General features: G+C 57.1%; 104 protein-coding genes (2 of these 104 cut by a window edge). 47 read left to right on the top strand and 57 right to left on the bottom strand.

Annotated features, from left to right (window positions below):
- From VN577_17400 to VN577_17380, 5 genes are all read left to right on the top strand, one after another.
- Positions 1-265: the 3' portion of a hypothetical protein gene (locus VN577_17400; protein ID HWR16605.1), read on the top strand. It extends 185 nt beyond the left edge of the window; the window shows 265 of its 450 coding nt (coding positions 186-450); the start codon falls outside the window, past its left edge; it ends in the stop codon at positions 263-265.
- Positions 266-415: 150 nt separating this feature from the next.
- A complete protein-coding gene (gene nifJ / locus VN577_17395; GenBank protein ID HWR16604.1) occupies positions 416-4,021 on the top strand; it encodes a pyruvate:ferredoxin (flavodoxin) oxidoreductase in 3,606 nt (1,201 codons plus the stop codon).
- On the top strand, positions 4,018-5,022 hold the full coding sequence (locus VN577_17390; protein ID HWR16603.1) for a dihydroorotate dehydrogenase-like protein: 1,005 nt from the start codon (positions 4,018-4,020) through the stop codon (positions 5,020-5,022). Before nifJ ends, VN577_17390 begins: the two co-directional genes overlap by 4 nt.
- A gap of 101 nt (positions 5,023-5,123) precedes the next feature.
- On the top strand, positions 5,124-9,773 hold the full coding sequence (locus VN577_17385) for a DEAD/DEAH box helicase (GenBank protein HWR16602.1): 4,650 nt from the start codon (positions 5,124-5,126) through the stop codon (positions 9,771-9,773).
- Positions 9,774-10,601 (top strand): DNA-formamidopyrimidine glycosylase family protein, encoded by an 828-nt coding sequence (locus VN577_17380; GenBank protein HWR16601.1) that lies wholly within the window; start codon positions 9,774-9,776, stop codon positions 10,599-10,601.
- Between the two features lie 495 nt (positions 10,602-11,096).
- On the opposite strand, the gene VN577_17375 is transcribed toward VN577_17380, so the two are convergent.
- Positions 11,097-11,759 carry an alpha/beta family hydrolase gene (locus tag VN577_17375; GenBank protein HWR16600.1) on the bottom strand — a complete coding sequence of 221 codons (663 nt, stop codon included), beginning with the start codon at positions 11,757-11,759 and terminating at the stop codon, positions 11,097-11,099.
- Between the two features lie 52 nt (positions 11,760-11,811).
- Positions 11,812-12,234, bottom strand: a complete 423-nt coding sequence (locus tag VN577_17370; GenBank protein ID HWR16599.1) for a hypothetical protein — start codon at positions 12,232-12,234, stop codon at positions 11,812-11,814.
- 418 nt (positions 12,235-12,652) lie between these two features.
- Here VN577_17370 and VN577_17365 point away from each other — a divergent pair, with 418 nt between their 5' ends.
- Entirely contained in the window at positions 12,653-12,973 is a 321-nt protein-coding gene (locus VN577_17365) for a multidrug efflux SMR transporter (GenBank protein HWR16598.1), read from the top strand.
- 1 nt (position 12,974) lies between these two features.
- Here the strand turns inward: VN577_17365 and VN577_17360 are convergent, their stop codons facing one another.
- The 8 genes from VN577_17360 to VN577_17325 all read right to left on the bottom strand — a co-directional run bounded on the left by VN577_17360 (position 12,975) and on the right by VN577_17325 (position 19,027).
- Positions 12,975-14,291: a DUF4147 domain-containing protein gene (locus VN577_17360; protein ID HWR16597.1), complete on the bottom strand. Its 1,317-nt coding sequence runs from the start codon at positions 14,289-14,291 to the stop codon at positions 12,975-12,977.
- Positions 14,288-14,959, bottom strand: coding sequence for an alpha/beta fold hydrolase (locus VN577_17355; protein HWR16596.1), 672 nt, complete (start codon positions 14,957-14,959; stop codon positions 14,288-14,290). Before VN577_17355 ends, VN577_17360 begins: the two co-directional genes overlap by 4 nt.
- A 77-nt stretch (positions 14,960-15,036) precedes the next feature.
- Positions 15,037-15,705 carry a PspA/IM30 family protein gene (locus VN577_17350; protein HWR16595.1) on the bottom strand — a complete coding sequence of 223 codons (669 nt, stop codon included), beginning with the start codon at positions 15,703-15,705 and terminating at the stop codon, positions 15,037-15,039.
- Positions 15,706-15,736: 31 nt separating this feature from the next.
- Positions 15,737-15,901, bottom strand: coding sequence for a hypothetical protein (locus tag VN577_17345; GenBank protein HWR16594.1), 165 nt, complete (start codon positions 15,899-15,901; stop codon positions 15,737-15,739).
- A gap of 63 nt (positions 15,902-15,964) precedes the next feature.
- Positions 15,965-17,431, bottom strand: a complete 1,467-nt coding sequence (locus VN577_17340; GenBank protein ID HWR16593.1) for an SPFH domain-containing protein — start codon at positions 17,429-17,431, stop codon at positions 15,965-15,967.
- A gap of 80 nt (positions 17,432-17,511) precedes the next feature.
- Complete coding sequence (locus tag VN577_17335) at positions 17,512-17,925, bottom strand: DUF4019 domain-containing protein (protein ID HWR16592.1); 414 nt, start codon at positions 17,923-17,925, stop codon at positions 17,512-17,514.
- Positions 17,926-17,936: 11 nt separating this feature from the next.
- Positions 17,937-18,569 (bottom strand): hypothetical protein, encoded by a 633-nt coding sequence (locus VN577_17330; protein ID HWR16591.1) that lies wholly within the window; start codon positions 18,567-18,569, stop codon positions 17,937-17,939.
- Positions 18,566-19,027 (bottom strand): helix-turn-helix transcriptional regulator, encoded by a 462-nt coding sequence (locus tag VN577_17325; protein HWR16590.1) that lies wholly within the window; start codon positions 19,025-19,027, stop codon positions 18,566-18,568. Before VN577_17325 ends, VN577_17330 begins: the two co-directional genes overlap by 4 nt.
- 461 nt (positions 19,028-19,488) lie before the next feature.
- Here VN577_17325 and VN577_17320 point away from each other — a divergent pair, with 461 nt between their 5' ends.
- Together VN577_17320 and VN577_17315 are read left to right on the top strand one after the other, a co-directional pair.
- A complete protein-coding gene (locus VN577_17320) occupies positions 19,489-19,623 on the top strand; it encodes a hypothetical protein (GenBank protein HWR16589.1) in 135 nt (44 codons plus the stop codon).
- A gap of 58 nt (positions 19,624-19,681) precedes the next feature.
- The gene (locus tag VN577_17315) at positions 19,682-20,476 is read left to right on the top strand and encodes a hypothetical protein (protein HWR16588.1); all 795 of its coding nucleotides are present in this window, start codon (positions 19,682-19,684) and stop codon (positions 20,474-20,476) included.
- A 70-nt stretch (positions 20,477-20,546) separates the two neighbouring features.
- On the opposite strand, the gene VN577_17310 is transcribed toward VN577_17315, so the two are convergent.
- From VN577_17310 to VN577_17285, 6 genes are all read right to left on the bottom strand, one after another.
- Positions 20,547-21,083 (bottom strand): hydrogenase maturation protease, encoded by a 537-nt coding sequence (locus VN577_17310; protein ID HWR16587.1) that lies wholly within the window; start codon positions 21,081-21,083, stop codon positions 20,547-20,549.
- Positions 21,080-22,783: a nickel-dependent hydrogenase large subunit gene (locus VN577_17305; GenBank protein HWR16586.1), complete on the bottom strand. Its 1,704-nt coding sequence runs from the start codon at positions 22,781-22,783 to the stop codon at positions 21,080-21,082. Before VN577_17305 ends, VN577_17310 begins: the two co-directional genes overlap by 4 nt.
- Positions 22,784-22,809: 26 nt before the next feature.
- On the bottom strand, positions 22,810-24,081 hold the full coding sequence (gene hybB / locus VN577_17300; GenBank protein ID HWR16585.1) for a Ni/Fe-hydrogenase cytochrome b subunit: 1,272 nt from the start codon (positions 24,079-24,081) through the stop codon (positions 22,810-22,812).
- Complete coding sequence (hybA, locus tag VN577_17295; GenBank protein ID HWR16584.1) at positions 24,078-25,025, bottom strand: hydrogenase 2 operon protein HybA; 948 nt, start codon at positions 25,023-25,025, stop codon at positions 24,078-24,080. The genes hybB and hybA overlap by 4 nt, the downstream gene beginning before the upstream one ends.
- A 2-nt stretch (positions 25,026-25,027) precedes the next feature.
- Positions 25,028-26,230, bottom strand: coding sequence for a hydrogenase small subunit (locus VN577_17290; protein HWR16583.1), 1,203 nt, complete (start codon positions 26,228-26,230; stop codon positions 25,028-25,030).
- A 362-nt stretch (positions 26,231-26,592) separates the two neighbouring features.
- On the bottom strand, positions 26,593-27,117 hold the full coding sequence (locus VN577_17285; protein ID HWR16582.1) for a Crp/Fnr family transcriptional regulator: 525 nt from the start codon (positions 27,115-27,117) through the stop codon (positions 26,593-26,595).
- Between the two features lie 101 nt (positions 27,118-27,218).
- On the opposite strand from VN577_17285, the gene VN577_17280 reads away from it, so the two are divergent.
- Complete coding sequence (locus VN577_17280) at positions 27,219-27,776, top strand: hemerythrin domain-containing protein (protein ID HWR16581.1); 558 nt, start codon at positions 27,219-27,221, stop codon at positions 27,774-27,776.
- A 55-nt stretch (positions 27,777-27,831) separates the two neighbouring features.
- Here the strand turns inward: VN577_17280 and VN577_17275 are convergent, their stop codons facing one another.
- Positions 27,832-28,095, bottom strand: coding sequence for a hypothetical protein (locus VN577_17275; GenBank protein ID HWR16580.1), 264 nt, complete (start codon positions 28,093-28,095; stop codon positions 27,832-27,834).
- Positions 28,096-28,358: 263 nt separating this feature from the next.
- Between VN577_17275 and VN577_17270 the strand changes: the two genes are divergently transcribed.
- From VN577_17270 to VN577_17250, 5 genes are all read left to right on the top strand, one after another.
- Positions 28,359-29,570: a DUF763 domain-containing protein gene (locus tag VN577_17270; protein HWR16579.1), complete on the top strand. Its 1,212-nt coding sequence runs from the start codon at positions 28,359-28,361 to the stop codon at positions 29,568-29,570.
- A 42-nt stretch (positions 29,571-29,612) separates the two neighbouring features.
- Complete coding sequence (locus VN577_17265; GenBank protein ID HWR16578.1) at positions 29,613-29,744, top strand: hypothetical protein; 132 nt, start codon at positions 29,613-29,615, stop codon at positions 29,742-29,744.
- Between the two features lie 214 nt (positions 29,745-29,958).
- A complete protein-coding gene (locus VN577_17260) occupies positions 29,959-30,243 on the top strand; it encodes a PGPGW domain-containing protein (GenBank protein HWR16577.1) in 285 nt (94 codons plus the stop codon).
- A gap of 8 nt (positions 30,244-30,251) precedes the next feature.
- A complete protein-coding gene (locus tag VN577_17255) occupies positions 30,252-31,616 on the top strand; it encodes a DUF58 domain-containing protein (GenBank protein HWR16576.1) in 1,365 nt (454 codons plus the stop codon).
- Between the two features lie 99 nt (positions 31,617-31,715).
- Entirely contained in the window at positions 31,716-32,144 is a 429-nt protein-coding gene (locus tag VN577_17250) for a CBS domain-containing protein (GenBank protein ID HWR16575.1), read from the top strand.
- Positions 32,145-32,193: 49 nt separating this feature from the next.
- On the opposite strand, the gene VN577_17245 is transcribed toward VN577_17250, so the two are convergent.
- Positions 32,194-32,928 (bottom strand): methyltransferase domain-containing protein, encoded by a 735-nt coding sequence (locus VN577_17245; GenBank protein ID HWR16574.1) that lies wholly within the window; start codon positions 32,926-32,928, stop codon positions 32,194-32,196.
- Positions 32,929-33,125: 197 nt separating this feature from the next.
- On the opposite strand from VN577_17245, the gene VN577_17240 reads away from it, so the two are divergent.
- The 9 genes from VN577_17240 (at position 33,126) to dapA (ending at position 40,849) form a co-directional block, all read left to right on the top strand.
- Complete coding sequence (locus VN577_17240; protein ID HWR16573.1) at positions 33,126-33,731, top strand: sigma-70 family RNA polymerase sigma factor; 606 nt, start codon at positions 33,126-33,128, stop codon at positions 33,729-33,731.
- Between the two features lie 35 nt (positions 33,732-33,766).
- Positions 33,767-34,105 carry a hypothetical protein gene (locus tag VN577_17235; protein HWR16572.1) on the top strand — a complete coding sequence of 113 codons (339 nt, stop codon included), beginning with the start codon at positions 33,767-33,769 and terminating at the stop codon, positions 34,103-34,105.
- A 144-nt stretch (positions 34,106-34,249) separates the two neighbouring features.
- On the top strand, positions 34,250-34,765 hold the full coding sequence (locus VN577_17230; GenBank protein HWR16571.1) for a shikimate kinase: 516 nt from the start codon (positions 34,250-34,252) through the stop codon (positions 34,763-34,765).
- A complete protein-coding gene (locus VN577_17225) occupies positions 34,734-35,471 on the top strand; it encodes a hypothetical protein (protein HWR16570.1) in 738 nt (245 codons plus the stop codon). The genes VN577_17230 and VN577_17225 overlap by 32 nt, the downstream gene beginning before the upstream one ends.
- A gap of 86 nt (positions 35,472-35,557) precedes the next feature.
- Complete coding sequence (locus tag VN577_17220) at positions 35,558-36,667, top strand: AI-2E family transporter (GenBank protein HWR16569.1); 1,110 nt, start codon at positions 35,558-35,560, stop codon at positions 36,665-36,667.
- A gap of 146 nt (positions 36,668-36,813) precedes the next feature.
- Positions 36,814-37,875, top strand: a complete 1,062-nt coding sequence (gene asd / locus VN577_17215) for an aspartate-semialdehyde dehydrogenase (GenBank protein HWR16568.1) — start codon at positions 36,814-36,816, stop codon at positions 37,873-37,875.
- A 12-nt stretch (positions 37,876-37,887) separates the two neighbouring features.
- Positions 37,888-39,267, top strand: coding sequence for a lysine-sensitive aspartokinase 3 (gene lysC / locus VN577_17210; GenBank protein HWR16567.1), 1,380 nt, complete (start codon positions 37,888-37,890; stop codon positions 39,265-39,267).
- A complete protein-coding gene (locus VN577_17205) occupies positions 39,264-39,947 on the top strand; it encodes a dihydrodipicolinate reductase C-terminal domain-containing protein (protein ID HWR16566.1) in 684 nt (227 codons plus the stop codon). Before lysC ends, VN577_17205 begins: the two co-directional genes overlap by 4 nt.
- Positions 39,948-39,949: 2 nt before the next feature.
- Entirely contained in the window at positions 39,950-40,849 is a 900-nt protein-coding gene (gene dapA / locus VN577_17200) for a 4-hydroxy-tetrahydrodipicolinate synthase (protein HWR16565.1), read from the top strand.
- On the opposite strand, the gene VN577_17195 is transcribed toward dapA, so the two are convergent.
- Positions 40,846-41,964: a glycosyltransferase gene (locus VN577_17195; protein ID HWR16564.1), complete on the bottom strand. Its 1,119-nt coding sequence runs from the start codon at positions 41,962-41,964 to the stop codon at positions 40,846-40,848. The genes dapA and VN577_17195 overlap by 4 nt on opposite strands.
- Positions 41,946-42,692 carry a PIG-L family deacetylase gene (locus VN577_17190; GenBank protein HWR16563.1) on the bottom strand — a complete coding sequence of 249 codons (747 nt, stop codon included), beginning with the start codon at positions 42,690-42,692 and terminating at the stop codon, positions 41,946-41,948. The genes VN577_17195 and VN577_17190 overlap by 19 nt, the downstream gene beginning before the upstream one ends.
- Positions 42,693-42,827: 135 nt before the next feature.
- Between VN577_17190 and VN577_17185 the strand changes: the two genes are divergently transcribed.
- The 3 genes from VN577_17185 (at position 42,828) to VN577_17175 (ending at position 46,200) form a co-directional block, all read left to right on the top strand.
- Positions 42,828-43,661 (top strand): 2,3,4,5-tetrahydropyridine-2,6-dicarboxylate N-succinyltransferase, encoded by an 834-nt coding sequence (locus VN577_17185; GenBank protein ID HWR16562.1) that lies wholly within the window; start codon positions 42,828-42,830, stop codon positions 43,659-43,661.
- A gap of 31 nt (positions 43,662-43,692) precedes the next feature.
- On the top strand, positions 43,693-45,072 hold the full coding sequence (locus tag VN577_17180; protein ID HWR16561.1) for a cation:dicarboxylase symporter family transporter: 1,380 nt from the start codon (positions 43,693-43,695) through the stop codon (positions 45,070-45,072).
- A 156-nt stretch (positions 45,073-45,228) separates the two neighbouring features.
- The gene (locus VN577_17175) at positions 45,229-46,200 is read left to right on the top strand and encodes a VWA domain-containing protein (GenBank protein ID HWR16560.1); all 972 of its coding nucleotides are present in this window, start codon (positions 45,229-45,231) and stop codon (positions 46,198-46,200) included.
- On the opposite strand, the gene VN577_17170 is transcribed toward VN577_17175, so the two are convergent.
- The 22 genes from VN577_17170 to dprA all read right to left on the bottom strand — a co-directional run bounded on the left by VN577_17170 (position 46,201) and on the right by dprA (position 72,880).
- Positions 46,201-46,854 carry a UdgX family uracil-DNA binding protein gene (locus VN577_17170; GenBank protein HWR16559.1) on the bottom strand — a complete coding sequence of 218 codons (654 nt, stop codon included), beginning with the start codon at positions 46,852-46,854 and terminating at the stop codon, positions 46,201-46,203.
- 35 nt (positions 46,855-46,889) lie between these two features.
- Positions 46,890-47,069 carry a hypothetical protein gene (locus VN577_17165; protein ID HWR16558.1) on the bottom strand — a complete coding sequence of 60 codons (180 nt, stop codon included), beginning with the start codon at positions 47,067-47,069 and terminating at the stop codon, positions 46,890-46,892.
- Between the two features lie 90 nt (positions 47,070-47,159).
- The gene (locus tag VN577_17160) at positions 47,160-47,507 is read right to left on the bottom strand and encodes a hypothetical protein (protein ID HWR16557.1); all 348 of its coding nucleotides are present in this window, start codon (positions 47,505-47,507) and stop codon (positions 47,160-47,162) included.
- A gap of 76 nt (positions 47,508-47,583) precedes the next feature.
- Positions 47,584-47,991, bottom strand: a complete 408-nt coding sequence (locus VN577_17155) for a hypothetical protein (protein ID HWR16556.1) — start codon at positions 47,989-47,991, stop codon at positions 47,584-47,586.
- Positions 47,992-48,106: 115 nt separating this feature from the next.
- Positions 48,107-50,389, bottom strand: a complete 2,283-nt coding sequence (locus tag VN577_17150; protein ID HWR16555.1) for a nitric-oxide reductase large subunit — start codon at positions 50,387-50,389, stop codon at positions 48,107-48,109.
- Positions 50,390-50,400: 11 nt separating this feature from the next.
- Positions 50,401-51,777, bottom strand: coding sequence for an NnrS family protein (locus VN577_17145; protein HWR16554.1), 1,377 nt, complete (start codon positions 51,775-51,777; stop codon positions 50,401-50,403).
- A gap of 16 nt (positions 51,778-51,793) precedes the next feature.
- Positions 51,794-52,507 (bottom strand): iron-sulfur cluster repair di-iron protein, encoded by a 714-nt coding sequence (gene ric / locus VN577_17140; GenBank protein ID HWR16553.1) that lies wholly within the window; start codon positions 52,505-52,507, stop codon positions 51,794-51,796.
- Between the two features lie 215 nt (positions 52,508-52,722).
- The gene (locus VN577_17135; protein ID HWR16552.1) at positions 52,723-53,427 is read right to left on the bottom strand and encodes a Crp/Fnr family transcriptional regulator; all 705 of its coding nucleotides are present in this window, start codon (positions 53,425-53,427) and stop codon (positions 52,723-52,725) included.
- 88 nt (positions 53,428-53,515) lie between these two features.
- A complete protein-coding gene (locus VN577_17130) occupies positions 53,516-54,757 on the bottom strand; it encodes a radical SAM protein (GenBank protein ID HWR16551.1) in 1,242 nt (413 codons plus the stop codon).
- Between the two features lie 169 nt (positions 54,758-54,926).
- Positions 54,927-56,465 carry a NapC/NirT family cytochrome c gene (locus VN577_17125; protein ID HWR16550.1) on the bottom strand — a complete coding sequence of 513 codons (1,539 nt, stop codon included), beginning with the start codon at positions 56,463-56,465 and terminating at the stop codon, positions 54,927-54,929.
- Positions 56,466-56,635: 170 nt separating this feature from the next.
- Positions 56,636-57,508: a hypothetical protein gene (locus tag VN577_17120; GenBank protein HWR16549.1), complete on the bottom strand. Its 873-nt coding sequence runs from the start codon at positions 57,506-57,508 to the stop codon at positions 56,636-56,638.
- Between the two features lie 16 nt (positions 57,509-57,524).
- Positions 57,525-59,606, bottom strand: a complete 2,082-nt coding sequence (locus VN577_17115; GenBank protein HWR16548.1) for a cytochrome c3 family protein — start codon at positions 59,604-59,606, stop codon at positions 57,525-57,527.
- A complete protein-coding gene (locus VN577_17110; protein HWR16547.1) occupies positions 59,590-61,590 on the bottom strand; it encodes a cytochrome b/b6 domain-containing protein in 2,001 nt (666 codons plus the stop codon). The genes VN577_17115 and VN577_17110 overlap by 17 nt, the downstream gene beginning before the upstream one ends.
- A 390-nt stretch (positions 61,591-61,980) precedes the next feature.
- On the bottom strand, positions 61,981-64,158 hold the full coding sequence (locus VN577_17105) for a hypothetical protein (protein ID HWR16546.1): 2,178 nt from the start codon (positions 64,156-64,158) through the stop codon (positions 61,981-61,983).
- A gap of 80 nt (positions 64,159-64,238) precedes the next feature.
- Positions 64,239-65,198, bottom strand: a complete 960-nt coding sequence (locus tag VN577_17100; protein ID HWR16545.1) for a DmsE family decaheme c-type cytochrome — start codon at positions 65,196-65,198, stop codon at positions 64,239-64,241.
- 288 nt (positions 65,199-65,486) lie between these two features.
- Positions 65,487-65,894 carry a hypothetical protein gene (locus VN577_17095; GenBank protein HWR16544.1) on the bottom strand — a complete coding sequence of 136 codons (408 nt, stop codon included), beginning with the start codon at positions 65,892-65,894 and terminating at the stop codon, positions 65,487-65,489.
- 50 nt (positions 65,895-65,944) lie between these two features.
- A complete protein-coding gene (locus tag VN577_17090; protein ID HWR16543.1) occupies positions 65,945-66,445 on the bottom strand; it encodes a Crp/Fnr family transcriptional regulator in 501 nt (166 codons plus the stop codon).
- A 116-nt stretch (positions 66,446-66,561) separates the two neighbouring features.
- Positions 66,562-67,191 carry a Crp/Fnr family transcriptional regulator gene (locus VN577_17085; GenBank protein HWR16542.1) on the bottom strand — a complete coding sequence of 210 codons (630 nt, stop codon included), beginning with the start codon at positions 67,189-67,191 and terminating at the stop codon, positions 66,562-66,564.
- An 844-nt stretch (positions 67,192-68,035) separates the two neighbouring features.
- On the bottom strand, positions 68,036-68,431 hold the full coding sequence (locus VN577_17080) for a hypothetical protein (protein HWR16541.1): 396 nt from the start codon (positions 68,429-68,431) through the stop codon (positions 68,036-68,038).
- A gap of 155 nt (positions 68,432-68,586) precedes the next feature.
- Positions 68,587-69,033 (bottom strand): hypothetical protein, encoded by a 447-nt coding sequence (locus tag VN577_17075; protein ID HWR16540.1) that lies wholly within the window; start codon positions 69,031-69,033, stop codon positions 68,587-68,589.
- A 105-nt stretch (positions 69,034-69,138) separates the two neighbouring features.
- On the bottom strand, positions 69,139-71,625 hold the full coding sequence (topA, locus tag VN577_17070) for a type I DNA topoisomerase (GenBank protein ID HWR16539.1): 2,487 nt from the start codon (positions 71,623-71,625) through the stop codon (positions 69,139-69,141).
- A gap of 103 nt (positions 71,626-71,728) precedes the next feature.
- Complete coding sequence (gene dprA / locus VN577_17065; GenBank protein ID HWR16538.1) at positions 71,729-72,880, bottom strand: DNA-processing protein DprA; 1,152 nt, start codon at positions 72,878-72,880, stop codon at positions 71,729-71,731.
- A gap of 104 nt (positions 72,881-72,984) precedes the next feature.
- On the opposite strand from dprA, the gene VN577_17060 reads away from it, so the two are divergent.
- The 3 genes from VN577_17060 (at position 72,985) to mqnC (ending at position 75,666) form a co-directional block, all read left to right on the top strand.
- The gene (locus VN577_17060) at positions 72,985-73,842 is read left to right on the top strand and encodes a menaquinone biosynthesis protein (protein HWR16537.1); all 858 of its coding nucleotides are present in this window, start codon (positions 72,985-72,987) and stop codon (positions 73,840-73,842) included.
- A 65-nt stretch (positions 73,843-73,907) separates the two neighbouring features.
- The gene (locus tag VN577_17055; GenBank protein HWR16536.1) at positions 73,908-74,567 is read left to right on the top strand and encodes a VTT domain-containing protein; all 660 of its coding nucleotides are present in this window, start codon (positions 73,908-73,910) and stop codon (positions 74,565-74,567) included.
- 52 nt (positions 74,568-74,619) lie between these two features.
- Positions 74,620-75,666, top strand: coding sequence for a cyclic dehypoxanthinyl futalosine synthase (gene mqnC / locus VN577_17050; protein ID HWR16535.1), 1,047 nt, complete (start codon positions 74,620-74,622; stop codon positions 75,664-75,666).
- 61 nt (positions 75,667-75,727) lie between these two features.
- Here mqnC and rnk read toward each other — a convergent pair whose 3' ends face one another.
- From rnk to VN577_17035, 3 genes are all read right to left on the bottom strand, one after another.
- Positions 75,728-76,138, bottom strand: coding sequence for a nucleoside diphosphate kinase regulator (gene rnk, locus VN577_17045; protein HWR16534.1), 411 nt, complete (start codon positions 76,136-76,138; stop codon positions 75,728-75,730).
- Positions 76,135-76,431, bottom strand: a complete 297-nt coding sequence (locus VN577_17040; protein HWR16533.1) for a hypothetical protein — start codon at positions 76,429-76,431, stop codon at positions 76,135-76,137. Before VN577_17040 ends, rnk begins: the two co-directional genes overlap by 4 nt.
- Positions 76,432-76,515: 84 nt before the next feature.
- Entirely contained in the window at positions 76,516-76,791 is a 276-nt protein-coding gene (locus VN577_17035) for a hypothetical protein (GenBank protein ID HWR16532.1), read from the bottom strand.
- Positions 76,792-77,005: 214 nt separating this feature from the next.
- On the opposite strand from VN577_17035, the gene VN577_17030 reads away from it, so the two are divergent.
- The 7 genes from VN577_17030 (at position 77,006) to VN577_17000 (ending at position 83,999) form a co-directional block, all read left to right on the top strand.
- A complete protein-coding gene (locus tag VN577_17030) occupies positions 77,006-78,664 on the top strand; it encodes a cellulose synthase family protein (protein ID HWR16531.1) in 1,659 nt (552 codons plus the stop codon).
- A 109-nt stretch (positions 78,665-78,773) separates the two neighbouring features.
- Positions 78,774-79,769, top strand: coding sequence for a substrate-binding domain-containing protein (locus tag VN577_17025; GenBank protein HWR16530.1), 996 nt, complete (start codon positions 78,774-78,776; stop codon positions 79,767-79,769).
- A gap of 108 nt (positions 79,770-79,877) precedes the next feature.
- Positions 79,878-80,885: an SDR family oxidoreductase gene (locus VN577_17020; GenBank protein HWR16529.1), complete on the top strand. Its 1,008-nt coding sequence runs from the start codon at positions 79,878-79,880 to the stop codon at positions 80,883-80,885.
- A gap of 65 nt (positions 80,886-80,950) precedes the next feature.
- Positions 80,951-82,273: a Xaa-Pro peptidase family protein gene (locus tag VN577_17015; GenBank protein HWR16528.1), complete on the top strand. Its 1,323-nt coding sequence runs from the start codon at positions 80,951-80,953 to the stop codon at positions 82,271-82,273.
- A 72-nt stretch (positions 82,274-82,345) separates the two neighbouring features.
- Positions 82,346-82,522, top strand: a complete 177-nt coding sequence (locus VN577_17010; protein ID HWR16527.1) for a hypothetical protein — start codon at positions 82,346-82,348, stop codon at positions 82,520-82,522.
- Between the two features lie 7 nt (positions 82,523-82,529).
- On the top strand, positions 82,530-83,111 hold the full coding sequence (locus VN577_17005; protein HWR16526.1) for a biotin transporter BioY: 582 nt from the start codon (positions 82,530-82,532) through the stop codon (positions 83,109-83,111).
- 30 nt (positions 83,112-83,141) lie between these two features.
- The gene (locus tag VN577_17000) at positions 83,142-83,999 is read left to right on the top strand and encodes an MqnA/MqnD/SBP family protein (GenBank protein ID HWR16525.1); all 858 of its coding nucleotides are present in this window, start codon (positions 83,142-83,144) and stop codon (positions 83,997-83,999) included.
- Positions 84,000-84,064: 65 nt separating this feature from the next.
- Here VN577_17000 and VN577_16995 read toward each other — a convergent pair whose 3' ends face one another.
- Together VN577_16995 and VN577_16990 are read right to left on the bottom strand one after the other, a co-directional pair.
- A complete protein-coding gene (locus VN577_16995) occupies positions 84,065-84,598 on the bottom strand; it encodes a hypothetical protein (GenBank protein HWR16524.1) in 534 nt (177 codons plus the stop codon).
- Between the two features lie 6 nt (positions 84,599-84,604).
- The gene (locus VN577_16990) at positions 84,605-85,723 is read right to left on the bottom strand and encodes a hypothetical protein (GenBank protein HWR16523.1); all 1,119 of its coding nucleotides are present in this window, start codon (positions 85,721-85,723) and stop codon (positions 84,605-84,607) included.
- Between the two features lie 153 nt (positions 85,724-85,876).
- Here VN577_16990 and VN577_16985 point away from each other — a divergent pair, with 153 nt between their 5' ends.
- The 4 genes from VN577_16985 (at position 85,877) to VN577_16970 (ending at position 91,290) form a co-directional block, all read left to right on the top strand.
- Positions 85,877-86,587, top strand: a complete 711-nt coding sequence (locus VN577_16985) for an HAD family hydrolase (GenBank protein HWR16522.1) — start codon at positions 85,877-85,879, stop codon at positions 86,585-86,587.
- A 186-nt stretch (positions 86,588-86,773) separates the two neighbouring features.
- Positions 86,774-87,997: an HD domain-containing phosphohydrolase gene (locus tag VN577_16980; protein ID HWR16521.1), complete on the top strand. Its 1,224-nt coding sequence runs from the start codon at positions 86,774-86,776 to the stop codon at positions 87,995-87,997.
- A 90-nt stretch (positions 87,998-88,087) separates the two neighbouring features.
- Positions 88,088-90,034: a DUF1800 domain-containing protein gene (locus VN577_16975; protein HWR16520.1), complete on the top strand. Its 1,947-nt coding sequence runs from the start codon at positions 88,088-88,090 to the stop codon at positions 90,032-90,034.
- An 8-nt stretch (positions 90,035-90,042) separates the two neighbouring features.
- On the top strand, positions 90,043-91,290 hold the full coding sequence (locus VN577_16970) for a DUF1501 domain-containing protein (GenBank protein HWR16519.1): 1,248 nt from the start codon (positions 90,043-90,045) through the stop codon (positions 91,288-91,290).
- Here VN577_16970 and VN577_16965 read toward each other — a convergent pair.
- From VN577_16965 to VN577_16950, 4 genes are read right to left on the bottom strand one after another with little or no spacing between them, the layout of a single operon-like run.
- Entirely contained in the window at positions 91,287-91,598 is a 312-nt protein-coding gene (locus VN577_16965; protein HWR16518.1) for a Rieske 2Fe-2S domain-containing protein, read from the bottom strand. The genes VN577_16970 and VN577_16965 overlap by 4 nt on opposite strands.
- A 12-nt stretch (positions 91,599-91,610) precedes the next feature.
- Positions 91,611-95,630, bottom strand: coding sequence for a translocation/assembly module TamB domain-containing protein (locus tag VN577_16960; protein ID HWR16517.1), 4,020 nt, complete (start codon positions 95,628-95,630; stop codon positions 91,611-91,613).
- Positions 95,631-96,326, bottom strand: coding sequence for a SurA N-terminal domain-containing protein (locus tag VN577_16955; protein ID HWR16516.1), 696 nt, complete (start codon positions 96,324-96,326; stop codon positions 95,631-95,633). It lies immediately after the preceding gene.
- On the bottom strand, positions 96,326-99,394 hold the full coding sequence (locus VN577_16950; protein HWR16515.1) for a POTRA domain-containing protein: 3,069 nt from the start codon (positions 99,392-99,394) through the stop codon (positions 96,326-96,328). Before VN577_16950 ends, VN577_16955 begins: the two co-directional genes overlap by 1 nt.
- Positions 99,395-99,591: 197 nt before the next feature.
- On the opposite strand from VN577_16950, the gene VN577_16945 reads away from it, so the two are divergent.
- The 3 genes from VN577_16945 to VN577_16935 all read left to right on the top strand — a co-directional run bounded on the left by VN577_16945 (position 99,592) and on the right by VN577_16935 (position 103,062).
- Positions 99,592-100,614, top strand: coding sequence for a ThiF family adenylyltransferase (locus tag VN577_16945; protein HWR16514.1), 1,023 nt, complete (start codon positions 99,592-99,594; stop codon positions 100,612-100,614).
- Between the two features lie 92 nt (positions 100,615-100,706).
- Positions 100,707-101,603: a hypothetical protein gene (locus VN577_16940; GenBank protein ID HWR16513.1), complete on the top strand. Its 897-nt coding sequence runs from the start codon at positions 100,707-100,709 to the stop codon at positions 101,601-101,603.
- A gap of 103 nt (positions 101,604-101,706) precedes the next feature.
- Positions 101,707-103,062 (top strand): MFS transporter, encoded by a 1,356-nt coding sequence (locus VN577_16935; protein HWR16512.1) that lies wholly within the window; start codon positions 101,707-101,709, stop codon positions 103,060-103,062.
- A 63-nt stretch (positions 103,063-103,125) separates the two neighbouring features.
- Here the strand turns inward: VN577_16935 and VN577_16930 are convergent, their stop codons facing one another.
- From VN577_16930 to VN577_16920, 3 genes are read right to left on the bottom strand one after another with little or no spacing between them, the layout of a single operon-like run.
- A complete protein-coding gene (locus tag VN577_16930; protein ID HWR16511.1) occupies positions 103,126-103,542 on the bottom strand; it encodes a type II secretion system protein in 417 nt (138 codons plus the stop codon).
- 5 nt (positions 103,543-103,547) lie between these two features.
- Positions 103,548-104,003, bottom strand: coding sequence for a type II secretion system protein (locus VN577_16925; GenBank protein ID HWR16510.1), 456 nt, complete (start codon positions 104,001-104,003; stop codon positions 103,548-103,550).
- A 34-nt stretch (positions 104,004-104,037) separates the two neighbouring features.
- The gene (locus tag VN577_16920) at positions 104,038-106,434 is read right to left on the bottom strand and encodes a cohesin domain-containing protein (GenBank protein HWR16509.1); all 2,397 of its coding nucleotides are present in this window, start codon (positions 106,432-106,434) and stop codon (positions 104,038-104,040) included.
- Between the two features lie 247 nt (positions 106,435-106,681).
- Here VN577_16920 and smpB point away from each other — a divergent pair, with 247 nt between their 5' ends.
- Both smpB and VN577_16910 read left to right on the top strand, forming a co-directional pair.
- Positions 106,682-107,212, top strand: a complete 531-nt coding sequence (gene smpB, locus VN577_16915) for an SsrA-binding protein SmpB (protein HWR16508.1) — start codon at positions 106,682-106,684, stop codon at positions 107,210-107,212.
- Between the two features lie 36 nt (positions 107,213-107,248).
- Complete coding sequence (locus VN577_16910) at positions 107,249-108,844, top strand: leucyl aminopeptidase (protein HWR16507.1); 1,596 nt, start codon at positions 107,249-107,251, stop codon at positions 108,842-108,844.
- Between the two features lie 22 nt (positions 108,845-108,866).
- On the opposite strand, the gene VN577_16905 is transcribed toward VN577_16910, so the two are convergent.
- The 3 genes from VN577_16905 to argS all read right to left on the bottom strand — a co-directional run bounded on the left by VN577_16905 (position 108,867) and on the right by argS (position 113,013).
- A complete protein-coding gene (locus VN577_16905; GenBank protein HWR16506.1) occupies positions 108,867-110,297 on the bottom strand; it encodes a pyridoxal-dependent decarboxylase in 1,431 nt (476 codons plus the stop codon).
- Between the two features lie 194 nt (positions 110,298-110,491).
- Positions 110,492-110,962 (bottom strand): carboxymuconolactone decarboxylase family protein, encoded by a 471-nt coding sequence (locus VN577_16900; GenBank protein ID HWR16505.1) that lies wholly within the window; start codon positions 110,960-110,962, stop codon positions 110,492-110,494.
- Between the two features lie 98 nt (positions 110,963-111,060).
- The gene (gene argS, locus VN577_16895) at positions 111,061-113,013 is read right to left on the bottom strand and encodes an arginine--tRNA ligase (GenBank protein HWR16504.1); all 1,953 of its coding nucleotides are present in this window, start codon (positions 113,011-113,013) and stop codon (positions 111,061-111,063) included.
- 148 nt (positions 113,014-113,161) lie between these two features.
- Between argS and larC the strand changes: the two genes are divergently transcribed.
- Complete coding sequence (larC, locus tag VN577_16890; GenBank protein ID HWR16503.1) at positions 113,162-114,454, top strand: nickel pincer cofactor biosynthesis protein LarC; 1,293 nt, start codon at positions 113,162-113,164, stop codon at positions 114,452-114,454.
- Positions 114,447-115,343, top strand: partial view of a methionine--tRNA ligase gene (metG, locus tag VN577_16885; GenBank protein ID HWR16502.1) — the start only. Its footprint extends 1,158 nt past the window's final position; the window shows 897 of its 2,055 coding nt (coding positions 1-897); it begins with the start codon at positions 114,447-114,449; its stop codon lies off the right edge, out of view. Before larC ends, metG begins: the two co-directional genes overlap by 8 nt.

Raw genomic sequence — 115,343 nt, 5'->3', positions numbered from 1 at the left:
ATGGGGCATCCAGGAGTCGAGTTCACATACGCCTGTTTCGGCTTGCGGAAAACTCGCAGATCAGACTCCACCATTTCCTGAATGCACCTTTGGCTATGTCGTATTTGCCTCCGTGTCAGAGTTCCCCAGCACCGGCGTTTACCACGCTCCCAACACGCCGGGAACATACCATGTCGTATTCACAGCAACGCAGGTTTCCACCTATGAGAACCTGCAAAAGAGCGCAACGGCAACGATTACCGTAACCGCCAACCAAGGTCCATAAGTCTCAGGTATCGAGGCACTTATGTGTCCGGAAAACCCGCTGCCAGCGCCTGATCCTTCTACATACGCCAATGTTCATACGTCACAGCACCCTTGTTCGTCGCAGGCGAATAATGTGACGAACGCCTTCATAAAGGACAGATAACCAGCAATGTCTAGAGCAAAAGTTACGATTGATGGTAACGAGGCAGCCGCGTATGTCGCTCATAAGGTCAATGAGGTCATCGCGATCTACCCCATTACGCCCTCATCTCCGATGGGAGAGTGGTCGGACCAGTGGTCGTCCGAGGGCAAACCCAACATCTGGGGAACGATTCCCCTCGTCATCGAGATGCAGAGCGAAGCGGGCGCCGCGGGTGCACTGCATGGCGCTCTGCAGGGCGGCTCGCTAGCCACCACGTTTACCTCCGCACAGGGCCTGCTGCTGATGATCCCCAACATGTACAAGATTGCCGGCGAACTCACGCCGACCGTCATGCATGTGGCTGCTCGCTCCGTTGCCGCACAGGCACTGTCCATCTTCGGCGACCACCAGGACGTTATGGCTGTCCGCCAGACCGGATGGGCCATGGTGGCCTCCAACTCGGTTCAGGAAGTGATGGACTTCGCGCTGATTGCTCAGACGGCATCGCTGGAATCGCGCATCCCGTTCGTTCACTTCTTTGACGGGTTCCGCACGTCGCACGAAGTTGCCAAAGTGGAGCAACTTACGATCGAAGACCTCAACGCGATGATCAGCGACGAACTCGTGCGCCAACACCGTGCGCGGTCGCTCTCGCCGGATCGTCCTGTCCTTCGCGGAACCGCCCAGAACCCCGACGTTTACTTCCAGGCGCGCGAGACCGTCAACCCGTACTACCTCGCCGTTCCCACGATCGTGCAGAACGCGATGGACAAGTTCGCGAAGCTCACCGGCCGCCAGTACAAACTGTTTGATTACGTCGGCGCCGCCGACGCAGAACGCGTGATCGTGATCATGGGGTCCGGCGCCGAAGTGGCGCAGGAAGCGGTCGAGTACCTGGTGAAGAAGGGCGAGAAGATCGGCCTGCTGAAAGTTCACCTGTATCGTCCGTTCTCGGTTGAGCACTTCATTAACGCTCTGCCGAAGACGACCAAAGCCATCGCCGTTCTGGATCGCACGAAGGAACCCGGCGCAACCGGCGAACCGCTTTACCAGGACATCATCACCGCCCTTGCGGAAGCCAATCCGTTCCCGGTGTTCCCGAAGGTCATCGGCGGACGTTACGGCCTGTCCTCGAAGGAATTCACGCCCGCCATGGTGAAGTCGGTGTTCGACGAACTTTCCAAGTCCAAACCGAAGAATCACTTCACCGTCGGCATTCATGACGACGTCACGCACAGCAGCCTCGACTTCGACATGGCCTTCTCTACCGAAGATGCGAAGACGGTTCGCGCCATGTTCTACGGACTTGGTGCAGACGGCACTGTGGGCGCCAACAAGAACTCCATCAAGATCATCGGCGAAGACACCGACAACTTCGCGCAAGGCTACTTCGTATACGACTCGAAGAAGTCCGGCTCGCTGACCACGTCGCACCTTCGCTTCGGACCCAGCCCAATCCACTCCAGCTACCTCATCACTCGCGCAAACTTCGTGGCCTGCCACCAGTTCACGTTCCTGGAGAAGATCGACGTCCTCAAAGGCGCGGAACTTGGCGCTACCTTCCTGCTGAACAGCCCGTTCGGGCCGAACGAGGTTTGGGAACATCTGCCTCGCGCCGTCCAGCAGACGATCATCGACAAAAAGCTGAAGTTCTACGTGATCGATGGCTACGAAGTAGCGAAGAACACCGGCATGGGTGGGCGTATCAACACCATCATGCAGACCTGCTTCTTCGCGATCAGCGGCGTTCTTCCCCGTCAGGAAGCGATCGACGCCATCAAGAAGTCGATCAAGAAGACCTACGGCAAGCGCGGTGAAGCCGTTGTCCAGAAGAACTTCGCTGCCGTCGACAGCACGCTGGCGAACCTGTTCGAAGTAAAGGTCCCCGCCGCCGCAACCAGCAAGTTCGATGTGAAGCCTCCGGTTCCGACGCAGGCTCCGGCGTTCGTGCAGGACGTGATCGCCCCGATCATCAAAGGCGACGGCGACTTGCTACCCGTCAGCAAGCTGCCCATCGACGGCACTTTCCCGGTCGGCACGGCTCAGTGGGAGAAGCGCAACATCGCACTTGAAGTTCCTGAGTGGGACGAAGCTCTGTGCATCCAGTGCGGCAAATGCGTTCTGGTCTGCCCGCACGCTGTGATCCGCGCCAAGTTGTATGAATCGGACAAACTGAAGAATGCGCCGGAAGGTTTCAAGTCCGCTCCGGCCCGTTGGCAGAACTTCAAGGAAATGAAGTACACGCTGCAAGTGGCTCCGGAAGATTGCACCGGTTGCGCCATCTGCATTGAAGCCTGCCCGGCGAAGTCGAAGACGGAAGTAAAGCACAAGGCCATCAACATGGTGCCGCAGATCCCGGTCCGCGAGCGCGAGGCGAAAAATTGGGACTTCTTCCTTTCGCTGCCGGAGATGGATCGCACCGCTCTCAGCATGGGTCAGGTGAAAGACGTTCAGTTGCTCGAGCCTCTGTTCGAGTTCAGCGGCGCCTGCTCCGGTTGCGGCGAGACCCCGTACATCAAGCTGATGACGCAGTTGTTCGGTGATCGCGCTGTGGTCGCCAACGCGACCGGCTGCTCCTCGATCTACGGCGGCAACCTGCCGACGACGCCTTACACCTCGAATAATGACGGTCGCGGCATCGCATGGTCGAATTCGTTGTTCGAAGACAACGCCGAATTCGGACTGGGTATTCGCCTGTCCATCGACAAGCAAACCGAATACGCGCGAGAGCTGGTCGCAAAACTCGCGTCCCAGATCGGCGGTAATCTGGCGGATGCGCTTCTGAAAGCAGATCAGTCGGATGAGAAGGGCATCCAGGAACAGCGCGCTCGCGTTGCCGAACTGAGGTCGAAACTCGTCAGTATCAATACCGAAGATGCCAAGGCGCTTCTCTCGCTGGTCGACGTGCTGGTGAAGAAGTCGGTCTGGATCGTCGGTGGCGACGGCTGGGCGTATGACATCGGTTACGGCGGACTCGATCACGTGCTCGCCTCCGGCCGGAACGTGAACATCCTCGTGCTGGACACCGAGGTCTACTCGAACACCGGTGGTCAGATGTCGAAGTCCACTCCGCGTGGTGCAGTCGCCAAGTTTGCAGCCGGCGGCAAGCCGCGTCCGAAGAAGGACCTCGCCCTCATCGCCACTGCTTACAACTGTTACGTCGCACGAGTCGCGTTCGGCTCCAGCGACATGCAGACACTGAAAGCGTTCCAGGAAGCTGAAGCGTTCGATGGGCCGTCGCTGATCATCGCGTACAGCCACTGCATTGCGCATGGATACGACCTGGTCCACGGACTCGACCAGCAGAAGCTGGCCGTTCAGTCCGGTCACTGGCCGATGTTCCGTTACAACCCGGCGCTTGCAGCACAGGGCAAAAACCCGTTCGTCCTCGACTCGAAGGCGCCGACGATCCCGTTGGAGAAGTACATCTACAACGAGACGCGGTACTCGATGCTTAAGCACAGCAATCCGGAAGTCGCACAGGAACTGCTGAAAGAAGCGCAGCAGGACGTGAATGATCGCTGGAAGCAGTACGAAAAACTTGCCAGCAATCCAACGAACGGAGACACGCCCTCGACGAAAGAAACTGACAAGGCAGAATCCGCAGCAGCCGTGAAAGGAGCGGGACAATGATTGATCTTTCCACCAAGTATCTTGGCCTGAAATTGAAGAACCCGGTGGTGGCTTCGTCGTCGCCGCTCACCAAGGACCTCGACAATATTCGCCGCCTTGAAGATGCGGGAGCATCCGCCATCGTGATGCACTCGCTCTTCGAGGAACAGTTGAACATCGAGAGTGAAGAACTCGACCGCCACCTATCCACGGCGGAAGAAGTCGGAGCCGAAGCGCTCGGAATGTATCCCGACCTGCATAACTACAACATCGGACCCGATGCGTATCTTGAAAGCATCATGAAGGCCAAAGCTGCCGTTCAAGTGCCCGTTATCGGTAGCTTGAACGGTGTCTCCACTGGTGGCTGGACTCGCTATGCCAGGCTGATCCAGGACGCCGGTGCGGATGCGCTGGAACTGAATATCTATTACCTGCCCACCGATCCCACGCTCACGGCTGAAGTCGTGGAAAGACAGTATTGCGACCTCGTCCGTGAAGTGAAGAAGACGGTCGGCATCCCGATCGCCGTGAAGGTCTCGCCGTTCTTCAGTGCCATGGCCAATATGGCTCTGAAACTCGATCAGGCGGGAGCGGATGCACTCGTCATGTTCAACCGTTTCTATCAGCCTGACTACGATCTCAGCGAACTGGAAGTGGTTCCCAGCCTGCAACTGAGCCGCTCGAACGAACTGCGGCTCCGCTTGCACTGGGTGGCCATCCTGTTCGGCAAGATCAAGGCTGACATGGCGATCACCGGCGGCGTTCACACCGCTGAAGACGTAATCAAGTCCATGATGGCCGGCGCGCGCGTTGCGATGACCACCTCTGCCCTGCTGCAGAACGGCATCGACTACCTGCGCTTCGTGATCAGCGAAACCAGGGAGTGGCTTGAGACGCACGAGTATGAGTCGATCGAGCAGATGCAGGGCAGCATGAGCCAGAAGTCGGTTCCGCATCCTTCCACGTACGAACGCGCCAATTACGTAAAGGTGCTGAGCAGCTACGCTCTGACGATGCGCTAAACATTGTCTGTGTCACCCCAAGGGGGACGGTTCCGCCGTCCCTCTTTTCTTTTGCTTTTTCTTCGTTCCCTCCGCATCCAAATCTCTTTAGACTTTCCACGATGGCCAAACGGACTTCAGGGCCGCTCGAAGCGTTTCACCCCGCCGTTCAGGATTGGTTCAACGCAGTTTTCACTGCGCCGACCAAGCCGCAGGTCGCGGGTTGGCCAGCCATTGCCAAGGGTGATTCCACGCTGATTCTCGCCCCGACAGGGACCGGAAAGACACTCGCCGCGTTTCTCTGGGCGATCAACCGCCTGATGTTCTCGCCCATCCCTGAACCGGAAAAGCGCTGTCGGATTCTCTACCTGTCACCGATTAAGGCGCTTGCCGTGGACGTGGAGCGCAACCTCCGCGCACCGCTGGTCGGAATCGCCCAGTCCGCACGAAAGCTCGGAGCAGAGTTCCACGAGCCGACAATCGCGATTCGGACGGGCGACACTCCGACGGCGGAACGCGCCAGATTCACACGCCATCCTACGGACATCCTGATCACAACGCCGGAATCGCTCTACCTTTTGCTGACGTCGAATGCACGCAATGTCCTGACTTCCGTAGAGACGATCATCGTTGACGAAATCCACGCGATGGTTCCGACCAAGCGCGGGTCGCATCTGGCACTGTCGCTGGAACGGCTGGAGCATCTCTGCGGAAGGACGCTTCAGCGCATCGGCCTTTCAGCGACGCAGCGCCCGCTGGAGGAAGTTGCGCATTTCCTCGGGGGAGCTGAGCCAAGATCATCCACATGGACGCAGGTGTCCTCAAGTCTGAAAAGCGAAACTCCGGAAGAGGCTCTGGCTGAGTTCGAATCGGTTGGTGCCGAAGTGGCTTTTCGTCCGGTCACCATCGTTGATGCCGGCGAAAAGAAGCGCCTCGAGCTACGCATCGAAGTTCCCATCGAAGACATGGCGCGCGTGGACGAGATCGAGCCACTGCCGAGCGGTCCGGCCTCGCAGGGGCCTGTTCGTCCGTCGATCTGGAGTGCGATTCATCCGAAGCTACTGGAGTTGGTTAAGGCGCACACTTCAACGTTGATCTTCGTCAACAGTCGTCGGCTTGCCGAACGCATTTCCGGCGCTATCAACGAACTCGCCGGCGAAGTGCTGGTTCGCGCCCATCACGGCAGCGTCGCGCTTCCACAGCGGAAAGACATCGAAGATCGCCTGAAGCTCGGAACGATCAAAGGACTGGTTGCGACTTCATCGCTGGAACTCGGCATCGATATGGGCGCGGTTGATCTGGTGATCCAGATCGAAGCTCCACCTTCAGTCGCAAGCGGCATGCAGCGCATCGGACGCGCGAGTCACCACGTTGGAGCAGTCAGCAACGGCGTGATATTTCCGAAGTATCGGGCCGATCTTCTGGCCAGCGCTGCCGTAACTTCTGCCATGTACAACGGTGAAGTCGAGGCCGTTCACTATCCTCGAAACCCGCTCGACGTTCTTGCCCAGCAGATCGTTGCGATGGTCTCGATGGACGAATGGTCCGTTGAGGACCTCTTCTCGCGAATCCGCTGTGCTGCTCCATTCGCGGCGCTTACGCGGTCGGTATTTGAAGGCGTGCTCGACATGCTCGCCGGAAGGTATCCGTCGGACGAGTTCGCCGAACTGCGCCCGCGGATTACCTGGGATCGTGTCTCAAACAAGCTCACGCCGCGTGAAGGTGCGAAACGCATTGCAGTCGTAAACGGTGGAACGATTCCCGATCGCGGATTGTTCGGAGTCTTTCTCGCGGGACAAGCCAAAGGGGCTCGCGTCGGCGAACTCGACGAAGAGATGGTGTTCGAGAGCCGAACCGGAGACACGATCATTCTCGGCGCAAGCACCTGGCGAATCGAGGAGATCTCACACGATCGCGTCGTAGTTTCACCAGCTCCGGGCGAACCTGGCAAGATGCCGTTCTGGCATGGCGATTCGGCAGGACGTCCAGCAGAGTTCGGCGCGACGATCGGCAAGATGACGCGCCAGTTGCTGGCGATGCCTCGCGCGACTGCGTACACCAAACTGCTGGAGGAACACAGCCTTGATCAGTTCGCGGCCGAGAATCTGCTGCGCTATCTCGACGATCAGGTCGCAGCAACGCAACGTGTTCCTAATGACGAGGACATCATCATCGAGCGCTGCCGCGACGAACTGGGCGATTGGCGCATCTGCGTGCTTACGCCGTTCGGCAGCCGCGTTCATGCGCCTTGGTGCATGGCAGCAATGGCCAGGCTGCGCGATGAGCGCGGACTCGAGGCCGAATCGATGTGGTCCGATGATGGCTTCGTGATTCGACTTCCCGAGACAGACGAGCCTGTCGATTCCGAGTACCTGCTGCCAACGGTGGCTGAGTTCCGCGATCTGGTCTTGCGTCAACTGGGCTCGACTTCCCTTTTCGCGGCCCGCTTTCGCGAGGCTGCGGGACGAGCGTTGCTTCTGCCGAAACGCAAACCCGGTTCGCGCGCGCCGTTGTGGCAGCAGCGAAAGCGTGCGTCGGACTTGCTTGCCGTAGCGTCGCGTTACTCGACGTTTCCGATCCTGCTGGAAACTTACCGCGAATGTGTACGGGAAACGTTCGATCTTCCGGCGGCAACTTCGGTGTTGCGCAAGATTCACTCCGGGCAGATTCGCGTCACGACAGTGACATCCGAAAAGCCATCGCCATTCGCATCGTCGCTGTTGTTCTCCTACATCGCCAACTACATCTATGACGGCGATGCGCCTTTGGCGGAACGCCGCGCGCAGGCGCTTGCGATAGACCAGTCGCAATTGCAGGAACTGCTCGGCGATACGGATCTCCGCGAACTGCTCGATGCGTCAGCATTGGACGAAGTGGAAGCGCAGCTTCAGGCACTCGAACCGGATTACCAGGCAAAGCATGCCGATGCGGTTCACGACTTGCTGTTGCGGCTCGGCGATTTATCTCCTGAAGAGATCGCAGCTCGGTCGGTTTCGCCGGAAGTTGCCGAATCAGTGAACCAACTGCACGCGACTCGCCGCGTTATTAACGTGCTCATTGCGGGAGAGCGTCGCTTCATTGCCGTAGAAGATGCGTCGCGGTATCGCGATGCGCTCGGAATTCCGCTTCCGCCAGGTTTGGCCGAAATCTGGCTGCGATCGTCGGCTGATCCGTTGCTCGAACTGGTCCGACGTTACGCGAGAACACATGGTCCGTTTACGACGAATGACGCAGCTCAACGTTTTGGGATCGATCCGCGAGTGGTCGAGCCAATTCTGCGCGCTTTGCATGGACAAGGGCGCTTGCTGGAAGGCGAGTTTCGTCCAACGGGAAGTCATCGCGAGTGGTGCGATCCGGAAGTGCTGCGGCTGGTTCGGCGTCGGACATTGGCGCGACTGCGGAAGGAAGTTGAACCTGTCGAACAACGCGTCTTCTCGCGACTTGTCACACGTTGGCAAGGCGTGCTGAAGCCGCGTCGCGGATTGGATGCGTTGCTGGATGCAATCGAACTGCTCCAAGGCGCGGCGATTCCGGTTTCCGAACTGGAACGGGAGATTTTGCCGTCGCGAGTTCACGGCTATCAGCCATCGGATTTAGATACGCTAGTTGCAGCGGGCGAAGTGGTTTGGGTCGGTGTCGAGCGAGTTGGTGAGCGCGACGGTCGAGTTGCGCTGTATCTCGCGCAGAACCTGCCACTTTTGCTTCCGCCGACTTCGCCCGACAAGTCGCAGCTCTCTGAGCGCGCGCAGAAGATCCTCGAAGTGCTCGAGAGTGAAGGTGCGTTGTTCTTTCCGGCATTGCACGTAGCTTCAGGCGGAGGATTCCCGAACGACACGATGGATGCAGTTTGGGAACTCGTTTGGTCAGGTTGGATCACGAACGACACGATGCATGCGATCCGCGGATTTCTGCGACCAGCGGATGATCGCAGATCGCGTGCGACCGCTGCGGATGGAAGACCAGGATCGCCAGAATTCCTGCGACGATTCCGCTCGCGTACGCAAGCTGGAACGCCTTCTCAAGGCCGCTGGTCGCTGATCAGCGCGCGGCGAAGTACGAGCGTGAACGCGACGGAATGGAGCGCGAACATCGCTCAACAGTTGCTCACGCGATATGGAATCGTGATGCGCGAAACTGCGGTAGCCGAAAACATTCCGGGTGGTTATGCGACAGTTTATCCGGCGCTGCGCACGATGGAAGAGAGCGGATGGATTCGTCGAGGGATGTTCATTGCTGCGATGGGCGCTGCGCAATTCGCGCAAACAGCAGCGATCGACATGTTGCGTTCTCTGCGCACGATTCCCGAAACTCCGGAAGCAGTTCATCTCGCGGCTTCCGATCCGGCGAATGTGTATGGATCGTTTTTGCCATGGCCGAAATTGAGCGAGGATGAAAGTCACGGAATGGCGCGAGCGAGCGGCGCGAGCGTGGTGCTGATCGATGGAATACTTGCGGCGTTTTTGCGGCGGCGAAATCCAAGCATTCGCGTTTTCCTGCCGGAAGACGAACCTGACCGATCGCAATATGCGAGAGCACTTGCACGACAACTGGCCGAAGTTGCAGTGCGACGACAGAGCCGCAAACAAGGCTTGTTGATCGGCGAGATCAACAATGCGCCTGCGCGTGAACATTTTCTGGCGCGCTTTCTTGAAGAGAGCGGATTCGTTGATACAGCGCTCGGTTTCCAAATGCGTCGTACGAACATCATCGAAAAATTGAAGGACGACGCAGCTGAAGACGAGGAAGACGCCGATTCCGTGGAGACAGCGTAGGTGCCCGAAGGCGATACCATCTTCCGCGCCGCGCGGACTCTGAACAAGGCGCTGGCCGGCAAAGTCGTCACCCGCTTCGAAACGGTTCTGCCTCACCTTGAGCGGGTTCACGTTGACGCTCCCGTTACTGGACGGGTCGTCGAATCCGTCACGTCGCATGGCAAGTGGATCACCATGCAATTCTCGGGGGACCTGATTCTGCTCACTCACATGCTGATGAGCGGAAGCTGGCACATCTATCGTCCGGGGGAACGCTGGCACCGGCGGCACGACGATATGCGCATCGTTATTGCCACGGAGTCGATCGAGGCCATCGCTTTCAATGTTCCGATCGCCGAGTTTCACACGACGGCGAGTCTCGCTCGACGGCCAGGTTTCAACCGCCTTGGCCAGGACGTGCTCGCGGCCGAGTTCGACGAACAGGTGGCATCACAGCAACTTCGGAGCGCACCAGACCTCGAAGTCGGCGAGGCGCTGTTACGGCAGTCTTTGCTGGCGGGTATCGGCAACGTTTTCAAATCTGAGATTGCGTTTGCGTGCGGCGTGAATCCATTCCGGACGGTCGCGACGCTTAAGCCGGAGGAGGCGACGTGGCTGGTGCGAACCGCTCGAAAGTACCTTCTGGCAAATGTCAGCGATACCTCGAACGACAAGATCGTTACCTACACCGGGTTCCGTCGAACCACCGGGCGTGCTAACGAAGAAGAGCGCCTGTGGGTGTATGGCCGTGCCGGACAGCCGTGCCGCAAGTGCGGAACGCCAGTACGTCGGTTAAAACAAGGTCCGGACGCACGGGTGACGTTCTGGTGCCCGAGCTGCCAGCGGTGAGTATCGAGAGCACGAAACTGTCGCAAACTGGACCCCCTCCCCCCTCCCCCCTGTTTTGCGTTCCTATAAGAAAACAAAGCAGTTACGCGAGCGTGGAATTCTCTGTATATGAAAACAAAGGGCTTGTAAATTCTTTGGAATCAATAGGATACGTTCTGTATATGAAAACAAAGGAGTTGAATCAATCAGTCGTTAGTTGTTAGTCGTTGGTCGTTAGCAAACAAACACGAAAGGTGGTGAGACGGAAACTTCGTCTTCACCACCTACATTTTTAGGATAGCAACTTGGGCGGGGGCAACATGCCAGCTTTTGCAGATTTATATTTGCCGTTAAATCAGCAACTTACGTAAAAACGAAAGCGTTGACCCCCTTGACATCACTTTTGAGTGGTTGGGCCGAAATGGGAAAGACAGAAATCCACCACAGAGACACAGAGACTTGAGTGAGGAAGAACTCGGGTCGTCTGTGTTTTCAAAATATCGTGCAGGCGCGCAACTAGATGCTTTCGAACTGGTGGAATCTATCAACGATTTGTGCGGGCAGTTGCGTTGAGTTCTTCTTTGAGAGCAAGGAATGGCCTGCGCCTTCGATGGTCATCAGTTCGGTTCGTGACGAAATAAGGCTGATTGCATTCGATAATTCCTCGACTGTGGCGAATTCGTCGCGTGAACCGCTGATGAAGAGCACCGGGATCTGCAAGTTGGGAAAATGTTCCGTTCGCAATTTTGCCGGCTGCTTCGGCGGATGCAGCGGATAGGAGAGCAGCAGAAGTCCGTCGGCGAGGTTGGGATCGGCGGCCGCTGCAATAGAAGACTGCCTTCCCCCGTACGAATGTCCACCGAGATAAACACGTCCGGCAAGTTGCTGCTTAACGGCTTCGACGGCGCGGCGAATCCCTAACTGGTCGCGTTCGGCACTTCCCCGCTGCGGCGGACCATACGGGCGGAGCTGCCGAAACGGAAGGTTGAAGCGAAGAGCCGCAATACCAGCATTTGAGAAAGCCGTGGCGAGCGCCACAGGGAGAGGGGATTCGCAATTCGCTCCGGCACCGTGGGTGAGGAGCAGCGCTTCGCTGGGCTCGCCGTCGGGCAGGTGCAGCGTTCCGCGCAGGAGCGGCTCTCCTGAAGACCATTCGATCGGAAAATCTTTCACAGTCATGCAGGTGACATCTTCCTTCACAGTTGCGTCAGTTCACAAGTGGAAGGCGCGATCAGCGGGAGGCGGTACGGCGATGGAGTTCCATCGGCAGGTCGCGCAGGCGGTGGACCGGGCGGACGAGCCCGGAGAGTTCCGTGATGTATACGTCGATCAGTTCCGGCCGGGAGAATGAACGCTGGTCTGGTGAATCCACCGATATCGACACAGTTACAGCGCCACGATTCGCCAGGAAAGCATCAGCCTGGACGCACTGGCGAAAGGGGCCCTGCCGTTTATCGGGACAATCGATGCGCTGCCAGTTGATGGCGGCGCCTTCTGTTTCGTAACGCAAGAAGTAGTCGAGCGAAACATCCGGGAGGGTTCGGTCGATGGCAGAAACTCGCAGGGTACGCACGTATTCGACGACCGGCTTGTCGGACTTGCTTTGTGCCCAGAGCGGCACTGTCAGAAGGAAGATGAGAAGAACGCGCCGCATGATTTATTAGACACCGGGGTGAACCCGGTGGAGGCACACTTGGCGAGAGAATCTGAACGGCGAGCAGAATTTTTCATCATGTCGAAACATGTGAACGGTAGTGTTGGCATCGACATGTGATCTCCGTTGCCTTCCAAAGGGTTTGCGACAGCCCTCCAGACCGCATTTCCGGGCTGTCCTTTTTCGTTCTGGATTGCCTTTGTTTTCATGGATTTACCGTCCGCAACGAAGCACACTTGCCGAGCATCTATATAGGTGGGAGGAATGTATGACTCCGACCAACACAACCCGGCTCTTTCTGCTCCAGATGCAGTCCCCGCCTGACTATTAGCGTTCCCGGCTGAAGCAATCCTTGAACTTTTCGCGGTGAATTGTCGCACTCGTGTGTATTGGTGCGGCCTCAGCAAAAGGAGGTCGTATGGCCTGGGTCTTTCTATGCCTTGCAATCATTCTTGACGTAACAGGAACTGTATTTCTGAAAATTTCGGATGGATTGTCACGATTGGTGCCAACCGTGATGATGTTGCTGTGTTATGGCGTGTCGTTTATACCGCTGGCGCTGGCGGCGAGGGAGTTGCCGGTGAGCCTGGCCTATGCGGTTTGGTCGGCGCTGGGCACCGCGCTGGTGTTCGCAATCGGCATGCTGTGGTTCCACGAGCCGGCGAACACGATGAAGGTTTCCGGCATTGCCCTGATCATCGTTGGGATTGTGGTGCTGAACCTGGCGTCGCGTGTTTGAGTTAATAAGCGAGCAGGATGCGAATGTCGCGGACGTTGTTTCCGGTGGGGCCAGTGACGATGGCATCGCCTAATTCCGTGAGCAAGGGGGTTGCGTTAAACGTGCGGACCGCCGATGAAAGCTTGTCGGCTGATGCGCGCGACGTGGTGGTGCCATCGACGACTGCCCCTGCTGCGTCGCTGTTTCCGTCGATACCGTCGGTGCCGGCGCTGAGCACGGTCATGTTTTCGCCAGCGATCTTCTCGGCGCAGTAAAGCGCAAACTGCTGGTTGCGTCCGCCCTTGCCTGATGTGTCCGTGACCTTGACGGTGACTTCTCCGGCAGAGACAACACACACCTTTGAGGCGCCTGCACGGAGCTTGCGCACTTTCGCGAGCAGATAGTCGGCGGCTTTCTGGTAATCCCAGTCGTCGCAGGTGTTGTCTATTTCCACGGCAAAGCCTTGTGTTGCGGCGAACGCGGCTGCGCTTTTCGCGGCGATGTTGCTGGAGAGTATCGGCCACCAGCGGGAACGAACGAAGGCGGCATCGGTGGACTTGGGAGTTTCCTGCAGGAGCTTTTGCTCGAACACCACCCTGACCGCGGGCGGAAGTTGCGGGAGCAATCGGTACTTCTCGACGATCTGGTAACACTGGGTGACGGTGCTTCGGTCGGGCATGGTGGGGCCCGAGGCGAGCGAATCCAACTGGTCGTCGGGGACGTCGGAGATCATGATCGAGACTTGCTGTGCGGCTCCGGCGGCGAGAGCAAGACGTCCTCCCTTGACCGCGGAGAGATGCTTGCGAATGGCGTTGATCTCGCTGATGGGAGCGCCGCAGTTCACCAGCGCACTGTAGGTGGCGGCGAGGTCGGCCAGGGAGATCTGCGTAAATAGCGGCTTTTCGACGATGGCGGAACCGCCTCCGCTGAGCAGGTAGATGACGAGAGACGATTGGTCGAGCGTTTCGAGCACGCTCTGAATGGCGGTCGCGGCGCGAACGGAATCTTCGTTCGGAACCGGGTGGCCGCCGCGAAAGTAAACGAACTGAGCGAGGTGCTCAGGAGGATTCACGGAACTGGCAATGAATCCTGCGACGCGGGAGCCGAGTTGCTTCACCAGCGCTTCCGCCATGGTGTGCGCGGCCTTGCCGATGGAGATGGCCAGCAGGCGGGTAAAGGAATCGAGGTTGTAGAGATCGTCGCCGATACGAAGGATACCGCGGTCGTAGGCGACGTGATGTTCGAAAGCGGCGTCGACGCTGATCTCGTTGAGCGTGTCGGTGAAGATCTGACGGGCGACGTCGCGCATTTGGGTTGCGACTTTTTCGTCCACGCTCATGCGGTTTTTAACTCCGGCAGAACGTTTTCGCGAATCCATTGCTCGATGGTGTGACGCATGACAGGAAGCTGCCCTTCGAAGAAGTGCCCTGCGTTGGGAACGATCACGAGTTTCTTCGGCGGCGCGGCGTTGTGCTCGACTCGTTGAAGCTCGGAGACGGGGCCGTAAGGGTCGGAGTCGCCGCTGACGAATAGCTTGGGCTTGGGGCAGTCCGCGAGGAACTTGTAAGCATAAACGCGGCCTTCGGCAGCGACGGGTGTTCCCAGTGAGATGAGGAACTTCACGTCGGGATCGGGACAGCAGGCGCGCATACCCGTAGAGGCACCGAAGGAAAATCCGGCGAAGACGATGGGCCGATTGAACTTGGATGTGAGCCAGTGAAGGGCGGCGCGAACGTCGTCAATTTCGCCGCGGCCGTGGGCGTGTTCGCCCTCGCTGAGACCGGCACCGCGAAAGTTGAAGCGGAGTACCGGGAATCCGAAGGAATTAAGCGCCTTGGCCGCGTGATACACAACCTTGTTGTGCATGGTGCCGCCATAGAGCGGGTGGGGATGGCACACCAGCGCGGCATATTTCGCATCGGGCGAGCCGGCGTTGAGGAGAGCTTCAAGCCGGCCAGCGGGCCCTTCGATGAAGAAGGAGTTAATGCTTGCGTTTGGTTCCGCCATCTTGAGCAACATGCTACAAGATGGATGCGAAAAAAAGAAAAGAGGCCCTAGACAGAGCCTCTTTTCCCGCATCGTGATTACGCAGACAACATTTTTCGCGCCTTGATTTCGGCGAGCAGCTTGTCGATCTGTTCGTCCTTTTCCATCTGGGCGAACTTGCGCTCGATTTCGCCGCTGCCCTCGACTTCCGCCTTGGCCTGGTTGATGGCCTCTTCGCGCATGACCTTGTTCTTCATGCGATCGAAGGTGGCGGTCTTGTCGCGAGAATCGGCGGCGGAACTGGCGTCGGCAGCACGGCCCACGGCCTTCGAACGACGGTGCTGCGCGATCAGCAACTCGGACTTCGATTCGGCTTCAGCGATCTTCTGCTCAAGCTTGCTGAGGGCTTCGCGAAGAAGGTCGACCTGAACTTTCTGATCGGCGATTTGCTCGTCGAAGTTCGTGGCCATCAGCTTGAACGAGAGAGCACGTTCGAGGGCGGCCCGGGCGAGCGCGTCGTCTTTCTTGCCAACGGCGAGATCCGCTTTGCGCATCCATTCGGATTCCTTGTCGAGGTTCTCCTTCTTTTTCTTCTCGAGCAAGTGAAGGTCGGCGATGGCAATGGCCACCTGCGTCTTCACCTGCATGAACTGATTCTGCATATCAAGGATGACCTGTTTGATCATCTTTTCGGGATTCTCGGCCCGATCAACGAGGTCGTTTAAATTGGCACGAACCAGCGTGGTTACACGTTCCAATAAAGCCATCGCTCAACTCCTTTCTACGATTGCGATCTTGCTACTGCTGCTTGGAAACTCTTTGCGCGGCTGCCATGAACAGGATCCCAAAGGCCATGCCAGCAGCCAACCAGACGGCGACTGAGCCGGCTGCGACGCCGAGAGCGGCACCTAATCCCACTCCGGCCGCAAGCCCCAACCCGATCCCAGTGAACTTCCGCTTCATCTCACTCCTCTTTCGGTGAAGTTCCCATCCTCGCCGAAATGCCGACGAGGATGGGAGCCATGGTTACTGGCTGCTCGATGCAGCCTTTGCTTCTTCGTTCTGCGCGGCATCGAGGGCCGGCTTGGGCGATTTGTCACCAATGGTGCGGACCTTCGAGAGCAAGTCGTGCACGTTCATGCCGGACAGGGCCTCGAACAGTGCCGGGACTTGGGCCGCCATCTGCGCGATGTCGCCGGTGATCTTGTTCACGCCCGCGGAGTTGCCGTTGCCGGTGGAGACCACGGTGATACGATCCACCTGGCTTAACGGAGCCGACAGAGCACGCACGACCTCGGGCAAGCCGGTAATCAGCTTGTCGATGACGGCGGCCTGGTTGTACTCCTGGTACGCTTCGGCCTTCACGTTCATCGCCTTCGCTTCCGCCTCGCCCTTGGCAAAGATGATGTTGGCTTCGGCTTCACCCTGTTTCTGGATGGAAGCGGCGTGGCCCTCAGCTTCGAAGAGCAAGCGCTGTTTCTCGGCCTGGGCGAGCGTCTCGATGCGCTGGCGCTCGATCTCCGCCTGCTTCAGCACGGTGGCGATGAGTTCCTTTTCGCGGCGAGCGATTTCGGCGTCCTGCACCTTCACCTGTTCGAGCTTCTCGACCTGTATGACCTTCACCTGCTCGGCAACGACCTGCTGCTGCATGACGTTGGTCTGGATCTCGTAAGCCTTGTCGGCCTGTGCCTGCTGACGCTTGGTGATCTCCAGGTACTGAGCTTTCTTGACTTCGAGGTCGCGCGTGGCTTCCGCCTGTTTAGCCTGGGAGGCGGTTTCAGCCTGAACGCGTTCCTGGTCGGCCTGCGCCTTCGCGACGGCGGCTTCGCGCTGTGCGAGCGCCCGCTTGATGGCGGTGTCGCGCTCGGCTTCGGCGGCGGCCACGTCAGCGTCGCGCTTGATGCGAGCAACGTCAGGGCGTCCCATGTTCGCGATGTACTCATTCTTGTCGCGGACTTCCTTGATGGTGAACGAGATCACTTCCAGTCCCATCTTGCTCATGTCTTCCGCGCAGGTGGAACGCATGCGATCGCTTACCATTTCGGGCTGCTTCACGATTTCTTCGACCGTGAGCTGGCCGATGATGCCACGCAGGTGGCCTTCCATCACAAGGCGGATCAGGCCTTCGCGCTGCGGCGGCGTTTTGGTGAGGAACTGCTCGGCAGCGGTGAGGATCGACTCGTCATCGGACTTGACCTTGATCTGCGCCACGGCTTCCACCGTTACGGCGACGCCCTGCTTGGTGTAAAGGTCCTGCTGCGGCGCTACGTCGAAGGACATCAATTCGAGCGAAAGCTCGTGGCAGTTTTCGAGCATGGGAATCACCAGCGTACCGTGGCCTTTGCGGATTCTCGTCCTGCGGAACCCGAACACGATCAGAGCTTCATTCGGACCCACCTTCCGATACAAGCGCGCAAACACACCGAAGATAAGAAAGAACGCCAGGACGATCAGGCCACTGATAATCCAGACATCCATAGGTATGGAATTCATATGCCTCCTTGTTAAGACGGTGATTGACCGTCACTGCACTGCAAAGCGCCACGGGCGTGCCGTGGCGCCGTCCCCAAACTTCAGCGAATGAAATACCCCGAAACGCGCCACTGCCCATCTTTGTCGAGCATGGGAGTGATGGTCTCGACGGCCGACTTCTTGTTCTCGAACGACGTTTCGTACTGGATCACCACATACTTGCCGTCGGGAGCACCAGGCAGCTCGGTCGTGAACTGCGCCGACTTCAGCTTGCGTGAAACCAGCTTGCCCAAAGGACCGCGGGCGGTGGTGACGGCCTTCTTCCATTGCTCCTTGGTGATTGCGTTCTTGAAGATCGAAGCCGCTTCGTCCCAGCTGCCGTCGTAACTGCCGCTGTCGACCATCGCGAGCCAGCTCTCGGCTGACTTCTGCGCGGCCTGGGTTTGCTTGTCTTGCGCTGCAAGCACTGCGGTTAAGGCGATCACTACCAAAACGATTGTTACTGCCCTTTTCATGGTCTCTCCTCTCAAGACTGCTTGCTGTCCGCGCCCGAGCCGTTGGCGTATTCCTCTTCCAATTCTTCCCACGGCTTCACGTAAGCGACGCCACGGTCATATCTAGTGACCACTACCTCGGTTCCCTTGGAGATGGCGCTGCCGTCGTCGGTCCGCGCGGCGCAACTGTGGCGCGTGCCACCCTGGACGTAAGTGAGCTCCCCTGTTCCGCCCTGGAAGACGGAACTGGTGATTCGCCCCAGCACTCCGACCATGTCGCCGTCGTCCGCGATGTAGTCCGCTTCGTTGCGCAGGAACACACGGCTGATTACGAAGAAGACGATCGCGGCTCCGACCAGCCCTCCGAAGAACGCCACTCCGAGCGCGGACAAGGCGTAGAGGTTCGAGTGCCTCACCAGCAGGTATCCAATTCCCCCGAACCATGCAAGGAATGTGGTCAGCGTGCCGAAGTTGATGGCAGGCAAACCGCCAGCATCTCCAGCTCCTATTCCGTGGCCGGAGTCCACGTGACCGAAATCGAAATTCGGCAAATGGATGTGGAACGGCAGGTGGATGTGCAGGTGCAGGTCGCCCAAGATAAACGCCAACACGCTCAGCAACAGTCCAACGACGAAACAGATCAGGTAAAAATCAGCCCACGTCATATCGCTTCACCTGCCTTTGCGGCGGCCTTCTCCGGCTTGAGCACTTCCATCAGCCGGTCCACCAGTTCTGGCGTTTCCAAAATGGCGGCCATCAGGACCACGCACTTGCGGGAATCGCCATGCTTCGCGAGTTGCAGAAGGGCGTGGCAAATTTCCGGGTCGCGACGGAAGCGCTCGGCGCCGCTGATAAGCCACAAGTCCAAAGTGTCTTCCAGCACTCGAACAGGAGAAACCAGTTCGGTGTGGTAGCCCTCGGGGTCGTCGACCAAGTAGCCCGGATGCACCTTGAAGAACCTGGCAAGGAGCATGCGGGACTCATTGGTCAAATGCGGACGGGCTCCGCTTTCGATCTGGGAGAGGTAACCCTGGCTGAGAGAACGGCCGGTCTCTTTCTTCAGGGCCTCGCCCAGTTCCTTCTGGGTCATCTCCCGTTCGAGGCCGCGTAGGGTGCCTTCCATGAGCCGCAAGTACCGTAGTTTTTCGCCTAGCTTCATAAATTACGGATTGCAATACTAGTATTGCAATATGTAATACGTCAAGAACTCTATTTCCAATGGAATGTTGAAGATGCAATTTTGGGAATGGCACCCGAGCTGCAACTGGGGAGTTACGGAAGTGGAGAATGCCCCGAAATCTCAGTCCAGCAGTCTGGACAAAATCAAAAGAGAGTAACTGAAGAGTTCAGACCCGCATGCGACCGAGTTGCCGATCAGCAACCGAGCAACGCCATTCGAACTCAAGCGGACAGTGCATTGAGACCGTTTTTTCCTGTGCCTCCGGTTCGAGCACCTATGTTCTACGGTCGCATCGCAACCCGATATTTTCAGCCGCGGGGTGCGACCGAAAACCTTCGTTACCTTGCCGATCACGATATGGTGCCTGATTCTTCTCCTGCGCAAACAGCGCAGGAGACAGTCAGATGACAAAACGCTTGTTCGTAATTGCCGCAACCCTGGTACTTTCCGCAACGGTGATGCTGAGTTCCACCCGGTCCTCAAACGTTCCGGTGACGGCCGCTCCGCCCATCTGTCCACCCGAGATCTGCCCTCAGTAACGGGGCTCGTGCAAGCTCGTGATACATTGGGTCGCAAGAGAGCTCTTGCGGCCCTTGCATGAAGGCATTCATTCCCATCCAAACCTACCTGGCTCTTGTCGTGAACATAGGGCTGTTCCTGGCGCTCGCAACAATTTTGAGGAGGCCGGAACATCGGCGTGATTTTCCAGCGTTCAGCGCATTCATTCTCTTCAAGGTCATCAGCGAATCTGTCCTGCTACTCGCAACTGTTTTCTTAAGCATCAGGTTCTATTTCTATGCGTACTGGCTTGGCCAATTATTCACTTTCGCGCTGCTGTTCTGTGTGGTTCACGAGGTGTTTGACTCCGTCACCGACCGTGCCAGATGGTTGCCACGCAGCATGAAACTGACTTTGATCCGAATGGCCACCTGCATTTCGGCGGTGTTTGTCGCGGCGTCATTGCACCTGACCTCCAATGGCCCATTTCCAATCATGGAAGGTCTTATCGGAATGCAACGCGGTCTCGGGATGGCGGTGTTCGGATTTATGGCGGTGACGATCATGTTCTCCCGTTCCTACTCCGTTCCCTGGCAGGAACGCGACACCGGGATCGCGGTCGGCATCGTCGCGGCATTTGCCTTTCAAACCTTCTGGCCCAGGGTTTCGGCTTTCCTGTTCGGCGCACCTCAACAGAAGATGTATATGCAGGTCGTTCCGGTTTTTGACACCGTGGCGCTCATCATCTGGATTTATTCGTTCTGGCATGCAAACAAGTCGGTGGACGTCGGGGACGAACCAGCGCCGGGGAAATTACGGTTAGTGAAGGACCGCAAAAATGGCTGCTCCGGATTGGCGGATCCGGAGTTTCGTCCGACCAGATCGCTCGCATAAACTCGCTGGAAATTGAAAAAGCCCACTTGGGGTGGGCTCTTGTTGCCTTCCTTACGTTGAGGAAGTCTTGCTAGTCCGCTGCGACTTCGGCGGGGGTATCCCACCAAATGGCGGGCGCAGACGGATTCTCTTTCTTTCTAAAACTGACTCCCAGCTTTGCCGCCTGACGGAGAACTTCTTCCATCGCGGCAGGTATGGCTTGTCTGACTTCGTCGCTCAGTCCCTGATAGAAGTTGCACTGCTTAGCCGTAACACCGACCAGCACCGCTTCTTTGGGCCCGATACCGGTGAACTCGGCTCGCAACATCATTTCGGCGAGCGCGGGCGAATGCGGATCGGTACGAACGGGAACGCCGTTTTTGACGATGTCCTGTTTCGTGTAGACGGTGATGGTGCCAGGGACCTTGCGATTTTCGACGGCATCGATGATGAGGATGGTCTCGCTTCCCTCGAGGTGATCGGGGAAATCGAGGACGGGAGTTCCGAGATCCGCGACGCGAGCGCCCTCGAAGTCGTACTCGGCTTCGAGGATGCGCGCGATGTGGGGACCGATGGAGTCGTCGCCCATCAGGATATTGCCGATGCCGGCGATGGTGATTGGGTTCACAGCACCTTCACCTGCGAGAGGTTGTTGCCCTCAGGATCGAAGGTGTGAACGGCGCAGGCCATGCACGGGTCGAACGAGTGGATGGTCCGCAGGACTTCGAGCGGCATTTCCGGATTCGCGATCGGGTTGTGCATCAGCGAAGCTTCGTACGGGCCGGGAACGTTGTTCTCGTCGCGCGGCGCGGCGTTCCAGGTGGTAGGAACCACGGCCTGATAGTTGTCGATCTTGCCGTTTTTCACCACGACCCAGTGCGACAAGGTGCCGCGAGGAGCTTCGTGCGTGCCCACGCCTTCGACAGTTCCGCTCGGGAATTGCGGCGGGATGTGAATGGCGGTGTCACCCTTGCCGATGTTGTTGACCAGCAGTTCCCAATGCTTGGCGGCCACTTCGGAGAGCATCGCGGTACGGATGCAGCGCGCGACGTGGCGTCCGAGTGAGGACTGCAGATCGTTCACGGTGATTTTGCGTCCGGCGACGGAGGAGATGCGGTCGAGAGCGGCATCGGTCCACTTGCGAGTGAGCGCGTGCCCCTGTGCGTATCCGACGAGAATCTGCGCCAGCGGACCAACCTGGGCGGGCTTGCCGTTGAAACGCGGTGCCTTGACCCAGGTGTACTTGTTGTCGGCTTGCCAATCGGTGAAATGCGGTTCGGTTTCACCCTTCCACGGATGCAGCGAATTCTTGCTGTTGTCGTAGTACGCGTGGGTGGTGTCTTCGGTGACGGCGTCGCGGAAGATCGGGTCAGCAGCCGTCTTGAAGGCCTTGATGGTCGACAGGTCGCCACCGCTGATGTAGCCACCGGGGAGGTCGTACGCCTGACGCTTGCTGTCGAGCGGAAGATCGGGCACGGCGAGGTAGTTTTGAACTCCGGCACCGTACTTGAACCAGTCGGCATACATGCCGGCGATGGCCGTGGCGTCCGGCACATAAACCTGCTGCACGAACTGGACGACTTCGTCGAGCAGGTTCTTGATCACGCCGAGGCGGTCCATGTTCAAGGTGGCCAGACTGTCGAGGTTGATGGCATTGGCTACGCCACCGACGGTGAGGTTCTGGATGTGCGGCGTCTTGGAGCCGAGCATACCGACGACCTGGTTCGCCTTGCGCTGATACTCGAGGGCCTGGAGGTAATGCGAGAAGGCGAGCAGGTTGACTTCTGGGCTGAGGCGCATCGCGGGATGTCCCCAGTAGCCGTTGGCGAAGATGCCGAGTTGGCCGCTGGCTGCGACGGCGAGAACCTTGTCCTTCGCGGCTTTGAACTCGTTCTTCGAGTTGCGGGTCCAGGGAGAAAGGCTCTCGGCCAGGGCCGAGGTCTTGGCGGGATCGGCTTTGGGAATGGTGAGCACGTCGACCCAATCGAGCGCTGACAGGTGGTAGAAGTGCACCATGTGATCGTGAAGCGCATGCGCAATCAGGATGAGATTGCGGATGTACTGCGCATTGAGGGGGATTTCGAGGTTGAGCGCGTCTTCGACGGAACGCACGCTCGCCATGGCGTGAACCGTGGTGCAAACACCGCAGAAGCGTTGGGTAAAGAGCCAGGCTTCGCGCGGATCGCGGCCTTGCAGGATCCGTTCAATGCCACGCCACATGGTCGCCGAGGCCCAAGCTTTAGAGACGGCCCCGTTGTCCACCTCAACATCGATGCGGAGGTGTCCTTCGATTCGGCTGATCGGGTCAATCGTGATGCGTTTCGTCATAAGTCAGCGCCAATCTATGAGAAGTATTAGTCGGTAAAACTTGGTGCTGCGTCGTTCACGGGAACGCCGCGTTGGTGAAGCTTGTTCATACTTTCCTCGCGAGCTTCCATCTGGAACCAAAGTGCATTCGGCGCCGGAAGAATGGCGAGGAGTTTGACCGCCAGGCTGAAGCCCGCGATCGCCAGAGCTACGAACCCAAGGGAGATCAGCAGTTCCAGAGCGGACGGGAAATAAAACGCCCCGGGCTTCGCCTGGAAGGCGAGCGTGGTGGGGTTGAACCGGTACAGCAATCCGCCTACGCCGACCAGCACGTGAGCATGGAACATAAGCCGCGCATCACGCATCTTGGCTGAGTCGATGAGCATGTAGAGCGCGACGAGCAGGAATGCCATCTCCATCCAGAACAGTCCGGCGTAAATATCCAGCGCGAAGGCCAGCTTGATGCGGCCACTGATGATGAGATCGAGAAGCCGGAACAAGCTCCAGGTGCCGATCAGCCATGCGCCCAGGCGGTTCAACTCGACGAGCACGTCCATGTCATAGGGGCGCTTCCACATCAGCGAGCAGAACAGAAGGGTTCCGGCCACACAGCAGACGCCTAGGAACGCCGCTGCCCAAACGTATAGCAAGGGCAGGAAGGGGGACTGCCAGAGTCCGTGGACGCGGTCGCCGCCGAGCAGCATGAGAGCGCCGAGTGACGACTGGTGCATGGCGGGAAGAATGTAAGCGAGCGCAACGATGAAGGGATAGAACTTCACCATGATGCGTTCGCACTTCTCGACGAACTGGCGCGTTTCGGGCTTGTAACGATGGAAGTACTCGAGGACCGGAGGAACGTTCTCCAGGAACAGCGGCAACATCGCGTATGCCGGCATGCAGAACATCACTTCCAGCAGCGGCGAATGCGGATTCCAGTTCCAGGGCGTAAACAGCCAGATGATGTTCCACGGACGGCCCACATCAATACCAATCAGGATGAGACCAGAAAGGTACGCGAGGAAACTGGTCAGCAAGGCGATGCGCATGACCGAGTGCAGCTTGCTCTTCTTGAAAAGCCATGCAGAGATGCCAATGGCAAACGCTCCGGAACCGAGGCCGGTGAGCGTCATGACATTGAAGGTCTTCCAGATGCCCCAGGCATAGGCGTCGTTCATGCCGCTGACAGGGCCGAGACCGGCAACTTCTCTATACAGGGTGATGATGACCGCAACGGTTCCCAAACCCAGCAGAGCCTTGAAGGGCTTGGTCCAGATGGGCACGTTAAAGACGGGGACTGCTCTTTCCCAACGATCGATCATAGCTGCGGCCTCAATCCGGTTTTCTTCTGCTCTTCTTCCATGTGGTGCTTGTGCTCTTTCCAGTTACCGCGGATGACACCCACCATGGTCACGTAGAGGACGGTGGGAACCACCAGGTAGGAGTAGAGCTTCCGCTGCCACTTCATGTATTTCGAGGGGACCGATTCGTTACCCATCTCGGGCAGACCGATCTTTTCGAACGGAACGTGCGAGAGATAAAGGACCTGTGTACCGCCGGCATCGGAATCTCCGTAAACGCGATCCTGGTAGTACTTGCCGGGGTGCTCGGCGACGCGCTTCTTGGCTTCGGCCAACAGTTGCTCACGTGTGCCGAAGATGACGGCGTGGGTCGGACAGACATTCGTGCATGCGGGCTGCTTCCCTGCCGCCAAGCGCTCCTGGCAGAACTCGCATTTCACGACCTTCGGATTCATGCCCATCCACTCGAATTTCGGAACATGGAAGGGGCAGGAAATCTCGCAGTAGCGGCAGCCCATGCACTTGGAGCCGTTCCACGAAACGATGCCAGTATCCTGATTCTTGGTGAGCGCGAAGAACGAGCAGCCGGCGACGCAGGTCGGATCCACGCAATGCATGCACTGCTGCTTTACGTAGGAATACGCGCTGTTGGTGGCGGCGGGCTTGTACAGCTTGATGATGTTCTTCGTAAAGGCGTTGAGGTCAGGAGGGGCCTGGTGCAATCCGCCACTGAGGGAGGTGTCAGGCTTAAGCTGATTCGCTTCGGCGCACGCGGCGACGCAAGACTTGCAGCCGACGCAACGCGTGGTGTCGTACAACATGGAGACGGCATTCTTCGGAGCTACCTTGACTTCGTCCGAAGCGTGCGCCTCACCCGGCAGGGCGATGGTGGTCAAACCGACCGCCGCTGCCGAGGCCGTGCCCGTCGAGAGCTTTTGCAGGGCTTTCCGGCGCGTGATGTCCATGATTACTGGCCTCCCGCTTTCGCAGAATTGGATTTATCGGAGGGATCCTCTGGGCCCTGGGTCTCCTTACTGCTGGGAAGCTTCTGTGCTGCCATCCACGCCGCGGTTCCGAGACCGCCTGCAACCGCACCTGCAACCGCCGCCGCTGCAACACCGATGGAACCGACGCGAGCATTGATCAGAGGATAGGTTTCAGGAGGCGTTACGGTGTGGAGGTCGATGGTCTGGAAGATCGGCACGCGGAAGGCAACCGCCTTCTCAGTACATCCGACGCAGGGCGCGCCGATGCCGATCGGCCAAACATCCGGTGTTTCATTAAAGTGACGGGTGGAGCAGCCGGCGTGCGTAGCCGGACCTTTGCAGCCCATCTTGTACAGGCACCAGCCTTGACGGTGACCTTCATCGCCGAACTCCTTCACGAAGCGGCCGGCGTCGAAGTGGGCGCGACGGGGGCAGTGGTCGTGGATGAGGCGGTCATAGGCGAACTTGGGACGACCGTACTGGTCGAGAGCAGGAAGTTTGCCGAGGGTGACGAATTCGAGGACAACGCCAAGCAGGTTGTACGGATTCGGCGGGCATCCGGGGAGATTGACGACAGGCTTGTCGGTGATGATCTGGTCGATGCCGACGGCGCCAGTCGGGTTCGGGTCGGCTGAAGGAACTCCTCCCCAGGACGCGCAAGAACCCATGGAAACGACAGCGGCGGCCTTGGAGGCGATTTCCTTGAGGCGATCAACGCCTTTCACGCCAGCCAGCGTCAGGTACTGACCGCCATCCTTTAGAGGCACCGAGCCTTCGCAAACGAGGATGAACTTGCCGGCATTGGCTTCCGCGGCATCCTTCAACGACTTCTCTGCCTGGTAGCCGGAGGCCGCCATGAGCGTTTCGTGATAGTCGAGGGAGATTACGTTGAGGATGAGGTCGGCAACATCGGGGGCGGAAGTACGAAGCAGGGTTTCCGAACAACCGGTACAGTCCTGGAAGTGCAACCAGATTACCGAGGGGCGTTTCGCCTTGGCGACGGTATTGGCAAGTTGCTCAACCGACTTCGCCTTTTCGGTCAGGGCCAGGCCCATCGGGGCGGCGGCCATCAACATACCGCAAAGGGTTACGAAATCGCGGCGGGAAACACCGCTTTGTTTAAGGTGGGAGCCGATAGTGTCGTCGGCCAGCTTGTCCTTTTTAATGACTGCGTCAGTAGGCATTCAGCGCGCTCCCCGAAGGGGTAAATTGCAGATCCGCTAGAGCTCGCCCCACGTTCGAACAGTTGTTCGGATTTGTGGCGACCATCATGTTTTCGCCTACCCGCTTCTCACGGGTAAGTGACAAAAGTCACTACTCAGCGTGATAGGGCGCGGACTCGCTCGCTATCCAAGGAAGGCTTGAAACTGATTGCACCGCAAACTATGCAGCTACTGAAACGCGCTACTGTAGCTTGGTTACGGCCTACAGTGAGGGATTTAAGCAAGCGGAAACGGACCGCAAATCGGGCCGCGAGAAGATGAAAATCTCTTTTGTGGGCCGTGGTGTTGTGATTTTCATCACCACACCAGAGGTCTTTCCGAGTCTACGGAAGCGGCGTGGTGTTTTGCAGTTCACCGATGCGCTGGCGAAGCGCTTGAATCTCCCGACTAAGGAGCTGAACCATCTGGAATCCGAGTTCGGGATGTTCCGTCATCAGGGCCGCCACGCGCTCCGAGGGAACGAAAAGCACCTGGCTCTCTTCCAGAAGTTCCGCTGACAGGCTGTAGATCCCCTTGGAGAGCGTTCCGGGGACTCCGAGGAGCGAACCGGGACCGACACTACGGTCCAAGGCACCGGGCACGCTCAGGCGCACCGACCCGGTTCTGAGGAGGAACAATCCACGGGCCTTCTGTCCGCGCTCAAACAGGATCGTGTGCTCCGGATGGCTTAACGTCGAACCGTAGCCAGCGAGGCTGCTGGCCAGTTCCAGTGGTGCAAGAAAGGAATCGTCTCGTTTCAATTCGGTATACATAGTCGTTCTCGAGCGAACCTCACGTCCGCCACTCACTTGAGGATATTGGGAGTACTCACATTCGGCTGTGATGTGCATCACATGGTCGACGGACATACCCTTACTTCATCGCGGGAGACAGAATTCCTCGATTTTCGGCGTAATCCGAGGACTTTTGTCACACCCCAACAAACTCGTGACACGATAGAATTGTTGACATGCCAGTCCAGATTGGTGCTTCCACACACAGTTTTACCGAACCGACAGGATTACTTTCCGACTGCCACCGGCGGGTGGAGATGTTCATGGGTGCGTTGCAGGGAGTAGCAAAAACGTGCGATCAGCCACTTACGAGCGACACACGGCGTTCACTGGAGTTAGCCCTGCGCTATTTCCGCGAAGCCGCTCCTAAACACACCGCGGATGAAGAGGAGTCGTTATTCCCTGTGTTGCGGAATATGGACGATGCCGACGTAAAACAGGCTTTAGAAAAGATCGAGGGGCTTGAGGTAGACCATCGCTGGGCAGAACCGCTGCACGAGAAGGTGGATGCGATTGGGAACGAGTACCTTTCGAAGGGTGAGCTGACGCCAAATGAAGCGGAAGAGTTCCGCACAGCGATTACTCAGTTGGCGGAGATGTACGCGCGGCACATCGAGGTAGAAGACAGAGACGTGTTCCCGGTCGCTGCCAAGAAGCTCTCTGCGGAGCAAAAACACAAAATTGGGTTGGAGATGGCCAACCGCAGAAGCGTGAAGTTAACAACGAACCTGTAGATGTCGCCGAGTTAGGTGAGTCTCGGCCGACAGTCCGTGTCGGCCGAGACAGCCCCTAGGCTGCCCAACTGCTCCGTGAGTCAGACCCGTGCTGCTTCACCATCTTGTTGTAATTGCCCATGATCAGGAAAGGCGCAGCCCACTGTCCTACGAAGAGAGCCCAGTCGTCTTTCTCCAGGATCTTCAGGACCGCCGAAGCGGCCATCGATCCGAGTGCCAGGCCGAGAAAAACACTCGATGGCACCTTTGATGTTTGTGTCTCAATTGCTCCGGTGTAACGATCCTCGAATTCGCCGCTGGTTCTGGTTCTGGTATCCATGCATTCTCCTTGATGATGTTGTCCTGTTGAATAGAGGGAAGATGCGATGGCACCGACGTATGCCGCCATGGAATCGAAAGCTCGTGGGGAGAATCGCAAGCAGTTGACAGACCAGAAAATTCGCATGCGCAACTGAACAGTAATGAAAAACATACGGTCCACTTGCGTTGAAGCTTGTGACTGCAACAGCGGTTTGTGCGGGAACTCATAGCCTAACGCCACCCCGGCAAAGCGCGTGAGAACGCAATAAAATAGAGATATCTATGAAACGCTCCGGTTCAGCTGATCTGCCCCTGCACGGTGGACGTGTTCCTGCGTGGCTGGCGGAACGGATGACGCAGCTTGGCGCCGGCATCTGCGAGAGCGTTCTTCATCACTATGGATCGGCCGAGCTGCTAAGTCGCCTTAGCGATCCGTTCTGGTTCCAGGCGCTTGGTTCGGTGATGGGGATGGACTGGCATTCCTCCGGGATTACGACGTCGGTTGTTGGCGCGTTGAAACGCGGCTTGAATCCGCGTTCGGATGAGTTGGGCATTTATATCTGCGGCGGACGCGGGAAGCATTCACGTAAAACTCCAGCTGAACTGGCGGACATATCGAGTCGGATCGGACTCAACGGCGATGAATTGGTCCGCGCCAGCCGGTTAACAGCACGCGTCGACAACAACGCGATTGCCGACGGATTCCAGTTGTACCTACATTCATTCATCCTCGCGAGGGACGGCGAGTGGGCAGTCGTGCAGCAAGGTATGAACGAAACAACAGCGATGGCACGGCGCTACCACTGGCACTCCGCGTCGGTCCGCGATTTCGTGACAGAGCCTCACACGGCGATCATCGGCGAAAACCAGGGTACCATCATGAACCTGGTGGACCATCGCGCGAAAGCTGCGCAAGGCGCCATGCTCACGACTGTCCATGAGGATCCCGGGAAGACGCTAGACGAGGTACGTCGGTTAAGAATGCCGAGGCATCACGACGTCCGAGAAGCCGACGTTGACTTGAAACGGCTCGGGGCGGTGCTGGCCGTCGCCTACGAGAAGGACCTACGAGATTTCGCGTCGTTGCTGCTCCTTGAAAAACTCGGTCCGAGGACTTTGCAGTCATTGGCGTTGATCGCCGAAGTTGTTCACGGAGCGCCCAGCCGATTTTCCGATCCCGCCCGATTCTCATTTGCGCTTGGCGGGAAGGATCGACATCCCTTTCCGGTGCCGCTGAAGACGTACGACGAGTCCATTCAGTTGATGCGCCGTTCACTGGAATCGGCCAAATTGGGGAACTCCGAAAAAACAGATGCTTTCCGACGGCTCGACCGCTTCGTTCGCAATGTTGAAAAGCGCCTAGAGCCGAACGCGGACCTCAAGAAACTCGTGGCGCACGAAAACGAAATCTCTCCCTCGCTGGACGGACGGAGCGTGTTCGACGACAAACGAAAGCCCTCGCCCCGCAACAACAAGCAGATGAAACTGTTCTGATTCCTAAGTCTTTGATCCGGATCTGCTCCGGGGCCGCGGATTGTGCCGTCCGTAGATAAACAGCAGGGCAAGAAATACGAAGATAGGGATGCTGACGCCGACGTGTCCGATGGAGTGCAGGTAAGGAACAACGAAGATGGCGACCAGGGCGGCAGCAGCCAGGACCAGCAGTAAGAATGTATAGTTCCCTCTCATGGTCACAAGTTTGATGCGCAAAAGCATGTGACTGCACCCGAATCGAACCACGTGCGGTGAATCCTGCTGACCTGTGTTCCTTATCGGAAAGAGCCGGTCCGCTGCTCTGTTCAGAGCATCATCGCCCCAGAGCAGCAGGTTTTTATTTGGTGTGCATGGGATACTCGGGCGCCTATGCTTTAACATCGACGTGGTGAAACAGCGTCTAAAAAGGATCGGCCTCATCACAGTTGGCTGGGCGTTCATTGTGCTCGGCATCGCAGGACTCTTCCTTCCCGTCCTGCAAGGGATCCTGTTCCTGCTGGTTGGACTGTTGATACTTTCCACGGAATACGCGTGGGCTCATAATCTTCTGCAGAATTTGCGCAGGCGATTTCCAAGGATTGCCGCGCAAATGGACCTGGCGAAGCAAAAGGCGGACCGCTGGATCCATAGGAACAGAGACAAGAATCCCGAACCGCAATGCAGGAACGACTGAAATCCGTTTTGAGCGAGTTGGACCGAGAAGCCTGGGTACGGTTTTTCGGTGCGCTTCTCGGATTGCTGGTAGCGTTCGCTGCCGCGGTCTTCTCCTCGGTTTATTCGCAACAGGGCAATGTCATAGCGACGGGCATTCTGGCTTCCATAGCTCTAATCGTGGCCGGGTGGGTAGGGCTGACCACCGTGCCTTACTTAGCGAAACGGGTGACCATTTCGCGAGTTCGTGACGCTCTGGATTACGACGTCACGCGCGAAGGGATCTTCTACATGGCATTGGTGTTGATCGTAGGAGTGGCCGCGCTCAACACGGGCAACAACCTGCTGTTCATCATCGTTTCCGCGATGCTCGCCGCTATCGTTGTTTCCGGTATCACATCGGCGGCGATGCTACATCGGTTGGAGATTGACGTCGGCCTGCCAGATCATGTGTTCGCGAACGATAGCGTTCTCGGGCGAGTGACGGTACGGAATACGTCGTCGCTGTGGCCGGCATTCTCGGTAAGCGTGGTTCCGCCGAAAGTCAGACCTGCGAAGACGAAGTGGGTACTGCACCAGTCGCTGTTCCGGTTTCCGCCAAAGGCTCCGCCTGAAAAGCAATGGCTGAAGATTCCCGATCTCTACTTGAGCCGCGTTATTGTTCCGGAAGTACGAGCCGACATTCTGCAGGAGCCGGTTTATTCTCCTTACATTCCGGCGAAAACCGCGGCAGTTGGTGAAGTGGAACTTCGGTTCCGGCAGCGCGGAAAGTTCGTACAGGACGGCTTTGGCATCTCGACGAAATTCCCTTTCTCGTTCCTCGCCAAAACCCGTCGTGTGGCATTGGCACGGGAGTTGATTGTCTACCCGGCGGTGGAGCCCACAGACGAACTGTTCCAGGTGCTGCCGATGATCACGGGTGAATTCGAGGCGTTCGTTGCAGGACGCGGATACGACCTTTACCGGATTCGCGAGTATCTACCCGAAGATTCGGCCCGGCATGTGGACTGGAAATCGACCGCCAAGACCGGCGCTCTGAAGGTCCGGGAGTTCACTCGCGAAGACGAGCGCAAGTTGCGGATCGTATTCGATAACCCTGCTCCTGAAGCCGTGAAGCCGGAGCAGTATGAACGGTACGTGGCGTTGGCAGCGTCACTGGGTTGGCACTTCTCGGGAGAGAACACTCAACTGACGTTTGTGGCGGGCCAGACATTCCGGTCAGGAGACATATACGAATTCCTGAGCTACCTGGCCCTGGTGGAACCCAAAGCAGGCACGTCGGTGCTGGAATCCCTCCAGGTTTCAGACGACTACAACGTAATATTTACCGCGCGTCCGAGGGGGAGCATTCCTACGGGGCTCTGGAATTCCTCGTACTTCATCTTTTTCGAGTAGCAACCACTTCCCTCTAAGTGTCACAAGGCATATACTCACCGCCCCCGAGCATCCATGCTCAGGGCAGGCCTTTACCACCAGACTTTCGAGAGGATGGCAATGGAACAAATTTTCGACCTGGTGAAGAACCGGGAAGTCTATTTCGTCGATACCGGCCGAACGATCCTGGACACGGTCCGTTACATGGTGGAGCGAAACATTGGCGCGGTCGCCGTCGTTGTGGGGGACGAACTTGTCGGCATCTTTAGCGAGCGCGACCTGATGAAGAGGGTTGTGAGCGAGGCCCGCGATCCTGCCGCAACAATGATCAAAGACGTAATGACGGAGGATCCGCTGGTGGTGTCGCCACATGAGCGGATTGACGAATGCATGAGGTTGATGAAGGAACACAACTTCCGGCATCTTCCGGTTTGCGACGGGCGCAAGTTGAAAGGACTGATCTCGCTGCGCGACCTGATTGTCCACGACCTGGAGCAGAAAGACGGGGAGAATCAGGTGATGCGAGCGTACATTTCGCAGGCGTCTTAACGAAAGCTTTACCTACTCTGGGGCGCCCCGCGCGGGCGCCTTCCCGTTTTCAGATTACTTCAATTGCGCGCGGCATGCTCTTCACGTTTGGCTTTTCGGCCATGAGCAATAAGGCGCCGATTCGCTTGAAATCACGTAATTCGGCGGCGTTCTTGAACGACTTCCCGGAATAGGTGTCGGGCGTCGGAGTGTCGTCGGGAATGCGAACTGCACGAACGTTCTCGAAGGCGTGAGCTTTCAGCAGTTCCACGTATTCCGCTTCGGATCGAACCTGCACTGGGACTTTCAACTCGTCCACCCATCGCAGCGAGTAGTGGTTGTCCTTGTAAAGGTTGATCAGGATGAACAGCTTCCCGTGCGGCGCCATGACTCGGAATAACTCGGCGAGCGCGAGTTCCTGGTCAGGGTAGTAGTAGAAGCTCTCGACGGAGAGTACCTTGTCGAAGAAGTTTTCTTCCCAGGGGATCCGGTCGGCCGAGCCCCAGATGTACATGGTGTTGTCGATGTCTTGGGACTGCCCGCGGGCGAGTCGGATCATTTCGTCGGATACATCGACTCCTATCACCTGCCCGGAGCCTGACGGGCCATTGGCAACCAGGCGCGCGAGCAAGCGAGTGGCCCAGCCGGTACCGCAGCCGAGGTCGAGTACCCGGTCGCCGGGCCGGAGATCCATTAGGCGGACGGTCTGCTCCGTGATGAAGAGATGGTGACTTTCCATGCCTTCGCCACGGCCGTCTTCTGCCCAGCGGTTGAATTCCTGGCGGAGTATTTCGTCAGGGGTCATGGGAGAATGATAAATGCGGCAGGGAAAAGCGGGCGGCCGTACAACCCAAGCAGCCGAAATTGCACTCTGATGGGAAGATTCGTTCCACGGCAGGGCGGATCGGGTTTGCCTGTGGAGTAAGGTCGGCTTCAAAAATCGGCGGAAGTTATACAACAGGCAGCTACTTAGCCGCATCTTAGTAAGCGTCGGCTGGACAATTGACTACAGCAAAGAAACAATTAGCTCCAGGAATCACGGAAGCAGAGGCTATTGATCGAGCCAAGGCCGGTGACGCCGAGTCATTCGAGCTTCTTTATGGCTTGCACAAGCGACGCGTGTATTCGCTGTGCCTGAGAATGACGGGCAACACCGCGGAAGCCGAAGATCTTACCCAGGAAGCGTTCCTCCAGTTGTACCGGAAGATCGCGACATTCCGGGGAGAGTCGGCGTTTTCCACTTGGCTGCATCGACTCGCCGTGAACGTGGTGTTGATGCACCTGCGGAAGAAGGGACTGCCGGAAGTCTCGCTCGAAGAGACCATGGAACCCCAGCAGGAAGACGGGCCGAAGAAAGACATTGGAGCCAGAGACAATGTGCTGGCCGGCTCGATTGACCGGGTCAACCTGGAGAGGGCGATCGAGACACTGCCTCCCGGATACCGGATCATATTTGTACTGCACGACATCGAAGGTTATGAACATAACGAAATTGCCGAGATGATGGGTTGCTCGATCGGCAATAGCAAATCACAGTTGCATAAGGCGAGAATGAAGTTACGCGACCTGCTGAAAACAAGCAGAGCCGAAAAGGCCTTAAGACGATGAAGCCGGCGCGTGGAGTGATCGGGGAGAGGAAGCCAATGAACTGTGCAGAATTCCAGAAAGTTCTGCCGTACATCATCGAAACCGGGGGAAACGCCGAGGAAGAAACGCACCTGAAGGAATGCGCTGTCTGCTCGGACCTGGTCACCGACTTGCGTTACATCGCGGAGCAAGCAAAATTGCTTCTGCCGATGCATGACCCAAGTCCAGCCGTGTGGGAGAACATCCAAGGTTCTCTCGAGCGCGAAGGCTTGGTAAAGCCGGCTCGCGCAAGGGGGCGACTTCTAGGATTCGCCGGTGAGAAGAAAATTGCCTGGGTTTCGATACCGGCAATTTCCGCGCTCCTGTCGAGAATGTTCCTGAACACGTCGTTCTGACGTCGACAGCGAAGCGGTTGTGCTCTGCGAGCTGATAGAATCCGTTTCATCCCTCACTGCGCAGGACGCGACCTGATTAACGGCGACAATACGAGATCATCGACCGGCCTGGGAAATCCCCGGGCCGTTTTGCTTGTGGGCTTCATGGGCGCCGGTAAGACTACTGTCGGCCAAGAAATGTCGCTGCGGTTCAATCTACGCTTTGTCGACCTCGACGAGGTGATCGTCAAGTCGTCCGGAAAAACCATTCCCGAGATCTTCGCCGAAGAAGGCGAGGCGGGATTCCGGCGACGCGAGACGGAATGCCTTACGCACCTGCTCCAACAAACACCCGATAGGCCTGAGGTGATCGCCTTGGGAGGCGGCGCATTCGTACAGCCTGCAAACCTTGAGGTGATTCACCGTTGTTCTATTCCGTGCGTGTTTCTTGACGCGCCAATTGATACCCTGTTGTTGCGATGCCGATCGGAGAAAACGATTCGGCCGCTGGCGCACGATGAGAACCATTTTCGCCAATTGTATGAACAGCGGCGAATTGGTTACATGAAGGCAGATCATCGTGTGCAAACCGCCGGAAAGGCGGTCCGCGAAATCGTTAACGAAGTTATTTCGCGGTTGGGATGGTGTGATGAAGTTTCCGAAGTACCAGAGAGTCACTAGCCTCGTCGTCGTACTCTTGTTTCTATCTGTTTCGGCCTTTGCCGGTAAACCCAAGAAGAATGAATCTGCCGCGAAACTCGTGGATTCCGGGGTGTTCGGCGTTTATGTAAACGGCAAGCGAATGGCGAGCGAAAAGTTCGAAATCTCCCAGACGCCGGAGTACAGCCTGCTGAAGTCAGAGTTCAAGCTGGAAGAGGCGAAGAACCCGCAAAACGCCGAATTGCGGCTGTCGCCGTCCGGAGACTTGCAGCGCTACGAGTGGAGCGAAAAGGACCAGGGAACGGCAGTGGTGGAACCCAAGGATGAGTTCCTCATCGAGAAGGTGACAATCAACCAGGGCAAATCGACCGAGCAGCCATTCATTCTTCCGACATCTACGCTCATCCTGGATGACTATTTCTTCAGCCAGAGACAGCTTCTGCTGTGGAGGTATCTGGCCGGCCAGTGCCGTCCCAAGCCTGGGGAGGCTGGATGTCAGCTCACGCCCACTAAATTCGGGGTGATCATTCCGCGAGCGCAGATGTCATCCCAGGTAACCATCTCCTACGCAGGCCAGCAAAAATTGGCGATCAAAGGTGTTGACCGCGAGCTCTCCAGGTTCGATCTCCACATGGAAGAGAACGACTGGATCGTCTGGGTGGATGAGAGCTACAAGATCCAGAAAATTGCGATCGAGGCAGAGAGAACGGAAATCTACCGCGATTAGCAAAACGGGGTTCCGAGAGGCCGGATTCGATCCGGCTTTTCTTTTTTGCGGTCTTTCCCTTTCGTTATTTCCAAGCGCTGGGAACTATGAGTACAATCACGCACAATTCCATGCCAGACTACGACCAACACAGTTCCCCGCCCAAGGTGCGCTCGCTCCGGTCGGACATCATTTTCACCATCGGGTTGTTGGTGCTGCTTGGTTTTGCATGGGCCGCGCGTGAAGTACTAATGCTGATTTTTGTCAGTGCGCTATTCGCCGTGGTGCTGAGCCCGGCGATCGACGCCATCCGCAAAATTCACATCGGGCACTGGTGGCCGGATCGCGTAACCGCCATCCTGATCATCATCGTGATCGCAACGGTCGGATTCGGGTCGTTCCTGATCTTTGCTGTGCCGCCCATGTATAACGATCTGTTGTCGGCATCCACGTATCTGCCGCAGAGAATCGCTGAGGTCAATGAGAAACTCCATCGATTCCCGCTTCTGCCGACGTTCGATCCGAATGCACTGGGCAATCAACTGAGCGAATCCGCGGGAGGAACAGTTGGCCTTTTCAAGGGCCTTGCAACTGGATTGTTCATGCTCTTCAGTTGGATGATCCTGACGGCGTACTTCATCCTCGACGGCCAGAGCCTCTTCTACTGGTTCCTGTCCTTCTTCAGTGAGCCGCAACGTGGGCGTTTGCGATCGACCATGTTGCGCGCAGAGCAGCGGATCCGGCACTGGCTGGTAGGCCAAGGATTGCTCATGCTGATCCTCGGAGTCTCCGCCGGGATCACGTTCTGGTTGATGCACGTGAAGTACGCACTTTTCCTAGGCGTGATGGCAGGAGTCCTGAACATAGTTCCGTTCGCGGGTCCGTTCTTGTCCTTCGTCATGAGCAGTTCGATCGCAGCCCTGGATTCATGGTCGAAGTTCCTGGGAGTTGTCGGTTTCTACTTCCTGTACCAGCAGATTGAAAATGCGATCCTGGTGCCGAAGATCATGAAAATGAGCGTTGACCTTCCGCCGCTGGCGGTGATCATTGCTCTGTTCATCGGCGGATCCCTGGCCGGAATGATCGGTGCGCTGATCGCCGTTCCGACCGCAGCTGTACTCGGTGTTCTGCTCGATGAATACTTTGTGCGCGTACGTCCTTTCACTGGACATCGTTCTGAAGAAGCGCAACGAGCGCGTTCCGTCGCGCATCATTAAATTCACAGCATTCCCCCACCCGCCACTAATTCGGGACACACTCCTTCCTCGAAATCTGCAATGAATGCTCCTGAAAGTTTTGCTTATGGAAGAAAAAGTGGGATTACCGGAATGATAGAATCCAGAACAAAACTGTAGGACTGTAAATGGAAACTCACAGTAGAAAAATACCTGTTGGAATTCTTGGCGCAACGGGTGTGGTTGGGCAGCGGTTCATCCAACTGCTCGAGAACCACCCGTGGTTTGAAGTCGCCTGGTTAGCTGCATCGGATCGTTCAGCGGGCTTGCCGTACGCGCAGGCAGCGAAGTGGAGATTGAAGACCGCGATTCCGGCCAAGGTGGCGGATATGACTGTTTCCTCCGCTAGCCCTGAAGGCGCTCCCAAGGTGATCTTTGCCGCGCTGGATGCGGCTTTTGCGCGCGAGATTGAACCTGCCTTCGCCTCCGCCGGATGCGCTGTGGTCTCGAATTCCAGCGCTTTCCGCATGCAGGAGGATGTTCCGCTAGTGATCCCAGAAGTGAACGCCGATCACGTGCGCGTGCTGGAGAGACAGAAGTGGTTCAAGGACTCCAAAGGTTTCATCGTCACCAATCCGAATTGTTCGGCGATCGGCCTCGTTATCGCGCTTAAGCCCTTGCAACTCGCCTTCGGACTGGAGAAGGTTTTCGTTGTGACGATGCAGGCCGTGAGTGGCGCCGGCTATCCGGGCGTGGCTTCGCTCGACATCATTGGAAACGTGATCCCCTTCATCAAAAATGAAGAAGAGAAGATGGAAGAGGAGACGCTGAAACTCCTCGGCTCGGTGAACGGATATTCGTTCAAGCCGGCGCCGATCGGCATCAGCGCACAATGCAACCGCGTGGCGGTGGAAGACGGACATACGGAATCGGTTTCAGTAAAGCTTGCGAAGACAGCCTCGGCGGAAGAAATCATCGCAACGTGGAACAAGTTCAGTGCCATTCCACAGGAAAAGAAGCTGCCGACGGCTCCACAACAGGCGGTGGTATACGATGCATCGCCGGATCGTCCGCAGCCGCGCTTCGATCTTGATCGCGGTGCCGGCATGGCCACCAGCGTAGGCCGCTTGCGCCCGTGCGGATTGTTTGATTGGAAGTTCACGGTGCTGTCGCATAACACGATTCGCGGTGCAGCGGGCGCTGCGTTGCTGAACGCCGAACTGCTGAAGTGCCAGGGATACCTCGACTAGGACATCGCCCACATGATCGTCATGAAATTCGGCGGAACCTCCGTTGAGAGTGCTTCTGCAATTGATCGTGTTGCGAAGATCGTCTCTTCGCGGCTGGCCGACAGGCCTGTGGTGGTGGTGAGCGCGATGTCGAAGTTCACCGATCAACTGGTCGCGATGTCAAACGCCGCAGGTTCGGGGGACAAGGAAAAAGCCCTCGGGCTTTCCCTCGCTGCACGGGAACGTCATTACCAAGCCGTCAGCGAATTGCTTGGTACGGCAACGTTTACCGGTCTTCACGCCGAACTCGAAGCCGACTTCAATGGTCTGGACGATCTGCTCCGCGGCATCTCGGCTGTTGGTGAACTTACACCTCGTACTACCGACAACGTACTGTCCTTCGGTGAGCGAGTGAATGCGAAGATCGTGGCCGCCGGATTCGAAGCCAGGGGCATGAAATCGATTCGCATCGATTCACGCCAGGTGATTGTGACGGACAATACCTACACCAAAGCTGTCCCGCAGTTCGATGAGATCAACGACCGCCTGAAAGAGATCGTCAAACCCGCCCTCGACAAGGGCTTTGTGCCTGTGATGGGCGGGTTCATCGGCTCCACAAAAGACGGCATTCCGACGACGATTGGCCGAGGTGGTTCGGACTTTTCCGCCGCTATCGTAGGTGCCGGACTTGACGCAGAACGCATCGAGATCTGGACCGACGTCGACGGCATGAAGACCACCGATCCCAACATGTGTCCAAGCGCACTGCGGATCAAAAACATCGGCTTCGAAGAAGCAGCCGAATTGGCCTATTTCGGAGCGAAGGTCCTGCATCCTTCGACGCTGCTGCCGGCGGTGCAGAAGAACATCCCGGTGCTGGTATTGAATTCACGTAACCCTTCGAACGAAGGCACGGTGATTACCGCGCGAGCACCACACTGTCGCAATCCATTCAAAGCGATCGCAGCCAAGAAGCGGATCACCATCATTGATATCGTGGCGACACGCATGCTCGGAGCGCACGGGTTTCTGCGGTCAATATTTGAAGTCTTCGACCGGCATCGTTGCCCTGTCGATGTGGTTTCGACTTCGGAGGTGAGCGTCTCCTTGACAGTGGACTCGAACGAGGCGATTCCTGCGATTGCTACCGACCTGCAAAAGCTGGGCGACGTAAAATACGAAGGCCGCAAAGCTATCGTTTGCCTGGTCGGCGAGAACCTTCGAGAGACGCCCGGTGTTGCCGGGAAAGTATTCAGTGCGGTGTCCGACATTAATATCCGGATGATCTCGCAGGGCGCGTCGGAGATTAACATCACTTTTGTGATTGAAGAGAGTGACGTCCCTCGTGCGGTTCGCCAGTTGCACGATATCTTTTTCGCGGATCCTGATCCTGAAGTATTCGCATACGCATGAACATACTCGTTCTTGGCCGTGGAAAGACCGGATCGCTCGTGGAGGAGATCGCACGCGAGCGCGGACATAACGTCAGGGCGGTAGACGAATTCGAAAACGTGGGCGGTACGGCGGTGCGTCCGGAAGCGCTTTCGAATATCGATGTCGCTATCGATTTCACAGCGCCTTCAGCGGTTTTGGGCAACATCGAAGCCTGCGTTCGCGTGGGTACCCGGATGGTTGTGGGAACCACAGGCTGGTACGAACACATGCAGCATGTGCGCAAACTGGTGCAGAAATACGAGACCGGCTTCGTTTTCGGCGCGAATTTTTCAGTAGGCGTGAACCTGTTTTTCGAAATAGCACGCGCCGTTGCACCCGCCCTGAACCTCGGATACGAGGGCCACATGATTGAACGCCATCACGTCCAGAAGAAAGACGCGCCTTCCGGCACGGCAGTGGCTATCAACAATGTCCTGAAAGCAGGCTCAGGAAAGGTGCTGGAGATCGAATCGGTTCGTGAAGGCAACATCGTCGGTGATCACGAGATCCGGCTAGACTCTGTGAACGATTCCCTGCTTCTTTCGCATTCGGCGAAGTCGCGGCGTGGCTTCGCAGAAGGAGCCGTCAAGGCAGCGGAGTGGATCCACGACAAGCGTGGGTTTTACGACTTTAAGGACGTCTGGCGAGAGTTGAGGTAGCTATGTTGAAACTGCGTGGATGCGGCACTGCACTGGTAACTCCGTTCAAAGCGGATGGTTCGATCGACGAAAAGGCGCTGCGGGCGCTGGTCGAATGGCAGGTGGCATCGAAGATTGACTTCCTCGTTCCCTGCGGAACGACAGGTGAAACACCCACGCTCTCGCATGACGAGTGGCTGCATGTCATCGACGTCACAATTGAAGTCGTGAATGGCCGAGTGCCGATTGTTGCCGGCGCGACTTCAAACTCCACAAGAGAAGCGGTTTCCAAGGCAAAGGAAGTCGCATCGCGGAAGAGCGTGGATGCCATCCTGACCGCCTCGCCGTATTACAACAAGCCGACCCAGGAAGGTCAGTACCAACATTTCAAGGCTATCGCCGAAGCTGTCGACAAGCCGCTGGTGCTTTACAACGTTCCCGGACGCACGGCAGCGAACATCGAGGTGGCCACGCTTGCACGTCTAGCGGAGATGAAGAACATCATCGCCGTGAAAGAAGCGAGCGGCAGCATTACCCAGATTGCCGAAGTGTGCAGCGCAGTGCCGTCCGACTTTGCCGTTCTTTCCGGAGATGATGCTGTCACGCTGCCGGTGATTTCGCTGGGCGGAGTCGGAATCATTTCGGTGGTATCGAACGAGATACCGAAAGAAATGGCCGAGATGACTCGAGCGGCGCTCGCCAACGACTGGGATAGAGCTCGAAGTATCCAGCGCAAATATCTTGGGTTGATGCAGGCGAACTTCCTGGAATCGAATCCGATTCCGGTGAAAGCCGTGCTCGCGATGATGGGCAAGGTCGAGGAGAACTACCGTCTGCCCATGCTTCCCGCGAAGAAAGAAACGAAGGCGAAACTCCAGAAGATTGCCAGCGACTTGGGTCTGGTGAAGGCGGTTGCTGTCTAGGCGGCCTGAGTTCGCGGCGATTCCCGGCTCGCGAGAATTCGCTCGTAAAGCTCTTCATACTGCGCAGCCATGCGCGTCGACGAATAATTCGACTCTACGTGCGTTCGGCACGCGTGCGCGTTGATCTGATCGGCATTCCAGACCGCTTCCACCATTTGGTCCACGTCGTCCACGATGAAGCCAGTCAGTCGATCTATTACCACTTCCGGCAATGCGCCCCGTCGGAAACCAATGACCGGAGTGCCGCATACCATGGCTTCCATGGCAACCAGCGACGAAGTTTCGTTCACCAGGCTGGGTACAAGCAACGCGCGTGCTCGGCTGAGCAGGCGCGCTTTCGTCTGGAATGTGGGAGTCTCCCGGAATGAAATAGTCGGATGCAGGCTGGCGAGGTGCGGCCTGATCTTCGCGTTGTAAAACGTCTGGTGATACGAGAACGGATACACCTGCCCCGCCATCACCAGCGGAAGGCCAGTTCGGCGCGCCACCTCGATCGCGAGGTGTGGTCCTTTCTCCTCGCAGACTCTTCCCAGCCAAAGCAGGTAATCCTGTTTCTCGGTAATAAACGGAAAGCGGTGAACATGGATTCCATTCTCGATTACCCCGATGACGTGCAGAACATTTTGGAAACTGCGGTACTGTGCAGCAGAGACGCAGTTGAACATCACGTTCTTTGGGACTTTGCGGAATACCTCTTCGGAATAGAAATGCCGAGGCAGATGAAGGGTCGCCAGCACCGGAATTTCGGATTCCGCGGCACGAGGCCAGAAGCTGCCGCTTTTGTCGTGGATGAGATCGAACGGCAGCGCGTGATGCTGCGGGGAGTTCAAGAACTCGAGGATGCGGGCGTGATGTTCGGCATTGCGCGTGGAAAAGCGGTCCGGTTCTACGGTTTCGGCACCCGTCACCATTACGCTGCCGCGCGCCTGCGAACCTGCGCAGGCAGCGACTGATGTGTAGTGCCCTCGGCGAGCCATCTCATCTTCCAACACCGATAACATCTGCTCGGCGCCGCCGCAGCTTTCGTGGCTGACGGGCAACAACGGATAGGCAACGTATAGAATTCGGCGCGGATGCACGGAATCGCTTGGTCTTCTCAGGCTGCGGTACGCCATTCACGCTTTCTCACGATTGTTTCTGATGGATGCAGGAATTTCTCAAAGGCCCGGCACAGGTCTTCACCTCGCATCGGCCATTGCCAGGCTTCGTAGTTCAATTCTCCGTCGTGCGGGTTCCGCGAAAAATCGTAGATAGGGGCCGGGCGGACGACTTCAGTTTCACAAGCGAAATCGCAAAGAACCTGCGCCTGCGACGCATACTCGGCAAACATCGCCTGCTTCCTTGCGACTGTGTCGGCCGTAGCCAGGACCTGGATGCCTTCTCCCGCTAGAAACGATTGACGCTCCAAGCTTCCGTTTCTACGGTGATACAGAGGCATTTCCCAGATCGGTAATTCGAACTTCACACCCGCTGCCGCTGCCAGGAAACTGCAGGCGTCGTGGTCGGGATGGCCACCTTCGTATGCAAGCGTGAGGATGGCATCCGGCAGTTCGGTCTCGATGACCCGAGCCAATGCCCCAAAGGCACATTCAAGATTGAGGAAGAGTTCCTGGTCGGCGACGACATTCGCATCATGCAGGAAATGGAAATGCTCAACACCCACGCAAGCAAGTGCGCTTCGAGCTTCCTGCGCCCGGAGCCTGGCATAGCTTTCTCTAGACTCGTGGTCCCTCCAGAAGAACTGCGCTCGCGGTGCTCCATCCGTTGCGAAAATGACGATCGGGTCTGTCATCTGCTGCAACAGCAGACCGCAACCAACTGCCTCGTCGTCAGGATGGGCCACCAAGACAAGAGTCCGCCGCAGGATGGGAGATAAGGAATCCACGGTTTTTAGGATGCAAGCTGCTACGGCGATGGATGGAATCCGCCGGCGAAAAACTGTCGGTGAGAGTTAAGGGGAGCATTTATACTGAGCTGAATGCATCCACTGCAGGCAGGAATCGAACGGCTGTATGCCCTTGGGCCGGAGGCACGTAACGTCTCGGGAGCTCGTGGCGTCTTTGGAGACTTCCGCGACGCCCTGAGCAAAGGCGAAATTCGTGCTGCCGAAAAAGTGGACGGCGAATGGCGCGTCAACATCTGGGTAAAGCAAGGAATCCTCCTGGGCTTCCGGATCGGCGAACTGATGGAGATGGGATGCGAAGATCTGTCGTTTGTCGATAAGGACACTTTTCCCGTTCGCCAGTTCCGTATCGAAGACAGGATTCGCATTGTCCCCGGCGGGTCGTCAGTACGTGAAGGCGCTTACGTGGCGCCCTCGGTGATCTGCATGCCGCCCATGTACATCAACGTGGGGGCGTATGTGGATGAAGGCACCCTGGTGGATTCGCACGCGCTTGTGGGTTCATGCGCGCAAGTCGGAAAACGAGTTCATATCAGCGCGGCGGCGCAGGTCGGCGGCGTGCTCGAGCCGATCAATGCTTCGCCGGTCGTGATTGAGGATGACGTACTGATCGGCGGGAACTGCGGCGTCTACGAAGGCACGCAGGTCCGGGCTCGCGCTGTGCTGGGCGCCGGAACGGTTCTTACACGGTCAACACCGTTGTTCGATCTGATAAAAGGTGAAATCTACCGCTCCTCACACGATCAGTGCCTGGTGGTGCCAGAGGGTGCGGTGGTGGTTCCCGGCTCGCGTGCCGTTTCCAAAGGCAAAGGCCAGGAATGGGGGCTTTCGCTGTATGCGCCGGTGATCGTGAAATATCGCGACGAGAAGACCGATCGCGGAGTCGAGTTGGAAGATTTGCTGCGGTAGCGTTCTTAGAATCCATCTTCAGAACGGTGACATGAAACGGCAACTCCTGTTCGCCGCCTTAGCCACACTAGCCTTAGCGGGACTGTTGCAGAGCGCAACGTATCTCGGACTACTGGCGCTGCCCCACTCCGTCCTGTTCGCCGCCCGCTGGGTTTTTCTCGCGACCTTCATTGCGTATGGCGTAGTTCGCCGCAATCTGACTACATGGATCGTGGTCAGCATGTTCGTGGGCGCGGAAATCGGCCATGACTGGCCCGGTATCGCGACCAACCTGCGCGTGCTCTCGCAAATTTTCCTCCAGCTGATCAAGACGATCATTGCGCCTCTTCTCTTCGCAACGCTCGTGAGCGGCATCGCCGGACACGCCGACCTGAAGAAGGTCGGTCGCATGGGCATTAAGGCGATCATCTATTTCGAAGTCGTTACCACTATTGCCCTGTTCATCGGCCTGGCTGCCATCAATATCAGTAAAGCTGGGGTCGGGGTTCAGCTACCGCAGATCGCCTCCGAAACTTTACCAACCACTAAACACACCGCTTCGGAAATCATCCTGCACATCTTCCCGGAGAATCTCGCGAAGTCCGTTGCCGAAGGACAGGTGCTCCAGGTTGTGGTGTTTGCCATCATCTTCGGCATCGGCCTGGCGATGGTACGTGAGGACAAGCGGCGTCCGATGCTGGCGTTCACCGACAGCCTTGCCGAGGTGATGTTCAAGTTCACGAACATCGTGATGCTGTTTGCACCTTTTGGTGTAGGCGCTGCCATCGCCTACACAGTTGGTCACACTGGCCTAGGCGTGCTTGTTAATCTCGCCAAGCTGCTTGCGACTCTCTACATCGCGCTTATCATCTTCATCTTCGGTGTGCTTTTGCCGATTGCGTTCTGGTTCCGGGTGCCCATCCGAAAATTCGCGAAGGCGGTCGCCGAACCGGCCTCCATCGCCTTCGGGACCAGCAGTTCGGAGGCGGCTCTTCCACGTGCCATGGAGGCGATGGAAGGAATTGGCGTACCGCGAAAGATCGTCGCGTTCGTCATGCCGACGGGCTACAGTTTCAACCTTGATGGCTCCAGCCTGTACCAGTCCTTGGGCGCCATCTTCGTCGCCCAGGTCGCCGGAATTCACCTGAGTTTCGGCCAGCAACTCCTTTTGCTGCTGACACTTATGTTGACAAGCAAGGGCACCGCCGGCGTGTCGCGAGCGTCGATCATCATCCTGCTCGGAACAGTAGGTTCATTCGGCCTTCCAACCGAGCCCGTGTTCATTCTGCTGGGAATTGATCAACTGATGGACATGGCCCGCACCACGGTGAACGTGATCGGCAACTGTCTGGCGACGGTGGTCGTCGCCAAGTGGGAAGGCGAGTATCCAGCCGCGCCCAACAATGCACTCGCCAGCACCGGCGCAAGCTAAGCCTTCGAGTAGTGCCAAACTTCAGCGAAGCTCACAGGACAGCACCTAGCCACAATCCTTGAATCAAGCTAGAATCTCTCCACTCTTGGGGTGAGCCGGCGGGGTGCCGGTTCCAATCTCAGCATTGGGCCTCCGATTTCTCTTTTGGAGGATGCTGTGTCCGTTTCGAATTGGACGCGCACGTTGCGATTTGCCCTGATCGCCTGCATATCGATCACGGTTATGCCTGGTCTCGAACTCCGTGGCCAAGTCCCGCCACAGCCGAGCATTGCGGCACTTAACAATACTGAAGCCTTCACGGAAGATTCGTTTACATACAAGAAGCGCGTCGACGAGGTCCAGCTTCTCTTTACAGTCGTGGACCGCAAGGGCCGCTTTATAAGCAATCTCACGATGCATGACTTCGAGGTGCTTGATGACCATCGACCTCCGGAGCGAATCCACACGTTCGAACAGGAGAGCTTGCGCGTTGTGCTGTTGATCGATATCAGCGGTTCGGTCAATTACCGTTTCAAGTTCGAGAAGGAAGCCGCGAACGCCTTCTTCAAGAAGATTCTTCGACCAGCGGTAGATAAAGCGATGGTGGTTGGCTTCAACCAGAAGCCACACTTGGAGCAAGGCTTCACGAACGACCTCAAAAAGTTGACGAATGCTCTGCAGAACCTCAAGGTCGAAGGCGATACGGCGCTCTACGACGCCGTTGTCTTCGCGAGCGAACAACTGCGTAAACAGCCTGAGCTCGGTACCCGAAACATAATCGTGTTGATCAGTGATGGTGTCAGCAACGGAGACCACGCCATCATGCGCGACGCCCAGGAAGCGGCGCTGCGCGCCGAAGCGCCGATCTATGCACTCAGCTCCAACGACAGCACGGAGTACACGCAAGGTGAAGCTGTGCTCGCTCTGCTTAGCCGATTCACCGGGGGCGAGTTGCTCTCCGCGTACCGTGACGAGGAGGTGGCTCGCGCATTCAAGAAGGTTGAGCAGGCACTGAGAAGCCAGTACGTACTGGCTTACAAGCCCGCTGAATTCCAGTCCGACGGCCGTTATCGCACGCTGAGTTTGAATTCCAGAAACCCGAAACTACGGGTTGAGTGTCGAAAGGGATACTTCGCCCCACGAGACTAACTACGCCGCGCGCTTGAGGTTGCGGTCCAGCGCGGAACGGACCTTCCTCATGTCATCGATAAAGCGCGCCATTTCGTCATGTCTCTTATCTTCATCCGGGGCTCTCAGAATCGATGACGGATGCACCGTCGCAACGATATACGGCACCTTATCGTGAGGAATCAATTCGCCACGCCTCTCCGTAACCTTGAAAGTTTTTCCGAGTAGACTCTGAGCAGCCGTGGCGCCGAGACACACAATGACCTCGGGTTTCACGACCGAAACTTCCGCGTCAAGCCACGGACGACAAGCCGTGATTTCCAGTTGGTTAGGTTTCTTGTGGATGCGGCGTTTTCCGCGTGGCTCCCATTTGAAGTGCTTGACTGCGTTCGTGACATACACGTCACGGCGGTCGATTCCCGCTGCCTCCAGAGCTTTGTCGAGCAGTTTCCCGGCCGGTCCGACGAAAGGCTTCCCTGCCAGATCTTCCTTGTCTCCCGGTTGTTCACCGACGAATAGAACGCGTGCGCGCGAAGCACCCTCGCCGAAAACGGTCTGGGTCCCCGTCTTCCAAAGCGGACAAGCCTTACACCCCGCGGCAGCTTCCCTTAATGAGGTGAGTGTCGGACGCGGCGGTACGAGCGGTGCGGCAGTTTGGACCGGAGCCTTCGGCATCCTGAATTGGATGCCGCTTCGGACATGATGTGTTTTCAGTCCTTGGTTAGTTCAATGCTGTGCACGTGCGAAACGATGCCTGTTTCCGGGTTCATCTCGGGTGTGACCTTGTAGCTTTCGTGGCGTGACTGCCAGCCCTTTTGCTCCAATTCCAGAACCTTGGCATGGAACTGGTCGGCATCCCACTCGCGGACCATGGTGACCTGATGACTCATACGTTCCCCCACTCGCTACTTACTATATAGCAGCAACGGAAAGAAAAAGGCCCCGGATCTGCTCCGAGGCCTCGTCCAAATTGCGCAAAGTTAGCTCTTCGCGGGTTTGTTGCGCTGGCACATCTTGCCACCACAGCAGCCCTTCGCGTCTTTGCTGTCGGCTTTTGCCATCTTGGCACAGGATTTCGCTCCGCCTTTGCAGCAACTCATGTTGGCAGCGCCTTCCTTCGAGCACTTGCCGTCCTTGCAGCATCCCTCAGCAGACTCTTTTCCGCAGCACGAAGCGCCTTCCTTGCAACAAGAGGCGCCGTCCTTACAGCACGAGGCCTTCGCCTGATGTTGCGAATGGTCGGCTGGTGCAGTGGGAGCGGCATTCTGCGCCCACATGGTGATGGCGAAAACAAGCGTAACGATTAGAACTTGAATTTTAGATTTCATGATTTCCTCATTTCCTTTTCTGTCTCTTAGAACGGTTCACTTCGTATCTGTAAGCTTTCGCAGGAAGGAAACGAGACTAGATTCGAAGGTCTTCTTTCAGCACAAGAACATGGCGAAGCGCGCCTTCGCTTTGATCCTGCACAAGCAAGGGACCCTGGTCGCTCTGATGCGGGGGGATATCGAGGCGACCTAAAACTGCCAATAGGGGCGCTGCACTTGGTGCTTTTGGAGAACTCGCGGGTTGACGCTCGATCGAGCAGCAGTCCATGCCCGGAGCACACGCTGACATCTTTGCGGATTCGGTGTCCGTAGTCGACTTCGCACCGTGACAACACTCATGTCCAGTGCTCTTTGCTGCCGGAACGTGTCGCGCCTCGCCTTTCGCTGCCGGCGGGAACAGCATCATGGGACAAACCGTCTGGGTCCACCCAGTTACGGAAAGCACCAGAAGCAATCCCAGCAGTCTTGTAGCGAAGCGTTTCATCCTGGGGATATTGTCGTATCCCTACGAACATTATGCCTGTGATTGCGGTCACAGGCATCTAGTGCACAAAAGACAAGGCGCACCCGAAGGTGCGCCCTGGTTACGGGGAACGGTACTAGTCGCCCATGGTACGAACCGGTTCGACGGCCAGATCTGCCTTCTGCGACGCTGCTTTCCGGTCGAACGAATGACCGGTCACCAGGCCGAGCACGAACCAGCCCAGCACCATGGCTCCGAGCGCGAACAGCGTGTCGCCCAAAGCCCTGGCCCAGCGTAGGTTCTGGAGAATCGGCATCTGCATGAACTCGGCGGACCGCGCATACCACGTGCCGTGCTGCACCGACGCCCACGCCTGCATCAGGCCGATCGGCAGCAGGCTAAGCAGGACCATCAGAGCGAGCCCGATATTGATGAACCAGAAGGCCACCGCCACCGGCTTCTCTTTCCAGGCTAGTCCCGGACGCATTGCGCGCAGGCTGAACAGCATCAGGCCCAAACCGAGCATGCCGTACACGCCGAACAGCGCGGTGTGTCCGTGAACCGGCGTCGTGTTCAGGCCCTGCACGTAGTAGAGCGCCACGGGCGGGTTGATCATGAAGCCGAACAGGCCGGCGCCCACGAAATTCCAGAAGGCCACCGCAACGAAGAAGTAGATGGGCCACTTATAGGAGGTAACCCATTGCGCCTTCTGCGTTCCGCGAGCTAGCCGGATGTTCTCCCACGCTTCGACGCCGATGAGGCAGAGCGGAACCACTTCCAGAGCGCTGAAGACGGCGCCCAGTGCCAGCACGGCGTTGGAAGCACCCGTGAAGTACAGGTGATGGAAGGTGCCGATGATGCCTCCCGCGAGGAACACGATCGTCGAGAACATCACTGCACGTGTGGCGGACGGTATCGACAACAGTTTCAGGCGGGTGAACAGGAATCCAATCACCACCGTGGCGAAGACTTCAAAGAAACCTTCCACCCAGAGGTGCACTACCCACCAGCGCCAGAACTCGGTGGTCACGATGTGGCTGCGCTGGCCGTACATCAGGCCGGCCGCGTAGAACACCGGAATGGCAATGGCGGAAACGAGGAACAGCAAGAGCAGCGAACGGCTTTCGTCGCGCTTTTGCAGTGCAGGCTTCAGACCGCGGTACATCAGGAACAGCCAGAAGACGAGACCGACGAACAACAGGATCTGCCACACTCTGCCAAGGTCAACGTATTCGTATCCCTGCGAGCCGAACCAGAACCACAGGTTACCGAGCTTCTGCTGGATACCCAGCCACTCACCCGCGAGCGACCCGACCACAACCAGCACCAGCGCTACGAACAACGCATTCACGCCTGCGCGTTGCAGTTTGGGCTCCCGGTTGCTGACAGCGGGAACGATGTAGAGTCCGGTTGCGAGCCACGAAGTAGCAATCCAGAAAATGCCGATCTGGAGGTGCCAAGTGCGAGCAATCGAATATGGCAACCACTTCGCAAGAGGAATTCCGTAGAAGCCCTGGCCTTCCACCCCGTAATGGGCGACGACGGCGCCTAAAATGATCTGTACCACCCACAACGCCGCGACGACGAAGAAGTACTTGATCGTCGCCTTCTGCGAAGGAGTGGGATTGAAGCCGAGTAGCGGATCGCTCACCGGAATAGGCTCATTCACCGGTTTGTGTTCGCGTGAAGACTGATACCACACCATGCCGCCGATTCCAGCCAGCAGCAGGATCACGCTCACTACACTCCATGAAATCGCACTGCCGGTGGGACGGTTGCCCACCAGTTCCTCGTGCGGCCAGTTCTGCGTATAGCTGATCTCTTGTCCCGGCCGATTTGTCGAAGCGGCCCACGAAGTCCAGAAGAAGAACGCGCTCATATCGCGAAGTTTCGTCGCGTCCGTGAGGGCGCCCTGCGGAATCGCATACTCGTGACGTCCGTTGGAGAACACATCCGCATAGTGCTTCTGCAATTCTTCGAAGGCAGCGGCTCGGATCGGCGGAATTGTAATCGTGTTCGTTGCCTGGTTGTAGGTATTGGTGCGCATCACTTGCTGCAAGCGAGCCTGTAAGGCACCCTTCACTTCTGCGTTGGCGGATGCGTAATCCTTTGCACCTGTTTCACGGGCCCACGTATCGAGGATGTAGACCGATTCCCGATGTAGATAGTCGGCCGTCCAGTCGGGAGCGACATATGCGCCGTGTCCAAAAATGGACCCGATTTCCTGTCCACCGATGGATTGCCATGCATTCTGTCCGTCGCGGATCGTTTCTCCGCTGAAGAGCACCTGGCCGTCTGTGGTCGCAACCTGTGCGATTGGCGGTGCGGTGCTGATTGCCTGATAGCCCACCATGCCGAGTACGGTGAACGATGCCACCAGTACTACGATCAGGGCGACCCAATATTTGCGATATTCCATGACTTTCGCTCCTAGGCGATGGATGAATTCCGAGCAGTAATGCTGTACAGGGTGGCCGGCTTCACTACAGGCCGGCGCATGAAGGTAACAAACAGGTTAAGTGCAAATAAAGCAAAGGCGGTCAACTCAATGACCGCGGAGATTGGCAGGCAATGCCACGCCGCGGCTACGTAGCCGGGATAGGCAAGAACTTCAGAAACCACGCGTGCGGTGCATCCCACGGATGCCAGCAGCATGGAAAGGAACATCAGTCGCTTGCTGAACAGAAGCCGCATTCCCGAAAACGCCGGCAGAACTCGCTGGCCGACCGCGAAGATCATCATCGAGATGAATCCCACGGTCATCGCATGACGTCCGGCGCCGCCGATGCCGCCTGAACGGTCACCGTCAAACGCCGCCCAGATTGCCAACGACGCCGCTACCAGCAGCCATCCGTAGGCTGACCGGATGAAGATCGGCAGGGTTGGATGGACTCCATTCAGTTTTGCTGGTTGAATACTGGGCTCGAAGATGCGAAGCGCGTAGACCGCAATGATTGCCCCAGCTAGCGCCAATATCGACGCTGGACGGAACATTCCAAAGAAGGCGAACAGCACGCCAAGTAGATTGATAGCCGCAGCCGTCAGTAGTGCCCGGCTGCGGGGAGCGGCGAGCCCGATGAAAGTTGGAATCCACCGGGCAGTGAAACCCCAAACGGTGGTTGCAAGGAATCCCCAGGCGACCAGCACGAGAAACTTCTGGTCGAAGTGGTGTTCGAAGGCGGGCGAACTTGCCCGCGACGCCGTCGCGAACGCACCGTACATATTCGCCGCAAGGGTCGCAAGGAAGCCGAGAGTCCCCATCATGACCACAAGAGTCCAGGCTGCGAGTCTCGGCTTTTCTCCTCCCTCCTTCTTTTCGGGGCGATGACCCGAAACAGCACGGAAGAAGACGAGGAAGGCTGCGATCTCCAACACAGCCGAAACTGGCAATGCAATTCGCCAGTTCCAGCCATACACGTTCGTGAACCACCTCAGTCCAACTCCGCTCACCCAGAGCGCGAGAGCCAACCAAGGCTTGGAGAGCGCAAATGGTCCGCTCCCGCGCAGTTTCGGAATCGAGTAGAACCCGATCCCGAGGATGAACGTGGCCACCCATCCGAAGATCTGGGCGTGACCGTGCGCCTGCATCCAGGCGGGGTCAATCTTCGAAGAGTGTCCACTGATGGAGAAAAGGTTCCAGACGCCCAGGAAGGTTCCCGGCAGCAGCATGAACGCAAGCCCCACGCTGATGTATGCGGTCAGCATCCGTGAAAGGCCGATCTCCTGCTGGCGCGAGATGGCGAAGATTTCGGTCGGCGACATCTCGCGTCCGGCGGCGTTTTCAATGCGTGTAGGAAATGCGTTCATCGGCTCCCTCGACCTGTTACTGTCCCGCCTCGATCGCGATCGCGCGAGGGAAGAGAATGTTGTTTTCGAGGTGGATGTGCTGATGCAGGTCGAGTTCGAAGTCCGCGAGAGCCTGGTACAGCGTCTTGTAGCTGAAGCAGCCTTCCTCAGGCGCCTGGTAGCCGGAACTGAGTTCGCGCATCTCTGCCAGGCAATCGCCGGCCGAGTCGTGCTCGATCTCCATCATGTGGATGGGGTTGCGCACAGTGCCAAACATCGGCGCGCGCACGCGTCCCGAGTCGGTGGCCGAACCTTCCAGTTGCTTGATGTACGGAAACAGGATGTTCTCTTCCTTCATCATGTGTGAGGTGAGTTCATCACTGAGGCGCGCAAAAATGGGTTTGATCTCGTTCAGTTCGGGATGCCGTTCCCCGTGTTTGGTGGCCACCTTGTTCAGTAGTTGTTCCAGTCGAGGCAGTTCCTGTTTAACGTAGCCGTGGTGCCTGGTCACGATGTGATCGATCAGGTCACTGAGCGTTGCCTGCGTCCAGTTCGCGTCGCCCGCAGGCTGCGCGCCACGCTCGCTCAGGCGGCGGAGTACTTCATCGACCGGGATTTTTGCCTGGTCACACGCGTCGGAAAGAGTTTTGCCACCCCCGCAGCAGTAGTCGATTCCGAGCTTTTCGAATACCCGGGTCGCCTGCGGCACTTCTAACGCAAATTCACGGACGGTTTTGGAAACGTCGTACATCTGATTTTTCTCCGTTACTGAAAAACCGCTCTCACCGGCGGATCCCACAAGCGCCGGTGAGGCGCAATCAGGAGGTCTGACGCTGACTTTCGTGCGTCAGTGTTCAATCAGGAATGTACGGGGATATGGAAGGCAGGCCCATGACTTTTGTCACGAACCTGTCGGAATACGATATTTTTTCTCACGGGAGCGTGACAAAAGTCACGAGGGACGGGCTATTCGCTGCCCTCGAGCTCAGCCTCGAGCTTTGCCAGGCTGGGAACGATCAGGGTCTTACCTTCAACCATGACCAGCCCTTCGGCTTGAAGGCGGCTCAGGTTGCGCGACACCAGTTCCCTAACCGTTCCGATATGCGATGCCAACTCCTGGTTACTGGCCGGCAATGAAGCCTCCGTGCCACGCGCGGTCTTCTTGCCTTCTTTAGCCAAGCGCAAGAGGAAGGAAACCAGTCGCGACCGGACTGTCGTGAACGAAAGTTCCTCGATGATTCCGACCAGGCGTCGAAGTCTAGCGCCAACGACTTTCAACACCTTTAAGGCGACCTTTGGATGTACCAGGCAGAGAGAGTAGAAATCCTGTTTGCTGACGAACAGCACGCGCGTATCCACGGCGGCCGAGGTCGAAGCCGGATAATTGCCGCCGTCAAACACGGGCAATTCCGCGACGGAGGCACCGGGTCCTTCCATCGACAAAACCTGCTCGCGTCCGCTAGGTGAACTCTTGAAGATGCGCAGCTTGCCCGTTTCCACGATGAACAGTCCGGCGCATGGCTGGCCTTCCGAAAAGGCGAGCTCGCCAGCCTTGTAATCGCGCGGCACGGCGCGTTCTGCCAGGAACTGGAGCTCTGCTTCTGATAGGTCGGCGAAGATGGCAACTTTACGAAGGGTTTCGATTGCGTTGATCGGCTTGGCTGTCGGCATCGACGAACATTGTACGAGGCTCGCCCCAAAAAGAAAAAATCCGCACCAGACCCAGCAAATCTGGTGCGGTGCCGAAACGGCCTGAAGCTCAGGCCTTGCTTGTGGCAGGACTCATCTTGGGCTCATAAATGCAGAACGGTTCGGGATCAAGCATGTCGCCGGTAGCGGCGAAGGCGCGTGCCCGGCAGCCCATGCAGACGTTGCGGAACTCGCAGCAACCGCATTTTCCCTTCAGATTGCCAGTATCGCGCAGCTGCTCGAATACCACCGAGTTGTTCCAAATTTCCGAGAATGGCTGCTTCTTCAAATCTCCGGCAAGCACGGGCAGGTAGCCGCACGGGAAGATTTCTCCTTCATGCGAAATGAAGCAGACGCCGGTTCCGGCGAGGCAGCCCTTCGTCATTGCACTCATCGCAGGATCTCCGCCGGGATGGCCTGTGGGGTGTCCGGTATGGTGACCCTTCGGCTTAAGCACAACTGCATTCGACCCGGGCATAGTCATATCCGACGGACCAATCTCGGGAGCGTGACCTCCGCCGTACGTCATACTGCCGGCCGCGACTGCTTCACGGCGTTCCTGCGCACGACGCTGCCGGACTACGCGGAAGTAATGCGGAGCACAGGTGGCCTTCAGTTCCAGATCGCCGAGCTTCGACTGGTCGTAGAACCAGTTCAACATCTGCTCGTACTCTTGCGGCGACACCATCTGCTCTTCCGCGATATCGACTCCGCACCCCACCGGGACGAGCAGGAAGGTGTGCAGGGCATCTGCGCCGAGACGGCGCGCCAATTCGACCACCGCAGGCAATTGCTTAGCATTATGCTTTGCGATCGTCATGTTGATCTGGACGGACATGCCCAGCTCTTGCAGGTTCTTCATGCCGTAGATCGCCGCATCAAACGCGCCGGGGATTCCGCGGAAAGTGTCATGCGTCATTGCATCGGCGCCGTCCAGACTGATCGACACGCGCTTCACGCCCGAGTCTTTGATTTTTCTGGCCACGTCCTTCGTAACCAAGGTGCCGTTCGTCGCCAGAGCTACACGGATTCCGCGCTGAGTGGCAAACGCGGCAAGGTCGAAGATGTCGGCACGATACAGAGGCTCGCCGCCGCTCAGCACCAGGATCGGGTTTGCGAAATCGGCGATCTGCTTGATGATCTCGATAGCTCGGCCTGTGGGGAGGTCCATTGGCGAAGCCAGCTCTGTGGCTGTCGCGCGGCAATGGATACAGCGCAGGTTACATCCCTTCGTGACTTCCCAGAAGATAAGTCTGGGTTTGAACTGCTCCGGATCCGGTTTTTTGCTGGTTTTAGTAGCTTCGGCTTGCATCCTGCTCTCCTATATCCGCTTGCGCGGTGCGGGTGTTCTTCCCCGTCAGACTCAGGGTAGAAAAACGGTGAACATAGGGGCCGTGACTTGTATCACAAGCTGGAGTGAGATCACTCACGCACAGAAAAAGGCGGCCCGTAGGCCGCCTAAACAAAAGCAAACATGAGCTTTACGGCCCGACTCCGCCGGTGTGGCAGTCGGCACAATTCACCGCGCCCAGGTCGCCAAGGTCCACTGGATGCGTGAACTTCGCGCCTTCCGCAACTTGAATCAACTGCTTGCCGCTCTCCATCTGGGCCATGATCGTGTGGCAGACGTTGCAGTCCTTGGTGATGACCTTTCCTTCCGCGCTCACGTGGTTGCCGTCATGGCATCTAAAGCATCCGGATGAGTAGAAGTGCCCGACGTTGTTTGGATGAACCCGCCAGTCAACCTTCATTTCGGGGAAGATCGTCGTTTCGTAGATACGCTGTACTTCGCTGATAGCGGCGCGAACTGCACCCTGCCGCGACTTCCAGATGTCCGGATACTTCTCCGTATAGAACTTCTCCAGTTCTGTTTGGATAGCTCGAACAGCCTCGTCGTTCGTCTTGTATGAGCCCGTCAATACTGTTACAGCCTGCTGCTTGATATACGGGAGGCTCACATCCAAACGTCCAGCAACAAGGGCGTTATCCACAGACCGATCGGGCGGTACGTAAATATGCGTCGGACGATTGTGGCAATCTACACAGTCCATACGACGCGAATTTCCTTTTGCGATCTCTTCCTGGCTCACATCCTTGACTGAGTAAATCGTGGTCTTACCCGTTAGCCTGTCCTTCGCCTGCACCCATGGGATCACCTGGCGCTGCGCATCGGTCGACACGTAGGTGATCTCGTTGTTGATATTCATGTGCCAGTGAATGCCCGAAGTTGCGCCCATCGAAGGATCGCCACCGCCAGTCTTGATCAGCATCTGGATCTGGCGCGGCGTGTTCTTTTCGTCATTACCGTAATGCGTAAATTCCTTCAACTGTGCGCCATGGAACTTCTTCGGCCAATGGCACTGCTCGCACGTCTCGGGTGCCGGGCGCAGATTCGCGACGGGTGTGGGAATCGGCCGCGGGAACTTGTTAAACGCCACCGCATATAGCTGATACGCACCGGACAGTTTCGACTTCACATACCAACCGGCGCCCGCACCCACGTGGCACTCCACGCATGCGACTCGCGCATGAGGGGACTGCTGGTAAGCAACAAACTCCGGCTTCATCACCTCGTGGCAGAGTTGGCCGCAGAACTGCACAGAATCCGTGAACTCGTAGGCCCGGTAACTACCAGCCGCACTAATCGCTATGAAGACCACCGAAAAGGTCACGACCGCCGCAAAACTAGCGCGCTGCTTGGGGTTGTTCAGGTCGATTCGCGGAAACTTAGGGATGACACTGGGCGCGCGTTTACGGCGCCGGCTGCGTTCGATCAGCATGCCGACCGGAATCAGCAACAGGCCAAATATCATCAGCCCGGGCATCAACATGTAGGCGAAGATCCCAATGTAAGGACTGGGGCTCTGCGCCATGAAGTCCAGGAACACCAGAAATGCGATGTTCGCGGCAGCGACCAATGCAATCGCCATGCCCAGAAGACTGATCAAGTTCCGGGTCAATGGTGGCGGAGTATTTACAGCGGCGGATTCGGGTCCCTGTACTTCCGGGTTCTCTGACATTCCCACTCTCCCGTGTTCGCTATCCTGCGGCCTCTATGGGTCGTCAGGGTAATTCGTCTGTAATCAGAATTCAATTCCGAAGGTAGCGCGAAGTGCGCACATCCGGGGGTGACCTTAATCACAACCCGGTGTGCTCTGCCACCGTCATCACCTGCTGCTTTGCAAGCGGCTTAGCGGTATGCAAACAACATCGAGTAGATGATCCAGATAACGATACTGAATCCGATGGACAGCGCAGTCCAGGCAAATGCCCGGAACGCCTTCACTACGATCTCCGGATGCGCCTCCGCAAGGTGCTCTTCCAGTTTGCCGGATGCTACCAGTTCTTCATACTCACGCGGCTTGTCGCGCTTCAGTTCGGCAAGCGTCATCCGCCCCGTGAAGATGGTGGTGTCCATGGGGAATTTCTCGGGGCGCAGGTGCGTATTGAAGAAGTGCACCGTGAAAATGAAACCAGTCGCCAGCAGGGCCTCGTCGCTGTGGATGATGGTCGCAACGTTGATGAACGAACCCGGCAGTATCCTCGTAAACAGAATGGGGAACCACAGCGTTAGCCCCGTCGATCCGATAATAAAGATGCCCCAGAACACCGCGAAATAATCGAACTTCTCCCAGTATGTCCAGCGTCCGTACTGTGGACGCGGGCCCATGTTCAGGAACCACTTCATGGTGGCGATAAACTCGCGCAGATCCTGCCCGTTCGGGAGCATGCTTTGCGCGCCAAAGATCATCTGGATCCAGGTCCTGTTGTTCTCTTTTTTCATCCGGTACAGATCGACAAGGTGGGTGATGAAAGTTCCGAACATGATGACAGCGGCGAAACGATGAATGAAGCCGGCCGTTTCGAAACCGCCCAGAATTCGCGACAGCATGACCGCCCAGCCGGTATAGGAGAACTTCAGCGACATCCCGGTCAGCGCCAGGGTGATAAAGCTGACCACCATGCATCCATGAAGCGCGCGATTCTTGCGCGTGAAACGGACAAATTCACGGTGGCTGTCGCTCGCCTTCACCTCTGGCGCAGTTCCTACCGCAGTTGCCATGGAACCATTCGACATACTATTGGGCCTCTCCACCCGGTTTCGCGTTCGGATCAGTATTCTCTGCGGTTTCGCCGCTATTGCCGTTTTTCTCCTGCGCCTTGAGTTCGCGCCTCATCTGTAGTGCTTTCGGCAGCCAGAGCAGGGTGTGCGCGCCGCCGATAACGAACGTGGATACCAGCAGTGCAGTCATGCCCCAGAACGCCCAGAAAAGGAACGGGTACTTCTTCGGATCGTGGTGAGTAGCGTGCGTCAGGTATCCGGCAAACCGGCGAGTGGCGCCAGTGTGGCACTTCTGGCATGTCTTCACCACATTCGCACGACTCAGGTGCGAGTTTGGATCGGCGATCCTCAGGATGTCGTGCGCGCCGTGGCAGTCGTAGCACTTCGCCGTCTTGGTGTAGCCAAGCCGCGAAACCTTGCCGTGATAAGTGTCAAAGTACGTCTTCGCAATTTCCTCGTGACACTGGCCGCATTTCCCCATGATCTCGAGCTTGAACTTGTCCTGGTCAGCTCGATTGATCGAGTGCGCTGTGTGGCAATCGGAGCAAACCGGCAGTTTCTTGTCCGTCTTGGTAACACTCGCCGAGTGCACGCTGTTGACGAACTGCTCTTCGATCCCGTGGTGGCACTGGCCGCAAGTCGAGGGGACGTTCTTCGGGTTGACGGTCGATTCAGGGTCAGACTTCGGCAGTTCACGGTGTGCCGTGTGACAGTTGGTGCAGGTAGCCGTGACCGTTAGGCCGCTCTTCAACAGACCTTTGCCGTGAATACTCTCCGAGTAGTGCTGAATGATCTCGCGCTGTTCGCCGGTATAGCGCACCGCAGCCTTGGCGCCCTCACGGTGACATTTGCCGCAAAGCTGTGGAACGTTAGTCGGGAACGTCGCTGAGTCAGGATTACGCTTGCCGAGAATTCCATGCGTGCCGTGACACTCCCGGCATGTGGGGGCGTTGCTGTCCTGTGCCGCAAAGAGTTGGCCGTGCTTACTGCGCTGGTATTGTTGCCCAACTTCTTCGTGGCATTTGCTGCAGTCCACTTTCTTGGTGATGGTCTCGCAGGCGCGTACTCGCGAAGCGTTCACTTCCGAGTGGCATTGGCTGCACGCAACTTTGGCGTGCCGGGAGCCTGCGACTTCCTGGGCTTTGACGAACATGGAACGTCCGTCTTTTGATTTGAGTCCCTGATTTGAGTGGCAGCGCATACAATCTGCGTCCGCCATACCCTGCTCGTAGAAGACGTTGCGGATCTTGTGTGGCTGGTGACAATCCACGCACGCCGGTAGTACGTGCGATTCTTTCTCCCACAGTTCGCCGCGGATCACTTTCCGGTGTACCTGTTCGATTTGCGAGTGACACTTGGTACAGGTCTTGGCGATGTTCCTGCGCGCGATGGAAGACCCTGGATCGGTATGCGGCAGGATCGAGTGAGGCGTGTGACACGACGCGCAGTTCGGCGCAACCGACAACCCCTTTTTCAACAGCGCTTCACCGTGAATACTCTCGGAGTAGTTCTCGATGATGTTGTGCTGGCTGATATTTGGATTGGCCTGGACCGCCGTTCCTTCCCGGTGGCACTTTCCGCAGAGGAATGGAACCTTTAACGGCGCAACGGAAGACCGCGCATCTTTGACCGGGTAGATTTCGTGATTCCCGTGACAGTCCACACAGCGCGGAGCCAATGTGCTGCCCCGCGCAATCGCCTTCCCATGAAGCGACTTCTGGTGCAGTTCCTGTTCGCTGCTATGGCAAGTCCCGCAAACGACCTTTTTAGGAGTGCCATGCGGCAGGTCTTGTCCTTCAAGGTCAGCGTGGCACGATGTACAGTTCAGGGATCCATGTACCGATCCGCCGAACCTCTTGTTGTCCACAAACAAAGAGACAGTCCGCGAACCATGCTTCGTCGTCATGGACTTCTCTCCATGACACGCAAGGCAGGTGTCGTTCTGTTCGTTTGCCGGGGCGGGTTTTGGACTCGCGGCGGAACGTGTCACCAGGAATGCGAATGACACGCCCACCAGCACGAGTACGAGCAATGCCCGGAACCAGAAATATCCGGTAATCCGCCGAAAGGCGGCAGCTAGCCTAGTTGTGTGCGGCATCCGATTTTCCCGTCTTGGAGTCGCTGGCGATCACAGCTTCGCCGTCGCCTTCGGCGTGCTCGGCAGCCTTGCCGACCGACGCAACAATCGTGTCCTGATCAAGCGAGTGCTCGTGGCTGTAGAGCTCCACCGACATCTTTCCGTCGTACCAGGCCCAGTTCATCGGATAGACATCCGGATCGAAGATGACCTGATAGAAGTGCCAGACCACAATGGCGAGCGTCGCCAGAATTGCCTCGTAAAAGTGGATCGCGGTCGCAACGTCAAGCCACCACCGCGGCACGAGGTTGCCGAAGCCGACCTTGAACCAAAGCATCAGGCCAGTGGAGGCCATCACGAACGTGCCCCAGACCAGTGCCCAATACTCCATCTTTTCGCCATAGGTAAAGCGGTGGAAGTGCGCCGGCTTGCCGCCCAGTCCGAGGTAGTAACGCAAATTCTCGACGATGTCAGTTGCGTCCTTCGGGACCGGTAGCATATCCATCATCATTTGCCGGCCGCTCTTTTTCGCTGCCAGATAAAAGACGTGATAGACGGAGACCAGAATCAGCGTGGTACCCGCAATACGGTGTACCCAGCTCCGCACGAATTCGCCCATCAGTAACGCGCGTGAGAACATCGATTCCGGATACTTCAGCGCGAATCCGGTGATCACCAGCGTGATAAACGAAACCAGAAGAATAAGGTGCTGAATGCGCTGTTCTTTCTCCATTCGGACGACAATTCGGCGAGGATCCTTACGCTTCGCGGCCGCCTTCTTCCGCCAGATCAGTACGTTGTGCAGAAGCATGAAGCCGATCGTTCCGAAGATGAACCCAAGATAGATTCGCCTCGTCCAGTTCACGGCGATGCTGCCGACATCCGCCGAAAGCGGAGCCTGGATGTGAATCTTTCCTTTTACGAAGTTATCGCCCGCGCCGGGATGGCATTGTCCGCACGTCGCAGTCAGGTTGGCCTGGGCGATAGTGGATTTCGGGTCGGAAGACGGCAGAATGTTGTGGACCCCGTGGCAGCTTGCGCAATTGGCGGCCGTCTTGGATCCCATCTTCGAGGCAAGTCCGTGGTAGCTCGCGTTGTAGGAACTCGCGCGTCCGCCGGCAATGCCGAAATCTTCCGACAGTCTCACGCCTTCGTGGCACTTTGCGCAGGTGGTGCGTGCGAGGTTCTGTGCCGACACCGAAGAATTCGGATCGATGTGCGATTTGATGCCGTGAATTCCGTGGCAATCCGTACAAACGGGCGACGAAGAAACGCCCTTCGTGATCGCCTGTCCGTGGATGCTGCCCATGAACTCCGTCTTCACATTTTCGTGACACTTACCGCACGTGTTTGGAACGTTGAACTTGAAGATGGAACTCTTGGGATTCGCAGCGTTCAGGACTTCATGAGCTCCATGGCAGTCAGTGCAAACCGCAGCCTTGCCGGAGCCAGCCGAAACCGCCTTACCGTGTACGCTCTCTTCGTAAGAGAAGAACGGCGCGCTCGATCGTCCGCTGGATTCCATCACGAACTTCTGGCCGTGACAGGTGCCGCAGGTCTTGGGGATGTTCTGGTGCGCGACCGGAGACTTCGGGTCGCTCGCAGGAACCACTTCATGCAGGCTTCCGTGACACGAAACGCACGTGGCCGCCTGCTTGTTGCCTTTCGCTAGAGCTTCCCCGTGTACGCTCGCCTTATAGCCTGCGACCTGATCAGCGTGACAGGTGGAGCAGTCGACCTTCGCCGGCGCCGGATCGTGCGGAAAACCCTTCACGTCGGTGTGGCAGTCGGTACAACCAAACATGCTGCCATGGAGCGAGTTCTTGAATTTTCCTTCGTCTACGTGCAGGCTGACCGGCTTGCCGTCCACATCTTTCGCGAGGCTTGCATCGCTGTGGCAGGACAGACATTCCGCAGTTTTATCCTGCGGCGCGGGCTTCTCCTTGGCAAAGGCGCCGATCGCAAACAACAGGATAAAGACAGATAAGACCTTGGCGGTTCGCATTATGACTCCCAGCAGTTCCTAAAACCAAACTGAGGGGCGGCGCGTAAATAACACCGATATAAGACCGAAGCGGGAAGAACACGCATCCAGCCCCTCGGGCCCATTTAGGACCAATGTCATTGTTCCGAATCCATGCCTCACGGGGCTGTGAGCCATCTCACTTCCTCGGGTGATACGAAACACGCCACTACGGGTGAGCGCGGATGGTGTGAGCGCCGTCACGCCCAAGGGCCCATCGTGGGGCCGCGCCAGATGCGCGTGGAATGCGGGAAGAACGCTGATGGAGAGGAATTCTCGATGCTGCTAAGAGCACTGTTGAAGATCACAACGGCGGGTGAGAAACAAAAAGGCGGTCCGCGAAGGACCGCCTAGTTTAAAGCCGAACGAACGTTAGAAAGCGTAACGGACTGACAGCACGCCACGGTTGTCGTGGAAGTTCCGCGGCAACGTGGGCCCGGCAACCCCGGCCTCGCGATACTGATCGTAGTTCCAGTACGCGTTCAGGTTCACGCTCTTCATCACCTCCACGCTCACCGACGCCAGTGGCTGGTGATACGTGAACTGGAGCGGCCCAAGCGGCTGGAGGGTGTTCAGAATCGTTGCGTTCCCATCGGTTTTGGTAATTCCATAGCCGATGTTGGTCGTTACTTTTGGAACCGGTTTGAACATCACAGTCCCGCTGAAATAGTGCGTGTTGTTCTCGTAAATTGAATAGATCCAGTTCGGGTTGTTGTTTTCGGACGAACTGAACGTTGGACAGGCTCCGGCGATCGTTCCCGGCGCCTGAAATGTGCCGTTGTAGCAGATGTAGGCATCCTGCAGGATGTCGGAGTAGTTGTAGCTCAGGTCCATGCTGAAGCGTTCGGTTGGGAACAACGTCGTCAGGAACCCGGCATTACGGAAATGCTGGGCATACTGGGTGTCGAATGCACCGTTCCGGCTTTCATTGAAGTTGACGGAAGCCGACATCGTGCCCCACCGTCCTGGCTTATAACTCACCCGGCCGCGGACCTGCTGCCGCTGCCGCGGACTGATGCGGGTCAGGAAGTTATCAGCCGTCGTCGCCTCCACTTCCATGTTGATCCGCAATGCATCCATTGGACGCATCCAGACCGTGAGCAGTGGTCCATGCTCGTTGATGGTGCGATCGATATCAAACTCCTGCGGCTGTTCGTCCGTGGGTACAAATTCCAAGACTCTCCGCTGGCGCCACCGGTAACCGACGTTCACGCCAAACTGCTTGACCGGCGAATACTCCACCTGGAAGAGGTTCTGGAAGGTCCTCATGCCAAGGAAGTTGTAGAAGGTCTCCGAGGTTGAGGTCGTTGTTCCCAACCCACTTAACAACGTTGCAGGCGTTCCCGCAGCAAGAGTCGCCGTCTCAACCGAATCCCACAGCCCCGGAATCCGCCAGTTGTCGTACCGGAAACTGTCGGTAATTCGGATGCCATCGGTTACTTCGAACGACCCCGCTATGTCGGCGTTCGTCGAGAGCCGCCTTACGCTCGCCGGGCCTCCAAACGTAAACTGACGTTCGCGCGTGCGGGTCACCAGTCCGTCGAAAAACTCCGAGTACGGCGTGTTCATATCCGCGGAACTGTAGCTCACGTGGCCGGTCAGATTCACTCGCTTGAAGTAGTTGGATGTAAACGTCAACTGCTCCGTCGGATTCGTGGTACGAGCCCTCAGGTACCGCGAGTACGCGAAATATCCATTGCACGCGGGATTCGCCAATCCTGTAGAACTCACCGCGTTATTGCACGGCTGACCCGCCGCCACATTGATCGGTAGTCCGAACTCGACCATGAGCGGGTTGGCTCCGGTCGTCAATGGATACTGAGCAAAGGGCGCGAGGAAGGTGTCTGTATCAGTCCGATCCAGACTGTAGAACTGGTCGTAGCTGATCGTTGTCTTCGGCAGAACCTTGAGGTCAACCCCGACCCGGTACATATCCTGTGTCACATTCCAAGGCTGCGCCAGCAGGACATCCGTTCCTTCATGGAAGGACGTGAACGACGGTCCTTCCGAACGATTCCGCGAATATCCAAGCCGTACGCTGACTCGCGATGCCGGCAACAAGGTCAGGCCGAAGTCATACATTCTGCGCTTGATATCCATGGAGTGGGGGGAGAAATCCACCGGCACGTTCGGATTCGATGTCGGCGGATTCAATGGATTCGCCAGCAGGTTGTAGTTGAAGAAATTGTGATCTCGGCGGAACAATGCGCTGAAGTCATAGAGTTTGTACTTCGATACGCGTGCGCGGGCCACGTTCTCCGGATCGCCGCCCCACCCGAAACTGCTCAGGAACAGATCGTCGAACAACGCGCCTGCATGCTGCGGCGACCGGATCGACAGCGTCTGCTCGAGCACTCGCGGCCCCTGGTTCTGGTCGATAAAGGTGTCATAGATGTCCTTGTTTCCAGTCACATCCACGTACCGGTATCCCAGCTCAACGCTTTGCTCAACCTGAAAACCGCCCATTTCCCTTCCGTCCGCTGCGGCGGGCGTTTGCGTTTGCGCCATAGCCGCCGCGGACATCATGAATAGCACTACCCATAGCCTCATAAGAGCCTCCGGACCCCTGTTGCTGTGGCGGCGCTCCGCCTGGTTCACTCTCTGCCGTCGTTTGCGCGAAGTTTGTTCTGTCATGGTTTGAAGAACACCTCGCTGAAGTTCGATCCGTGTATGTACACGTGGCACAAAGTGCAGGACTGGTACTTCTGGTTCTGGTTGTGTGCCGGTCCGGCAGGATTTTGGGAAGGTGCTCCACTCGCCGCCAGCGTATGGCACTGTAAGCAAAGCAGGTTCACATTGCTGGTTCGCAGCAGGCGGGGATTGGTCGATCCATGCGGCGTATGGCAGGACTGGCACCCCTCGGTTTTGACCGGAATGTGCTCAAAAACGAACGGCCCGCGCTTCTCCGTATGGCACTTCATGCAGACCTGGTCCTGCGCTGCGGTGGTTCGCATCTGCTTCTGCTGCGTTCCGCCATGCACGTTGTGGCAGTCGCTGCACTGGACCAGCCCCTCATTCACCCGATGGCGAAACGGACGGCTGAACTCTGCGCGCTGTTCCGTGTGGCACTGATAGCAGAGTGTCGGCTGCGACGCGGAAAGCAACGAGCGCTTTTCCTTTGGTTGGTGCACAGAATGGCAACTGGTGCATCCGACTCCATTCGTCAAGTGCACGGAACTCTTGAAATTGTTCTGGTCATGCCCCGACTGGTGACACTGCAGGCACTGTGCGCTCGCCTGCTGCACGGATGCCTTGCCGGGATTGAAAATCTTGGTGGTGTCTCCGCCGCCCTCAACGTGCGCCGAACCGGGTCCATGGCAGGATTCGCACCCGTGCCACTCCTTCGACTTACCGCCGGACTCTTCCTTTAACAACTGAAAGTGCGGATTCGTCCCGAACCGATTATGTACCTCTTCGTGACAGCCCTTACATGTCTCTGACCCGACATACTGAGCCGACGCCGGTACTGCACTCGTTTGCTTCGTGTCCGTAGCCTGTTGCGGTTTCTTTCCCCAGGCAACGGACCCCGGCAACCAGAGCAGCACTAAGGCCGTGATTATTAGAAGAATGCTTCTGTTGAATCGTGACATCCTTGGCTCCTACGTTCGTTTCGTCCCACGACGAGCTTCGATTCTTATGGCCCAGCAGGCGTTTTGGCGTGATACTTGTCACAAATACAACAACTTCATTTTGGTGTTTGGCACCGGTTCTGATTTGGGAACAGGAAATTTCAGTCTGAGACGGGCGGTGCTTCAGTCGTCCACGGGCGTGCGGACCACTGCCACAAAGGCTAAAAAGGGAGTTACCTCCCGGTTGGTCTTGCGTCTGGCCAATCGTTCTAAACTCGCTCTGGTTCTTGCTTTTCCCCAGACTGAGGCTTAGGCAGGATTTTGCATGAGATTGTCGTCCGCTTTCAAGAGATACTTTTTGCGAACGTAGTGGTGGGACGAATGACAGGAGATGCAGGCCACATCTCCCTCCGCATGCCGCTCCATCACCGGATCTCGATGGCACTGGCCGCATCGTTCGCGGACCTCCGCCGGTGATGCCTTCACAAAGCTGAAGATCTTCGCCGGATCACCGCCACCCCTTAGATGCTGCTCCCCCGGACCGTGGCAACCCTCGCAGCCCTTTTCTTCATGAGGCGTCCCCTGCATGGTCCGCTGCTCCGGCAGGTGGCATTTGAAACAGGCGTGTTTCCCGGTTGTCTTTTGGGGATCGGCAGCGGAGACACTTAGCACCAGCGTACTAATCAGCACGGCGATACTCAGATCTCTCAGGAACATACGACTCCTTTACGTTGAAGTCGTGTGGCCGGTAAATGCGCTGGCGCCCTTTAGGCGCGAGCTCGAACAGGAATGCGCGGCCGCCGGGAACGGGTTAATCCGACGGTACGAACGCGATCAAATGCGACATGTAGATCCTGGCTCAGCAGGTGCACTACCTGCATGCAGGCTTCGCGATGATCCTTAAGGAACCGCAAGAGGTCCTTGCGCTTTACAAATGCGACTTGCGCGTTGTCGAGGATTTCCGCCGTGATTTCGTACGGCTTACCCGACATTGTGGCGCTCAAGCCCAGCACCTCTCCCGGGCCCGCCACTCGAAGCATTAACCGCTTGCCCGTTTCCGAACAAACCGATAACTTCACGCGCCCTTCGCACAGGACAAAAATTCCGCGCGGCAGCCTTCCCTCTTGAAACAGGGTCTCGCCCCGCGGAAGTTGCTGGACCGATTTAATGCTGTCGAAAGATATCAATGCCTCCGCCGGGAGGTCGCAAAAAACGCGGTCCGGGCGCAGTTCGCATTTAAAGCAGCTCTGATGCGTTGCGCTCTCCATGACTCACGTTATCTCTCGCTTCGGACCAACCACACAGTGATTGGAGTCACAAATTATCGTGATGCCTTTGAACCGATGCGCAATAACATCATGGATTTCCGGACCGCTATTGTTCCTTACGATGCGCTGGCGATGGACTTCAGCGCGGCCTTGTTGCGTATCAGTAACGTCGAGCCCTTTGCCATTACAATCTGGCGCTTCTTCAGGTCGGCAAACAATCGTGTCACCGTTTCGCGTGACGTGCCGATCATCTGCGCAATCTCTTCATGCGTCAAAGCCAGCTTCAGGCGCGGTTCTACCTTGTTCGATTCCCCATTCTTCGCGCTCCACTCAAGCAACAGCTTCGCAAGCTTTTCCGCCGCCGAATGCGACAGGCCCAGAGACCTGATTTCATGGCAAGCGGCGTTGTACTTGTCGCTGAGCTGCTCGGCAACCCGGAAACACGCGTCCGCGTGCTCGCGCAGAAAACGCAGGAAATCTTCCCGTTTCACGAAGTTCACCTGGCACGGGTCCAGCGTCTCCGCCGTTAGCTCATAAGCCTTCCCTGAAACCGTGGCGCTTAACCCGAGTACTTCACCAGGTTCGGCAACTTTCAGGATCAAGGTTTTGCCATCTGTGGAGCAGATGGAAAGTTTCACGCGACCTTTGCAGAGAACGTAGATTCCGCGGGGTGCCTGGCCTTCCACAAACAGGACTGCGCCTTTCGGATAAGCAGTGGCGTATTTAATTGTTTCGAATGACTGCAACGCGCCGGTAGGCAGATCGCAAAACAGGCGATCAGCGCGTAATTTACATGTAAAACAGCTTTCTATAATGTCGAGACCATATGGTGATAGCACGGCACAACCCCCTGTGACAGAATCACGACGAGACCGTTTGCGCCTCGCGCCGTGCTCATGGCCTGCACCACCGGAGTAATCCCCAGCGACAGTTCATGGCTGCGCCCGCGGTAAACACACCTCGTTCGTCTAGCAGCCCAAATGTGATCTTTGTCACGAGGCTAGTGTCCGATGCGGTGTTCCAAATCTCTGTGATACATCTCACAATCTTTTGTGATGATCCCAACTACTCTGGTTCCGAATCGGAACGCCTGTCTTACAAGTCCAATCTTTTCAACAGCCCTTCTCACCCTCCCCGGCGCCTTGTCCACCTTGCCGTGACGCATGCACCAAGTCGGTGTACATAAGCGTTTTCAGGCCCTCGTGACAAAAGGAACACCGGTTTGGTTCGTGTGCAGCACCGGAATTGTGATTCGGCCCACCTACGATTCGTGCTGACCACGGTAACTCCCGAACGTTACCGGAGCGACGTTTACTTAGCTCCACGTCGGGAATACAGTTCGCTCATCGACGCTGTGACATGGGGATCGGAGATGGAACTCACAGCAGCAATAGCGGGGGGACCATGTGGAAGGCTCTGTATCTGGGATTCGGGGTGTTGGTCGCTCGGTGGCTATTTAGGCGGCGACTGGAATCCGATGGGCTGATTCGATTACGGGAATTGGGCGGACTCTAACCGCCATTAGGTTGTGCCGGACATGTACCGGCTGGCTGTTTCGGGGGAGGTGGCCAGCCGGGTCCGGCACGTTTCTTATGCGGCGCGTTTCGGAGACTTCTTCTTCTCCACAATTCCGAACTTGCCTTCCGGACTGCGATAAAACCGCTTCTTTGCCCTTGCCCGGATGTATAGCATTTGCGGAAGAGTATGGGCAGGCTTCACCCCAAACTCCTGCCGGATGGCTTCCATGATTTCCTCGGCCTTCATTTCGCCGTGCTTTTCGATCATCCTCTCTGCCATATCCAGCGTCGATAACTGGTTCTCGACAGCCATCGGCATGGAGACCAGTGTTCCACCGCGGCGATTGCCGGCGGCACTGTAGGTTTTGAGTAGGTGTTGAATCGCCTGTTGACGCCGGGTAAGTTGCTCCATCCTTTTATGGATGTCGTTCAACTCGCGGCGAAGCACATCAGTCAAGTTCTGAGCCATTGTTCTAAACCGTTTCGAAAAGGGGTATAAGCCGATGGAAAACAGCTACCTGAAGAGATGCCCGGGCCTCAGGGATGGTTTTCCGAGTTCCCGCTTGAACTGTGAAACACAATAGAAAACCCGGCCGCAGCCGGGTTTGGTGGGAATGCAACCGCCTATTTCTTCTGTGCCGCAGCCATGGACCGCATCCGCTCCACCCGCGCCACGAACGCCTGCAACTTCTTCCGGCCCGCTTCCGACCGGTTGATGAGCGTCTCGCACTTCTTCATGGCTTCGGGATTCGCCATCTTCTCGCGAACACCTTCGAGATGCGGATAGATCTTGGCCATGATGAAGAACATTTCCCCTTGCGTGTCCAGGAACAGTTCCTCGTTTACTGCACCGTGCAGTGCCAGCGTTGCCGCCATCTCCCAATAGCTTGTCACCATCCGGAAGTAGCGGTTGGCGTCCGACCCCATCGCGGAAACCACGCTCATGACTTCATCTGCCGATGTCGGATGGAATTCCATGGCGAACCAGTTCCTTGCCTTTCGCATTTCGGGTTCGCGACGAAGATCGTACAACTGTATAACCACCTGTGCATCTGCTGCCGTAGCTGACATATTGGCTCTCCTGCTTGCTTGCGCAAGCCCTCCGTTTAGGTCGAAATTTCAGCAAAATTATAAAGCCCGGCAACAGCAAGCCGGGCTTCAGGAGCAATTTGAGTTTTACGCGACTGCTGTCGGGGCCGCCAACTCTGGGGCCTCCCTCTCGTAGTCGCACTTGTCATTCGGACACGCGATGACCGGTCCGGCCTTCAGGAATTTCTGCACCAGGTGATCGTGTCCGCACTTCGGGCACTTTTCCGGAACGGGTCTCTGCGCCGACGTGAACTTACACTTCGGGTAGCGCGAGCATCCGTAGAAGGAATTTCCTCTGCGGCGCGCCCGCTTCTCGACAAGCTCACCCTCTTTGCATTCCGGACACTTCATGCCGATGAAGTTCTGCTTGATGTACTTGCAGTCCGGGTAACCCGAGCACGACGTAAACTCGCCGTAACGGCCGTGACGCAGCACCATGTTGCGTCCGCATTCGGGGCACTTCTCTTCCAGCGGAATGTCCGGCACCTTCTTGCCCTGATCCAGTCGCCGGGTAGTCTTGCAGTCCGGATACCCCGAGCATGCCATGAACTGCCCGAACCGGCCGCGTTTCAGTACCATCGGACGTCCGCAGTTCTCGCAGTATTCTTCCTGCGTCGTCTCCTGCATGCCGTCCGCTTGGTCGAGATCGGTCAGGTTGATCGGGTTTTCTTTCGTAAACGTGCAGCTCTCGGGATTCTTCTTGTCGTACGCGGAACACGCGTAGAACGATCCGTGCTTGCCCCACTTCAGCACCAGCGGCGATCCGCACCGTTCACACTTCTCGTCGGTGGGCTTTTCCATCGCCTTCAGGTTCTCCATGTGCTTTTCGGCATAGGAGAGGTCCTTCTGGAATTTTTCGTAGAAATCGCGCATCGCATCGGTCCACTTCTCTTCGCCGTTTTCGATGTCGTCGAGTTCTTCTTCCAGTCGTGCCGTGTAGGCAGGATCGAAGATGTCCTTGAAGTTCTCCACCAGCAGGTCGGTGACTACCAGTCCGATTTCCGTCGGCGCAAACTTGCCGCCGACTTTGGTCACGTATTGGCGCTCCTGGATCGTCGTCAGAATCGCAGCATACGTAGACGGACGCCCGATGCCGCGCTCTTCCAGTTCCTTCACCAGCGAGGCTTCGTTGTAGCGCGGCGGAGGTTCCGTAAAGTGCTGCTCCGGCTTCAACTCTTTCAGCTTCAGTTTCTGGCCGGCTTCAAGCGCAGGCAACTTGTGCTTCAGCGCCTCGTCCTCTTCGTCCTTCGTATCCTTCGCTTCTTCGTAGACCTTCAGGAAACCGTCAAACTTCAGAACGGAACCCGTCACGCGGAAGCGGTACGACTCGTTGTTCTTTGACGCGTCGATATCAACGGTCGTCTGGTCGAACACAGCCGGGGTCATCTGAGACGCGACGAAGCGCTGCCAGATCAGCTTGTAAACCTTGTACTCGTCTTCCTGGAGGTACTTCTTAATCTCATCAGGATGCCGTGTTACGGATGTCGGGCGAATCGCTTCGTGCGCTTCCTGCGCGCCCTTCTGCTTTGACTTGTACGTATTCGCCGATTCGGGCAGATACTGCGGTCCATACTGCGCAGGGATGTACTCGCGCACTTCCGCCAGAGCGTCATTCGACACTCGCGTCGAATCCGTACGCATGTATGTAATCAGACCGACGAGGCCTTCATCGCCGAGTTCCACGCCTTCATACAAGCGTTGCGCGATCATCATCGTGCGCTTCACCGAGAAGCGAAGTTTGCGCGACGAATCCTGCTGCAATTTCGAAGTCGTGAACGGAGCCGTGGCATTCCGGCGACGCTCTTTCTTGTCGACCGATTTGACGGTCCAGTCGGCGCCCTCGAGGAACGAAACAATCTTCTTCGACTCTTCCTCGTTCGGGACTTCAATCTTCTCGTCGCCCTTACCGATTAATCGGGCGTCGAATGCCGGAGGCTTGGGTCCTGCAAGGTGCGCGTCAATCGTCCAGTATTCCTGTTTAACGAACGCTTTGATTTCGCGCTCGCGTTCCACGATCAGTCGTAGCGCTACCGTTTGCACGCGCCCGGCGGAAAGCCCACGCCGAACCTTGTCCCAAAGCAGCGGCGACACCTGGTAACCGACGATGCGGTCCAGCACACGCCGCGTCTGCTGCGCGTCCACGAGGTTGCGATCGATATCGCGCGTGTGCTCGAAAGCGTCTTTCACCGCGCGCTGCGTGATTTCGTTGAAAGTCACGCGGCGGATGTCCACCGCCTCGGCAGACTTCTTTTTCTTCTTGCCGTCGAATCCGTCGCCGCCAAGTTCCTCGGCCAGATGGGCGGCAATCGCTTCACCTTCGCGGTCAGGGTCAGGCGCCAGGTAAATGGTGTCTGCTGATTTCGCCAGCTTCTTCAGTTTGGAAAGGACCTTTTCCTTTCCAGGTATCACGATGTATTCGGTATCGAAATCGCCCTCGACATCCACGCCCAGGTTGTTCTTCGGCAGGTCTTTCACGTGTCCGTATGAAGCTTCGACACTGAACCCCTTGCCCAGATACTTCTGGATCGTTTTTGCCTTCGCAGGCGACTCGACAATCACTAAACCTTTAGCCAACTTTTCCTCTAGGTTCTTTGGAAGACTTCACTGACACTAGCACGAAATAAATCAGTCTGTCAGTCAGTCAGTCTATCAGCCTCTTGTTTTCAACCGCTTACGATCAGAAAGTGCGAACAAAGTTCTTGCCGGGCAACTGTCGAATCTTACTCGACAGTTCCAGTTCGAACAGCGCTGCAAACAACTCCGAAGAACTCATCGCGCCGCTTAGCTTTTCCACCAACTCGTCGATGTGCGTCATGTCGTCCGCCTTGAGCAACGCATAGATTTTCTTCTCATGGGGCGACATGGCTGCGCCGTCAAACAAAGATGCTGTCTCGGGCTTGGAAGATTCATTCGGCTTCTCAGCCTCGAGTTGCAGCCTCACCTCCGACGGCAACTCCTCCCACACGTCCTCCCAGGTCGCAACCAACTTCGCGCCCTGTTTAATCAGCGTGTTCGGACCCCAAGACAATTTGTTCGTCACATTCCCCGGAACTGCGTAGACTTCCCGCGACTGTTCCAAAGCGCAGCGCGCCGTGATGCGCGTGCCGCTGTACTCGCCGGCCTCTACGACCAATACTCCGATCGCCAGTCCACTGATAATCCGGTTACGAATGGGAAAGTTCTGCGGAGCCGCGAAAGTCCCTATGGGAAACTCTGAAATCAGCGCGCCTCCAAGCGAAACTATCTGCTCGGCCAGCTTGCCGTTCTCTCGCGGATAGATCACGTCAACGCCAGTCCCAAAGACCCCAATCGTCTTCCCCTTGGCGTTGACGACCCCTCGATGCGCGGCGGTATCCACCCCACGCGCCAGTCCACTAATAATGATGATCCCTCGGGCCGAAAGGTCGCAGGAGAGCCTTTCCGACATCCCTACCCCGTACGGCGTTGGATGCCTCGTACCCACCACCGCCACGCCCGACTGCCTCAGGATCGAAGCATCTCCTCGGACGTACAAACACAGCGGCGGATCGTAGATCTCCAGCAGCCTCTCCGGATAATCTTCATCCGCCGGCGTCACAATCTTTGCTCCGGCCGCCTTCGCCTTTACCACCTCGTCTTCCGCTTTGTTGAGCGACGCCCCTGTCGCAATCGACTGTGCTGAAACAGCCTGCAACCCGGTCGCCTCCAGTTCTGTCAGCGACGCATGGAACACGTTCGCGGCCGATCCGAAGTGTCCCACGAGTTTTTTTCCACGAGTTGGGCCTAAACCGGGGGTCAGAGACAGGGCGAGCCAGTAGGACTGCTGTGAAACTTCGCTTTGGACGGCCATTTTCAAGGGTTCCTATTTTGGGATTCCGCGTCGCAGGCTATCTGCCTTATCTCCTTGCGTCAAGGAACTGCGTCGCATAGCCTTGTTACAATCGTTGGTTTGCTATGCGTCGTCTGCGCATTTCTGCCATCTCGTTCCTCAACACCGCACCTTTGATGTGGGACTTCGAGCACTCCACACCAGAAACACGAGAGTCCCTGCAACGTTTCGATTTCACTTACACGGTCCCGTCCCAGTGTGCGCAGGCGCTCCTCGAAGGTACTGGAGATATCGGCATCATTCCGTCGATTACCTACGCCACGATTCCCGGACTCGCCATCCTTCCCGACGTCGCGATCGCCTCGAAAAACGAAGTCCGCAGCATCCTACTCGTCCACAAAAAGCCAATCGAAGACGTCCGTACCATTGCGCTCGACACCTCTTCGCGCACCTCGGTCGTCCTCACAAAGATCCTGCTGACGAAGTTTTTCCGCGGTGCGGAACGCGAGTACGTAACCATGCCTGCCGATCCGGAGGCAATGCTGAAGCACTGCGATGCCGGCCTCCTTATCGGAGACCCCGCCCTCCAGGTCGATCGCTCGCGTTATGCCGCACTCGACCTCGCGCAGGAATGGCGACGCATTACCGGCAAACCTTTCGTCTTTGCTTTTTGGGCGGTGCGCATGGCCGCGCTATCCGGAACGCCCGAGGACTACGCCCTTGGAAACATCTTCAGCCGTTCACGCGATAACGGGCTCAAGCCCGCAAGCCTCGACGTGATCGCGCGCGAATGGGCTCCGCGCATCGGCCTTACCGAAGATGGCGTCCGCCAGTACCTAACTGAAAACATCCATTACACGCTGGACGCTGAGAACACCGAGGGACTGGAACTCTTCTACCGGTACGCCTTCGAGTTGGGACTTATCCCCGAAATCCCCTCACTTCGCCTGCTCGGGAAACTCGCCTTTCATCTCTACCACTAGGACAAATCGCGGCTCCATGCAGTGTTTCGGGGTTCCCACGGCATCAGACCTAGTGCTGGGGAATCATGAATGTTGCCGTTTTCATCGTCGCTGCTGCCGCTAAGGGCGTAAAACATTGGCTATTTCGCCTTGGCGGACCGGGAATGATCCTTGTCGCACTCATCGACAACTCCTTTATTCCCCTGCCTGGTAGCCTCGATGTCTTCACCATTCTACTTTCCGCCGGCAATCACCCGTACTGGCCGTACTACGCCAGCATGGCAACGCTCGGCTCCGTCATCGGCGCCTATCTCACGTACCGCATCGGCAAGAAGGGCGGCAAAGAGATGCTGGAAAAGAAGATCGGCAAGGAAAAGGCTGAGAAGGTTTATCAAAAATTCGAGACCGCAGGATTCACCACCGTTACGGTGGGCGTGATGATCCCACCGCCATTCCCGGTATTCCCTCTGCTGCTTGCTGCCGGAGCACTCCAGTACCCCACAAAAAAGTTCCTGTCTGCCATCGCCGTCGGACGTGCCATCCGCTTTACCGTTGCCGCTCTTCTCGGCGTCTTCTTCGGTCGCGCCATCATCGGATTCTTCTCCCATTACTACAAACCCGCGCTTTATGGACTACTTGGCCTCGCTGTCGTCGCCTCCATGGGAGGCGTCCTTTACTACTTCCGCTGGCGGAAGAAGCGCAAAGCAAGCGCCGGGCATTCCCGCCCTCAGGAGAAAGCGGCGTAGCTCACCGCTAGCTCCTACACCCTGCTGTTCGCTACAATCGAAGCAGTCCGTTATGTCCCTGACCAAACAACAAGCCCTTGAGATGTTCCGTTCCGACGACCTTATCGGCATCGGAATGGAAGCCGACGCTGTTCGCCGCCAGTTCCACCCGGAAGGCACCGTCACATACATCATTGACCGCAACATTAACTACACGAACTTCTGCACCGAATACTGCACTTTCTGTGCGTTCTACCGGCCGCTCAAGGGCAAAATGGCCGCCGAGGGCTACATCCTCGACTTCGAAACCATCTACGAAAAGATTCGCGAAACCGTGGAACTCGGCGGCACCGGCGTGCTCATGCAGGGAGGCCTGCATCCCGATCTCAAAATCGACTGGCATGAGCAGATGCTCCGCGGCATCAAGCAGCGCTTCCCGCAGATCCATTTACACTGCTACTCCGCATCCGAAATTCTCGCCATTGCCGAATACAGCAATCTCACCGTCGAAGACACCATCAAGCGCCTCCGCGAAGCCGGACTCGACTCCATCCCCGGCGGCGGTGCCGAAATCCTCGACGATGAAGTACGCCATCGCATCGCGCGCCTCAAGTGCCTCACTGAAGATTGGCTGCACGTCCACCGTACCGCCCACAAGCTTGGCATGCGGACCACGGCAACCATGATGTTCGGCGTCGGCGAATCGTTCGAGCACCGCATCAACCACTTCCAGGCCATCTACGATTTGCAGCAAGAGACCGGCGGATTCACCGCCTTCATCCCCTGGAGCTTCCAACCCAAGCACACCGCACTCGGCGGACGCGGTTGGGACGAAGCCACCGCCGTTGAATATCTCAAGACGCTCGCTATCTCGCGCCTCTTCCTCTCCAACGTTCTCAACATTCAGTCCAGCTGGGTTACCCAGGGATTGAAGGTCTGCCAGATGGGACTTCGTTTCGGCGGGAACGACGTTGGCAGCGTCATGCTGGAAGAAAACGTTGTGAAGGCGGCTGGAACTTCGAATTGCACTACGGAAGAAGAACTGCGCCGGATCATTCGTGATGCTGGGTTCCGGCCCGCACGGCGCGACACCCTTTACCGGCAATATTTCCTGAATTAATCACCATCACGGCGCGGTATCCAATCAAAGAGAAATGGGGGACCTCAAGTCCCCCATACGATCACGCCACACTCGCCGCTCTCTGCGGCGCGGTAACTTCGTCAATCCGGAATCTTCGCATCCCTCCCGGAGTCGGCCATTCCACCTCCACTCCCGGACGGTATCCCAGCAGTGCCGTCCCGATCGGTGCCAGCACCGAGATCATCTTTTGCTCGTAGTCGGCCTGGCGGGGAAACACGATCGTGAACTCTAACTGCTTGCCCGTTTCAAGATCGGTGACGCGAACCTTGGCGTTGATCGTCACTACATCCGCCGGCATGTCATTTGGATCGCAGAGTATGGCGCGATCCACTTCCGCCTGGAGCAGGTCGAGTGCTTCCACGTCCGCGTGACCATAACGGCGTGCCGATTCAATCAGCGGCTGCAATCTCTGCAGGTCGTATGCAGTCATATAGATCGTTCGTTTCGTCATGTCGTCCTCCTTGGGGTGATACCGTCTTCCTCTTTTGTCTCGACTGGCCTCGTCTCCATCTGTCGCACCAGTATGCTGAGCGTAGCCACCTCGGCCTGTAGCTGCGCGGAGAGCGCATGGCGCTCAATCAGGCCGTCTTCCCGTGCCAGCAGGAAAGCACAGTTCGAGAGGCTCTGTAGGGCATTCCGCATGCGATGAAAGATGCGCTGGTCTTCTGCCAAACTTGGCCCAGCGAAAGTGGGCGGACTGGGGGTAAGCAAGAAAGAATTGCCAATGGACACGATTTTCTCCATTTGCGCTCCTGGCGCGGTTGAGGCACACGCAAGCGTGCCACGGTTGTTCCGTTTAACTGCTGGGAGATTCAGCGTTACGAGGTGCTAAATGATCCGGGTACAGAGCCGGTTGATCAGTTCCGTCCCGCTAGCCTGCGGCACCTGGGAGAAAGCCTGCAGGTTCAATTCCGGTGTAAGAGGAAAGCTGGTAAGCACCGGAACGGCTAGAGCCGCCACTTGGGCGGCAAACTTCTTCGCGCTCAAAACAGACTTCGGCATCGGCACACCAGCCGACACAAACAACACCAGCACCGATACGATCAACACCAGCCCAATGCCGAATTTGTAGCGCTTCGTCATCACTAGGTTTGATGATGTCACAGGTCCTTGAGGATTTCAATTTCAGTGCTGTTGTTCATTTCGTTGCGTGTTTAGACTCAACTTACTCGCAGTTCCTCCTTGCGACCCATCCTGCGCTTTACTACCCTATGCATCCGGGAGTGTTCATGGGTTTCTGGATCGTTCATCCTCAACCTCGTCCCCGACGGCATTGAACCTTCCGCTACAATGATCATTTGTCATTCCGGGCTTGCCCGTGCTTGCGGAGTCTCCCCTGTTCCACGCATTCATACTTGCGGTCTTCTTTTTTGCGCAGCAACGCGGTTTTGGCCATTGGGTACGCACGCACGTTCTCGATACCACCTTCCGGGGGATCTATCGCGCCAACGCCTTCGACATGGCGCTGCTTATCCCCTACTTCATCGTCCTGGTCGCGCTCGCTTTTTACGGCATGCATCGGTATCAGCTCGTCTGGATGTATTACCGCAACCGTAAGAACAAGGTCACCGAACCCGAGAGCCGGTTCTCCGAGCTGCCCACGGTCACCATCCAACTTCCAATTTTCAACGAGCAGTTCGTCATCGACCGTCTTGTCGACGCCGTCTGCAAGATGAACTACCCGCGCGAAAAACTCGAGATCCAGGTCCTCGACGATTCCACCGACGAAACCACCGAGGTGGCGCGCGCGGTCGTCGATCGCTATGCCGCCATGGGATACCCGGTCACCTTCATCCATCGCGACAACCGCGAAGGCTTCAAGGCGGGAGCGTTGCAGAACGGCATGAAGTACTCGAAGGGAGAGTTCATCGCCATCTTCGACGCCGACTTCGTTCCACCGGAAGAATGGCTGATGAAGGTAATCCATCACTTCGTCAACCCGAAGATCGGCATGGTGCAGACCCGCTGGACGCACCTGAACCGCAACTACTCGTTCCTCACCGAAGTCGAAGCCATTCTGCTCGACGGACACTTCGTCCTTGAGCACGGCGGACGCTCGCGCTCCAACGTCTTCTTCAACTTCAATGGAACCGCCGGGATGTGGCGCCGTCAGGCTATCGTGGACGCCGGAGGCTGGCAGCACGACACGCTCACCGAAGATACCGACCTCTCCTACCGCGCTCAGTTGAAGGGCTACAAATTCCGCTACCTTCAAGACGTCGAGTGCCCGGCCGAGTTGCCAATTGAGATGACCGCCTTTAAGACCCAGCAGGCACGCTGGGCCAAGGGCCTTATCCAGTGCGCAATCAAGGATCTCCCGTTCGTTCTGAAAGACAAGACCGTATCGCGCCGGGAAAAGCTCGAAGCGTGGTACCACCTGACGGCAAACATCAGCTATCCGCTGATGATCGTCCTGTCCACGCTGCTGCTGCCGGCGATGATCATCCGCTTCTACCAGGGCTGGTTCCAGATGCTGTACATCGACCTGCCCCTGTTCATGGCGTCAACCTTCTCGATATCGAGCTTCTACCTCGTCTCGCAGAAGGAACTACATCCGAAGACGTGGCTGCGCACGTTCCTCTATCTGCCGTTCCTCATGGCGCTCGGCATCGGCCTGACGATTACTAATACGAAGGCCGTGCTGGAGGCGCTGCGCGGAAAGCAAACCGCGTTCGCGCGCACGCCGAAGTACCGAGTGATGAGCAAGGCGGACAAGACCGTCGCTGCCAAGAAGTACCGCAAACGCCTTGGTCTGATTCCCTACGTCGAGTTGCTGATCGGAAGCTACTTTGCTCTAACGGTGTGGTACGCCATAGCGAACGAAAACTACATCACGGTCCCGTTCCTGATCTTGTTTGTCGTGGGCTACTGGTACACGGGCCTCATGTCGCTGTTCCAGGGACGCTTCGAACGCCTGGGCTGGAACCAGGGCGTCGGCGAAGAAGAACACATCAAGCCCTTTCCGGTTGGCGTTTAACTGCCGGGAACATCGTCGGCCTTGGTGGTGTCAAACATTGCATAGTTGTAGTTGCATTGTCTGGCATCTACAATCTTCGGTTCTCCCCGTTAAGTCTGGAGGTGCAATCATGAATATCTTGAAAAAGCTTACTGGTGCGGTACTTCTTCTTGTCGCAGTTGCGTTGCTGCTCGGTTGCGGACGCCGTCACGAGGCCGACGAATACTACGTGATGGTCGTTGCGAACAAATCTATTCCTTACTGGCAGACGGCTGCCTCGGGCTTCTATGAAGCAGCCCGGCAGATGAACGTGAAGGCAGAAGTCGTGGGTCCCGATAACTACGACCCGAACGCCGAGAAGCAGGAATTCCAGCGCATTCTAGCCAAGAAGCCGGCCGGAATCATCATCTCCGCCGCCGATCCTGAACTGATGAAGTCGGAAATCGATGCCGCTGCATCCCAGGGCATCCCTGTCATCACCATCGACGCAGATTCGCCTAATAGCAATCGCCTGTACTTTGTCGGAACTAACAACTACCAAGCCGGAACCATAGGCGGCGAAGCCGCGGCAAAGCAACTGAATGGCAAGGGCAACGTCATCGTGTTCACCATTCCGACCCAATTAAATCTCGTGGAGCGCATGCACGGTTACCGCGACGTTTTTGCCAAGTACCCGGGCATCAAAGTGGTTCGCGAAGTGGACATGAAGGGCGACCCGCGCATCGTCTTCGACCAGGTGCAAGCCGTACTCGACAAGAAGGAAGCGATCGACGGCTTCATCTCCCTTGAGGCCCAGGGCGGAGACGAGATCGCAACAGTGCTCAACAACAACAAGGTAACCGGCAAGGTCGTTGTTGCCATGGACACGGACGATGCCACGCTGGATGGCATCAAGAAGGGATTGATCAACGCCACGATCGCGCAGAAGCCTTACACCATGGGTTACGTGGGCATTAAGGCGGTGGATGACTACTACCACAACAAAGCCGAACTCTCGAAGATGGCCTCCGCAAAGAGTCCGATGTCTCCGGTTCCTGCCTACGTCGACACTGGCGTGTCGCTGGTGGACAAGAGCAACGTTGACCAGATCCAGCAGGCGATTCAGCAGTCGCAAACCAAAAAGTAAACCCTTCCGCACCGAAGGCCCGGCCGCGCGCCGGGCCTTTTTGTTTATGGCCATCTTCCGGTTGGGCGCTCACATCTCTCGGTTAAACCACAAATGGGAGCGCATGGAATGAGAGAAGAGGTAGGCGGCAGAGTGGTGGTAATAACCGGTGCGTCCAGCGGCATTGGACGCGCAACAGCACTTCGTTTTGCACGTGCGGGCGACAGCGTAGTCGTTTCGGCCCGGCGCAAGAATCTGTTGAAGGATCTAGTCGAGGAATGCGAGGCACTGGGCACGGAAGCGCTTGCGGTCGAGAGCGACGTGAGCGATCACAATTCGGTCGAGAAACTTGCCAAGGCTGCCATCAAGAGATTCGGGCGCATCGATGTCTGGATCAACAACGCCGGCGTCGGCGCAGTCGGCAAATTCGACGAGATTCCGATCGAGGAACACCAGCGCCTGATTGAGACCAACGTCAACGGAACGCTGAACGGCTCGCAGGTTGCATTGCACCGGTTCAAAGAACAAGGCAGCGGAGTGCTGATCAATATTTCGTCCGTACTGGGCAAGATCACCCAGCCTTACATGAGCTCGTACTCGGCTTCCAAGCACGCCATTCGCGCGCTCTCAGGATGCATCCGGCAGGAACTCTGGCTCGACGATTACGAAGACATCCATGTGTGCACGGTCTTCCCGCAATCGGTGGACACGCCATTCTTCGAGCACGAAGCGAACTACAGCGGTTTCGAAGTAAAGCCCGCTCCGCCCATTGAAACACCCGAAAAAGCCGCCGAGATTATCTTCAACCTGGCCGAGAACCCGCAGGACGAAGCTCACGTCGGCAAGATGGGCAAGTGGATGGGGATACAGCAGAAGCTGTCACGACCGGTGACCGAGAAGGAAATGGCGTTGATGACCGACCGGAAGCACTTCGATAAATCGAAGAAAGTCGACGCCCACTCGGGTACCCTCTGGAACCCATCGAAATCGGAAAAGGGCGAAATTCACGGTGGCTGGAAGAATGGCTCCAAGATGAAAAAGCCGTTGAGTGCCGCGGCGATGGCCGTTCCGGCGCTCGTTGGACTTTACGTCGTGCTGAAAAATCGGAAGTCGTCCCAATTGGAGCGTGTAGCTTAAGAAAAGCCTCGGGTTGCGGCGGTTAGGCCGTATAATTCGCGGACTAACCGCCTTTCGAGGAAATTGTGCGCAAGACACTGATCGCTGTTCTCCTGCTGGCCTCGACATTTTGCCTCGCTCTCGAACGTCAACCGAACGCCGATTACCGTGCCCGGCGGGTCGCCTTGTCCAAACTGGCCGGCGATCATGGGATGTTTCTGGTTTTTGCAGGCACGGAGTCGGAAGGCCCGAACGCGGTATATGGCTTTCGCCAGAACGAAGACTTCTATTACCTGACCGGCATCATCGAACCAGGCGGCGTGCTGCTGGTGGCTCCCGCGGTGGAAGCGAAGGGCGAAGACGCCGCTCGCGCCTATTCCGAAGTCCTCTTCCTTCCAGTTCGAAATGCGGTGGAAGAGAAATGGACGGGCATAAAGCCCGGCCCGGCCGATCCGGACATTCGCGAGCGCACCGGTGTGGATCGCGTGGCGGCACTCGACCGCATGCGCGATGAATTGATCAAGATTGCTCCGCAGGGACAAACAACGGTGTTCGTAAATAAGAGTGCTGAAACCGATGCGGCTGCAGAATGGCTGCAACGGACCAACTCGTTTCCCGGTTTCACAAGGTTCGAGGATGGCAGCGACAAGATCGCAGAGATACGCAGCATCAAAGACGCCGGCGAGTTGGCGCTGCTGAAGAAGGCAGCCGACGCAACCGCTGCGGCCCATCTTGCGGCGATGAAGGCGATGAAGCCCGGCGTCACCGAGCACGAGATAGGCGCCCTGATGACGTACGAATACGCCCGTCGTGGCTGTGAGCGCCCCGCATATGCCCCGATTGTAGGCAGCGGGTTCAACTCGACCGTTCTGCACTACTCAGCCGGTCCGAGGGTCATCAAGGACGGAGATATTGTGGTGATCGATGTGGGCGGCGAATATTCCATGTACGCCAACGACACCACGCGCACGATTCCGGCGAACGGCAAATTCACGGCTCGCCAACGAGAGATCTACAACGTGGTGCTTGGGGCAGCGCAAGCTGCTATCGCGGCGTTTAAATCGGGAGAATCTACGCTTGACCGTCAGAAGGGCAAGTCGCTGCACCTTGTCGCTTACGATTACATCAACACGCACGGTAAGGACTTGAAGGGAAAGCCACTTGGAAAGTACTTCATTCACGGACTCGGCCATCGCGTAGGACTGAATGTCCACGACCCGGGTCCCACGAGCAAGCCGCTCGGCCCGGGAGAAGTTTTTACGATCGAACCAGGCATTTACATTCCTGAAGAAAATCTTGGAGTTCGAATCGAGGACACGTTCTACGTGGACGAGAACGGAAAGTTGATCAACTTGACCGGCAGTCTGCCGAAGACCGCAGACGAAATTGAGCGAGCTATGCAGAAATAACGCCTGCCTGCGCAGTACAATCTCTACTTAGACCGCCGCCTGAGCGGCGGTTTTTGATATTCTAAGTACCTTGTGTTCATCAAAGCTCTGTATGTACTGCTGGTCCTGTGCCTGATTGCGCTCGTCGGTGCAGTGGCCGCCGCATACGTGAAGATCCGACGGCACATGAAGGATTCCACGAAGAATCCTGAAGGGGCCGTTTCCCAGATGCACCACGAGACCCCACCCGGCACGAGGACCGGAAGTTAGGATAATCATGCAAAATTCTGCAGTGCAGGCAGTCAAAGCTCGGACAGTCTCTTTGCCGTTCCAGGTGTTGCTGGTGGTTGGTGCCACGCTATTGATGGCGATCCTGGCACGATTCTCCATGCCGCTTCCGTTCACGCCGGTCGTTCTCACGCTCTCGAACCTGGGCGTCCTCTTCATCGGATTGGCACTGGGAAGCCGCCGGGCGGCAGCTTCGATGTTGCTGTACCTGGGCGCTGGGGCCATGGGCCTCCCGGTCTTCAGCAATGGCGGACCTGGTGGCGTGGCGCAGATCCTGGGTCCGACGGGCGGCTACCTGATGGCCTATCCGCTGGCCGCGTTTGTGGCCGGTTGGATTGCGGAGCGCGGGACGCACAGCGTTTCCCGTTTTGCAATTGCCGCAGTACTGGGTGAGATGGTTCTGTTCGCAGGTGGCATTAGCTGGCTGATCGCACTCGGTGCGAATTTTGTCCAGGCGACGAATTGGGGTGTTTACCCGTTTGTATTCGGAGAAGTAAGCAAGATCATGGTAGCGGTAGGCGCCTCCTTGCATCTGCATCGTTCCAACAAATTTCAGGGCTTCATAAGCTAAAGGAGTTCCCGCTGTTTAGCGGCAAGAAATATGGTTACAAGCAGTGCTTCGTCTAAAGTGCAAGAAATAAGTGTTGCGCACAGTCCGGATTCGGATGACGCGTTCATGTTTTACGGTCTCGCGACCAACAAAGTCCGTGTTCCGGGCCTGAAGTTCAACCACACGCTCTGCGATATCGAGACGCTGAACCGGAAAGCGATGGAAGGTGTTTACGACGTCACCGCAATCTCGTTCCACGCTTATCCCTACCTGCAGGACAAGTATGCGCTGATGACCTGCGGCGGCAGCGTTGGTGACGGCTATGGCCCGATGATCGTTTCGACACGGAGCTTCTCGATCCACGAAATTAAGCAGATCAAGATCGCGGTGCCCGGAACACTGACGACGGCATACTTGGCGTTAAAGCTGTTTGCCCCGGGAATCGAAACGGAAGTTGTTCCCTTCGACCAGATTATCCCGGAAGTGGTGGCCGGCAAGTACGAAGCGGGCCTGATTATCCATGAAGGTCAGTTGACGTACGCGAAGTCGGGCCTGCACCGGATCATCGACCTTGGCAAGTGGTGGCGCGACATTACGGGTCTTCCTCTTCCGCTGGGCGGTAATGCGATCCGCCGCGAGTTGGGGCCTGAGGTTATCCATAACGTCTCGGTGGCGCTGAAAGACAGCATTCAATATGCGCTGGATCACCGCGATGAAGCCCTTCAGTACGCTATGCAGTTCGCCCGCGACCTGGACACGGCCTCAGCGGACAAGTTCGTCGGCATGTACGTCAACGAGCGTACCGTCGATTACGGCAGCGACGGGCGCGAAGCGGTGCGCCGTCTGCTCGACATGGGTCACAAGGCCGGCATCATCGCGCATGCGGCGAAAGTGGACTGGATGGAATAACCGCAGTTCGCCAGAAATAATAAGCCCGGCTAGAAGAAGCCGGGCTTACTATTGCCAGCGTAGGTTCACTCCACCTGGTCGGGGAAGCTGAACCTTGGGTCCAAATCTACGGGCACGTGCTCGGTCTTCTTTAGCGCTTTAGCAAGATGCTCGGGCATCTTGTCGTATTTCTTAAACCAGGCCTCGGCACGTGCACGATCGCCCGTCGCCTCGATCTCCAGCAGTTCCTTCGCCAACGCTGCAATCGATGGTCCGATTTTCTGGTGGTCAACTACATACCGGCCTGACGCGTCTTGTTTGTAGGCGCCGCTCTCAAGGTGATAGTTGAACTCCATCATTTCGGCCTGACCGTGAGCTTCTCCGATGCCGAATCGCAAGGTGCGGAAATTGCCCGCGAGATATGAAGCGTAATATTCCTCCAGCTTTTCCTTCGGAAGCACTCCCTTGTCGACAAGATAACGCAGCGCCCACATGCCGACCACGTCGGCTTTGGCTTCCTCCAGCGCGCTGAACATGGGGCCAATGGCTTCATTGATACCAACCTGGCCGTTCGGCGTGCGCGCGCTTACCGGGCCAATGCCATGGCTGATTTCATGCATCAGCGTTCAGGCCATATACCCTTCACCAGTCGCCTTCGCAGCCTGCTCAGGGGTCATCAGCAGCTTGGCGATAGGCAAGATTACATAGTTCACGCGAGCGTCCATGAAGTTCTTGAAGAAGATCTTCTTGCTGCCCTTCTGCTCGTGGATGCGCCGGTCGTTTGGCAGATTGTCGGCGACGGCCTGGTAACCATAGCGGAGATCGCCGCCGCGGAACGGTGTGTCCACCACTTCCATCGGCATGTGATGACCTTTCTTCGAAGGCCGGTCTTCCGCCGGAAGCGGCAGGGCGTCCTGCAGCTCTGCGACGTATTGCTGGTACATCTCGAGTTTCTTGCTCTCCTCATCGTTGCGGATAAGGACGGCGGGACCGTAGGACGTTTTCACACCGAGCAGTTCGTCGAGATAGGTTTCGTACGGCGCCATGATGACATCGATCTTCGGATTCTTCAGGTCAAGCCAGGCGAGATCGCTTTCGTAGAAGTCGTCGGTCAGAAGAGCCTTCGCACGGAGACGAAGGAAGTCGGCGAATGCCTTGTCATCGGTGAGATCGGCAGCTTCACGCAGGGCTTTTGCAGCTGGCTCGAGAAAAGACTTGTACGCAACGGAATACGGGATGGCCTGCAACTTGCCGCCCTGCTGGCGGACCACGGTGTAGCCACTGTAGATGGCGGCCTTTTGTTCCGGATGTTCCTTCACGTATTGTTCGATCTCGTCGCGCGTCAGCCCCGCCGGGTAGAATCCGCGCCCTGGGCGGTAAGGATCGTCGCCAATGAACGGCTTGTTTTCGTTCAGCAAGTCGTAGCGGCTTCCGTTGATGCTGAGAAAGCGCCGCACTCGCTGGTCCTGCGGGTGCCTGCTGCCTTTGAGTTGCTCATACAGCATCAAGCCCTCGGGATCACTCTGGCGCCAATAGATATCGTTCAGATAACGTGTGGCCATGACGAGTTTCTGCACGACCTTTACTTCTTTTGGCGTCAGCCCCGAAGAATGGAACGGCATCCGGACCGGCTTCCACTTCGCCAGTTGTTTCGCGAGGTCGGGCGTGACTTTCATTGAACAGGTGACGCAAGCGGTGGTCGCCTTCTGCGCCGCCTTCTTCGCTGGGCGCGTTCTCGCTGTCATGGAAATACTGGAAAATGCAAATAGAAGGAGCAGGAACCCCGACATCATCATTCGCATACTGCCCCGAATTTTAACAAAGCAAGAAGCACCGAGCATGCGAGGTGCGGTTCACCGAAGGACGAACACCATTTAGAATGCTGTGTAGTTCCCTTCATGCATTCCATTCGATCAAATGGCGCCCAAACCCTGCTTATCGATGCTGACGATACGCTCTGGGAAAACAACATCTATTTCGAACGTGCGATTGCTAAGTTCATTTCGTACCTCGACCACAAGGAACATTCGCGCGAACAAGTACGCGAGATTCTGAACGAGGTCGAGCGCGGAAACATCCTCACGCACGGATACGGGCTGCACAGCTTCGCGCATGCGCTGATAACGACCTTCGAGAAGCTGAGTGTCGATCCGGTGACCCCGGAGATGCACGCTACGATTCACAGCTTCTGCCACGAGATTGCGGAGCATCCGGTGGAAGTCATCGACGGTGTCGCCGAGACGCTGGAATATCTCTCCGGCAAGCATCACCTGATTATGATGACCAAGGGCAACATCACCGAGCAGACCGGGAAGATCGAGCGGTCAGGATTAAAGCACTACTTTGCAGCGATCGAGATCGTTGCGGAAAAGGACGTGCCGACGTATCGCGGAATCATGGAGAAATATGAGCTCGCGCGCGAAAGCAGTTGGATGGTTGGCAACTCCCCAAAATCGGACATCAACCCGGCAATTGGGGCAGGCATCCATGCTGTGTTCGTTCCCCATGACAATACGTGGATCATGGAGCATGAAGAAGTCTGCAGCGAGACGGGCGATTGTCGCTTATTACAGTTGGAGCGTTTCAGCGATTTGCGCTTGCACTTCTGAGTTGAATTCGGGCAGGTAACCAATGTCGGTTTCGTACCGGTTACTTCCGTGCTATTCCCGTTTTTGCCCTGTTCCTGCTGCACCAAACTGAGTAACAAACAATCGCAGACCGGCGTGTTAGTCTCAGGTTGCTCTAGTGATTCAGCTCGCTCCCAGGTGAGCTTTAAAGATAACAATTTCCGGCGCATGCTGTTGATCTTCGAGGCCCTAGCGGACCTTGGATCCCTCATGACCGCCGACCGCGATTTTCCCGAGACAGCCGGCAGCGTCCTGTCGCTCGTGATGGACGCAGTCGATGCACGGGAAGGCGCACTCTTTTTGTTCCGCGATCGCCCTGCGATGATGGCATCCATCTTTGCCAAGGGCTTCCTCACCTTTCCAGATCAAGCAGTCATTCCTTTACTACCGAAGCATGTCCACGCGCTGACGTCGCTCCGTGCCCCCCTGCCGATATCGGCGAAGAGCTACGAGGGCTACCTCACCGCCAACGGCAACGTTGCACCCGAACTGTTCAAGTGTATTGTTCCTCTTCGGGTTGGAAACAAACTGGTTGGCATGACTGCACTCGGCCGGCGCGGCGAAGATGCGGTGTATTCGGCCGAAGATATCGAAGCACTGCGGATGTTGAGCCATTACGTGGCGCTCGGCGTGAACAACTACACGTTGAGCCAGTCGCTGGCGCAGCGGGTTTCAGAGCATCTGCGTCTGTTGGCGTCGGTACAAAGCTTCTACGACAACGCGCTGGAAACGTTTGCAAACGCCATCGACATCAAGCACATCAATATCCGTGGACACTCGCTACGCGTGGGCCGCTATGCAGCCGGCATCTCGGATGCGATGGGGCTTGACCCGGCGGAGATTACCGGTATCCGGGCGAGCGGCTATCTGCACGATATCGGCAAAGTCGCCGTCGATAAAGCGTTGTTCGGGAAACCCAGCAAGCTGAATGCGGATGAGTTCCGCGAGATGGCGGATCATACTGTCATCGGGCATCAGATCGTGCATGGGGTGCAGTTCCCGTGGGCGCATGTGCCGGAGGTGGTACGGAATCATCACGAGCGCGCCGACGGCAGCGGGTATCCCGACAAGCTTCACCTGGATGAACTTGCCACTCCGGTGCGGGTCATCGGACTGGCTGACACCTTCGATGCCATGACGTCGGAGCGTCCGTACCGGCACTCGCTGACAGTGGGCGAGGCTTTGAGCGACATCATCCGGAATACACCTACCAAGTTCGATCCGATTGCGGTGCAGGCGCTGTTGATACAGATCCGCCGCGAAGCCTCCGGCAGCAATAAGAGCAAGTTCCTTGACGATCGCATCGTGTGCAACATCGCACCCACGGACGTGGATGTGCTCGCCTCCATGCTGAACCATCGCCTGAACAACGGGCGCGTCTACTCGAATTAGTCCTCCCGTAAACGAAGTAATTCCTTCCTCCAGCAACTTTTGCTGCTACTCAGGGTGATAATTCTGCATATGTCGCCGTGGGGGGACGGAATGAGGGTATACCAGCGTAAGCTCTCCATCCTTGTTGTTGGCCTGATGTTGTTGACTGGAACTGGAGTTCTTTGGGCAGGCAAATCGAAGAAACTGGATGACCGACAGCGTGCGATCCACGCTCTCAACCGATTGACATTTGGAGTCCGCCCGGGCGATGTGGACCGTGTTCTTGCCATCGGTATCGACAAGTGGATCGATCAGCAATTGCAGCCCGAGCGCATTGACGATACCGCTCTCGACGGCCGACTGTCGCAGTTTCGCACGCTCAAGATGAGCACCAGGGAGATTGTAGAGAAGTTTCCACCTCCTCAACTGGTGAAGGCGGTGGCACAAGGACGAGCCCCCTTGCCATCCGACCCGGTCCAACGGGCAGTGTACGAGTCGCAGATAAGCAGGATGCAGGAGAAGCAGGCAACCGCGAACGATGGAGCGACTCCTGATACCTCGATGGGCCGGCGCGAAACACGACAGTTTGCTGCCGCGAAGTTCGATGAACTCGTGGATCTTCCGGCCAACAAACGGATGGAAGCGATACTGAAGATGTCCCCGGGAGAACGACGCGAGTTTGTGCAGGGCCTGACACAACAGCAAAGACTGAAACTATTCGAATCGTTTTCTCCTGAACAGCGGGAACAGCTACTGGCACTACGCAGTCCACAACTGGTGGTTGTCACCGAACTGCAGCAGGCGAAAATACTTCGCGCTGCTTACAGCGAACATCAACTCGAAGAGGTGATGACGGACTTCTGGTTCAACCATTTCAACGTTTTCATCGGCAAAGGCCCGGAACGTTACCTCACGACGTCGTACGAGCGCGATGTAATCCGGCCGTACGCAATGGGCAAGTTCAAAGACCTGCTCGTCGCGACGGCGAAGAGTCCGGCAATGCTGTGGTACCTGGATAATTGCCAGAGTGTAGGCCCGGATTCTGATTTCGCACGCTACGGGCCAGAGCGGTTGGAACGGATGGCGGGCTATGCACGACGTCGTCGCCCGCAACTCACACCCCAACGCGTGGAGCAGATCAAGAAGAACATGCCGAAGGGCCTGAATGAGAACTATGCGCGCGAGCTTATGGAACTGCACACACTCGGCGTGGACGGCGGGTACACGCAAAAGGATGTTACCGAAGTTGCTAAAGTGTTTACCGGGTGGACGATCAAACAACCTCGCCGCGGTGGCGGTTACGAGTTCGACGAACGGCGCCACGAGCCAGGCTCAAAGTACGTACTGGGAAAGACGATCAAGCACTCGGGAGAAAAGGAAGGCATCACCGTCCTCGATATGCTGGCACACCATCCTTCGACCGCCCGATTCATATCCAAGAAGCTTGCTATCCGGTTTGTGTCGGACGACCCGCCGGAAACACTCGTCGACCGCATGGCCGACACCTTCCTGAAGACTGACGGCAATATCCGCGAAGTGTTACGCACCATGTTCCGCTCAGAAGAGTTCTGGTCGCCAGACATCTATCGTGCAAAGGTGAAGACACTGTTTGAGTTTGTAGTGTCATCGATTCGTGCGACGGGAGCCGACGTCGAAACTGCCCTCCCGGTCATCCAGACGCTGAACAAAATGGGGATGCCGCTGTACGGCCAGCAGCCTCCGACCGGATACCCAATGAAAGCGGAAGCATGGGTGAATTCGGCGGCACTGCTGAACCGTATGAACTTCGGACTCGCGATGGCAGCCGGCAGACAGCCGGGAGTTGCGTTCGATCCGCAGCAGCTCACAAGCACTGATACAGCGGACCCAGGCGCTTCGTTATGGCAACTGGAACGCGTTTTGCTGTCGGGAGAAGTATCGGATCAAACGCACAGCACGATCATGAAGCAGATGGAAGACCCTAAGTTCACTCGCACGGAAGCGCTGAATACGCCTACCTCAAGCACGAGGGTAATAACAGGACTCATTCTCGGCTCGCCCGAGTTTCAGCGTCGATAGGAAGAACCATGAACATTACTCGGCGAATTTTCGTGCGACAGGGAGCTCTGACGGTTATTGGAACAGCAGCGATCCCGGCATTTCTGTCCCGGATTGCCTTTTCGGCTGAGAGTTCCAGTAGCGGAAAGAAGCGCATGGTGGTGATCTTCCAGCGTGGAGCCGTGGACGGCCTGAACGTAGTGATTCCGCACGGCGAGAGCAACTACTTCTCCATGCGTCCGACCTTGGCCGTACCTCGGCAAAAGATACTCGACCTGGATGGTTTTTTCGGGCTGCATCCGTCGATGGCTGCCTTTCAGCCGCTCTGGAGATCTAGCCAACTGGCCATCGTTCACGCGGCGGGTTCGCCGGACAACACACGTTCGCATTTCGATGCGCAGGATTACATGGAGTCCGGCACGCCCGGTAGAAAATCCACAGAAGATGGCTGGCTGAATCGCGTGCTGGCGACCGAAGCGATTCGTGGACAGAAGGAATCTCCTTTTCGCGCCGTCGCCATGGGCGGGCACCTGCCGAGGATTCTTTCCGGTACGGAACCGGCGGTCGCCATCGACAACATCAACAACTTCGGCATCGCAGGCCGTAACGCCGAGGCTGCGCCTCTGGCAAATACGTTCGAGTCGATGTATGCCGAGTCGGTGGATACAGTGCTGCATGGCACCGGATCGGAGACGTTCGATGCCGTCAAGATGTTGAAGTCAGCCGATCCGCAACGCTACACCCCAGCGAACGGCGCAAACTACCCTCGTGGTCCCCTGGGGCAAGCCCTACGCCAGACCGCGCAACTGATTAAGGCTGATCTCGGAGTGGAAGTCGCATTCGCTGACGTAGGCGGATGGGACACTCACGTAAACCAGGGCGGCGAGCAAGGACAACTTGCCAATCGTCTCTCGGACTTCTCGCAGTCGATTGCTGCATTCTGGACCGACCTTGGCCCACTCGCCGACAGCACGGTGTTGGTGACAATGTCGGAGTTCGGCCGCACGGCACGGGAAAATGGCACACGCGGTACCGATCATGGGCATGCGAATGTGATGTTTGTATTGGGAGGTCCAGTGAAAGGCGGCCGCGTGTACGGTGAGTGGCCCGGACTGGCACCGGAACAACTAAACGAGGGCCGCGACTTGGTCCTCACGACCGACTTCCGCCGGGTACTAGGTGAGGTTGTTTACCGGCATCTTGGAAGCTGGCAGTTGGAGAGAGTGTTTCCGGGGTTTGAGAACAACGTAGGGTATTTTCTGAAGCTGCTCGGCTAATCGTCCAGCCCGATCAGGACATCGTCGCCTTCGATCTTGAGCGGATACGTCTGGACGCGCACATTGGGATTGTGAGCAGAAGCCCCGGTATTCACGTCGAACATCCATCCATGCCAGGGGCAAACAATCTTGTTGCCATCGACCACACCTTGACCAAGTGGGCCTCCGCGATGGGCGCAGACGTTGTCCATGGCAGCGCATTCCAAGCCCGTGTTGGCGATGCAAATCGTTTTGCCGTGGATTTCGAACTCACGAGCTTCTCCTTCGGGTGGCAACTCCGAAATGGTTGTGAGCTTTACGAATGGCATTGATTTCTCCCTTTACCGTTTTCTATGGCGGATACGCACGTCGAATGAGACCACCCCGTACTGGTCGCGCCCGGTTACGAGAGAAACGTTCGGGTTGATGTTGTATTCCACAAAAATGGACTGCTGCGAGGACTGCGTAAGGTTGGTGATGTAGGTGATGGTTACCTTGTTTGAAACCTGCTGCTCAATGGTGACCTGCGCGGTTGGGTTGTTGGTGGTGCTGCCGATCTCCGGAGAAATCTTTACCCGGCTCACACCGAACAGCCTCTGCACGCGATCGCTCACAGCGGTATTGATGGCCTGCCCCAGAACAGCGTTGGAGACGCTCTCTGTAAAGGCGCTGTTGGTCTGGGCGGTCATGCTCTGAGATTCCTCTCGCGTGCGTCCGAAGGCCAGCAGATTGATAATATCGGCTTCCTGCAACGGCGGATCAGAGCGAAACGTCGGGCGGAGGCCGCGAGTAGGCTGGCCGGCCAGATGGACGGTGAGTTCATAGTCGCGAACGCGCGTGGTAGCTTCAAGGTCGATCGTGGGCTCGGTTCTGGCCGGATTCGTGAATAGAACGTCGCCGCGTTCCAGACGGTAGGTTTGTGCGTTGAGCGAGATTTGCCCTTCCGTTAAATTCACGCGGCCTAACACCACCGGATTCGCCGCTACTCCGCGAAGGTTCAAATCGACGTTTCCCGCAAGCCTGCCGAGCGAGCTTTGGACCTGCAACTCGGGCGTGGAGACCACGTGCAGGTTCAGATGAAGTGCGTTCAGCAGAGATGTGCTCGGGGTCTCGACTGGGCGGCTACTCTTTGCCAAATATTGCGCGATGTCGAATTGGTTGTTAAGGCCGAAACGGGTAACCGTGATGTCGCCCGAAAGCGTAGCGTTCTGCATTGTTCCGGTCAGCTTGAGATCGAGATTGCCGGTCGAACTGACGCCTTGCGGATAGCGCATGCGGATATCCTGACCGGTCGCGGTGAGATTGAAGGAGAGACGAGGGCTGTATGTTGCAGATCCGCCGATCTGGATATCACCTCCACCCGTATGCGCTGCGAGCGACTGGACCTGGATGCGGTCTTCCGTAAATACCAACGAACCATTGATGTTGCTCAAGCCATTCGGGAAGTCGATAAGGTTCACGGACCCGTTGATCACGTGAACTTCGCCCTGCACCGTCGGATTGCCCACCACCCCGCCGAGACTCATGTTGAAGTCAATTAAGCCAGCCGAGGTGATGTCCTCATTGAACGACTGAGCCAGCTTCATGTTCAGCCGTCCATTCGTTCGCACACGAATACGCCTGTCGCCTTTCAGGTCGATGGAGCCGCGCGCATCCATTTGGGTGTCCGGTCCGACCAGTTTGAAGCTGTCGATGCGGATCAACTGATTCATCATGCTGGCGCGAATCGGCTCGGGGTTCTTCAGTTCCACGCCCTGAAGGTCGGCCCTGAAAGTGGGAATTTCAGCCACCATCGTGAGACTGCGCGGTTGGCGCAGCGGGCCCTGGACGGTGAAGGATCCGCCCACGTACGACTTCGCGCTCAAGCGTCCTTGCAACAACGGCTGGAGAAATGGCATGAAGTCGAAATTGGTGAACCGCACCGTGATGTTTGCCGGCCACAATGGATCTCCGATCTTCACTGTGCCATCGGTCGTAAGTGCGGCATTCTGGAAATTGGAGCGTGCCGTCAAACGCAAGACATCGCCCTGCGTCACAGCGGTTATATTGGCATTACCAACACGCTCGCCATTAATGACCAGGTTCTGGAGTCGTGCACTGGCACTGATGACGGGTCTCGATGTGGTGCCCGAGCCTGTCGCAGTGAAGTTCACCATTCCAGCAACCGTCCCGCGCCGATTGCCCAGGTTCTTAATCTTCGCGAGGTCAATGTTCGTGCCCGAAACGTCAAACCGGAACGCCGTGCTGGACAGATTGAAAAATCCGGAACCCGCGATTCTCGAACCGTTCTGCACCATCTGAAGATTTTCAACGCGGACTTCCTGACCCACCAGGCGAATGTCAGCGGAGGCAGATCGAACAGGTTCGCCGTAGAGCGTTGCATTGGTGAGTTGCACATGGCCGCCGCCCTGCAGGTTCCCCTTCGTGCCGGAAATGTTCAGGTTTGTTGCGAGCGTCCCCTGCACTGGATAGTTGTAACCAGCAATTGCTTGCAACTCGGCAAAGTCCGCATCCTTAATCGATACACGCGCCTGAAGAGGGCTCGCCGCAAGGAACTCTCCCTGAAACAGGCCGGCCTGCAGATCGAACGAAGCCTCTGCTTTCTGGTGCGTAATCTTCCCATTCTGAATCAACAATGACTGCTGAGAATAAGCCAGATCGGCAGAGCCGGAGTCGATATGGATTCTCTGCGGCACCGCCTGTACTTTCGCTGGCATCAATGCTGCCAGCGGGAACGTGAAATTGGAAACCTGAGCGTGTCCTTTGACCGCTGGGGAACGAAGGGAGCCGCTGACGCTGCCATCGAACTTCAGCTGTCCGGTAAGGTCCGACATGGCGGTGCCCTGACGCCGCAGCACCGTGAACATCGGTCTCATCCTCGACAATTCGGTGACTTCCAGGGCCAGCTGAAGTCGTTCCCTGCTGCCAATTGTGCCGCGAGCGTTCAAGCGCGCGTCCGGGGTAGAAACATTCAACGATGAGACCTGCAAAGTGCGGGGGGCTGTCTCATATGTGCCCCGTAGTTCGCCCGTTACCGGAAGTTGCCCCTCGGCAACGTTGGCCGGTGGAACAACGGCAACGTCGATATCGGCAACAGCGCGCTTGAGGCTGCCTTTCCATCTCACGTTGAGAGAGCCTCTGCCCATTCCGACAGGGTTCAGGCTAACCAGATCAAGATTGTTGGTAGACACGGCCTCAGCAAACAGGCGGGCCGGCATGTTGTCGAACTTAAGGTTTGCCGAGCCTGTCGGCAGTATCGCGGTCTTATCTGTGGATTGCGGCGCGCGCGACCAATTCGCAACCGCAATATCGCCCTTCACGATGCCACCCATTACCCGCGCCACGAGATGCGACAGATTGAACGTGCGAGGATCAAGGCTGAACTCGCCTGCCGCATCCACGTTCTTTAATCGCAGCTCTGCAGTTCGATATTCCAGCCCATGTCCGACAGCCTTTCCCTTTGCCGTGAAGGCCGCGGTTTCGTAATGCGCCGTGCCGTTCACATCCACGGAGCCCACGCGAATCTCTCGCATGTTGATGATGCGCGAGATCTCGCCGGCATTGAGATTCGCCGTGTAGGTTACGTCTATAGAGGGCTTCCTGAAATTCGTCAGCGTTCCCCTTGCGTTGAGTTTCGAATTGCCTGACACAAGGTAAAGATTGTTCATCTCCACCCTGTCCGGATGTAAACGGAAGTTGAGCTCCGCCGTCGCGCTCGCCGGAAGAAACTTCGCATATTTGGCGTTCAGTGCAACGATGCCGATTTTGCCATCGTATCGTTTGCCGGTGGGCACATAGTCCATCGTTGCCTTCACCTGGCTGGCATCGAAGTCGAGCGGCATTCTTCGTTCATTCACGATAAGGAAGCCGTCCGCGACCTGCGCGTGGTTGATGGCCAACTCGAAGATCTGCTGGACCGCTCCCTTGCCTGATTTCTGCACCGCCTTCGGTGTGGGCTGATTCGTACGGCCATCCGGATAAACGATGATATGGATCACCGGATGCTCGATGTACAGCTCTCTGAGCCCGATCTCGCGGCTGAAGAAAGAAAGTATCTTGGCGCGGATCAAAAGGCGGTCGGCGTGAGCGTAAGGGATCTCGCCCGCAGCCTCAGTACCGTGAATGGTTACATTGCGGATGTCGAACTCGAGCTTCGACAGGTTCCACTGGAAGCTCTGCATCTCCACACGGCCACCAGTAATGTCCTCGAGATGTGAAACTAGCTTCCCACGCACGAACTGCTGAAACTGCGAGCTGTTCGAATACCACCCGGCCAAGACGACGAGGACGATCAGGGTGAGCCCGATCGTTGCCTGAACCACGATCCTGCGGCGGCGATTCGTCTTTGGCGTTTCTTCCATCTACTTGCTTTCGTTTCCCTGCTGATCCTGAGTGTCGGCAGCCGGCGGAGAAAATTCGATCACAGCACTTTCACGCAGCGTCTGGAGCCATACCGCAACCTGTTCGTCCATTCTCTGCTGCGTCAGGATCTCCCGAATTTTGCCGGAGACCTCATTCAGCGGCTGTTCCTTCCCGCCCTGTTTGCGGACTTCCGGGAGGTATTGCTCGCGGTAGTAGTTTGACACCGTGCGGAAGTCCACCCGCACGAGCGGGCGCAGCCTGAGTTCGAGAAAGCGCAGGATCTCAACCTGGTTTCGAATCCGCGCCCTGAATTCACTTTCGGTGATCCCGTGCTGCTCCAGCATTGCTCTCCACCTTTTGTCGCTTTCCGCACCAGGGAATTGCGAACGAACTTCCTTCATCTTTGCGAGCACGTCACCGTCGGAGACCGGCGTCATGAGGAAACCGCGGATCTGCTGCCGAATCAGTTCCTGGTCGACCATGCGGTTGAAGACATCTCGTTGTTCCTCGGGCGTAAAGCTTTCCGGTTCGCGCGAATTCAACATCGCCTCGCAACGGAGCGCCACCTCCCAATCGCTCTGGAAGATCGGGGTATCGTTGACGACGGCAATCACGCGGTCCAGGACTTCGCCCTGCGCGAAACAAAGTGCGCCGAGCATCAGTACCAAGCCTGCGAGCTGTGCGATTCGCTTCATCAGAATGTCTGCCCAATACTGAAGAACACGTTCCAGCGCCGGGTTACGCGTGGAACAAAGACGGTGGTGGAATTGTCTCCCGGCTCAAAAGTCGGGTATGTCGTTGGATTCAGGTTGTAACCGATGTCCACGCGCATGGGTCCGATCGGCGTCTTATATCGGATGCCGGTTCCCACGGCATGCGAGATATACGCGAAGCTACATAGGCTCGACCGGGATTCGTTTCTGCAGTCTTCTGGGTTCTTCTGGCTCCATCGGAAGATGTTGTGTGCCATCTCAGTGGCGTCGGTAAAGACGTTGCCAGCATCGTGGAAGAACGCAAAGCTAAGGTTATTGTTGACCCACGGAAGCACCAATGGCGGAGTTCTCAATTCCAAGCTATTCACCACGACAGCATTACCACCGAGCGGGCTGCCCGTTTGTAGATCGCGTGGGCCAGCCTGATTCAACGAGAACCCACGCAAGAGGTTTGAACCTCCTGCGAAGAAGCGCTCCGGCAACGGGATGAAGTCGTCGCCGAAGGGCTCCGCGACCCCCAGCCGCAGGTTCCGGGCGAAAACCCATTTCTTCCCTTTGAATGGATGATATGTGGCGTTCTGAATCAGGAAACGGCCAAAACTGGCCTGCGATCCGAAGTACCGCGAAGCAACGCCCGTATCGAAGGAAGTGAAATTTCCGTTCTTGGTGTCGATTGGGTCGTCGCGCTTGTCGCGGATGTAAGTAAAACTCGGCATGGCGACGCGAACCGGCCGCGAATACAGCGGCACCTGGTCCGGAGAAACCACAAGGTCGCTGGCTTTTACACGGCGATAGGCAAGTCGATAGAGAAAGTGGCTGACCTTGCTATACGTCTGCTCTGCTTGGATTGAACTTTCCAGCCGCTCCGAAGTGAACGTTGTGACGTTGATTGAGTTGTCGTAAAACGACGTGAATGTAAGCTTCCAATTCGGCTTTCCGAACCATCTGGGAGCTTCATAACTGAACAGCGCGCGCCGTTGCAGACGGCCAACGGTGGATTTGAAAGTGATCGTATGGGCCAAGCCGCGGAAGTTGATTCGGCTGATACCGAACGATGCCCTGGGGCTGGCTCCGTAGCGCCCCTCGCTGCATGCTAGCGACGTCTGCCCCTGTTCGGCTAATCGTTGACAGGACTGCTGGTCCGGTGAACTGGTAGTGACTTCGAAGCCCAAACCGTAATTGAATGTCCAGCGGCGTGCTTCCTGAAACTGCATGAGGACGTCTTTGTATTTGGCCTGTCCATCAGGGTTCTGCACCGCCATTCGAACTTCGTTGAAGACCCCGAGGTTGTAGAGGTTCGACTGTGTGTTCGACAGCTTTGACTGGCTCAGCGGATCTCCGGGCTGGATGTCGAATTGCCGGCGCACCGTTTGTGGGCGCGTGAAATCTAACTGCGAGGTCAGGATGCGGTCCACGAAGAACTGCTGCCCTTCCACGATCGTGTACGTCACATCCATGCTGTGTGGCTGGTTCGGAGTGGGGCTGACCTTCGCCTCGAATTGAGTGTCCGGGAATCCTTTATCGAAGTAGAAGTTCAGGATGGTATCGCGATCGAGGGCAATGTTGGTGTCAGCGTACGCCTGTCCTTCGGAGGTCTGAAGTTCGGGCAACTGGTCGCGGCCGAAGGTTGCGCTTCCTTGTATGGTGATGGACCCAACGCGAGTTTGGGGACCTTCTACGATTTTGTAGAAGACCGCCATATCGCCGGCCTTTCCGTTGTAGTCGCTTTGTAGCGTGCTTTCTACCTTCACCTCAAGGAACCCGTTTGACTTGTAGAGCGCGACCAGGTTTTCGACGTCCTGCGTCATCATCGCCTGGCTGAACCGCCCGTGGGAGAGGATCAGGCTCCTCGCCTGGACTTGCACACGCTCCAGCAGTTCGCTCTCGCCGAAGTATGGACCTGTAAGCCCCGGACTGATGTAGGTACCCGGCTCGATATTGAATCCCACTTTGACCAAATCGTGTTTTTCGCCACGGTCTACGTCATAGATCACGTGCAGGTGATCCTTTTCCTTATCGAAGTCCTGCTGAAAGTTCACCTTGGTGTCGAAGTAGCCTTGTGTCTGGAGGTGGTCCCGGATGTTGCGCCGGCCTTCGTTCAGCAGATCGTTGTCTACCGCGTGCTCTTCATACACAGGCACAAGTTTCTTCAGGCGCCCTTGACTGATGCTGGCACCCTCCAGATGAATATCGACCGTGGGCCCTCGCTCGATTTTGAACACGTAGTCGACCGTATTCGTGTCCTCGTTGTAGATGCGGTCGGTAATCGAAATCTGCGATTCCAGGCGATTCTGCTTGGTGTACTTCTTACGAAGCTTCTGGAACGCTTTGGTGACGCGCTCCTGCGTGACCTTGTCACCCGGCTTCATGTTGGCAATGTCCGCGATTTCTGATTCGCTGTAACCCGCGCTCCCTTCCACGGTCACGCGACCGACCCGTGCAGGCTCGCCGGGAGTGATCTGAAAATGGAGGTCGACAAGCTGAGTCTCGGGATGTTCCTTCCGCTGCACCGTAACAGCAGCGCGGTAGAGTCCGTTGTCGCGCAGAACCGTGCGAATGCGGGTGAGCGCCTGGTCGATCTTGCCTGAGTTCACTACCTCGCCCAGGCGCAGCTTCGAAGAGTCGATCAGTTGGTTGTTGCTTGGGCGACCCGGTGCACCGGAAGCCGTCAGGGATCCTACGAAGTAATTTGGCTTCCCCACGAAAACCAGAGTGAGTTCGTTGGGCGATGTTTGCTGGGCACGGACCTGGAGGTCGGCGAAGCGGCCGGTCTTATAAAGGGCCTGAAGGCTATCGCGTAATTTCTGGCGGTCCAAGGGCTTTCCGACTTCCTGCGCGACCACGTCACGCAAATGACTTGAAGCCTGATTGTCCTCTTGAATCCCCTGAAAGACGATGTCGCGGACGACCATGCCCTGATAGGAGCTTAGGTTGCGTACGGGAGGGAGCGATGGCACTGCCGCAGGAGATACGGCGCCAGTGGGAGTTTTGGTTTCAGGCGTCTGGGCGCGAGCGGTCAACGGCAAGCAGGCCAGCGCCAGCACCGCCATCAACAACTTTATCCTCGCTAACGTGAAATGAATGCGCACGCGTTTGCGTTCAATGACTTGCGGGCGTACCCGCCAGCAACCTGCCACAACCATCCGGCACAAAATAGTCGCCGGACAGCTTCGACCCTGAAACTGCGACCACTCGAAATTGCCGTCCTGAGCGGTTCCTATAATAATCGTTGGAATAGAAACCAAAAATGACGATTCCTAGTGATGAGCGGTATTCCCGGCAGGTGCTGTTTTCTGGTATTGGCCGTCAGGGACAGGAACACCTCGCAAGTTCCCGAGTTGCGGTGGTTGGCTCTGGTGCCACCGGGTCGGCGATAGCGAGTCTTCTAGCCCGGGCGGGTGTCGGATACATACGTGTCATCGACCGTGACTACGTAGAGCCAAGCAACCTGCAGCGGCAAGTGCTTTTCGACGAGGCGGATGCCGCCGAGTCGCTGCCAAAAGCCATTGCTGCAGCCCAAAAAATGCGGGCGTTCAACTCCGGCATACTTGTGGAAGATAAGGTCGCCGATCTCACTCCGGAAAACTGCTCCGAACTGCTGAATGACGTTGATCTGGTTATGGATGGTACCGACAACTTCGAGACGCGGTATCTGATCAACGATTTCTGCGTTGAGAAAGGAATGCCGTGGATCTACACGGCTGCGGTCGCGAGCTACGGTGTTGCGATGAACATCTTGCCCGGCGAAACCGCCTGCATGGCATGTATTTTCCCCGATTCCCCGACCGGGATAGTGGACACCTGCGACACTTCAGGAATCCTGAACTCCGCCGTGAACTTGATGGCGTCGATTTCCGTTACGGAAGCGCTGAAATTGCTAGTCGGTGACAAAGCTAAGGTGCGCCGGACATTACTTTCATGGGATGTCTGGACCAATGAGCATGCTGAAATTCATGCCGATTCTCCGCGAACGGGATGCCGCTGCTGCGAGCAGCGGGATTTTGTCCATCTTTCAGGCGAGGGGCGTCCGCATATCACGCTTTGCGGCCGGAACTCGGTCCAGATCCACGAGAAACACCGGCCGGTGAACTTCTCGTATTTACAGGCGAAATTGGCCCCTCATGGAACTGTTCGCCATAACGATTTCGTTTTAAAGTTCCTCCGGGAACCTTACGAACTGACGGTGTTCCCGGATGGACGAGCCATCATCAAAGGGACCACCGATATCGCTGTGGCACGCAGCCTCTACGCTCGTTTCATCGGCAGCTAGGTTCTACGGGTTCTCTGGCATCCCTGACCAACCAGTTGTAATCCAAAAAGGGAAACCGGCAGGTGTATCTACATCTCACCGCGGGGGCCACTATGGTTCGGCTAATAGTTCTCACCGTTTTCGCATTTTCCATTGCCCTGCCCGCACAAGTCACTGTCACAAACCAGGGATTTGCTACGTCGTCTGGACCGAATTTCCCGGCGACTCCTACGAGTCCGCCCGTAATGTTCGCGCCAGTTGTGCGCCTCGACCAAGGGCAAACACAGCCGTTCCAGGCGAATGCGAACAATTCCGGTGTCGTGCCTGAACAACCAGTACAGGGCACGGAATTGGAGGGCTTGCAGCCCGCAAAGGCGCAGCCGTTCAACTTTGGCGTTGCGCGATTTGACCGGTCATTCGAGCCCGGCGCAGGTTCGGTCGGGCAGGACATCAATGGCAAGAGCCTGGGCGAGATAGCTCGTGAGATGCGTCAGCATCCGAACGGTACCAATGCACGCGTTTATACCAACACCGACCTCAACAATCTCGGTGGGGGAATGACTGGCGCCGCTAGTACCGCAGCGCAGGACAACTGGTCAGGCAACAACGGTGTGATCAATCCCGAGGGTCAACCGGCACAGCCCGCAATGGCCGCGCCACAGAACAATGAGCCCACACCACAAGGCCAGCGCAGCCCGTTCGCTCCGCCGATTACGCAATCGACACCGGAGCCGAACACCGCGCCTGAACCGGAGATTCGGCCGTTTGCACGCCGCGGGGAACCGGCCGGAGGCGAACCGGTTCAGATGGCGCAAGCCAATCCCGGCAATTCACCCTTGTCGGCGCAAGCTGCGCCGAGCGACAGCGGCCGCAGTCGTCAAAGTGCGAAGCCAACGTCGGATAACGAACTTCCCCACAGCGCGAGCCGATTGCCGCTGCTTGGCGTACTTGGGCTGTTCACGGTAACCATGGGCATTTTTGTGCGGTATCAACGCCAGAAAACAAAGTAACAAGCAAGACTCAATTGGGACCAAAGCCCCGTGAAGAGGGGCTTTTGCTATTTTGATCGCTCGGGTTTGATATGCTGTCCTGCACGACAGAGCACAACTCCGCATGGCACAGTCGACCGAATCGTCGCATCATCTACCACGCCCTTCTAAAACGTATCGCTGGATCGCTCTTGTCTTTGTCAGTCTTGCGCAATTCGGCAATTACTACATTTACGACAGCATCAATCCCCTTGAGAACATTTTCCGTAATCAACTCGGATACAGCTCCGAGATGTTCGGCTGGTTGAATGCTTCCTACAGTGTAGCCGCCGTACTTACGCTGCTTATCGGCGGCATCATTATCGACAAGCTTGGAATCAGGAAGGCACTGCTGCTGTTCTCGGCACTCTGCTTCCTTGGCGCACTTCTTACGGCGCTCAAGGGCAATTTCTGGGTTATGGTCGCAGGGCGCACGCTACTTGGTCTTGGGGCGGAATCTCAGATCGTTGCAGTCACCACTGCACTCGCGAAGTGGTTCAAAGGGAAAGAACTGAGCTTTGCCTTCGGCATTAACCTGACGATTGCGCGACTAGCCTCGGTTTCCGCCGACAACTCCCCCAACTGGGCGGCGTGGGCCTTTTATCCCAATGGGGCTGGGTCGGAACCGAGCTGGCAGCGTCCGCTGATAATTGCGGTTGCGGCAGGCGTGATCTGCCTGGTGGCAGCGCTTGTTTACTGGGTTCTGGAAGCCGCCGCAGAGCGGCGGTTCTCGCTTGGCTCAGCGGGATCCATCGACAAGCTGGAAACTCGAGACATTTTCCGCTTTAACCAATCGTACTGGTACGTTGTCGCACTCTGCTTCACCTTCTACTCTGCCATCTTTCCGTTCCGCACCTTCGCGATCGAATTCTTTACCAGCAAGTTGCTGGTTGGCACCGCAATGACGGACGCCGCACAGGTGTTGGCGCACGGACGGGCCGGCTTCTACAACAGCTTGCTTCCGTTCTCCGCCATGATCGCGACGCCGCTTTTCGGACTGCTCGCAGACCGCATCGGTAAGCGCGCGACGCTCATGATGATCGGCTCCGTACTTCTGATGCCGGTGTACCTGATGCTGGCGTATTCGCCACTTCCGCTATGGATTCCCGTTTCGATGATGGGCATCGCATTCTCGCTGATTCCGGCAGTGATGTGGCCCTCCGTGGCATATATCGTCGACGAGAAGAAGCTCGGAACAGCGTATGCGTTGATGAGCCTGATACAGCAAATTGGGTTCTTCGTGCTCAACCTGGCCATAGGCCGAGCGAACGACTTCGGTCACGCGAGCCTTACAAACGTCAGCGGATATGCCCTCGGAATGTGGATCTTCTCCACGCTGGGCTTCGTTGGTCTGTTCTTCTCGATTCTGCTTCGGATTCGGGAGCGCGGGCCACAAGCGCATGGGTTGGAGACGATCACAGCCGCAAGTTCCGCAAAATAGCGGCAATCTAGATCTGGGTGGGGTTGGCGTTCGCGTGGAGAGCCCCACGCTGCCTCAGTGACACTACCACTCTGAGTAAGGCACTCCGTCGGATCCGTTTCCCTGCGCGCCGGAATGGATATCCGTTATGCCGGGCGCATTCTGGTCCACGCTAAGGAGCACGTCTTCCTGTACGACCTGCCATGTATCCCGGGAGCCGGTGATGGGGTCAACTGGAATCTGCTTCAGATAGCCGGCAGCCACGATGTCTTCGAGCGACTGCGGAGCCTTCTGCTTGTCTTCCGAGTACTGATCAATGACGGAACGCAGTGTGAACAGGTTTTGCCGGAGTACGGCTTCCCGCGCGCGGATGATCGACTGCTGGTAAATGGGGATCGCCGTCGAGACGAGGATCAGGATGATGCTCACCACGATCATCAACTCGATGAGCGTAAAGCCGCTTTCGCGGCGTGACCGAACGAGATGTCGTGAGCATTTCATGTTGATTACCAGTCTTTATATTTTGTGCCGTCGAGAGCTGTGTTCTCCGACTGGGTGTATACGTCGAAGACGTTTTGTCCGCCCCACGAAGTGCTATCGGGATCGTCCTGCATCGAACGCATTCCCCACTCAGCTTTGCCGGTCATGGGATCCACGGGAATACGTCGCAGAAATCGTACTTTCTTCCCGTTGATGTCTACGCCCTTCACCAGCGTTTCGAGGTCCGGCGGATAACCTTCGCTGCCGAGTTTGACCTGGAATAGCTGACGGTCAGCGGCCTCCTTATACCGGTCGATAGCGTCACGCATGTCCCAGAGGTCGCGGCGGAGTTCGCGCTCTTTCTCGCGGCGAACACTGACGCGCGCCAGAGGCAATGCGGCCACTGCCAGGATCGCCATGATGGTGATGGCGACAATCAGCTCGACCAGTGTAAGACCGCGTTGGGAGCGAAGTTTCCGCATGAAAACGGGACGGGAACTCGCCCGCCCTATTCCTCTATTTTACTGTCACCATGGCCTGCCCGCCGGCCACTGGAATCGGCTGCATGGCAGGATCGCGCGCCCCGGCACGAGTTACGGCAAGCGTGGTCTGGCCAGCTGCCTTCGCCATGAATGTCAGCGTGAATACTGGTCCTTGTCCGCTGACACCGCCTGATCCAGGTGGACGGGTCGCGGTGATCTGGATGGTGCCGCTTGCCGGATCATCCCGATGAACCAGCGCCACCGGTTGGCCGTCCTTCCCAAGGAATCCGCCGTTGGAGACGTTCACTAACTGGAGGACCTTGGGATCGTAAGTAATCTGCGACGGCACGGAATAGACGTTCTGCGCGTTGCCGAGACTCACGTTGACCACAAACGTGCTGTTCACGGCCTGATTCACTGCGGCAGGCTCAAAGCTCAGCACGGCACTGCCCGCCTGCAAGGTCCCCGTCTGCTGCTCAGCCTGAGTTTGAGGGCGCTGCTGCGGCATAGGCTGTTGCTGAGGCGGAGGCGCTTCGGCCGGCGGTGGAGTCTGGACCGGTTGCGCACCCTGAGGCGCAGGCACCGGAGCCGCCGCAGGTGGAACATTGGCGGACGCCGGAGAAGGCTGCTGTTGTGCCGGGACACCTTGCTGAGGGGCGGAGGCCGCAACCGGAGTCGGTGGCGGAGATGCGCGCCGAAGTTCGATGGCGTTCGCAGTTCCGACTTCAACCGGCTGCTGATTCATATCGCTGAGATCCTGGCCGCGTACGATATGCGGCACGAGCGCAAAAACGATCTCGTTTTCCTGAATCTGCTTCGATTCCTGTCCGAACAGATACTTCAAAATGGGGATCTTGGTGAGCACCGGATACCCGGTGAGTGATGTCTGTTCTCCCTGTTCGAGAATGCCGCCAAGGAGATTAACTTCACCTTCCTTCAAACGAATCTCGTGCTCGATTCGGCGCTGTCCAATAATCGGCTGGTCGATACCACCGATACTGGACTTTCCGGTAACAGACGATATTTCCAGCACCAGTTTCATGGTGACTTCACGCCCGGCATGGATACGCGGAGTGATGTCGATGTTTACGCCAACATCGATGTACTGGAACTGCGTATTAACGAGCGGGTTGATACCGACGCCGCCGATACCCGGCTGGAACGAACCGGTCGCCACCGGGACGCGATCGCCGATCTTCAACGAAGCTTTCTGGTTATCGAGTGCACGAATCTGCGGATTCTGAATGATCCGAGTATTGCTGTCCGTAAGCAGAGCGCTGAAACTTGCGGCCGGGATGGTGACCTGGAAGTCGCGCGCATCTAGGTTCGCCAGTTTGTTCAGGTTAATGCTGTTGTTGGTATTTGACCCGGAGGTATTGTCCGTACCCGATGACGTGGTGGTATTCGGCTGAAGAGCGATGCTGGCTGAGGTTGGCGGCGAGATTCCGAAGGTACGCGTTTTATCGCGCCGAACCTGCATCACGGCAACTTCAACTACAACTTCCGGTTTCGCCTTGTCGATATCGCCGAGCAGTTTTTCTGCCATGGCGATCTGGTCGGGGGTACCGCGAACCACGATGGCGTTCTGCGTAGTGATCTGTTGAATACGCTGAACGTCGAGGATCTGGCGGACAGTGTTAACGGCGTCCTGAAGATCGTTCGGGCTCGATACGTTACCCAGATAAAACGTTTTGATCACACTCTGCTCAAGTTCCTTGCGCTTGGCCGGAGTGTCAGCGGCGACGAAGATGGTGTTCGGCGTTACGGGGCGCCAGAACGTCTTCGACTGAAGGGCGACGATCTCCAGAGCCTCATTCAGGCTCACGCCATTCAACTCGATCACAATGCGCCGCGAGGTGTAATCGGGATCAAAGAGGACATTCAGACCTGCGATCTTTCCGATCGCGGTATAGATATTTTTTGTGTCCTCGGTCATGCGCAGCGTGATGGGCGTGTTGGAGATCGGACGCAACTCGGTTGGCCCGGCCGCGTGTTGGGCTAGCTGGCTGAGATAGTTGCTTTTAGGGCTGGAAGACTCCTCGGGCTCCGCGCTCGGGTTGTTTCGCCTGTCGATATCCAGCTTCGTGCGCCGCAATTCCTGCGCCGCCACGAAATTCGTTGGATCGATTTCCGTGGCCTTCTGGAATTCAGCAAGCGCTTCCTCAAGCTTGCCCTGCTCTTTCAGGAGTTGCCCTTTATGAAGATGCGACGAAGCAGCGTAGAAGCGTATCCGGGTAAAGGACGCACGGTACTTGATGTCCTTCGGCTTCAGTTCGTACGCTTGCTTGAAATAGTCGTATGCTTCCTCGTAGTTCTGCCTGGCTTCGGCATCAATTCCCTTCTTGTATGCACTGCTGGCTTTGTCCGCCATAGCCGGCAGGGTTATAAGCAGGGCGATGGCCAAGCCGGTCAGGCGCGCCAAACGTCTCATCGTGTCCCCTGAAGTGACTGGATCTTTAGTCGCACAAACAAAGCGAAGCTACTAGGGTGGAACGCTCGAAACCGCCGCACTTGCACGGATTTCATTCAGGCACCACCGTAGTCATCGTGACGAAGTGATAGCACAAACAAAGGTCGGATTATAGCACTCGTAAGCTGCTCAATTCGATGCAAGTATTGAGCTTTGTTGTGGTTACCTTCGGTTACTTAAATCGCTGTGCTAGCATGGAAAATTCGGTATGGCCCGCCAAGGCACGCATCAGACCAAACCCAATCCGGAGAAATCCCCGAAGCGCCAACCAACCGCTTCGGGAGTGCGCGATGCCGCGGTGAATCGCGCCGCCAGCCATAACTATTTCCTCCTGGAGAAGTTCGAGGCCGGTATTGCCCTGACGGGAACCGAGGTGAAGTCCGTCCGCGATGGCAAAGCCAACCTCAAAGACTCCTATGGGGTAGTAAAAGACAACGAATTGTGGCTGCTGAACGCGCATATCAGCCCCTACTCCCACGGCACCTATAACAACCACGAGGCATTGCGCACCCGTAAATTGCTGGTCCACCGGGAAGAAATCCGGAAATTGATCGGCAAAACACAGCAAAAAGGCCTGACGCTGATCCCAATCAGGCTGTATTTCAAGAATGGCCGCGTGAAGGTCGAACTTGCCCTGGCAAAAGGCAAACAGCAGTGGGACAAGCGTGAAACCGAACGTCGCCGGACGGCTGACAAGGAAGCTCGCGAGGCGGTAGCCCGGTCTCGAAAGGCCGGTTAGGGCTGCGGGCCAAAACGAGATTAAAGGAAGAAAAGCATGAATATTCATCTTCATTTGCAATCACCAGCAGACCTCGTAACGGAATGCTTTGCGGTCCCTGTTCTGGACCACGGAGAGGGATCGGCGAACCAACCCAAACTCCTCTGCAACGACCCGGGGGTGTTCGAGGCGGCCAAGGAAGTCCTGCATTCCGGCGAGGTGACGGGAAAGAGCTTTGAGACGACGCTGATCCATCGTCCGCACGGACTCAAAGCAAAAAGGCTGTTACTGATCGGCGGCGGCAAGGCGAAGAACTTCGGCGCTGCCGAGATGCGTCGCCTCGCCGGGACGGCTGTTCGCTTCATGAAGCCACGGGCGCTGCGCTCTGTGGCTATCTTCGCCCCGGAGATCGCAGGCGGAGCCGTTGATGCGATTCGCTGCGTCGTCGAGGGATCGCTGATCGGGAACTTCGATCCGGACACGTACAAAAGCGATCGCAAGGACCAGAGCGTGAATGATGTCACCATCGTCACCAGCGCTGACAAGGCTGTTGCCGAACAGGCGGTGAAGGAGGGTCGGATCATCGGCGAGTCACAGAACTACACGCGCGTGATGGTGAATGAGCCGAGCAATCGTCTGACACCGACCAAGATGGGCGAATTCGCCAAGCAGATGGCGAAGGAAACCGGTATCAAGTGCGAAGTCTATGGCGCCGACAAGATCAAAGACCTGAAGATGGGCGCATTCTGGAGCGTTGCCCAGGGGTCGGAAGAGCCCCCGGCACTGATCGTGATGACATACGAACCGGAGGGCGCGCCGGCTTCACCAGTACTCGGACTGGTCGGTAAAGGCATTACATTCGACACCGGCGGCATCTCCATCAAGCCTAGCGACGGCATGGAAAAGATGAAGTACGACATGGCCGGAGGCGCAACGATGATCGGAGCGATGCGGGCAATTGCCATGCTGAAGCCGAAGGTGAAGGTAATCGGGATCGTCTGCGCGACCGAAAACATGCCCTCGGGCAAAGCCCAGAAGCCCGGCGATGTGCAGATCGCGATGTCGGGTAAGTCGATCGAGATCATCAACACCGATGCGGAGGGTCGGCTGGTTCTGGCCGACGGCCTGCACTATGCGCGTCAGTTGGGAGCGACACACCTAATCGACGCGGCGACACTGACCGGCGCGTGCGTGATTGCGCTTGGATATGTCAACGTTGGTGTCTTCGCGAATGATGACGGCATGGCGAAAGCATGGAGCGAAGCGCACAAGCGTGCAGGCGAAAAGATGTGGCGGTTGCCGCTGGATGCGGATTACTTCGAATCGATTCGGTCCAATATTGCCGACATTATGAACAGTGGCGGCCGTTGGGGCGGAGCTGTGACAGCAGCGATGTTCCTGAAAGAGTTCGTGGCAGATACGCCGTGGATCCATCTGGACATCGCCGGTACGGCTTGGATCGAAGACAACAAAGCTTGGATCGCGAAAGGGCCCTCTGGCATTGCGGTTCGGTCAATTATCGAGTTCACACAAGAGTTGGCCGGTGGTGGCGTCAGCGGAGGCACCGTTGGCTTCACGGGCGGCACACAGGAGAAGTCGCAGCCCGGAACGAAAGCGGCAAAGGAACGCTCCGATAAGGGCGCGGGACTATAACTGCCGCGAGGTTGTGAATCGGTCAGCCCACGGGCTGACCGATTTTCTTGCTCGTTGCGAGAAGAGATTGTTGCGCGCGCTGAATGCCTTCCAGCGTGCGCTTCACGTCGTCGGCGGACGTCTGCCAGTTGGAGACGCTGATACGCATGGCCCGGCGACCTTTCCATGTGGTCCCAGAAAAGAACGATGTTCCTTCGCGGTCGATCTCGGCAATCGTGCGGTCGTTCCAAGCGTCGGACGGCTGGCCCGAGGGATCGAGGAACGCAACGACTCCCTGGTTGATGATGGGACGCGAAAGGACCTCCACGTTTTCCATTTGCGACAGGCCGTCGACGATCGCAGCGGCGCAATCGCAGGTGCGCTCGACGAGTTCACGGACACCATTGCGCCCGAGTTCGCGGAGTGCGGCATAGCTGGCGAATCCGCGAGCACGACGGGAGAAGTCGAGATTGAAGTCGAGCGGATCGCGGGCCTCGTCCTGATGAGACAGATAGTGCGCCTGATATGTCATAGAAGCCCGGTGTGGCTCAGGGTGCGCCACGAAGGCATAGCCACAATCGTAGGGGACGTTGAGCCACTTATGTCCGTCGGTGGCCCAGGAATCGGCGTTGGAGATACCGCGGACAAGATGCTGCAATCGAGGGCTGGCCGCGGCATACATACCAAAAGCGCCGTCAACGTGGGTCCATGCCTGGTAGCGGCGGGCAATCGGGATCAGGGCTTCGAAGTCGTCGAAGCTGCCGGTATTTACGTCCCCTGCCTGAAGGAGGACGATGGCCGGCGAACCCTTAGATTCCTTCAGCGCCTGTTCCAGAGCTGCCGGTTCAAGTTGGCCGGAGTTGCTGGTGGCGAGCGATGTAATCGATGCATCGCCGAGACCGAGTAGCCGAAGGGAGCGGTCAATGGTGGCGTGCCGCTCCCCACAAAAAACGCGGATCGCCGGGGATCCGGCAAGACCCTTACGCTCGACGTCCCAACCGTGCTGCTTCAGCAATGATGATCGCGCCGCAGCAAGACAGGTGGTATGGGCCATCTGACAGCCGGTGACCAGCGCGAACGAAGCACTCTGCGGGAGGCCGAAAAGATCCTTCAGCCACACGCCCACTGCTTCTTCGACAATCGCCGCGGCGGGACTGACGGCGTACATGCCTGCATTCTGGTCCCATGTGGACGTAAGCCAATCTGCGGCAAGCGCCGAAGGAAGCGATCCGCCGATTACCCAGGCGTAGAAGCGCGCATTGGCGGAGTTATTCAGTCCTCCCGCGACGTCGCGGGCAAGATCGCGAATGACGTCGACTGGTTCTGTTCCATGGGAGCTCAGTTCTTTGCAGAGGCGCTGGCGTAAATCGTCGAGCGACGAAGTGGCGCCCACGGGAAGCGTGTCCAGTTCCTGTAAGTATTGGAGTGCTTCATGGAGTGTCTGCTGCAGTACCAGGTTGAAATCCTTGCGCATGCCTTCCTCAAAAAAGGGGCGTTAGTGGCATCCTCATTAACTCGCAAAGCACGCAACCGCGTACTTGGCAGGCACTGAGATGTTCCTGAAATGTTTCTGAACCGCCATCCCCGTAATGAAGTGTAATCCCATCCTTCCTGGCAGACGAGAAGGATGGGACGGCAATCGCTGTTGATGTGACTACCAGGTTGTCACTAGCTGGCTTTGGCGGCTTGAGGTTTGTAATTACCAGGCTGCGCGCGGAAGGTGATGGCAAGGCGGTTCCACGAGTTGATCGCGATGATCGCCCAGGCAAGGTTCACGACCTCTTGTTCGCTGAAGTGCTCTCGAACATGGTCGTAGACGGAGTCAGGGACGTGAGTATCGGAAATGCGCGTCATCGCTTCAGTGAGTGCCAGCGCCGCGCGCTCACGTTCGCTGAAGAACGGCCCTTCTTCCCATGCATTGAGGGCATAAATTCGCTGTTCGGTTTCGCCGTGCGCACGCGCGTCGATTGTGTGCATGTCAATGCAGTACGCACAGCCGTTGATCTGCGAAGCACGGATTTTGATCAGCTCAAGAATGGTTGGATCGATGCCGGACTTATTTACTTCGGTCTGGAGTTGAAATAGGGCGCGAGACTGAGCCGCGGAAAGCTTGGCGTAATTTTCGATGCGAGCGGGCATTTCGTCCTCCAAATCATCGGATTCGGGCTATGGGTAGGACGATTCACGGAATCGTCTGCGGTGAGCAAGCGCGCCGTTACTCGCACCGAAGAGTGTTGCTACATCACCGGAGGCACAACAATTCCCATCACTCCTAGCACGCGGATCAACTCGCGGCGTACCACTGCTGCTGTCGCCAGCAGAAACTTCTTCCGCTGCTCATCGGCCTCGGTGAGGATGTGGTGCCTGTGGTAGAAGTTGTTAAACTGCTGCGCCAGTTGAAACGCGTGCTTCGCCAGACAGGCCGGTTCCGTAGTGTTGATGCACTGCTCGATGATGGATGAGGTCTGTGAAGCAATGAGCCAGAGCTCCCAGATCTCTGTGCCGGTTTCGCCTGCCAGGAATCGGCCGTAGTCCGCAGCCGTGAGCGCGGCCTCGGGTGTGGTATTGGCTTTGCGGAAGATGTTGGTGGCGCGCACAACGGCGTACTGCGCATATGGTCCGGTTTCGCCTTCGAAGCTCAGAGCTTCCTTGAAGTCGAAAGCGATGACGCTGGTCTTTGTGAACTTGAGCATGAAGTAGCGCAGCGCGCCTACGGCAATCTTCGTGGCGATGTCGATGCGCTCGAGTTCCTGCAACTCAGGATGGCGGACGTCGACTTCCTTCTTGGCGGTGGCGATCAGGCGGTCGATGAGGTCATCGGCCTTCACGCCGAAGCCACGCCGGCCCGAGACCTCGATAAAAGCCTTACCCATTTCGTCTTCGGAAAGCGGATAGCCCAACTCCTGCGCGCAGCGCGGCGTGAGCGCCACCATTTCGTACGAGAAGTGAGTGTAATGATGGGCGGCATCGGTGTAACCCAGCAGTGTGAGTGCATCCACGACTGTGTTCTGGGCCTCCGATTGGCGCGTATCGATGACGTTGTAAATCGCCGCGGAATCGCCAAAATGCGGATGGTTCTTCTCGCCATCTTCCGCCGAAATCCAAACCTCCTTGCCGTTCGGATACTGGTGGAACTTGCGATATCCGAAGTCGCGTCCGAGTTTGCCGAATTTCCAGAGGTGATAGGCGATGTCCTTGCCGACATATCCGACTGTGCCATTGGAGCGCACGATCACCTTCTGATCTTCATCGGTCAGTTCGTCGGCACTCTTCCCTGCTGCCGACGGACGCCGCATCACCCAACATCCGGCGTTCTTGCCCTGTTCTTCCTTGGTGAGCACGCCTTTTTCGACCATCTGCTTGAAGGCGAGTTCCCAGAAATGCAGGTGCAGGATCTCGCTCTCGCGCGGCAAGAAGTCGTACTCAATATCCAGACGCTCCATGGTTTCGAGATGGCGCCGGAGCACGGCGGTGGCGATGATGTCAGCCAGTTGCGCGATTTCGTTGTTGCCCTGCTCAATGGCGTGCAGCGTGTCCAACCGCTTCTTTAGATTAGCTTTGTCCTGCTCGTACCACTGCGAGGCACGGGCGTAGACGTCCCAGCAGAGATAGTCGAAGCGCTTGGATTTGGTGAGCTGCTCGATGTCGGCGTTGCTCTTCTTTTCCAGTTCTCGGAAACCGACTACGACGTCGGCAACTTGCACTCCGGTGTTGTCGATATAGTTCTGCACATCAACCGGGTAGCCGCTGGAACGCAGGAGCCGGACGAAAGTGTCTCCCAGGATGGCATTGCGCAGGTGCCCTATATGCGCGGCCTTGTTCGGATTGATCGAGCTGTGCTCGACGAGAATCTTCTCTTTTTCTGTGTGCCCGGGCGGCGGAGCTTGGCCTTGTATCAGCGCGCTGGCGACCTGAGTCCGGTTGAGACGGGCGTTGATATACCCGGCACCGGCGACTTCGAGTTTCTCAAAGCCTTCGATCGGACCGATGTTGGCGACGATCTCTTCGGCGATCTTCCGTGGAGCCTTGCGCAGCTTTTTCGCCAACTCGAAGGAGAGCGGAAGGGCGTACTCGCCGAACTCTACCTTGGGCGGCTGCTCGATGACGATATTGTCTAATTCGACCTGGAAATGGTCGCGGAGAAATTGCCGGACGCGCTCAGATAAAACGTGCTGGAAATGAAGGTACAAGGTGTATGAAGTCCCCGTAAGCTGCTGAAGAAACAGCGATTATATCAGGCGGAAACTTACTTCGACGTTTGACGGAGCACCGCGCGAAACCTATGATGAGAAGTTTGAACGTGCGCAGCCGGGCACGTTTGTTTCACGGTCCATTCTTATGCGAATCGCTTACCTGGAGTGCTTTTCCGGAATCAGCGGCGACATGTTTCTTGGCGCGCTGGTGGACGCCGGAGTGTCTCCCGAGACGCTGGAAGAAGCGGTGCGCGCGCTGAACCTGGGTGCCCGACTGGAAGTGAAAAAGGTGATGCGAAGCGGCATCGCCGCCATCAAGGTGGATGTCTGGGTCGGTGACGAGAAAGAAGGCCCAGCGGAAGATCATCAACATCATCACTCGCACGAGCATGCGCACGGACATGATCACGCTCACAAGCACAGCCATTCCCTTGACGATGCTCATCATCACGAACATTCGCATGGGCGCAGCCTGAACGACATCAGGAAGATCATTTCGTCCGCGACCATCAACGACAGCGCAAAACAACAGGCACTGGCAATTTTTCAGGCACTGGGCGAGGCGGAAGCCAAGATTCACAACACCACGATCGAGAAGATCCATTTCCATGAGGTGGGCGCGGTCGATGCAATCGTCGATATCGTTTGTGCGGCTGTTGGAAGCGAAGCCCTTGGCGTGGACGCATGGATTTGTTCGCCGATCAACGTCGGTTCGGGCACCGTTCAGTGCGCACACGGAAGGCTCCCTGTTCCCGTGCCGGCCGTAGTTGAAATGCTGAAGGGCGTGCCCGTGTATTCGTCGGGGATCGAAAAGGAACTGACCACACCGACGGGAGCAGCCATCGTGAAGACGCTCGCTTCGCGCTTCGGTACAGCAGCGTACAAAATCGAAAAGTCCGGCTACGGCGCGGGTTCGCGTGATATGCCGGGACAACCAAACGTGTTGCGGATTACCGTAGGCGAATCCGGCGTCGACTCTCATGCGGCTACGCCTGAGACGATTTCGGTGCTCGAGGCCAACCTCGACGACCTGAATCCGCAGGTCTTCGGCTATGTCATGGACCGCCTCTTCGATTCCGGTGCCCTCGACGTCTTCGGCACCCCGGTGCAGATGAAAAAAGGGCGCCCCGGAATGCTGCTCACTGTCCTCGCACGTACAGAAGACACGCAGAAGTTGACGAAGATCATCTTCGCCGAAACGACGACGCTCGGCATTCGAATGCGTGAGGAGCGCCGCGAGATACTTACGCGCCGTGCCATGTCGGTGAAGACGCAATGGGGCGAAGTTCGAATGAAGGTCGCGAACCTGAATGGCACGGTGACGAATTACGCGCCGGAATATGAAGACTGCCGGCGCATCGCTTCCGAAAAGGGCGTGCCGCTGAAGGCGGTAATGCAGGAAGCAATCAAGGTTTATCTGGATCAGCAGAATGGATAGAAAGTTCTATCTCACTACACCGATTTATTACGTGAATGCGCGTCCGCATATTGGACACGCATACACCACCATCGTCTGCGACTCGGTTGCGCGGCGCCAGCGCATGCTCGGCGCGGACACCTACTTCCTCACTGGAACCGACGAGCACGGCATCAAGATTGAACGTGCAGCGCAGACGGCAGGCATCACCCCGAAAGCATTAGCCGACGATGTGGCCATGCACTTCAAGGCGACGTGGGATCGGATGGGGATCACCTACAACGATTTCATCCGCACCACCGACGAGCGTCACAAGAAAGGTGTGCAGCACCTGTTCCGAGTGCTGCGCGACAAAGGGTTCATCTACAAGGGCAAGTACACCGGCCAGTATTGCGTGTTCGACGAGTTGTTCGTGGACGCCGCCGGGCCAGGCGCTCCGTGCCCCGAGTGTGGTCGCCCCACCGAAACCGTCACGGAAGAAAATTACTTCTTCAAACTGTCGGCCTTCGAAGACAAATTGCTGAAGCTGTACACGGAGAATCCGAACTTCATTCAGCCGGAAACGCGCCGCAATGAGGTGATTTCGTTCGTCCGCAGCGGACTGCGCGATCTTTCGGTATCGCGTAGCAGCTTCAAGTGGGGCATCCCAGTTCCGGACGATCCGGAGCACGTGATTTACGTTTGGCTTGACGCGCTCTCGAACTACATCACGGCCCTTGGCTTCGGGTCGGATGATGATTCGAAATTCAAGAAGTATTGGCCCGCGGACGTGCACTTCATCGGGAAGGAAATCGTTCGTTTCCATTGCGTGTACTGGCCAGCGTTCCTGATGGCTGCCGGAATTTCTCTTCCGAAGCGGATTATCGCGCACGGATGGCTGTTATTTGAGCAAAGCAAGATGTCCAAGTCG

Source organism: Terriglobales bacterium, from assembly GCA_035561515.1.
Classification (GTDB): Bacteria; Acidobacteriota; Terriglobia; order Terriglobales; family Acidobacteriaceae; genus DATMXP01.
Note: the sequence above shows the minus strand (reverse complement) of the source record. Positions and strands in the feature narration are given on the sequence as shown.

Excerpts from the sequence above, each read along its gene's own strand:
- VN577_17315 (HWR16588.1), top strand. The coding sequence starts at position 19,682 with ATGAAGGCATTCATTCCCATCCAAACCTACCTGGCTCTTGTCGTGAAC.
- VN577_17335 (HWR16592.1), bottom strand. The coding sequence starts at position 17,925 with ATGAAAAGGGCAGTAACAATCGTTTTGGTAGTGATCGCCTTAACCGCA.
- VN577_17205 (HWR16566.1), top strand. The coding sequence starts at position 39,264 with ATGAACATACTCGTTCTTGGCCGTGGAAAGACCGGATCGCTCGTGGAG.
- rnk (HWR16534.1), bottom strand. The coding sequence starts at position 76,138 with ATGACGAAACGAACGATCTATATGACTGCATACGACCTGCAGAGATTG.
- VN577_17095 (HWR16544.1), bottom strand. The coding sequence starts at position 65,894 with ATGTTCCTGAGAGATCTGAGTATCGCCGTGCTGATTAGTACGCTGGTG.
- VN577_17280 (HWR16581.1), top strand. The coding sequence starts at position 27,219 with ATGCCAGTCCAGATTGGTGCTTCCACACACAGTTTTACCGAACCGACA.
- VN577_16960 (HWR16517.1), bottom strand. The coding sequence starts at position 95,630 with ATGGAAGAAACGCCAAAGACGAATCGCCGCCGCAGGATCGTGGTTCAG.
- VN577_16940 (HWR16513.1), top strand. The coding sequence starts at position 100,707 with ATGGTTCGGCTAATAGTTCTCACCGTTTTCGCATTTTCCATTGCCCTG.
- VN577_17055 (HWR16536.1), top strand. The coding sequence starts at position 73,908 with ATGAATGTTGCCGTTTTCATCGTCGCTGCTGCCGCTAAGGGCGTAAAA.
- VN577_17145 (HWR16554.1), bottom strand. The coding sequence starts at position 51,777 with ATGAACGCATTTCCTACACGCATTGAAAACGCCGCCGGACGCGAGATG.
- VN577_16910 (HWR16507.1), top strand. The coding sequence starts at position 107,249 with ATGAATATTCATCTTCATTTGCAATCACCAGCAGACCTCGTAACGGAA.
- smpB (HWR16508.1), top strand. The coding sequence starts at position 106,682 with ATGGCCCGCCAAGGCACGCATCAGACCAAACCCAATCCGGAGAAATCC.
- VN577_16965 (HWR16518.1), bottom strand. The coding sequence starts at position 91,598 with ATGCCATTCGTAAAGCTCACAACCATTTCGGAGTTGCCACCCGAAGGA.
- VN577_17305 (HWR16586.1), bottom strand. The coding sequence starts at position 22,783 with ATGACGAAACGCATCACGATTGACCCGATCAGCCGAATCGAAGGACAC.
- VN577_17235 (HWR16572.1), top strand. The coding sequence starts at position 33,767 with ATGAACTGTGCAGAATTCCAGAAAGTTCTGCCGTACATCATCGAAACC.
- ric (HWR16553.1), bottom strand. The coding sequence starts at position 52,507 with ATGTACGACGTTTCCAAAACCGTCCGTGAATTTGCGTTAGAAGTGCCG.
- VN577_16920 (HWR16509.1), bottom strand. The coding sequence starts at position 106,434 with ATGAGACGTTTGGCGCGCCTGACCGGCTTGGCCATCGCCCTGCTTATA.
- VN577_17105 (HWR16546.1), bottom strand. The coding sequence starts at position 64,158 with ATGAGGCTATGGGTAGTGCTATTCATGATGTCCGCGGCGGCTATGGCG.
- VN577_16990 (HWR16523.1), bottom strand. The coding sequence starts at position 85,723 with ATGACAGCGAGAACGCGCCCAGCGAAGAAGGCGGCGCAGAAGGCGACC.
- VN577_17115 (HWR16548.1), bottom strand. The coding sequence starts at position 59,606 with ATGCCGCACACAACTAGGCTAGCTGCCGCCTTTCGGCGGATTACCGGA.
- VN577_17330 (HWR16591.1), bottom strand. The coding sequence starts at position 18,569 with ATGACGTGGGCTGATTTTTACCTGATCTGTTTCGTCGTTGGACTGTTG.
- VN577_17150 (HWR16555.1), bottom strand. The coding sequence starts at position 50,389 with ATGGAATATCGCAAATATTGGGTCGCCCTGATCGTAGTACTGGTGGCA.
- VN577_17025 (HWR16530.1), top strand. The coding sequence starts at position 78,774 with ATGAATATCTTGAAAAAGCTTACTGGTGCGGTACTTCTTCTTGTCGCA.
- VN577_17270 (HWR16579.1), top strand. The coding sequence starts at position 28,359 with ATGAAACGCTCCGGTTCAGCTGATCTGCCCCTGCACGGTGGACGTGTT.
- nifJ (HWR16604.1), top strand. The coding sequence starts at position 416 with ATGTCTAGAGCAAAAGTTACGATTGATGGTAACGAGGCAGCCGCGTAT.
- VN577_17290 (HWR16583.1), bottom strand. The coding sequence starts at position 26,230 with ATGCCTACTGACGCAGTCATTAAAAAGGACAAGCTGGCCGACGACACT.
- VN577_17375 (HWR16600.1), bottom strand. The coding sequence starts at position 11,759 with ATGACTGTGAAAGATTTTCCGATCGAATGGTCTTCAGGAGAGCCGCTC.
- VN577_16995 (HWR16524.1), bottom strand. The coding sequence starts at position 84,598 with ATGCATGAAATCAGCCATGGCATTGGCCCGGTAAGCGCGCGCACGCCG.
- VN577_16970 (HWR16519.1), top strand. The coding sequence starts at position 90,043 with ATGAACATTACTCGGCGAATTTTCGTGCGACAGGGAGCTCTGACGGTT.
- VN577_16950 (HWR16515.1), bottom strand. The coding sequence starts at position 99,394 with ATGGCGGTGCTGGCGCTGGCCTGCTTGCCGTTGACCGCTCGCGCCCAG.
- VN577_17360 (HWR16597.1), bottom strand. The coding sequence starts at position 14,291 with ATGAGCGTGGACGAAAAAGTCGCAACCCAAATGCGCGACGTCGCCCGT.
- VN577_17060 (HWR16537.1), top strand. The coding sequence starts at position 72,985 with ATGCGTCGTCTGCGCATTTCTGCCATCTCGTTCCTCAACACCGCACCT.
- VN577_17220 (HWR16569.1), top strand. The coding sequence starts at position 35,558 with ATGAGTACAATCACGCACAATTCCATGCCAGACTACGACCAACACAGT.
- VN577_17355 (HWR16596.1), bottom strand. The coding sequence starts at position 14,959 with ATGGCGGAACCAAACGCAAGCATTAACTCCTTCTTCATCGAAGGGCCC.
- VN577_16975 (HWR16520.1), top strand. The coding sequence starts at position 88,088 with ATGAGGGTATACCAGCGTAAGCTCTCCATCCTTGTTGTTGGCCTGATG.
- VN577_17275 (HWR16580.1), bottom strand. The coding sequence starts at position 28,095 with ATGGATACCAGAACCAGAACCAGCGGCGAATTCGAGGATCGTTACACC.
- VN577_17385 (HWR16602.1), top strand. The coding sequence starts at position 5,124 with ATGGCCAAACGGACTTCAGGGCCGCTCGAAGCGTTTCACCCCGCCGTT.
- VN577_17120 (HWR16549.1), bottom strand. The coding sequence starts at position 57,508 with ATGGCAACTGCGGTAGGAACTGCGCCAGAGGTGAAGGCGAGCGACAGC.
- VN577_17325 (HWR16590.1), bottom strand. The coding sequence starts at position 19,027 with ATGGAAGGCACCCTACGCGGCCTCGAACGGGAGATGACCCAGAAGGAA.
- VN577_17230 (HWR16571.1), top strand. The coding sequence starts at position 34,250 with ATGGGCGCCGGTAAGACTACTGTCGGCCAAGAAATGTCGCTGCGGTTC.
- mqnC (HWR16535.1), top strand. The coding sequence starts at position 74,620 with ATGTCCCTGACCAAACAACAAGCCCTTGAGATGTTCCGTTCCGACGAC.
- VN577_17020 (HWR16529.1), top strand. The coding sequence starts at position 79,878 with ATGAGAGAAGAGGTAGGCGGCAGAGTGGTGGTAATAACCGGTGCGTCC.
- VN577_16980 (HWR16521.1), top strand. The coding sequence starts at position 86,774 with ATGCTGTTGATCTTCGAGGCCCTAGCGGACCTTGGATCCCTCATGACC.
- VN577_16930 (HWR16511.1), bottom strand. The coding sequence starts at position 103,542 with ATGAAATGCTCACGACATCTCGTTCGGTCACGCCGCGAAAGCGGCTTT.
- VN577_17135 (HWR16552.1), bottom strand. The coding sequence starts at position 53,427 with ATGCCGACAGCCAAGCCGATCAACGCAATCGAAACCCTTCGTAAAGTT.
- VN577_16900 (HWR16505.1), bottom strand. The coding sequence starts at position 110,962 with ATGCCCGCTCGCATCGAAAATTACGCCAAGCTTTCCGCGGCTCAGTCT.
- VN577_17005 (HWR16526.1), top strand. The coding sequence starts at position 82,530 with ATGCAAAATTCTGCAGTGCAGGCAGTCAAAGCTCGGACAGTCTCTTTG.
- VN577_17155 (HWR16556.1), bottom strand. The coding sequence starts at position 47,991 with ATGAAACGCTTCGCTACAAGACTGCTGGGATTGCTTCTGGTGCTTTCC.
- VN577_17125 (HWR16550.1), bottom strand. The coding sequence starts at position 56,465 with ATGTCAGAGAACCCGGAAGTACAGGGACCCGAATCCGCCGCTGTAAAT.
- VN577_17165 (HWR16558.1), bottom strand. The coding sequence starts at position 47,069 with ATGAGTCATCAGGTCACCATGGTCCGCGAGTGGGATGCCGACCAGTTC.
- VN577_17320 (HWR16589.1), top strand. The coding sequence starts at position 19,489 with ATGACAAAACGCTTGTTCGTAATTGCCGCAACCCTGGTACTTTCCGCA.
- VN577_17160 (HWR16557.1), bottom strand. The coding sequence starts at position 47,507 with ATGAAATCTAAAATTCAAGTTCTAATCGTTACGCTTGTTTTCGCCATC.
- VN577_17080 (HWR16541.1), bottom strand. The coding sequence starts at position 68,431 with ATGGCTCAGAACTTGACTGATGTGCTTCGCCGCGAGTTGAACGACATC.
- VN577_17390 (HWR16603.1), top strand. The coding sequence starts at position 4,018 with ATGATTGATCTTTCCACCAAGTATCTTGGCCTGAAATTGAAGAACCCG.
- asd (HWR16568.1), top strand. The coding sequence starts at position 36,814 with ATGGAAACTCACAGTAGAAAAATACCTGTTGGAATTCTTGGCGCAACG.
- VN577_17075 (HWR16540.1), bottom strand. The coding sequence starts at position 69,033 with ATGTCAGCTACGGCAGCAGATGCACAGGTGGTTATACAGTTGTACGAT.
- VN577_17000 (HWR16525.1), top strand. The coding sequence starts at position 83,142 with ATGGTTACAAGCAGTGCTTCGTCTAAAGTGCAAGAAATAAGTGTTGCG.
- dapA (HWR16565.1), top strand. The coding sequence starts at position 39,950 with ATGTTGAAACTGCGTGGATGCGGCACTGCACTGGTAACTCCGTTCAAA.
- VN577_17185 (HWR16562.1), top strand. The coding sequence starts at position 42,828 with ATGCATCCACTGCAGGCAGGAATCGAACGGCTGTATGCCCTTGGGCCG.
- lysC (HWR16567.1), top strand. The coding sequence starts at position 37,888 with ATGATCGTCATGAAATTCGGCGGAACCTCCGTTGAGAGTGCTTCTGCA.
- VN577_17100 (HWR16545.1), bottom strand. The coding sequence starts at position 65,198 with ATGTCACGATTCAACAGAAGCATTCTTCTAATAATCACGGCCTTAGTG.
- VN577_17245 (HWR16574.1), bottom strand. The coding sequence starts at position 32,928 with ATGACCCCTGACGAAATACTCCGCCAGGAATTCAACCGCTGGGCAGAA.
- VN577_17250 (HWR16575.1), top strand. The coding sequence starts at position 31,716 with ATGGAACAAATTTTCGACCTGGTGAAGAACCGGGAAGTCTATTTCGTC.
- hybB (HWR16585.1), bottom strand. The coding sequence starts at position 24,081 with ATGATCGATCGTTGGGAAAGAGCAGTCCCCGTCTTTAACGTGCCCATC.
- VN577_17180 (HWR16561.1), top strand. The coding sequence starts at position 43,693 with ATGAAACGGCAACTCCTGTTCGCCGCCTTAGCCACACTAGCCTTAGCG.
- larC (HWR16503.1), top strand. The coding sequence starts at position 113,162 with ATGCGAATCGCTTACCTGGAGTGCTTTTCCGGAATCAGCGGCGACATG.
- VN577_17350 (HWR16595.1), bottom strand. The coding sequence starts at position 15,705 with ATGGCTTTATTGGAACGTGTAACCACGCTGGTTCGTGCCAATTTAAAC.
- VN577_16935 (HWR16512.1), top strand. The coding sequence starts at position 101,707 with ATGGCACAGTCGACCGAATCGTCGCATCATCTACCACGCCCTTCTAAA.
- VN577_17040 (HWR16533.1), bottom strand. The coding sequence starts at position 76,431 with ATGGAGAAAATCGTGTCCATTGGCAATTCTTTCTTGCTTACCCCCAGT.
- VN577_16905 (HWR16506.1), bottom strand. The coding sequence starts at position 110,297 with ATGCGCAAGGATTTCAACCTGGTACTGCAGCAGACACTCCATGAAGCA.
- VN577_17365 (HWR16598.1), top strand. The coding sequence starts at position 12,653 with ATGGCCTGGGTCTTTCTATGCCTTGCAATCATTCTTGACGTAACAGGA.
- VN577_17285 (HWR16582.1), bottom strand. The coding sequence starts at position 27,117 with ATGTCCGTCGACCATGTGATGCACATCACAGCCGAATGTGAGTACTCC.
- VN577_17195 (HWR16564.1), bottom strand. The coding sequence starts at position 41,964 with ATGGCGTACCGCAGCCTGAGAAGACCAAGCGATTCCGTGCATCCGCGC.
- VN577_17225 (HWR16570.1), top strand. The coding sequence starts at position 34,734 with ATGAAGTTTCCGAAGTACCAGAGAGTCACTAGCCTCGTCGTCGTACTC.
- VN577_17345 (HWR16594.1), bottom strand. The coding sequence starts at position 15,901 with ATGAAGCGGAAGTTCACTGGGATCGGGTTGGGGCTTGCGGCCGGAGTG.
- VN577_16945 (HWR16514.1), top strand. The coding sequence starts at position 99,592 with ATGACGATTCCTAGTGATGAGCGGTATTCCCGGCAGGTGCTGTTTTCT.
- hybA (HWR16584.1), bottom strand. The coding sequence starts at position 25,025 with ATGGACATCACGCGCCGGAAAGCCCTGCAAAAGCTCTCGACGGGCACG.
- VN577_17130 (HWR16551.1), bottom strand. The coding sequence starts at position 54,757 with ATGCAAGCCGAAGCTACTAAAACCAGCAAAAAACCGGATCCGGAGCAG.
- dprA (HWR16538.1), bottom strand. The coding sequence starts at position 72,880 with ATGGCCGTCCAAAGCGAAGTTTCACAGCAGTCCTACTGGCTCGCCCTG.
- VN577_16925 (HWR16510.1), bottom strand. The coding sequence starts at position 104,003 with ATGCGGAAACTTCGCTCCCAACGCGGTCTTACACTGGTCGAGCTGATT.
- VN577_16985 (HWR16522.1), top strand. The coding sequence starts at position 85,877 with ATGCATTCCATTCGATCAAATGGCGCCCAAACCCTGCTTATCGATGCT.
- VN577_17090 (HWR16543.1), bottom strand. The coding sequence starts at position 66,445 with ATGGAGAGCGCAACGCATCAGAGCTGCTTTAAATGCGAACTGCGCCCG.
- VN577_17170 (HWR16559.1), bottom strand. The coding sequence starts at position 46,854 with ATGCCGAAGGCTCCGGTCCAAACTGCCGCACCGCTCGTACCGCCGCGT.
- VN577_17370 (HWR16599.1), bottom strand. The coding sequence starts at position 12,234 with ATGCGGCGCGTTCTTCTCATCTTCCTTCTGACAGTGCCGCTCTGGGCA.
- VN577_17110 (HWR16547.1), bottom strand. The coding sequence starts at position 61,590 with ATGCGAACCGCCAAGGTCTTATCTGTCTTTATCCTGTTGTTTGCGATC.
- VN577_16955 (HWR16516.1), bottom strand. The coding sequence starts at position 96,326 with ATGAAGCGAATCGCACAGCTCGCAGGCTTGGTACTGATGCTCGGCGCA.
- VN577_17340 (HWR16593.1), bottom strand. The coding sequence starts at position 17,431 with ATGAATTCCATACCTATGGATGTCTGGATTATCAGTGGCCTGATCGTC.